Origin of the sequence: Neptunicella marina, from assembly GCF_014270035.1 — a bacterium.
Classification (GTDB): Bacteria; Pseudomonadota; Gammaproteobacteria; order Enterobacterales; family Alteromonadaceae; genus Neptunicella; species Neptunicella marina.
This window is the reverse complement of the sequence record NZ_JACNEP010000006.1, coordinates 173,015-288,357: the sequence shown is the minus strand read 5'-3', so window position 1 is coordinate 288,357 and position 115,343 is coordinate 173,015. Positions and strand designations below refer to the sequence as shown.

The following is a 115,343-nucleotide window of genomic DNA, read 5'->3' as shown; positions in this document are numbered from 1 at the left end:
GGTAGGTACGGCTGCAGGTCAAATCAAAACCGGTTCTTTGTGTCGTTCGGATCGTGTTGCCAAGTACAACCAATTACTGCGCATCGAGCAGGAATTAGGTGAGCTGGCAGTTTACAACGGCCGTAAAGAAATCAAAGGTCAGTAATACAGCAAAGGGGTCGCCACGACCCCTTTTTGTTCCCCGCCTATGTCAGTTCAGCAAACCGATATCTTTCGTGATGATCATCAGCAGCAATATTTTGCCGAGCTGTGCAGTGCGTTATATGAAAGGGAACTGTCAATGATGGCTAATTCAACATCAAATGATTTTGATGCATTTAAACGACGATTAGGTGGCCTGAGTTACCATATTCGTAATCTCGCACACTTTTTATTGCAGCATAAAGCCCCGCTGGATTTAGATTTGCACAATGCCAGTTGGCAGTGCAAACAAGCGGCAAAGTCGATTATCAATCGCGAGTCTGAAGATAAAGCCCGTCAGTGGTTTGAGCAATACAGCTATTTTGGTATGCCGGTCGCTGTATGTATCAGCGAGCCAGGTTACGACCAGTTAGAACTGGACTCGGTCGATAGAATCGATCCCGCGCAAAAGCGCCTGCATATCAACAAACACGGTTGGTTTTATTTTAATGGTGAATCGCAACATATCACCAAACCGGTAAAACGTTTGTTGGTGCCGAGCAAAACCAGCTTAGGCGCAGCCTGCAGTGGTCATTGCTGGACATCTCAAGGTAAAACGCAACCACGAGCGCTAAGTCTGCGTGAAATGCTGATCTCCACCCAAATCAACTGGAAAAACCCTAAAAAACCGCTTTAAAGCTACTTATTACAGGAGCAACCGGTTTTACCATCACTGGTTGGCCATTCTGCATAACTGCCATCCATACAACGACTTTTTATTACCTGACACTGAGCAGGATTATAGCTGATGTGACTATTACTCAAATCACCTAACGCACCTGACGCGAGTTCTTTTGCATTAATATTGGGACCACTGGAACAAGCACTCACTAACAAACAACTTATCCCTGCTAAACAAACTATTTTTGTTTTGTGAACAGACATATGTTTTACCATCCCTGCAAAAATAAAAACTATGACCTCAATCAGACCTTGCATGTTAACTAAAGTTTAACAATTTCTTTTAGCCATTACTTTATTTAGCAACCGCCGGGACAGCTAAAAAAGAGTTGTTATACTGCCGCCAACTCAGCCAAATACAGAGATAACAAATGGCCACTATGACAACCTTTAAAAAACTGACAGTTATCGCCAGCTTAAGTGCAGGCTTATTTGCCTGTGGTGACAATGTCACTTCAACAAAACAAGCAACAACTCCTGAAACAAAAAATACCAGTAGCTTAAAAGAGGCCTATGCTGGTAGATTTTTAATTGGCGCGACTTTAAATGACGATTTAGTGGCCCATCCAGACTCTGCCAAAATGCAACTGGTTAAAAAACACTTCTCTGCTGCCACTATGGATAATGCCTTTAAGTGGGGCGTGATTAATCCACAACCTGATGATTATCGTTTCACCGCGCCTGACAATTTTGTCAACTTCACCAACAGTAATGAGATTAAGGCAATAGGGCACGTATTATTCTGGCACAGCCAGACCCCAGACTGGGTATTTAAAGACGAGCAAGGCAACCTGTTATCACGTGAAGCATTACTTAAACGTATGCGTGAACGCGCCAGCATGATGGCCAATCGTTTTGGTGACAAAATCAAAATCTGGGATGTGGTTAACGAAGCGATAGAAGACGACGGCAGCCTGCGTAATTCGCTTTATCACCAAATCATCGGTGACGATTTTATCGAGCAAGCCTTTTATATCGCCAATGATGTATTACCTGCCGATGCGATCAAAATCTATAACGACTATGGCATGACCCGCGAAGGTCGCCGCAGTGCAGTGATTGCCATGGTTAATGATTTTAAAGCACGTGGTGTACCGATTGATGCGATCGGAATTCAGGGTCACTGGGGCATGAAAACCCCAACACTGGATGAAATCGACAATACCCTTACTGTGTTGGCTGCCACCGGTTTGCCATTGCATATCACTGAGTTGGACCTGGATTACTTAGGCCGGGAACAGTTTTTTGGTGCCAATGTGGATATCGATAAACTTGAAGCGACACCAGAAAACAACCCATATCCAGATGGAAACTTCCCGGCTTCAGCAGATAAAGAACTGGGCGACAGATATGCTGATATCTTCCGTTTATTCCTGAAGCATCAACAACAAATCGACCGCGTGACCTTTTGGGGTGTAACCGATGCAGAGTCCTGGTTAAACGGCTGGCCGGTAGCAGGTCGCACGAACTACCCATTGTTATTTAATCATGATGGCTCACCTAAACAAGCACTACAGCAGGTGATTGATGTGGGTAACAACGCCAAGATGTAATTGCCATAAAAAAGCCGCTTAACGCGGCTTTTTTATATCTTAAATGAAGCAGTTGGGGATTAATCCAAAATGGCATCAATCTCCTTAATTTCATCTTCCGTCAGACTTAAATTAGATTGGGCTGCAACGATATCTTCAATCTGACTGACTTTACTTGCACCGATAATTACCGAAGCAACAGAGGGTTTGCGATGCAACCAGCAAATAGCCAGTTGCGCCATGGTTTGACCACGTGCTTCTGCAATTTGATTTAGACGCTGCACTTTCTTGATATTTTCAGCTGATACATCGTTTTCAGACAAAAACTGATTATTTTTATCTGCAGCACGCGAGTCAGCAGGAATACCACTAAGATATTTATTAGTCAGTAATCCCTGTGCTAAAGGTGAAAATGGAATACAACCCACACCTTTATCTTCCAGTACATCGTGCAGGCCATCCTGCTCGGTCCAGCGATCAAACATGTTGTAACGCGGCTGATGAATTAAACAAGGTGTGCCTAAATCATCCAGAATTTCTAACGCTCTGCGTGTTTGCGCAGCATTGTAATTAGAAATGCCCACATACAAGGCTTTACCGCTGCGTACGATGCTATCCAGCGCGCCCATGGTTTCTTCCAGTGGCGTATGTGGATCAGGGCGGTGCGAATAGAAGATATCCACATAGTCGAGCTGCATGCGCTTGAGGCTTTGATCCAAACTGCTGATCAAATACTTACGCGATCCCCATTCACCATAAGGGCCATCCCACATCAGATAACCAGCTTTGCTGGAAATCACCATCTCATCGCGATATTGCGCCATATGCTGGTGTAAGATTTTACCAAAATTGGATTCGGCAGTACCTGGAGGCGGACCGTAATTATTGGCTAAATCAAAATGGGTAATACCCAAATCAAAGGCACGGAAAATCATGTCTTTGGCAACATCAAAAGGCGCGATGTCACCAAAGTTGTGCCATAAACCTAAAGAGACAAATGGTAATAATAAACCGCTGTTACCACAGCGCTTATAAACCATATCGTTGTAACGATCGGATGCAGCCTGATAAGTCATACTTATTCCCTGAAGTGGCTAAAAAAGCGATTTTAACAAACAAAGGTCCACAATGACTAATCAGCTATTGCTGATTAGTCATTGTCTTTTCGTACGTTAAACCAAAACCGTATTCAAACAAGGGATCGTAATTTTTATCACCGACATTAATTGGAATTTGTTGCAAGGTGCGAGGCCAGCTTACGCTTAATTTTCCGCCCATCGCGTGCTCGCCAAATAACACATCGGCTACACCTGCACCTTCAGTGCCCGGTAACCAGGCTGCAACCAATGCATCCCAGTCACCAATCTGATCGGCAATCAATAAAGGACGACCTGAGATCAGGATCACTAACATAGGTACACCCGATGCTTTAACCCGTTTCAAGGTTTCAACTTGTTCAGGTTTTAAAGTTAGCGGCTGACAGTACTGACAAGGTGGCACATTATAATCGCCCCAACCTTCGGCATAAGGATCTTCGCCTACTACCACAATGGCCACATCATGACCTTTAGCGCCGCTACCATCTTCGCTAAATGTCACATTGCTGGCCTGCTGCTTTATACCTGCAAGAATCGTGGTGCCCTGATTATTGGATTGTTTTTCACCCTGCCACTGAATACTCCAGCCACCCGACTGCAAACCAATATTATTAGCATGGCTGCCCGCCACAAAAATACTGGCATCCTTTTTAAACGGTAGCAGATTGTTGTCATTTTTGAGCATGACCAGTGATTCAGCCACCGCTTCACGGGCAACGGCGCGGTGTTCATCAGTGCCTACTGCTAATTCAGCAGGTACTGAACGATCTGCCGAATAGGGGCGTTCAAACAACCCCAGTTTGTATTTTTGCGTGAGGATACGGCGCACAGCATCATCGATGCGGCTGATTGGCACCTCACCGTCATTAACGGCGGCAGTTAAATCCTGGATAAATTCTTTCCAGAACTCAGGCTCCATCGCCATATCAAGGCCAGCATTGATTGAACGTACAATACGTTCACGGTTGGTTTCGCCCCGTACTTCTTCAATCGCCTGCCAGTCGGATACCACAAAGCCGTCAAAGCCTAATTCACCTTTTAGTATCTCGTTGTTTAAATGGGTGTTTTCATGCATTTTCACACCATTAACGCTGCTATAGGAAAACATCACAGAACCAACATGTTGTTCAAAGGCTGGCAAATACGGGGCTATATGAATATTACGCAATTCGTCCATGCTAACGCGGGTATCACCGCGATCGATAATGTATTCGTGATCACCAGTACCGTAGGTGGTGCCACCGTCACCTACCCAGTGTTTGGCGGTAGCTAACATCTGGCCAGTAGCCTGACTGCCATGCACATAGAGGCCTGCATAAGATTCACCGATTTCAGGTTGCTCGCCGTAACATTCATACGCCCTGCCCCAGCGTTCATCCCGTGACACACATAATGCAGGACCAAAATTCCAGTGCACGCCAAAGGCAGTGGTTTCAGCTGCGGTGATACGGCCGATTTGTTCCATCAGCTGTGGATTACGCATTGCTCCCAAACCCACATTATGCGGGAACAGGGTAGTATTCTTACCGTTACCATGACCATGTACCGCATCGGTACCATAGATAAACGGTATGCCTAAACGGGTAGAAAGCGCGGCATGCTGATAGGCATCGATCATTTCGCGCCAGTCTTGTGGGGTATTATTGCCCGGTACCGAACCACCACCGTTTAAAATCGAACCAAGAAAATAGTCTTTGACGTCTTGTGGTGTGGCATGATTACGCTCAGCCTGAGTCATCTGGCCGATTTTTTCTGCCAGCGACATTTTGCTGATTAAAGCGTCAACTTTTTGTGCAATGGTTGGTTGGTTTGCTAACCCGGCCATTTTCTCAGCATGCTGCTTAATCACAGCAAGAGTTGACTTATCAGTGTCAAACACCGAATTTAAGCCCTGTGGTTCATGTGGTGGATCGGCTAAAAAGGCATCGCCAGTTTGCCAAACAGAGTCTTCACGATTATTCCGTGCTTCACCACTCCATGCCCAAAAATTACTGCCACCAATATTGGCGCCAGCTTTAGCAGCCTGATACCAGTACTGATATAAATCGCTAAAAAATTTATCACGCCAGTTAGTACCTGCAGCAGGTTTAAATGAACCACCGTCACGCTCAAGGCCAAACTCTTCCATCACAACCGGTTTGTTAAGCTGTGCAGCAAACTGGATATGTTTGGCTGCATAGTCTTTGGCTTTTTGTAACGCCTGGTCGTAGCTTGTGTCCGGTGACTTGATATCAATCCAGCCCCAGTTTTTCGGCCAAACATGGAAAGTAATGTAGTCCACCGATGGCAACATATGCGCTTTAAGGTAGATGCTGTCATCATTCCATGAGCCCATAATCCCCTCGCTTCCCGTGGTTACCAGCTGTTTAGGGGCAAGTTGGTGAATCAGCTTAGCCGTGTTATCAATCCAGTTAATATAGTGACTTACATTAGCAACATCCGATGCATCCGCTCCTGGACGAGGTTCATTGGCTAATTCCCAGCTCATGATGGTGGGATCATTTTTGTAAGTCACGCCACTTATGGTGTTTTGGCGCTCAATCACCTGGCGAATTACACTTTGATATTGTTGCTGTGCTTTCTCCAGTGAATAGAAACCCGCGGCATTTTTGATAAATCCACTCCAGTCACCCGTTACGTCAGGATCAAATACCGACTGATTGGAATTCCACGCCACGTATTGCGCCATACCACCTGACCATTGCCAGAAATTGTTTAATACCAAAACCGCTTTCATATCGCGTTTGGCCATTTCGGCTAACAGAAAATCCAGCCCTTCCAGCAAATAAGGTTGAAGCTGCCCCGGAGACGATTGCACGGCTGGTGAAAGTGCACGCGTTAACTGACTGGATTCAGATACCGCCAAAATACGAAGATTAGAAATACCATTGGCTTTTAAGGCATCCAGCTCTCTGATGAGCTGCTTCCGGTCACCCGGCTTTTGCGCCGCCCCCAACAAGGCAGCCTGCCAAAAATTAGCCCCGGCAAAATAATAGGGCTTGCCCTGCAAGGTCAGCTTTCCTGCATCAACTTTAACAAACGCTCTCTCACTTGCTTGCGTGCTTTTAGTTTGCCCCTGAGAAATGGCCTTATCGGCCTGACTACATGCCGTTAACAAATGCAACAACAGGATTGCAGCCACTACCAGTCTGTTTTTTATCTTCATAGATTTGAGCCTGTTAGCTGTTTTTTAACACAATAAATTCCGCAGTATAGGGGATAAGCATTTCATATGTAATCGTTTTCTATCATAAATCTAAAGGGTTCAGAAATTTTCATCAACTTTTATATCGGTGCACAAATTTTTTTATATTGCTGCAGCCTTTGTTTTTGCTGAAGTAGAAAAAGGTTTGAATGTAAACGTTTGTAAAAATCAAATGAAAACGTTTGTATAATGTTTTATTTTTGTTAAAAATAGCAATCTGAAAACGCATTTTTACAACATTACATTAACAAGGTTGTCGTTAGAATCGTTTTCAGAGTAGCCAGAACGATTGTTTTTTGTGCAAGCAGCAAACACAAATATACCGGCTACTGACGTCGACCAAATAATTACATGTATTGATAGCTGCAGGAGACCAGTGATCAATTGATACATGTAGTTGCAGTTTTGGATCATTCAAAAAGACAAGACGGACAACAACAAATGAAAAAACATCAGACATTTAACAAATCGATATTGTCCACCAGTATCTCTTTGTTACTGGGCAGCGCTGTACTGACCCCAGCAATAGCTCAGGATGCAAATGGACAAAATGCAGACGACGTTGAAGTTATTCAGGTACGCGGTATCCGCGGCAGCCTGGAAGCGTCAACAGCCATTAAACGTGAATCCATGGGTGTGGTTGACGCCATTTCCTCTGAAGATATTGGTAAATTCCCGGACACTAACTTAGCGGAATCATTGCAGCGTATTACCGGTGTATCCATTAGCCGTACTAACGGTGAAGGTTCAGAAGTGACAGTGCGTGGTTTTGGTGCAGGCAACAACATGGTCACTTTGAATGGCCGCGTAATGCCTGCGGCGACCACCTATGGTGCTGGTAGTGGTGCTGACGGTACGACGCGTGGTGGTAGCACCCGTGCGTTTGATTTTGCAAACCTGGCCTCGGAAGGGATTAAAGGCGTTGAGGTTTACAAAACAGGTAAAGCTAATATTGCAACCGGTGGTATTGGTGCAACTATTAACGTTATCACCGCCAAGCCATTGGATCGTGATGGGCTGGTAGCATCGGCGAGCGTGAAAGCAGTTAATGACACCACTAATCGCACCGGCGATGATATTACACCAGAAGTTGCTGGCCTGATTAGTTTTGCCAATGATGATTCCACTTTGGGTGTGAGTTTAACCGCCAGTCATCAGGAACGTGATTCAGGTTATACCGGTGCAACCGTAAACGACTGGAATGTGGATTACTGGGATGATTTGGCCGATGCAGACCGTTTATGGAACACCACCGCAGCGGAATACCGTAATGCCCCTGACCAGGGCCAGCTATACGCACGTCCTAATGATATTCGTTACGCGTTTTCTAATACAGAACGTACCCGTGACAATGCACAGTTAACCGTACAGTTCCGCCCACAGGATGATTTTACAGCGACAGTAGATTACACCTTCGCTGAAAATCAAATTCAGGAACATCGTGGTGAAATCACTAACTGGGTTCAAACTGGTAGCAATACCAAGGTTGTCGAATTTGACAACAACGCCGTAAAAGTACCTATCTACATGATGGAAGATTATTCACCAGGTGCAGTAGATGAAGGTTACGAGCAACAATGGCGTGAACAAACCAATACCCTTAAATCACTCGGTTTAAATCTGGATTATCGTGTAAATGATAATTTAAGTTTTGTATTGGATGCCCATGATTCAGAAATGTACAGCCGCGGTACCGGTCCCCGTAACACAGGTGAACTGGCGGTTGGTTTAGGTGCGCCTATTGTTCAATCTCGTGAATGGTGGTTCGGTGGTGATTTACCCACCTATCTCAATGTATATAACGATGCCACACCGGGCAAAGGGGCCAATGTCAATGGTCAGGTTGATCCGTTAGATGTGGGTTCATCCATTGCTCGTTTGCGTAATGCCGGTCAGAAGACCGAAATCACCCAGGTTAAACTGGATGGTAAATACGAGTTTGATGACGGCCGCTTTGATTTTGGTATCGAAACCCGCTCGATGGAATCTCATACCTTCCAGACTGCAGGTAACAACATTGCTTTGGGTAACTGGAACGTTGGTCATCCGGGCGAATTTGGCGATCTTATTCAGCCTTTCGATTTACCTAACGAATTTGATGATTACGACACACGTGCAGGCGGTTATGGCTTTATTGCCGATCCGGTCGCAATTTATGACGCGGCATTACAAATCCCTCGTTATGCTGATAGACCCACCGAGTCTGAATCGGCATTATCAACCGATAATCTGGTAAAAGAAGATACCATGGCGGCTTATTTCCAGGTTGCTTTGATGGGCGAAATCGGTGGAATGGAGTTTGATGTTTTAGCCGGTCTTCGTTATGAAGAAACGGATCTTGATTCCAGCTCATTAGTGAATACTACTTATTTTAACTGGGAAGACAATAACGATATCATCGCCTATGTAGATGGCAGCATACCGCCAGAACCAGCATCTGCAACGGCTAAATACGACAATATGCTGCCAAGCCTCGACTTTACGTTGCATATTAGTGATGAGTTAATCAGCCGTTTCTCATTCAGCAAAACCATTTCGCGTGCTGGACTGGGTAGCCTGGGTGTATCAGCATCCAACTTTGGTGGTGGCGGTGGTTCAACCTTGTTAGGTGCGCAGCCTACTGCAGACGCTTCTAACCCGGGATTGTTGCCACTTGAATCCTCTAACTTTGATTTGTCACTGGAATACTATTACACACCATACAGCTATGCGTCTGTGGGTTTATTCCAGAAAAACGTTATTAACTTCATTGGTAACAAACAAGTTGACCAGACCTTGCTGGGTATTCGAGACGTCACTTCAGGTCCCCGGGCACTGGCTGCAGCTCAGGCTGTACAGGATGCTGGCTTCCCACTGGATGATACTTATTTGTATGCCATGATGGTGTTCCGTGAGTATCAAACCCATCCGGATATGATTGCTGAATACGGTGCTAACCCTCAGTTTACTGGCACACAGGAACAAATTGACTTCCTGGCTAACCATAATGGTTTCGATTTACAAGCCAATGGTGACGATCCGTTAGTAACCTTCCGTACCAGTACACCGGATAACAACCGTGAAGCCAAGCTGTATGGTGCTGAATTAGCCGTACAACATTTCTTTGGTGAAACTGGATTTGGTGTATCAGCCAACTACACCTTGGTACGTGGAGATGTGGGCTTTAATAACGAAGCGAATCCAAATGATTCACAGTTTGCCCTGATCGGTTTGAGTGATACAGCTAACCTGGTTGCCATGTATGAAAAAGACGGCATTCAGGCACGTATTGCCTACAACTGGCGTGATGAGTATTTGGCAGAAGTTAACAAAGGTGGTTCAAATAACCCGCGTTATGTAGAAGCCTATCACCAGATTGATGTAAACGTGAGCTATGACATCAGCGAAGATCTGACCATCTTTGCAGAAGGTCTGAACATCACAGGTGAAAACAGCCGCTCTCACGCACGTAATGAAGCCATGATGTGGTACCTGACCGATTTAGGTGCTCGCTATCAGGTGGGTGCACGTTACGTGTTCTAAGGTTCAGACATTAGGTTTGACAAAAACAATAGAAGCCGCTTTCGAGCGGCTTTTATTTCCGCAATTTTAATTACCTAACTGTCTGTGGTTAAATAAAATTTAACTAAAACGGTGGCACAAAAGCCACCTTATGAAATGAGCAGTGTGTTATGTCTCAAACAGTTTTACTTAATAATATCCAACATCAGAGTACCCGGGTTATTGCTTCATTTAGTGCTGAGTTAGGTGATGCGGTTGCCAGTGTTCAGGTATTTCCAACTGAATTTATTGAATTACAAAAAGAGTATGCAATTTTATTTCGTAAAGATGCCGACTCAAACCAGTTTCAGGCCACGGTATTACTTGGCACCGAACAAAACGAAAATGTGTATTTAGATGCCACTCATCCAAGTGGCTGGGCAGCATTTTATGTGCCGGCCAGTGTGGCACGTGGTCCCTTTATGATTGGTTATCAAACTCAGCAGGAACAAGGCGAAGCCGTCAAAACACCGGTTGTACATATCGATATGCAACACCCTAAAGTAAATGAACAGCAAGGTGCAGAATTGTTTCTCGAACAGGGAGGCAACAGCCCCTATCTACAGCACATATCTAAACTACTGGAGGTTTTGCACCAGGGTATTCAAATGCAATCCGCCATGTTCACGGCATTTGAAAGCTGTGGACTTATCGAGCCGGTTAATATTAATTTTGAACTTAAATCAGGTGAGAAACGCTCCCTGGTTGGTAATTACACCATTAATGAAAACGCTCTGCGCAATTTGTCTGCTGAACAATTACAACAATTAAATCAGCAGGGATTTTTATCTTTGGCTTACGCTGTTGTTGCTTCAACCAGTAATATTGGCAAATTAATTGAACGCAAAAATAACCAGGACAGCCAGACAGGCGAGTAACATGACAGTTAAAATCAGTCGCCAGACACCGGTCATCAACAATTTACCACCGGGAAAAATTCCAAAAGAGGCCATTAATGGTCAATCTCCGGTAATTTTGAAAGGTGTGGTAAAACACTGGCCTCTGGTCATGCTAGGCAAACAGTCTAGTCGCAAAGTCGTCGATTATTTAACGCCCTACTATAATGGAAAACCTTCGTTTGCTTATGTAGGTGGAAGCGATATTAAAGGACGTTTTTTTTATAACGAAGACGCAACACAGCTCAATTATCAATCTGAACAAGTACAGGTTGATGCCTTCTTAGAACGTTTGATTGAGGTGGAAGATCAGCCTAATCCCCCTTCGTTATATATTGCCTCAAATGTGATTGATACCCATTTTCCTGGTTTGCGGGAACACAATGATTTAACCATTCCCCGCCCCCAAAGCGATATTCCGCTGGAATCCAACCGGGTTAGCATCTGGATTGGTAACAAAACCACAGCTTGTGCTCATTATGATGCCTCAGATAATCTGGCCTGCTGCATTATGGGCAAACGCCGCTTTACCTTGTTCCCTCCCAGTCAGGTGGAAAACCTGTATCCCGGCCCACTGCATTTAACCCCGGGTGGGCAGGCATTGAGCATGGTGGACTTTGACAATCCGGATTTTGACAAATATCCCAACTTTAAAATCGCTCTGGATCATGCCGAAATAGCAAAACTGGAACCGGGTGACGTACTGTATTTACCCTCCATGTGGTGGCATCAGGTCGAAGGACTGGCAAACTTTAACGTTCTGGTAAATTACTGGTGGAGCGAGTCACCTCTTTATTGTGGAGCAGCAATGAATGTGTTGTATCACGCCATGTTAAGTATGCGACATAAACCGGAACACGAAAAACGTGCATGGAAACATTTGTTTGATTACTACATTTTTGATAACACCGGCAAGGCCGCAGCGCATTTACCCGAACAGGCTCAGGGGTATCTGGGTGAACTCGACCCACAAAAAGCACGCAGTCTGCGTGCCATGTTACTTAATAAACTCAACCGTTAACGATTAAGGTCCGCGTGGATATGCAACAAGCTGTAAAAAAAATAGTGATAGCCGGTGGTGGTACCGCGGGCTGGGTCGCGGCGGCAGCATTAAGTAAAAAGCTTAGTCCTTTGGTTGATGTCACGCTTATTGAATCTGAAGCAATCGGCACCGTGGGTGTTGGAGAAGCCACCATTCCCCCGATGCGTGTATTTCACTCCCTGCTCGGTATCGATGAACAGGAATTCATGCGCGCGACTGAAGCTACCTTCAAACTGGGTATTTCGTTTGAAAATTGGGGTAAACAAGGTGAATCTTACATTCACCCCTTCGGCACCACCGGGCAAAGTAGCTATCTGGCTGAGTTTCAGCATTTTTGGTTACATGGTCAAACCCGCGGTATTACTGCACCTTACAGCGATTATTGTTTAGAGTTAAAAGCTGCAGAACAACATAAATTTGCCATAGATAAAGCGGGAAAAATCAATTTTGCCTACCATCTTGATGCAGGTAAATATGCACTGTTTTTGCGACAGTTCAGTGAAAAACTGGGGGTTAAACGCATTGAAGGTCAGATAGAACATGTGACACAACACCCAAGTGGCGATATTAAATCGCTGCAACTGGCAAACGGACAGACAATTGATGGCGATTTGTTTATTGATTGCACTGGTTTTAAAGGCCTGTTAATCGAACAAACCCTGAAGACGGGTTATCAGGATTGGTCGCATTGGTTACCCTGTGATACCGCCGTTGCCGTGCAAACTGAATTTGATCCGGTCATGTTACCTTATACCCGTGCGATCGCCCATCAGAGTGGGTGGCAGTGGCGGATTCCTCTTCAACATCGTACCGGCAATGGTCTGGTTTTTTGTAGTCAATATATGCAGGAAACCGAGGCCGAAAAACTGCTGCTAGCTAATCTCGATCAGGCGCCGATCAATCATCCACGTTTTATCCGTTATAAAACCGGGCGCAGAAAACAATTCTGGAACAAAAACTGTCTGGCGCTGGGTCTATCCAGCGGATTTGTTGAGCCACTGGAGTCAACCAGCATTTATTTGTTTATGAATGGCATTATTCGTTTAATGCGCATGTTTCCTTTCAATGGCATTACCCAGTCGGTAGTGGATGAATATAATCAGCAATCAACAGAAGAGCTGGAAAATGTGCGTGATTTTATTATTTTGCACTATCACGTGACTCAAAGAGATGACAGTGAGTTCTGGCGTTATTGTCGTAATATGAAGATCCCTGATTCGCTGGCACACCGAATTGAGTTGTTCAAAGAGCAGGGGCATGCGTTTCAGAACGAACGAGAGTTATTCCGCCTGGAGTCCTGGACACACGTAATGTTAGGACAAGGCATTTATCCTCAGTCATGGCACCAAATATTCAGCACCATGACGGATCAGGAATTGAGTCAGTACTTAAATAACATGCGTGATAGTATTATGACCGTTGCGGATAAAATGCCACTGCACCGTGATTTTATAAAGCAGTATTGCGCTGCACCAGCAATGAGCTAAATCCAGAATGCAATTATCAATCAGCGACGAATGCAAAGTAAGCCGATTACACTACGGTGACGAAAATTTGCCCATGCTGGTATTTGATAATTTTATTGCGCAAGCCCCCGCCATGATCGAAGATGCGGCAAGTTGTCACTTTGAAGCTAATTCCCCCTTTTATCCGGGAATAAGGGCGAAAGCACCCATGCAATTTGCCCAACTATTGTTGCAACAAGTTAGCCAGCATCAGGATCATTTTTGGGGTGAGCAGCAACTTAAACTGGGCTTATCCGTTTGCCATTATTCGCTGGTCACCACACCACCCAACCAGCTCAAACTGCTGCAACGCATTCCGCATTTTGATGCAGTGGAACCTCAGACGTTGGCGGCGGTATTTTATTTATTCCATGATAATCAGGGCGGCACCGCCTTTTACCGGCATCGAAAGACCGGTTACGAATTTATCGACGAATCGCGCCGAATTGAATACTTTCAGTCTCTTGAAAGTGAAAACGGCACAGACAATATTCCTAAAGCCAGCGATGGTTACATTAATGGTGATACGGCCTTGTTTGAGCAAATACATCACCAACCCGGTCTATTCAACCGTATGATTGTGTACCGCAGAAACTGTTTACATTCAGGCGTCATTCCTGCTCACAGTAATTTCAGTGCAGATCCACGTAATGGACGCCTGAGTATCAGTAGTTTTATCGACCCCCACCAATAAAAACGCTCTGGCAGACAATTTACTGCCTACACTTGGTACATCCAAAAACAAACTTGCATGCCTGACATAAAACGCCAGGTTAACCGGTCTGTTAAGCATGACTTACTCAAAGAGTTCCCTATGCGTTATTTGGTTATTGTTTTTCTGATAGTGTTTAATTTTAAGACTTTCGCTCAGCAAACATTACATTTTCAATCAGGCGAAGAGCAGGTCCAATTGCTGGAACTATATTCGTCACAAGGTTGCAGTAGTTGTCCACCGGCAGAAATCTGGCTAAGCCGCCTGAAACATAGTCCTGTATTGTGGGATAAAGTTGTACCCGCAGTGTTTCATGTTGATTACTGGAATGACCTTGGCTGGCGCGATCCATTTTCATCGGCCGATTATTCAAAGCGCCAACGTACTTTTGCCGAGCAAGGCCTGAGCAGTGCGGTATACACTCCGGGATTTTTCATCAACGGCCGGGAGTGGCGCGGCTGGTTTAATGGCAAGTCATTGCCAATTGACGAACAGCCAGCCGGGATATTGTCTGTCACCTTTGAAAATAACGACGTCAGTGTCAGTTACAGTCAGGCAGATACTAATCAGGATGTACATATCGCGTTACTTGGCCTAAATGCCAGTACCAAAGTAGATGCAGGAGAAAATCACGGTCGTTCTCTGGTAGAAGACTTTGTGGTCCTTAAACACGTTAAGTACTTGTTATCCTCTCAGGGAGAAACCAGTGGCCACTGGCAGTTACCGCCAATTCCACAACAAGTTGGCTCACTGGCCATTGCGGTGTGGGTAACCAGCGCCAACAGTTTGTTGCCATTACAGGCTACCGGAGGACAGATTCCGGATGGATATTTCAACGGGTAATTAAAGTAGTCAGGTTGATGAGATAGCTCAGGGGTACAATCTGAGGATGCCACTTTTAGCCCGCCAATCAGCGACAATCCAGATCTGCTCAAAAGGATGTGTGATGGGTATCTCTATAAACTCCCGTTGAGCCATAATTTGCCCGGCGTCCCAGGCCGGATGTGCGTTACGCAGAACCAACCATACACGTTTGGTGTGATAATGCTTTTTTGATTTATTTAATAAAATACGATTTAACGCCGTGAGTAATCTTTTATCTGGCGTACAGGAACATTCGAGTTCGCGTAACGCTTCGCGGGTAGCACGAGACAACTCGCGCCCCAGAATTTTCATCGCTTCCTTTTCACTGCCGTACAGATGGGCAATTTCTAAATCGAGTTTTTTACCATCCAACAAACAGGATGCATCGGGTTTACTGGGTTTGTTATGCCACAAATGGCGTATTGGCGTTCCTGTGGTTTTTTCATAGGCGCGCATAAAAAGTTTGGCTGCCTGATGTTCAAGTTCCAGCTTTTCCTGCTCACTCGTGCGTGCCTGCACATAGTTCTCCTTTATGATTCTGCAGTTTCCAGCGCCTGTTGTTGCTCCATCTTACGATATTGTAAAAGGTCGGATTCAAAGCGGGCTAAGCAGAGTAAATCTTCCAGCTTCTCAAAAACATCATCCAGTTGGTCGGCATTGTTTAATGTCACTGATACGGCTTTAACCGACAATAAACTTAACGTGCTTTTATGAGATTCGAGTTCAATGTCCAGTACATCTTCACATAAACGCTCTGCTTGCAATTCATCGGTTTTAGGACAATAGAGCAAACACTGGTTAGTATTGCGGTAACTAATTAACTGGTCTTTTTCCAGAAGCATACTGTAACGATAAAACAATTCCAGTAACGCCTGCTCTGCAACAGTATTACCATATTGTGCCTGTAAGGTCTCCAGGCCGCTGATATCAACCAGTGCCAGCGATAGTGGAAAAACATCCTGCTGTTTTTCATTCTCAATATCTTCAAATAAGCGATTAATCACACGACGATTAGGTAACAAGGTGATGGGATCAATCATCGACAATTCTTCACAGTACAGGGACAGCTTTTTAACATCCTGCCAACGGCGGTAGGAAAAGATGCCAAACAAAATTGCGATAATAAAAGACGCCCCTATTAACTCATCTATTTCAAACTGCTCATGTTGATGGGCGAATTCAACCATATATTCAAGGACATCAAACGAGGCAAAAACCAGAAAAGATAAAATAAAGGCGACCGTCAGTACTTTGAGATCGGCAATCGCTCGAGAGCGAGCTTTGGATTTTAGTGAATCTAACATCATTCCCCCCTATGCGAGCAGCCTGATTCGCATAATTGTTCACCCAACAATATCAGCATCATGTTGCAACATCGGTGACAAAAACAGGGAGTACTCCTTACTCCACTGTTAATTAAGAGTGATAAACCGCGTTTTAGCCAGAAATAAGCTGTAAAAATTTGTTATCGAACATTTTTTAGCCATTAGAACGAAAAAACACCCATAAAATCAATGTTTCCAGAGCGTTAATTCGGGGACTATGCCTGAGCTTGAGATTTAGAGGGACGTTACCTGTGATTGACTCGCTTGCTCAATTCCATCATTGCGCGACCATTATGATAAGGACCTTTCCATAATCCGGCTTTATATGTTTGTTGTTGGATATTTTGAGCATTTTTACCAAACCAAAACCATTCGCCAAATTGCAAGTCAAAGTGATGTTGGTAACAGTAATGCCATGCAGACTCACTCAGTTGTCGGTAATATTTGTCACCGCTGATCTGATACGCATTATAAAAACCAACCATGGCCTCGGCTTGCACCCACCACACACTCTGATCACTTTTATGTCCATTACTGAACTCAAGCAATTCGGCAAACTTACCTTCATCAGTAATCGCACAGCGCGCACAGTTTTTTGCCAGATTAAGCACAAGCGGTTTAATTTGTTCGGTCAGTTCATTATCATCAACACTTTGCAGTGCATCCCACAATAACCAACTGCATTCAATATCATGACCATAAGAGTTTGCCTGACTGGCGTCATGCCAGTGCATATCAAAAAACATGCGTAAACTGCTGCCGTCTGCATTAATAAAATGGCGCACAAACAGGTCTATACATTTTACCAGGGCCTGGCGATAACGAGGCTGTGGCAACACGTTATGTAACGCTGTGTACGCCTCAAGTAAATGCAAATGGGTATTAAGTGATTTAGGGTGATTTTTTTCTTTTTCACTCAGGCGCATATCATCGATATGTTGCCAGTTGCGGGTACAGGCTTCGATATATCCACCATAAAGTGGGTCGCGGCAATGCTCTTCAATCAATTCAAAATAATCAATGGCGAGTTCAAGGGCGTGCTGTTCGCCAGTTAATCTGTAGTAGGCACACAGAGCGTAAATCGCAAAGCACTGGCCATAGGTCTGTTTTTTATTATCGGCGACCTGTCCTTTATAATTTAATAACCAGTAGGCACCACCTTGCTCAGCATCATCAAAATAGCGTTCAAAATATTGCCACGCACGTTGTGCCATCAGTTTATAGTCATTGCGATGTAAGCTATTTGCTGCTTCGCTAAAAAACCACAAAATTCGCGCGTTTAATACCAAGCCTTTATCTGCATTAAACTGAAAACAACCATCATTATCAAATTGTCCACCAAATCCGCCATGTTCAAGGTCAGGCATATGGCTGCACCACCAGTCACCAATACGGGTTAATTCATGCTGAAAACTGTGAAATGCAAACACGGAATTTGGCATCGCCGCTTCCCCCCTCCCTGAAAACGCTAAGACAATTTCAATCAGAATAAATACGCAAAGATCGATGCTAAATCAAAGCAATTACAGTGTCATATCAAATGTACGTATAAAAGGTATAGATTTTCAGTACTTTATAGCAAAAAACATATCCAGTATGATCCCTCCTTCCAAAACAGATTTTATTTAGGACAAAGGAATTGCATGGCTATTTCTGCGGAATTAACGGCGGCTACCGCGCGCTTTAAACACTGGATGGTTGAGCAAGCGCTGCCACTTTGGAGCACCGTTGGGATTGATCCCACCACAGGTGGTGTTTTCGAACGACTAAACGCCGATGGTACACCAGATAACGCGTGTAACAAACGTGTACGCGTGCAAAGCCGACAACAGTTTGTATTCGCTTATGCTGCGCATCAGGGATGGATGCAAAATGCCAAAGAGGTGAATCAGGGCATTGAAAATTTTATGGAAAAATTTGCCAGCCGCCCTGATTTACCTGGGATTTATATGCATTTGCTGGATGCGGATAATCAGGTTATCGACGCCAGACAAGATTTATACGACATTGCGTTTTTCTTACTCGCCAGTGCCTATCAGTATCAATTAACCAATGAAAACCATTATTTAGAACGTGCCAACCACATTCTTAAGTACATAAACACACATTTCAAACAAGCGCCGGGTGGCTGGACAGAAGGTGATTATGCCTATCAGGAACGCCGCCAAAATCCACATATGCACTTGTTTGAAGCCTTTCTGGCGCTTTACGAAATAACAAATGACGGAAAATGGCTGGCAAAGGCCGGTGAAATTTACTGTTTATTTGAAACGCGTTTTTATGATCATGATAAACAAATTTTGCTCGAATTTTTCCAGCAGGACTGGCAGCCAGTGTCAAATGATCGTGGTGAACTAAGCGAACCAGGTCATATGATGGAATGGGTATGGTTATTACGTAAGTACCAACAATTTACCCAAACTCCGGTTGATACCATTTGCACCAGCCTTTATGAAAAAACGCTGGCGATAGGTCGTGATGAGCAATCGGGGCTGTTATTTGATGAAACCACACTGGATGGCAAGGTCACTAAACCCACCAAGCGCTTATGGCCCATCACCGAATTAATTAAAGCTAACATTGCCCAGGCACAAGCTGGCGATAAATCCTATGAAGAAAAAGCCGCAGATGCGATTAATCTGCTGTTTAAATATTATATTTCAGACACAGTCAAAGGTGCCTACGTCGATCAATTAGATGAGAATAATCAGGTATGTATGGATATGGCACCCGCTAGTACTTTATATCACCTGATGTTAGCCTGTGCGGAAGCCGTAAGGTATTGTAATCAGGCCAGATAAGCCAGGAGGCACAGATGAGAAAATTTGGGTGGAGCTTAGGACTGTTTTTAATGACTTTTTTTACACAAGCCAACGCCTCGGTTCAACTCGCTGCGCTTTTTAATGATCATATGGTGTTGCAGCGTGACAAGCAGCTGCACTTCTGGGGAACGGCCAGTCCCAATCAATCTGTTACTCTAAGTTTTAACCACCAATCTGCCACTGTAAATGCCGATGCAAAGGGTAACTGGAAGTTAACATTACCCGCAATGCCCAAGGGTGGACCATTCCAGCTTGAATTGCTTGGTGAACGCCGACAGTTAATTAAAGATGTGTATCTGGGCGACGTATGGATAGCCGGTGGCCAGTCGAATATGGAATGGAAACTCGACTGGGGCATAGATGATTTAAATAAAGAGTTAGAGGACAGCAACTACCCTCTTATTCGTTTTTTTGAGGTACCTAATACTCAGGCAGCGTCACCGCAATCAATGATTCCAGAGTCACAGTGGAAAATGGCTTCACGCGACACGGTGGGAAATTATTCTGCGGTAGCATGGTTTTTCGCCAAACTGTTACATAAACAACAGGATGTGGCGGTGGGAATTATTGATTCCAATTGGGGTGGTACACCTGCCGAAGCCTGGGTTGATGCCAGAAAATTAGTTGATATACCGGCCTATCAGGCATTGGCTCAAAAAACCTTAAATAACAAAGACTGGCCGCAAATACTGCAAGACAATGAGCAAGCAGAACAACTTAAATTTTCACGCATTGGTGATACCCAGCTGGCTACAAACATTCTTAAGCAAAGCAACGACAAGCAATGGCGAACCCTTCAATTACCCAATAAACAGCCACTTAACGATTTTGTGTGGATTAAGAGATCGGTTGAACTCGATCAGCTTCCAAACTCACCTGTAACATTAAATATGGGCGAACTGGTGCAGGAAGCGCTGGTATTTATAAACGGAAAGTTGCTCGCACAAAAAAGCTGGAATCAAGCCGATGCATTGTTTGAATTACCCGCCAATGCATTTCAGCCAGGTGCAAATACGATCGCATTACGTGTTGTCAATTCCTGGGATAACAATGTAATGCTGGGTAAAGACCAACAAATGTGGCTACAAATTGCCGAAAACAAAATAGATTTACAAGGCGAATGGCTGTTTTCCAATACATTAGAAGCGCCGATGCCCAAAGTAACGCGTTATAACTGGCTACCTGGCTTTTTATACAACGCGATGATTTATCCTGTTTTACCCTATGCCATCAAAGGCGTAATCTGGTATCAGGGCGAAAATAACGTAGCTCAACATCAGGATTATCACGCCGTATTCAGTGCCTTAATTAAAAACTGGCGTGAACGAGCCAACGACCCCGGCTTACCCTTTTTGTTTGTACAACTGGCTGCGTATTTACCGCATAAAGCGCTGCAACCCAAAAGCGAATGGGCCTATTTACGCGATGCACAAAAACAAACGCTGGCGCTGGATAATACCGGTATGGCGGTCACTATTGATATTGGTAACCAACAGGATATTCATCCGCGCAATAAACAAGACGTCGGTATGCGTTTATGGTTACAGGCACAGAATATCGCTTATGGGTTATCAACCATCGCCAGCGGACCTGCCTATAAAGCCATGCATAATCAAGGCAACAGTATAAAACTCGAATTTGATTTTGCAGAGGGGCTGGGCAGTAAAGATAATACTGACATCAAAGGTTTTATCATCGCAGGAGAAGACCGTCAGTTTTACCCCGCTACTGCCAGAGTTGAGAACGGCTATATAGTCGTTAACAGTAACAAAGTGCCTAACCCGGTTGCCGTGCGTTATGCCTGGGCTGATTATCCCGAGGTGAATTTAGTCAACACACAAGGTTTACCCGCCGTACCATTTCGCACCGACAACTGGCCAGCCGATCAAATAAAGTAATTTAACTGCTTTTCCATTTTGCCAGCGCATCACGCGCTGAGCAGAATGCCAATTGGTTAAGTTCCAGCTCGTGTTTGCTCAGCCATTTCACGCCAGACACTTCGCTTTGCTGCAAGGTTAATTGTGGTTTGCTCGCTAACTCAACCACATAATAAAAATCCTGAGTGTGGTAATTAATTTCAGCGTAAAGATACTCATTGGCCCAGCTACCAAAATATTGAAGTTGATGAATATCCACTTTTACCCCAACTTCTTCATCAATTTCACGGCAAAGTGCCTGTTCAGCACTTTCAAAGGGATCGACAAAACCACCGGGCACGCCCAATAAACCTTTGCCGGGATTTTTAGCGCGTTCAACCAGCAGTAATTTGTCATCACATATCATCAAGGCGCCTACGGCAGTCGCGACATTGTGATAATAAATATAACCACAACTGCCACATTTATATTGCTTGATATCCAGTTTACTCAGGCTTTGCTCACCACATCCTGGGCAGTACGCCGCTGTTTTTTTATCTGACGGTAAAATAATTTAACCCCTTTTGCCTTGATGAAACGTTTTACTCATGACCCTCAACAAAAAGGAGCATGATATGCAGGCTAATCCTACCCTAAGCTTCAATCCTAATGCTATCGGCAAAGCCCTTGGTTTTACTTTGATTGCGACCCTGATGACGTTTGCCTTGTTCTGGTTAATGCAGTATTTAATTCGTTTTGACGGCCAGATGGTTGAAGAGCCCGCTAAAACAGTATTTATCGATCCGGTATTTAACCGGGAGGACTCGGTACCCAATGTGCGCAAAATACTGCCTCCACCACCCAAAACTGTCACGCCACCAAAACCACAGGTGATTCCGGAGGCTGAGCCGGATTCAGGTGGAGGTACACCCAGTTATGTACCTGATTACAAAGTAAATACTGGCTCCGATTTAACCTTGCCTACTTTAATCCCCGGAGAAGGACTGGCAACCCCCATTGTAAGGGTAGAGCCCAATTATCCAATAGATGCACTGCGCAATGGTGTATCGGGATATGTCACTCTTCGTTTCGATATCAGTGAGAGTGGTACGGTGCAGAATATTCAAATCACCGATGCAGAACCCAAACGCGTTTTTGATCGTGAAGCCCGTCGAGCACTGGCTAAATGGAAATACAAACCCAGAGTTGAAAACGGAGTGGCCTTAACTCAGCCAAATCAAAAAATCATGTTAACCTTTGATTTGCAAAAATAATTAGGGCGCGTTGATTTTATGGCGATAACGCTTGCGATCAAAAACTGGTTCCAGCAGCAGCTTAGCCCGGATGAGCTGATGCTGGAATATCTGAGCAGTCACGATAATCGTGCGCTGGAGAGGTTGTACAACAGTTGCGCCGATGACCTGTATCATTTTGTGCTTAGCAACGCTAATCCTCATATCGCTGCCGATGTTTGTCAAAAAACCTGGTTAAAAGTCATTGATAACAAAGAACAATATCGCCCAACGGTCAGTTCAAAGCCTGGTTATTTACCATGGCACGTCATACCTTGATTGATGAATTACGTAAACAAAAAAACCATCAACATGAAGCAATCGAACAATTAGCCGCGCCATATAATCAGGCTGAAGACAGCCTGCTCAATCAATTCAATCTGGCCTTACAACAACTGCCATTTGAGCAAAAAGAAGCCTTTGTCTTACAGCAAGAAAGTTTCAGTCTGCAGCAAATTGCAGATATTACTCACACAGAAATCGAAACGGTTAAAAGTCGCCTGCGTTACGCCAAAAACAGCTTAAGTCAGCAACTGGAGAGCTACCATGACTGAGCGTAATCAGGACCAGCTAAACCAGCTTTACGAACAACGTAAACAGCAATATAAAAGCCCGTCTGCAATAAAGTCGCATTTACTGGCCAAAAATAAGGCGCGTAACAAACCAACCCGAAGTAGTAATCTAATCAACTGGACATTCGGTGTTACAGCTTTAAGTGCGTTACTGGTGTTATTTCAATATATGCAACTGAATCAACACCAGGCTCAACCTCTGCAAATCACCAGAGTGCAAGTTCACAGCCTGCATCAGGAAAGCAATAACACCAACAACAACTCTGTGTCACAACAGGGTAAGGTGCAACTAGCGCAAAATTATGCCCGTTTTTTAAAAAGCCAGGAATTGTTGGTGGCTCATCATCAGGCCGCTGCCACGCTACTCAATAATCAGGATGGTTGGCGCTTACAAACCTGCGATAAACAATTAGTTGAGATAACCCAGCCTTTAGTGGAAGCCATGGAAGCACAAGGTCGATTTGAGCAGCATTTAAATAATGGCCAAATGGTACTGATCGACTTTGATCAACAAGGCCATATTGTTGCGATAAACGCCACGACAAAACATCAGTGCTGATGACACCAGTCCGACGTAACTAACCCAGCAGTTAAATCAAGCAAATCTGCGGCTAGCTGTTGCCTTAAGCTGCATTGTTCAATACTCTGGTAGCAGAGCGTAAGCCGTTTAATATAAAGGAATTTACTGTGAAAAAGTTACTCTTGGTGTCATTAATGTTGCTGCTTGCAGGCTGCAGCAAAATGACCGCAGAAGAACATGTTGCCAACGCCAGACAACTGGTGGAAAAACAGGATGTAAAAGGCGCAATCATTGAATATAAAAATGCCATTCAACTGGCACCAGACAATGCGGACTCCCGGTATGAACTGGGCCAGTTATATATGCAAACCAAGGAATACAGTGGTGCAGAAAAAGAACTAAGCAAAGCCCTCGACCTTGGATACAGCGCATCTAAAGTATTACCTCAGCTCACTATCGCACTGGAAAAAACCAAAGCCGATGTTGCTTTAAGTAACATTGAGTTAGAAAAACAACAGCTCAGTGATGACGATGCCGTGCAAGTAGCCTATTTCAAACTGCAATCGTTATTGCGTCTGGACAAAGAGCCTCAGGCCAAACAGCTTATTGCACGCATCAAACTGTATAAAACTGACTCCTATTTCAAAACTCTGTCTTTGGCTTATGAAAAAGCCATAAAAAAAGAACTTGATGACTCGCTGGCTTTAGTTAATCAGGTATTAACCCAGTCACCCACTCAGCCACAGGCTTTAAAACAAAAAGCACTGTTATTAATGCAACAAGGCAAATTGACTGAGGCTGCCGACACTTATAAAACCTATCTGGATTATAACCCTGATGAACCAGAGGTAATGTTTGTACTCGCCAAATTATGGATGGACTCCGGCAATACTGAAAATGCTGAGCCGATAGTAGATAAACTCCTAAAAATTAATGCAGAAAACGCCACGCTTAACTACTACAAAGCGATGGCCAAATTTAATCAGAAAGACTATAAAGACGCGCTGAAGTTTGCAGAAAAAGCCATTGCCAAAGATGCAGCATCACCCTCTTATCGGGTTTTAGCCGGTTACGCCGCTTATGCGCTGGATGATTTTGAAACCGCGCAAAAACACCTTTCTTTCACTGCCAGTGAATTACCCAATAACCATCCAGCACTAAAAGTACTGGCGGCCAGTCAGCTCAAATTAGGTGAAAATTTAAAAGCGGCAGATACCCTGAACCAGTTTGATTCACTGACTGAAAACGATCTGGATTTGTTTACCAGCACCAGTTATGAATTACTTAAACAAGGCCGGGTTAAAGAAGCCAAACAACTGATTGAACGTTCATCTGCCATGGGTAAAACGGCCAACGAACTCACCCAGTTTGGCGTGCTGCAATTATCGGTCAACGACCTGACAGGTATTAAAAAGCTTGAGCAAGCGGTGGAAATGGATCCCTCGCTAAATGAAGCACAATCCTCTCTTGCGGTTGCCTACCTTAATACCAATCAAATCGATAAAGCCCAGCAACTGGCGGATAAGTGGCGTCAGGCCGCACCCAACAATATTAAGCCACTGATGTTACAGGGCATGATTTACAGCAAGCAAAATGCGCTGGATAAAGCCCGTGAGGTGTATCAGCAGGCGCTAAAAGTAGAGCCCGACAACTTATCACCTGCACTGCTTTTAATTGAGTTGGATGCCGCTGAAGGCAAAACTGATAAAGCCATTACGGCACTAAACAATATGCTGGATGCGCATCCGGATTATATGCCGGCGATTTCACGCTACTTTGCCATAATGCGGGCACAGAATCGTGTTGATGAAGGCGTGAAAAAGCTACAAAAACTGCATCAAAATCAGCCGGATAATATGCAAATACGTCTGGTTTATGCCTCCGCATTATTACTTCAGCAGGACTTCAGCAGCGTCATTAACTTGCTGGAAGCGGTTAGCACTGAAAACACACCACCAGACTTGTATTACCGTTTGCTTGGTGTGTCTTATATACGCACCAATGATGTAGAAAAGGCGGACGAACTGTATAGTAAGTGGCTGGCAGCGCAACCGCAAAATATTCAGGCATTGTCTGGCAAATTATCTGTCCTCGAAAGCAAACGCCAGTATCAGGAAGGGTTGGATTTGGTCACCCAATCAATACAAACCTATGGTGAAAATACCCAGCTACAAGTGATCAAAACGCTTTTCCTGTTGCGCTTAAGTCAGTATGAAGAAGCGCAAAAAAGCTATGACAAATTGCCAGAGCAAATTCTGCAACGTCCGTTAATTCGTGGGTTTAAGGCACAGTTACAGCTTAGTAGAGGTGACGTCAGTAACGCATTACCCAACGCTCAGGCGGCTTACGATGACAAAAAAACACCCTTTAATTTGCGTATGCTAGTGATGTGTCTGGACAGAACAGGTCAAAAAGATCAGGCCGACAACCTTATTGATAAACATCTGCAAGCCTATCCAGCCGATCAGTTAACTAAAACCATGTTAGCCGAACGCCAGCTTTCCAGCAGTACTGAAGATGCGATTCAAACCTATACCGAACTTGTAGAGCAGAATCCAAAGAACTTTCTGGCACTGAATAATCTGGCCTATCTGTTGTTACAAAAACAGCAATTGGATGATGCGCAAAAATACGCAGACATGGCGACGCAATTATTACCAGATAATCCGGATGCATTAGATACTCTGGCGCAAATTCAACTGGCCAAAGGCAACAACAAACAAGCAATCCGTAATTTGGCTAAAGCCACCGACACCGGCCAGGCCAGTCAGGAAGTGTGGTTAAATTACATTGAAGCCCTGCTAAAAGACGGCCAAACCGAATTGGCAAAACGTAAAATCAGCGACAACGATTTTAATCAGCCGAAGTCGCAGGAGCGCTTAAAACAGATTAAACAGCAGTATTCGCTGTAAGTGATTTAGTCACTTAACAGCCATACAGCACATACAAAAAGGGACTCAATTGAGTCCCTTTTATATTAACAAATTGGCTGTCGCCTAAGGATTTACAGCGCGTAAACCTTTTTAAATAAATCGCTAATTTTCTGTTCGTCAGCGTTTAGGCCTACATTTACATAAGGGCCGCTGGTCCAGGGTTCACTAATGCCTTTGCCTTCTGGCCCACAAATGGTGTGACCTCGGGTCATGTCTTCGCAAGACACCATCACCTTAGCTTTCATGGTTTCAAACCATTCAGGATGCAGGATATAAACCAGCGTCATCACATCGTGGAAACGACAATCGCGGGTCGTCTGGCCTTTTGAATAAAAGTCCATATAAAACTGAGAAATGCGGTTAACAAAGCCACCCAGCTTGCTGTTACCTTTTTCCAGTTCATCAAGGAACTCCTGGTTGTAACGCAACTTGTTGGTGATATCTAAACCAATCATGGTCACATCCCAGTCCTGCTCAAAGACGATTTGTGCCGACCAGGGATCATTCCAGATATTGGCTTCACCCACAGGGTTAACATTGCCCGGCACATAAGCCGCACCACCCATGATCACCACGCGTTTTACTTTGCTAACAATGCTTGGATCTAAACGCACTGCCATCGCGATATTGGTTAACGGACCAATTGGCACTAATGAAATTTCACCCGGATATTTGTTTACCATATCCACAATAAACTGTGGTGAATTGCGCCCGTCCAGTTCGGTTTTAGCCGGAATATAACCGGTATTACCAAAACCATCGTCACCATGCACAAAATGCGCATAGGTAGATGCACGACCAATTAACGGGCGCGACATACCCATGGTTACCGGCACATCGGAACGCTCTGCCATTTCACACAAAACCAGTGCGTTATTGGCCGACATTTCCACCGGCACGTTACCGAATACCGTGGTTAAACCTAAAACATCAAAATCCGGATGCTGAAAGGCAAAAAAGATCGCCATTGCATCATCGATACCCGGATCGGTATCTATAATAATTTTTTCACTCACTTAATGAGTCTCCTCGATAAAATCCAGTACTTCTTCCACCGCTGGAATCGACTGGGCAGCACCGGCTTTTTGCACCGCCAATGCAGCAGCAGCGCAGGCCATTTGCATGGCGACGCCAACCTCTTCACCCTGCGCAAAAAACGCGAGGAAAAATCCAATAAAGGTATCACCCGCAGCTGTAGTATCCAGCGCCTTCACTTCATAAGCATCGGCAGCCAACACACCTTCTCGGGTAATAAGCGTGGCACCGGCCTTGCCTAACGTTAGCAATACATCGGTATTTGGCCAGTGTTGCTGAAAATATTCCATTTGTGCTTCAAGCGAATCGCAGCCGCTTACCAGCTCGGCTTCGGTCTGATTCACGATCAACAAATCAACCCAGTCAGGGTTAACCTGCTTCACCACATCGGTGGCAGGAGCGGGATTATACGCCACAGACAACCCTGCCTGTCTAGCCATTTGTAACGCCTCTGGCACTAACGCAGTTTCGTTCTGAGTTAAAAACCAGTCATCTTCACTACAAGTCACCAACACGTCGGCAATATGCTGTTGCTCAATCGCCTGATTAGCGCCACCAAACAACACAATCGCGTTTTCACCTTCAGGGATAACCTGAATAATCGCATGACCCGATGGTGTGTCAGTGAGTTTAATTTCACTGCCATCCACACCGTAATCCAGCATTTGCTGTTTAAAGGCTTCATCGCTTTTATGCAAAGCACCAATGTGTTTTACCACCGCACCGGCTTTAGCCAGCGCAATCGACTGGTTAGCGCCTTTGCCGCCTAACAATTGCTGGTAATCACTGGATGCCATGGTTTCACCCGGCGTCACAAAGTGATCAACCTGATAAACGTGGTCGATATTGATCGAACCTAAATTAATAATCGCCATAATTTTTCCGTTTTTATTTTGTGCGCCAAGTCTACCCCAGCCGCCAATAAATAAAAGTCACCATTGAAAATGGCTGAATCAGTTGTGTAAAAAATAGTTGATTTCCAATACTGTGCCACATACAGTATATACTATGCATCACACAGTATAGGAAAAAGAGATGCCTATCGATGACGAACGACTCAACAAGTTAACCATGGAATTACGCCGTGGTGTGCTGGTATTAGTCGCGCTGGCCAGCTTAAAACAGGAACACTACGGCTATTCGCTGCGTAAAAAACTCGAACAAGCCGGTTTAGACATAGATGAAGGCACCTTGTATCCATTACTACGCAGATTGGAAGATCAGGGATTATTAACGAGCAACTGGCGTGTGGAAGACGGCCGCAAGCGTCGTTTTTACCAAACCTCAGCCGATGGCCTCGATGCACTAACGCAAATGCAACAGGAATGGCAAAAACTGAATCAATCCACCGGGATGATTTTAGGAGAACAACAATGAACTGGATAAACCGTTACGTTAACAATGTAAAAAGTTACCTGCCCAAATCCTTAAAAGACGATGTAGGCAACGAGCTGGAATCGAGCCTGCAGGATCAAATTGATGATAAAGCAGAACAATTACAACGCGAGTTAAACGAGCAGGAAATTCAGCAAATTCTGCTGGAGCGTGGCCATCCAATTGTGGTGGCATCCAGCTATCAAAGTGCCAAAACGCTGGTCACGCCAGAATTGTTCCCACTGTATAAAGTGGTACTTAAATGGGTGTTTTTACTGTTATTTGTGGTTAAAGGCACACAAACCCTGAGCGGTGCGTTTTCGCAGGAGCATATCAATGTCTTTAGCACCGCTCTGCACTTTATTGGCAATATATTCGAAAGTTGTTTATACGGTTTTGCCTGGACCACGCTGGCCTTTTATTTAATTGGTAATGCGGTAACCACCAAGCAGGTTTATGCCAAATGGCACCCAAGCAAGTTACCTAATATCCCGGCACCCAATCAGCAAATTGGGTTATTTGATGCCGCGTTTGAAATGGTGTGTTTGTTCGGTTTTATCGCGGTGATGAACAACTATTTTATGCCGATAACCGGCGAACCCGCCGCCCGTTACTCAATACATATGAGCGATGCGCTTTATGCGCTGGTGCCATGGATTAGCGCCGTGGTGTCTTTGTCCATCGTATTTTGCTTTTACAAAATGCTGTCACCGTATTGGACACGCGGCAAAATTATCATCGACTGGGCAATTTATGCCGCGCAGTTTGCCATGCTGGCAGTGATGTACCAACTGCCGCAAAGCCTAACACTGATTTACCCATTACACGGTGAACAAACCACACTGCAACTGAGCCAACATCAATGGCAAACCTTTTTATCAGCCACCGCACTGGTGTTTATGATTGATATTGGTTTTAAGGTAAAACGATTTATCGAATTAGGGCGCTAACCAGCGTCCTTTTTATTTAGCTTGGTAAAACTAACTGATCTTTTGGCTCACCATTATCACATTTAAGACAATTCAACTCATGCCCAAGCATTCCTAACCGCCCTTGTTCGGTTTGTGTCCAGGGGCGATTCGTCCAGGGCGGATTGTGACGAATATGTTGGAAGTGACCACAAGAGAGCTGTGCGACCCAATGGTTTTCATCGTCTTTGTGGTAACCACAGATGGGTTGGAACATTGATGCAAATACTCGGTTTTCTGCAGTTAGAAACTTATTGGCAAGAGTGAACCTGCCAAGGTCTGATTTCAACTTTTATAACAAGATGTTAGTGCAAAACAATAGCGCCAAGCACTAGCAACAAACGTTGCTATCCCTAGCTTTTTTCTCCCCGCTTCCTTGCGGGGCGAGCCCCTTTCTTAGGGATAAGAAAGGGGCTAAAGAATCCTGTACTCCGCCAATTTACTGATCTTGTTACGGTGTCACTTGTTTAATCGAACCGGCGCGAGGCAGCTATCCGTGCAAAACACGCGCCTCGGGAAAACGTCCTGTTTTCCCGTTCGAACAAGTTTCACCTGCACAAGGCAAATTGGAGTCGCTGAAAACGACAAAGCCAAGCGGTTGCTTGGCTTTTGAGAATTACTAATAAATTAAATCCGAATTTGAGGTTAATTATTCAATGTTTGTAAGGTTTAAAGCAGCGGTGCGTAGCATCCGCTGGCTTTACTTGTTATGTGATTTACCTGATACTTTTATACAGATTTCTAAGCATAGCCTTTTCTTCGATATCTTTTGTAGTAACGCCTTTTAACGCGATATACGCCAGCTCTTTGACCTCTTCAAGTGTTTTTCCGGGCACACGCACTATGTCTTTGTAGTGATAGTAATTTCGGCCCTTTTCTTTTAGTGCAACTTGGAAGGCATACCTGCGCTCTTCGCCATAAATTCTTATTAAGTCATAGCTATGCGTTGCACCAATATAAGATTTACCTTTTTGCGTTTTACCTTGATACCAATCCGAGCTATGAACAAAATTACTGATATTGCGATAACACGCCAAAACCTTACCGCTTAGTTTTTTATCTTTTTGGGTCAAGTGTTCAATGCAAGTGCTACCAACTTTCTTATAACCCCAATCTGGATGATAAGTTAGATGCTCATACCGTATTTCTTTACCACAGCCTTCTCTCTCACATGTGCCATCTAGCCCGCCTAAATCATCTATGGACATAAGAAACCAGCCGCTGTTTGGTTCCACGTGGCCATGTTCACGTGCATGACATCCTTTGCACAACGTAGTGCAATCACTTAACGCGTACTCCCATGGCTGCTTATTAGGAACATATATCTCATGATGCACTTGAAGAGTTACATTAGGTGGTGACCTATGGCATTTTAAGCATTTCCCGCCGTCCCGATCTTGTACTCGTCGGGAGAAATCAAACCACTTGTCATTTGTATATAAATTCTTTTGCCTAGCCATGGTTGTGATCTGGTTTCACATAACAATTTAATAGTGAGCGATTGGGTCGTTTTTCTACCGCAACCTGTCTCGTTTTTATCCTTTGACTTATTAGTATCAGATTAATAAAAGCTTTACCAATTAGAGAGTTAGCCATTCAAATATATTTAATGTTGAAAATATCGAAAGTCCCCCCTTGTCAGCCAACGGCTGACTTATTTCCCCATCACTGTGGCCAATTTAAAATTCAGACAAGCGAACTGCCAGACGAGGCAGGGATGCCGAGTCAGTCGCAACAGAAGGGATGTGGATTTGCGATGGTGGCAGTTTGCCTGAATTGAAAATTGAACAGCCACAGTGCGGGGTGCCGTTGGGTTCTTAGGGAATTGCGGCAGCACAATTCCCTAAGCCGTCGTCGCCGGCGCGACGCCCAAACTTAACTTTTATGACAAAAGGTTAGTTGCGCAGCATTAACTCAGTATCTTCGGTAAAACATTTCAATCATCCCTGATGTTTTCACGCCCGTCCCGCGGGCGCGAGCCTATTTGGACAGACCCAAATAGGCGAAAGGTCTTTCACTCCACCGACTTTTTTACCGCCAAAAACAAACTGTCTTTATTTCGAAACGGCCAAAGGCAGCAATCCATGCAAAGCATTGGCCTTGGCTAAAATTCCTGTTTAGCCATTCGAAAGCCAGTTGGATTTTGTCTAAAAGTCAGAGTCGCAGTTAGCCAAACTCCGTTTGGCCGCTGTCGCGGCAATAACTTGAAGCTTAGGTTTTTCTAGTCAGGCATCGGCTGACTTAATCCCCCCATTCACTGTGGCCAATTTAAAATTCAGATTAGAAAATTGCCAGACGAGGCAGGGATGCCGAGTCAGTCGCAGCAGAAGGGATGTGGATTTGCGACGGTGGCAGTTTGCCTGAATTTGAAATTGAGCAGACACAGTGCGGGGTGCCGTTGGGTTCTTAGGGAATTGCGGCAGCACAATTCCCTAAGCCGCTGTCGCCGGCGCGACGCCCAAAGTTAACTTTTATGACAAAAGGTTAGTTGCGCAGCAATAACTCAGTATTTTCGATAAAGCAATTCAATCATCCATGATGTTTTCATGCCCTTCAGGGACGTGAAATATGCAATGTTTCAGATATTCAAAATGTTGAGTCAGCTGCGACAGCAATAACGCCAATCCCAACAATTTAACCCAAAAACAAAAAAGCCAAGCTGAAAGCTTGGCTTTTCAAAACAACAATGTTGTTTGGTGGTTATCAACCACCAAGCATGGCTAAATTACTGGTGGCACCCGTAAACCCTTTATCCAGCCAATGGGTAGCTTGTTTATTACCTAACAAGGCCACTAACTCATCCTGCAGTGCATGCTGTTTTCCCTCTTGCATCAGTTCACGTAAATCCAGTCCTTGTTCGGCAAACAAACATAAATGCAATTTACCGGTGGCCGAAATACGCAGGCGGTTACAGCTGGCGCAGAAGTCTTTGCTGTACGGCATAATCAGGCCGATTTTGCCCTGATAATCGGGGTGGTGAAATTCCTGCGCGGGACCTGCGGTTTTATTACGGATAATCTGGCTCCAGCCACTTTCCAGCAGTTGCTGTTTGATGGGTAAGCCACTGATATGGTTTTGTTTAAAAAACAACTGGTTATCACCGGTTTGCATCAGCTCGATTAAGCGTAGCGTCACATTTCGCGACTGGATCCAGTTTAAAAAAGGTTGCAGTTGATCAGCATTAAATTGTTTCAGCATCACGGCATTTAATTTCACTTTGATGCCCGCTTCAATCGCCATTTCGATGCCATCTAAAATATGCTGCAAGCGGCCAAAACCAGTGATGTTATCGAACTGACGCGGATCGAGGCTATCCACACTCACATTGATTGCACTAATGCCCGCATCCAGCCAGGCGGGTAAATCCTGCTTTAACTTGTAACCGTTGGTGGTAATCGCCACCTGTTCAATACCGGGTGTATTGGCACATTGTTGTATGATTTGAGGCAGGTCTTTACGCAGCGCAGGTTCACCGCCGGTAATACGGATTTTACTGGTGCCCAGCGCAGCAAAGGCATGAGTAATTTGTTTGATTTCATCCAGCGTGAGGAATTCACGTGAACTGTTGCACTGGTATCCATCAGGCAGACAATACTGGCACCGGAAGTTGCATACATCGGTGATCGATAATCGCAGATAGTGAAAACGTCGCCCGAATTTATCTTCTAACATTTGCATCCATTATCGAGTATTGCCATAAACTGACTGGCTAAGGTATTGATATACATAACAGTAAAGACCGGTGTATATCCGCCATCTATTCACCTTTAAGGGTGAAAACGGTTAAAATAAACTGAATTAAGCTGTATTTCCGCTGTCGGACTAGTGTAGAGATTTCCTGTCACGAAACCAACCACAGTTGCGGATCGAGATAACAATAATAATAAGATGGTCGTTCCAGCCTCACATGAATAACCAATTGCTTATATTATTTTGCATCGCCCAGTCGTAAAATCGCCCGTGGGCAGGGTAGGCCAGATCATAAGGTACATTGAGTGGATAAGTTAGAATTACAATTCGGAGGTTACACCACAGCAGGTAAACGGGCTGAAAATCAGGATGCCTTTGCTGCGCTGCAACCCGAATCTGATTTGCTCGATACCAAAGGTGCCATTGCGGTAGTAGCCGACGGTGCCAGTACTTGTCGTCAGGCGCAGCTGGCCTCCGTCACTTGCGTGACCAATTTCGTTGATGATTATCTGGCTACACCCGAAAGCTGGTCGGTTAAACGCGCTGCTTTGCGTGTATTACGCGGTTTGAATTTATGGTGTCTGGGCCATCGTAGCACCCAGTTTGATCAACAAAGTGATATGGTCACCACCTTTAGTGGCGCGGTGTTTAAATCGGCCAGTGCCCATTTATTCCATGTGGGTGACAGCCGTATTTACCGGTTTCAGGACGGCAATATTGAACAACTAACCCGCGACCATAAACATTTTCAGGGTGATATTAGTTACCTTACCCGCGCTGTGGGCATCGATCCACATTTGGATGTGGATTACCGTTTAGTTGATTTACAACCCGAAGATTTATTTATTTTCACCTCTGACGGGGTGCACGATGTGCTGGGTGATCGCCAGATTGCCAGTCTGATCGCAGATGGTACAGATGATCTGGAATTACTGGCTAAATCTGTGGTGGAACATGCCATTGAGCTAGGCAGCCCGGACAATATCACCTGCTTAATCGTACGGGTGAAACAACTGCCCTCCTACGGTATTAACGAAAATTACCTGCAAATCCAGCGTTTAGCGGTGCCGCCAGCGTTGGAAATAGGCATGAAGCTCGAAGGCTATCGCATTCTGCAAACCGTATTTCAGGGACAACGCAGTTGTTTGTACAAGGTAGTTAATGAGCAGGATGGCAAAATATATGGCCTGAAGGCACCAACCCAGCAATATGCCAGCGATAAAGATTACCTGCGCGGATTTGCCCATGAATCCTGGATTGGTCAGCGGGTCAATCACCCGAATGTAATGCGCATTCATCACCGCCCGGAAAAAACCGCATTTTTATACCATGTCTGTGAATACATTGAAGGCCAGACGTTGCGTCAATGGATGGTGGACAACCCTAAACCGTCACTGGATCAGGTGCGAGTCATCATCAAACAAATTGTGGCGGCACTGCGCGCATTGCAGCGCCTTGATATGGTTCATCGTGATCTGCGTCCTGAAAACATCATGATCAGTACCCAGAATCAGGTGAAGTTAATTGATTTTGGTTCTGTGTATGTCGCCGGACTGGATGAGGATCAACCACAGCCCAGCAATTTTGATGGCAGCAATTTAACTTATGTATCGCCTGAATATGTGCTTGAGCATCAAAGCTCACATCAGTCGGATATTTTTTCACTGGCGGTGATTTGTTATGAAATGCTAAGCGGTGCAATGCCTTACCCTGCTATTTCACGTCAGTCCTCCGTGCCCCATAGTTATACCAAATGGGATTACGAGTCACTGGGTAAACACCGCAATGAATTGCCACCCTGGGTAAATCTGACCCTGAAAAAAGCGTTGCAGCCACAACCGGAAAACCGCTATCAGGCGTTTTCCGAATTCGAAACCGACCTGCTTAAACCTAACCAAAGCATGATTGAAGCGGCGCAGGACGCACCACTGATTGAACGCAATCCGCTGTTGTTCTGGAAACTGGTTAGCGGCGTATTACTGGCCGCCAACCTTATCCAGTTTATCGTCTAGGGTCTGTTGGTCTTTGCTGTATACTTTTGCAACGAGTTGCGCGGTATTTAAACCATGAAGCACGATTGTGGTGTAGTTGTTCTACATGAATGAGTGCTGAAGCAGTAGAAATGCCGCGCAAACGTTGCCCGAAGGGTTCGTCCTAAACACTATTTACTCTTTGTTGCTTATTTTTGACTTAATCCATTAGGCCTGCAAATAAGCGCCGCGATTAAAAAGCGTTTAGTTAGAACAAAATTCATACAACAAAGACCAACAGACCCTAAGCAAACAATAAACGACTTAAGCCTGAATATCGCTGGCTGGGGTTATCAAAAGCCTGCAACCAGCGATTTTCATCGGCCAGCACATATAAATGTTCACTGGCACGGGTAATCGCGGTGTACAGCAGTTCTTTACTCAGCACCCGATTGTTTTGTTGTGGTAACAACAAGGCCACACGCTCAAACTCCGAGCCCTGGGTTTTATGAATTGTCATCGCGTACACAGTTTCTATTGCTGGTAAACGACTAAGCGGCACGTTTTTTATGCCATCCAGGGTTTCGAAATACGCCACTAACTGGCCGTTTTGCGCCGGCCACACCAGCCCGACATCCCCGTTAAACAAACCATTGGTATAATCGTTCTCGGTGACCATAATTGGCCGTCCGCGATACCACTTACCCAGCGTGGCATAACCCAACTGTTGTTCAATTAACTGATTAAGCCCCTCCACCCCGCTTTGCCCAACCCGGGTGGGCACCAGAATGCGGAAACGATTCAGTGCCTTAAACGCAGCTTCAATATTTGCTGCCTTGGCAATCGCGGCGTAATAGCGCTGGCTTAATTCACGAATTAAACTCTCATCATCAACCGTTTGCGCGGTGTTATTTAATGTCAGTTGTGGGCTGGAAAACATATCGCCCTGCGCCTGGACGCTATCGGTTAGCAGCGCCCAGCTATCGCGGCTATTGCCCGCAATCACCAGGTTCGCCAGAGCGCTAATATTGTAAGGCGAATCGGAATCCAGCTGACGATGGGTTTTATCCAGCACCGTTAAATAATCGGTTTTGCTTTCGCTTTGTTGTGTTAGCTGATTCGTCCAGCTGGCTTGTGGTAATAATTGCTGAATTTGCTGTAACGCAGTCTGGCTGTACCCCTGATGTGGCAACGGGCACAGGTCTTTCATCAACTGCCCCACTTCCACCGAGGGTAATTGCTCGGCATCCCCTAACAGTATCAAACGGCAATGATCCGGCAGCGCACGTAATAACCGCGCCAGCATGGCTAAATCCAGCATCGAGACTTCATCGACCACCAATACATCGCAACGGATTTTGTTGTCCTGATGATAACGCGGGGAAACGGGATCACGGCTGATGCCAAGTAATCGATGCAGCGTCATTGACTCTATCGCTAAGTGAGCACCAACCTCAGTGTTAACCTTGAGCTTTGCCAGGTTCTGGGCAATCGATTCTTTCATGCGCTGCGCGGCTTTACCGGTTGGTGCCGCCAGTTTTATATTTATCTGTTCACCTAACACCGCCTGTAGACTTAGCAATAACCGGCACAGCGTATAGGTTTTACCTGTGCCCGGCCCACCGGTGATAACCGACAAGGGGCGGTTTAGCGCATTGGCCACCGCCACCGCCTGATAATCCGGCTGTGCGGCATCCATGCTGTCAGCAAACAAATTCGCCAGTGTGTGCCGGGCACGTTGTTGCTGTTCATCGCTAAGTGCAAATTCGCTATCTGCCGACACTAACATTCGCTGGCGCAAATTATCCGCCACCTGTTGTTCAAACAGCCAGTAACGGCGCAGATACAGCAAATTACCGATTTTCACTATGCTGGCATTATCGGTTTCGCTGATTGCCAAACCACTAAAAGCAGCCTCTATCCCGGCGTAATCGGCAAACTGATAACCTTTTTTACCTTCGTCCAGCCACAGGATTTGATTAGCTAATTTATCCAGCTCAATACAACTGCTGCCGCTGCGTAAACTAAAACTCAGTGCGATAAAACAATGAAATAACAAGGCATTATCAGTGCACTGCAATTCATCCATTAAACGGCTGGCAGTGAAATAATCAATCGCTTCCACTGCGGCTAAGTCTTTCATGCATTGTGAGCTTGAGGCATATATCATAAATCCGCTCCTGCCATTACTCCGCTAGCACTTACGTGGCTTCCAGTATTGTTTCCACGTAAAAGCGCATCCAGCTGTGCAATCCAGTCTGGCTCGATATAACGTGCATAAATGCCTTCACGGCCCTGGGAATGCATGCCACGTAAATACAGGTAATACACGCCGCCCAAATGCTGCTGTGGATCATAATCCGGCAAACATTGCTCAAGATGACGATGCAGAGCGACCAAATAAATCAGGTACTGCAAATCATAAAAATGCGCCTGCATATCCTGTTCAATCGCCTGATGGTGATAATCACTTAGAGCAAAACCTAAATGGGTGGATTTGTAATCCGCCACAAAATAGCGCCCCTGATGCTCAAAAATTAAATCGATAAAACCGTGCATCATGCCGCTGAGCTCATCGGGTAACGGTAAGGGGTTATGCTGATGTTTGCTTTGCCTGAACCCGGCCAAAAACTCACCTAAGGCAGCAGCCTGCGGCGCGCTCACGCTAAAATAAAATTCACTTTCACGGCAGGTCTGGCTTCGGGATAAATCCTGTAAACGCAATTCAGTTTGTTCGGGATGTAAAGCCGGTAATGGTGCGGCTAAAGCTTGTTGTAGCCAGTCAATTAACTGTTCGGCTTGTAACTGCTCATCAGCAAAATCGGCCATCGGCTGCTTCAATGCCTGCTGCCAGTGCTCAATATCGCGTGAACTAAAATCCAGATGCTCTAACGAGTCGTGCAGCAAGTTACCAGCATGCGCACCTTTAGCCAGCGTAAAACGCAGCGGCAGTTGCGAAAAATCCGGTGCCGGCTGCACAATCACAGGCACAGCTTCAGTGTCGGTGCGCTCTTTTTTATCCAGACGCATCGCCTGACTCACGCGGGTTAACCCGGAGAACGAGCTAATGCGCCACTTATCTTGCAGCTTACGTGTGAATTCACTTAACGCTAACTCAGGCAACGCTTGTTGTATTGGGAGATCATTTGCCGGTAATAACTGCATCAGTTCATCGGCAAACTGCAAATGCATATCGGCATGTTGCGCGGTTAATTGCTCTAAACGGCTGACCAGGGTGCTGCCCGCTTGCAAATTCAACAGCAAACCCAACGGCGTGGCATGTTGTTCATCATCAAACTGGCTAACCCCTAAATAACAACGGTATTCGGCGCGGGTAACTGCCACATACAACAAACGTGCACGTTCGGCGGCATCTTCCTGTTTGACCAGACGCACTATCTCATCATCGTATTGCAGACTGAGGCGATTGGCCTGCTGCTGATGATCGTAATATTTAAGACACGCTTTGGCGCTGTTGCCCGCTTTGGTTGGGTCGGAAATTTCGGTAGTAAAGGGCACAAATACAAAGGGGTATTCCAGACCTTTGGAGCCGTGCAAGGTTACCAGACGAATCAGATTGGCTTCACTTTCCAGCCGCTGTTCGTGGCTATCGCCGCCTTTATCTAACTGTTTTTGTTGCACAAACCAGTTGTGCAACTGTGCCGGATAACGGAACTGCTGCGAGGCTTTTTGCAGTAACTCCAGCAAATGCAGTATGTTAGTTAAACTGCGTTCATGGCGATGGGCATCGGGGATAAAATAACGATGTAATAGGGTCATCATGGTGGGTAAAAAGCCCTGCACATCCCACTGATGACGCAGCTCAGCCATTTCATCACGTTTAAATTGCCACAGCGCATCGTTCTCGGCCTGCTGCAATTCAAACAACTGCTGGGCATTACCACCCATTAAACGGGTGGATAAGGCCGATACCAGCTTGCCGTCACTATTGGGATTAAGCAGCCCTTCCATCACCAGCAACAGTTCGTTGGCTTCATCACTTTTGTATACCGACTGGCGATCACTTAAATACACGCTGTTGATATTACGCCCGGCCAGCGCCTCTTTAACGATATTGGCTAGCTTGGCGTTGGGCACCAGTACTGCGATATCCCGCGCCTGCACCGGCTGATGTTTAAGTTGTACCTCATTCAGCAAATGCGCAATTTCGGCCACCATGCCATTCACCACATTCTGGCGCGCAGTATCTTTATCGGCAGCAGAGAGCTTTTTACCTTCCTGTTCAGGCCCGGCAATATCAACAATAAAATTCAGCGCCTGCATGTTTGAATTAGCATCCAGCACATTGCTGGCCGGGCTTTTTTGTTTATCCGCAGGCGGGAAATTGACCGCTGCATAATCAATGCCCTGACCAAATACCTGCTGTTCGCCACTGGCTAAAAACAGTGCGTTATAGGCAGTAATCATTTGGGCGCTGGAACGCCAGTTGGTATCCATTACCCAGCGATAGTCAGCCGATTCACGTGCGGCCAGATAGGTAAAAATATCACCGCCACGAAAACGGTAAATCGCCTGTTTGGGGTCACCTATCATAAACAGCGCTTGTGCGGGATTGCCCCCGGGATACAGCGCATTAAAAATGCCAAACTGCTCGGCATCGGTGTCCTGAAATTCATCCACCAGCGCCACCGGATATTGCGCTGCCAGTGCTTCAATTAACGGTTTGGCATCGGGTTGTTGTAACTTTTGACTGAGCAGACTGACCAAATCGTTAATATCCAAACGCCCGGCATCCAGTTTACGTTTGGCGTATTCGTTGCGGATATGCTCAATGCCATCACATAGAAGCTGATAGGCAGGTGAGTCATCAAGCTGCTTTCTTAATGAATAGACCTTTCCCATCAAGGCCTCGATACCCGATTGTTTATCAAATAAAGGCGTGACCTTGTTTAACGCTTGTTGATCATCAGAACTAAACTTTCGACTTTGTCTAAAGAAACCACACAAGATTTCCAGTATTTCATTATCCAAAGCCATGTCATCATTCAAAAATTCTGAAATTCTTTGCCACTCGGCAGCACGTTTTTTTCGTTGATTCGCTGCAGCATCGTTTACCAGAACCTGCTCAATTTCATTTGTTAAAGGCAATAGGTACTGCAACAACTGCTGTTTATAGGCGGCTTGTTTAGCCGCTATTTGTGTTTCATCCAACGGAGCCAGAATCGGGATTAGATTATCAATCGCATCGCGGTAAGTGCTGTAAAACTTGTCAGGATCTTTAACTTTTAGCAGCGCCAGTTGCGATGCCGATAAGGCGCGTAACCAGTCGGCAATGCTATCGATCAGCAAATCGGAACAATCGGCTTCCAGCTCGGCATTGGGTGGAATGCCATTTAAATAGGGCTGGGATTGCAGCGCCAGTTTACAAAAACCATGAATGGTAGACACCGCCGCTTCATCCATATGCAGCAGCGCTTTTTCTAACAGCAATATTTGCTGTTGCAGGCTTTGATCGGGCTCGGTTTTATTAAGCTCAAATTCGCCGCGCTTGGCAGTTAATACATCACGAATTTCCGCGGCGATACGCCCACGTAATTCTTCGGTAGCCGCTTTGGTAAAGGTCACCACCAGAATCTGTTGTACTTCTAACTGTTTTTCCAGCAATAAACGTAAATACAACTTGGTGATATTAAAGGTTTTACCGGTACCGGCGCTGGCTTCAATAATATGGCGGCCTTGCAGTGGCAGGCCCTGCACATCAAGCGGTTTTAATAACTCCTGATGACTCATTTGGCCCCCTTACGTGCTGCTTTGCCACGTTTTAACAGCCGATACAAAGGTGCATACAGCGCTTTAAAGTGCTGTAACAGTTCATCATTTAATTCAGGCACTTGCGGATAAAACCAGTTGAAATAGCCATTACGATCAAGGGGAACTCTGTCGTTTAAACATTCGCTAAACCATTTGCTTTGCAGCTCAGCCGCGCTTGTTTGCTCAGGATTATCATTGCCATTAAACACGGCGCTGGCTAACTGGCTATAAACAGGCAAGGGTTTGGCACTGAGTGTTTGCCAGTATTTAAGCAAACTAATCAAATACTGTTTGGCATCATCAACACTCACCACAGGATCAATTAACAACGGCGATTTGGCATCATCACACCAGGCTTCTGCACTAAACACTTTATTGTGAGCCACAATAGCAACCAGTAGCTGCAACCACATTCTTACATCGTCTTTAGCTTTACGATTAGCAGCGCGCCAGTAAACCACTTTTTGCTGCTCGCGGTTAAGATACAACTCGGCTTCCAGTGTCACCGGCTGGCCATTTACTTGCAGCTCGATTTGCTCATAACATTTTTCGCAGCCACTCACGCTCGGCTCTATTATCTCTGCAAAATCGCCAATCCCCTGCTGTAATTCCATCAGGTTCTGCTGGCTAAATTGCTCACGTGGAATACGCCCGGATAATAGCTGCTGCTCGATATACTGCGGTGCATCCTGTTGTTGATATAGAGCATCGCTGATTAACGCTTGTTTTAACTGGGTTTCATCCAGTTTATTAATAGTGAATGGCTCGCTATCCTGCAGTTCATTTTCATCATCACCTAACCACAATTTAAGCCGTTCACGGGCAAAAAATGCCAGCGGATTATCCAGCACCCGCACCAGTTTATTGATGGAGAGAATGTCGTCTGGCAGCGGCAAAGGCTCTATTTGATTAAGCTGAAGATTATCGCGCGCATCATCCGATGGCTCAGCCTGACGCAACCAGCCCTGATCAAACCCGGCTTCGGGTGGAATAAAATTATCACGGCTAAAGGGATGCAACGCTTGCTGATTGAGCTGGCCGTTGGTTTCAGTCTCTGGCGCTTGCAACCAGCCATAACCACTGCGTAAATAATCAAACAGTTCCTGCAACACAAGAGAGGGCTGGCGCTCGGCGTTATTTTTAATATCACGCCCAACAAAACTTAAATACAACTTATCGCGCGCCGACAGAAGCGATTCTAAGAATAAATATCTATCGTCATTACGCCGTGATCTATCCCCTGCGCGGCTGCCTAAATCGAGCACATCAAAACTATTCGGCTGACTTTGGCGCGGAAACTGGCCGTCATTCATGCCTAAAATCGCCACCAGTTTAAACGGAATACTGCGCATAGGTACCATGGAAGAAAAGGTCACCGCGCCGGTTAAAAACTGGTTGTAGTTATCGGCCTGAGTAAAACGTTTATGTAACGCGTGGCGGATAATCGGCAGCGGCAATTTTGTATTCGATTTGGCTAATTGGTGTTGTTTATGCAGGCCGTTTATCACCTCGGTAATGATTTCATCGGCATCTTCACTTTGCTCCAGCGGCGCAAAAAACTGCTCTTTCATGCTGAGCAAAAATGACTGCCACTGCTCAGCCGTGCGTGGCTGTTGTAACTGACGGCTGTATAAACTGAGGTTTTCGAGTAACTGCATTAACCGCCCCAGCAATACACCGTTACTGCCTTCGACAATCGGCAATACATGCATTTTGCCGTTGGCGGTAGTAACAAGATGCTCGTGATCGGCACGCATAAAGCCGGTTAATAAACGTTGTAATCCCCAGTGCCAGGTAAAACGCTCGTCGATATTATTGCCGCCGTCTTGCTCAGGCAAAAAGCGCTGCACTTGTTGTTGATCCAAGCCCCAATGCACGCAGGCTTCCACCAGCCAGTTGCATAAGGTATCCACCTCTTTTTCATCAATGGCAAAACGCTGCGCAATCGCCGGTAATTTGAGGTAACTGATAATTTTAGATACCGCAAAACGGCTGTCGGGCAGCGATAATAAATCCATAAAGGCCGCCACCAGCGGCTCGGCATCCAGCGGCGCACGGTCAGCCACCGAACAGGGCAAACGTGGACTGTCGCTGGTATCGGGTAAATAGGGATGGCGAAAAACCGACAACACATAAGGCGCGTAATCTTCCACTCCAGGGCATAAAATCAGCACATCACGCGGTTGCAGGCTGGCATCCTGATTAAACTGATGTAACAACCAGTCGTGCAATACCTGCACTTCACGTAACGCGCTGTGGCAGGACACCAGATGAATGCTTTGATCTAACTGAATTTGCGCATTTTTTCTGGCATCACGCAGTTCCAGAATATCCTGTTGTATTTGTTTAAGCACATTAGGCGCATCGCCCGGCTGAATATGATCATCTGCGATGCTGATTTCGTTATGGCCGCCTTCCAGCAAACGATTAAAAAAGTCCTTACCCTGCTGACCTAAATTCGCCAGCAGCGGATTGCTGGCTTCGCCTTGTTGCTCGGCCACCAGTTGACGGCGCACACGAATTTTATCGGTAACCACATCCCCCCAGTATTCAAAACAAGGGTTTAAATGAAACAGATGGATATTAATGCGCTCGGCCAATTGCTTAAACAACCCAAGGGTTTGCGGCGGCATATGGTTAATGCCAAACATAATCAGGTTATCTGGCAAGTCGCTGTTTTGCAGTATTTCCAGCAAGGTTTGCTGTACTTTAAGTGGCGTTTGGCTGTCTTGCTCAACTAAAGTTTTCCACACTAACGCTTGCCAGCTGCTTGGGGATTGCTGACTCCACTCGGTTAATTCCAACGGACGGAACATCAGGTACTGTTCAAATAAATCGGCTAAATCCGATGCCATTTGAAAACGCAGCATCTCGGCTTGAGAGCCACCTTTTTGCCACAAGGTTTGTAATCCCGCTTCGGCAAACAAAGGCTGCTGTAAAAACGCCTCATCCTGAAACAACTCATCAATGCGCCAGCGCAGTACTTCGCGCCCAAAGGTGGACTCGGTGGGAACATCCGGCATTAATTTACGTGCAATTTGCCAGATAAAGGCTGAGGGCATTTTGAATTCAAACTGCATGGCAATGCCGGCACGTTTGGCCATTTCCATTTGCAGCCAGTGCTGCATGGCTTTGTTCTCAACCAAAATGGTAACCGGTGCCAGCGGTGACTGACGCACATTTTTCGCCAGCGCCAGCAGCACATCAACATGCAGTTCGAGTTTGTTAGAGGGATAAACGGTTAGCAATGACGCTCCTTGCCGCAGTGTAATTTGGCCAAAAACAAACCTGCCAAGCCACTGCTTTTTATGATCTTTTACACCGCTTTATACTACCAGCTTAGCCCTTGTTTGCATGATTAAATTTGACTTGTATTAGTCCGCACATTGCGTCCATTGATTAAGGTTATTGGATTCGCCAGCAATATCGCTGTTTAAGTCCAAATCCTCTATAAGGGAGAGATAACCTACATCCGGATCAATCAATAAAAATAAATCGACTACGTGGTTAGCAGGTACTTGCTTACCGACAATACATGCTCCGGTAATATCTACAGTAATACGTCCTTCGCCTTTTGAATCTTTATCCAGTGCCTGTGCGATAAGTTGCTGGCTGCGCTGCATTTGCATGGCGTCGTTTTCCGATAAACTCAGCAGGGTAATGACTTCGCCCGATTTAGCACCATCTTTCAGGTCGCTATCAGGCACTGTTTGCGGCATCACTTGCACCAGATAAGTATCATCGATGTATAAACTGCCATCTTTGGCGGCAAAATAAAGTTTAAACTGCACATTGCCTTGCTGAACACGAATCGCCTGATCTGCGCGTACCGCAATGCGTACATCCCGCGCATTAACATCCAACGGATCAATCTGGCTCATATGATATAAAGTACGTAACGGAATGCTGCTACAAGCACTAACAGTCAAAATACTTAGGATAACAAACAGAGATTTTAATAAGGCCAAACCAGAATTCCTTTTACTTTTCGCTAAAAACGACTTGAGTATGACACTGTGCTAACGGCAAAATTCGCGACCGATATCAAAAAAGTGTAAACAAATGAAAAGCACCATTAAGAAACTCGAAAACAACATTATCAAAGCGCTGACCATTGCCTGTGAAAATGCCAAAACCACCACACCCGGTTTTAGCTGGCTTACCCACAGCGCTAAGTTTGATAATTTTCCTGCGAGTTTAGTCGTAACTTGTGTGTTTGAGACAGAGCAGCAAATTGTTGATGCCAGACAACAAAAACTTGATCAGGCACTGATTAAAGATATTCACAAACAGATGTTGAAAATTGGCGTGGTACTGAAACAACCACGCCACAATGTGTTTTTTGATAGTGAAGAACGTTGCATTGCCGAACATGCAGGCAACTGGAAAAAGCGCCTGCAACCTCACTAAGCGATTAATCAGTTGCAGGCTTGCGCGACTTATCTAAATACTGATTAAGCAGCAGCGCCATCAAGATAAGCGCAGCCCCAATTGATAATCTCAGTACATCAGCATCACGGTTCCAAATCAGTAAATTGACCACTATACCAGCTGGGATCAGCAGGTTATTCATCACCGCCAGGGCACCAACATTCACCAGTGTTGCGCCCTTGTTCCAACCAAAATAGCCCAAGCCCGAAGCGATTAAACCAAGATAAATTAAAATGCCCCACTGGGTGCTGGTTTGTGGCAATTTAGCTGGATTACCCCATAACAACCAGGTGGTGATAGCAACCAGTAAAGCACCAACAAAAAACCAGCCAAACACCTGTTGTTGCGGTAATGACTGATGTTGCATCAAACGTTTATAAGCCACCTGACCAAAAGCAAAACACAGGTTGGCACATTGCACCATCAGTAAACCCAACAGGAAATCACTGCTGATACCATTAAAGCGAATCGCCACCGCACCCAGTGTGGCAATAACAGCAGCTAATAAATATTTAGCGTGGAATTTTAAATCAAATGCATCGTTTAGCAGGCTAACGTAAATAGGTGTCATCACGGTAAACAACAACACTTCCGGCACACTCAGATGCAAAAAAGACTGATAATAAAAGCCGTACATCATGCCAAGCTGCACCGCGCCAATGCCCATTAATTTCAATGCCAAAGGTTTTGGCGTGCTGCGCAAGCGCATAAAAGGTAAAAACACTAACAAGGCCAGTGCGATGCGCATTAATACCGAGAACCAGGCATCCACCCGGCCTGCCAAAAACTCACCAATCAAACTAAATGAAAAGGCCCACAACAGGGTAATAACAATCAGATACTGCACATTAATTCCTGTTAGTTTGCGGCTTTAGTCGCTGGTGATTTATAGGCTTTTGTGCCCCACAATGGCACAGTCGATAAGCTGTGTTTAAAACTGCCGGAAGTTTCTTTGGTGGAGTAAGACACATACATCAGCGTCTGAGTTTGTTCATCCAGAATGCGGCGGATCTTCATGTTTTTAAATAATACGCTTTTTGATTTAGCAAAGATCACTTCACCGGATTTGGAATGGTCAATTCTGCTGAGCATCGCTGCGGTAATTTCACCGGTCTGGCGGCAGGCAATCGAACTGTCAGAGGGATCGGATAAACTCAGGTTATCTTCAATGCTGGCCACATGACAGGTTACGCCGGTAACTATTGGGTCAGTCAAAGTATCAATTTTAATGTCTTTGGTGGTAAATAAACCGAGTGATACATCACCCACCTCGTTGTTATCACATCCGCCCAGCGCAAGCAGACTTGCCAGTATTATCACTATCCATTTAAACATTTATTACATCCGCAATTTATAACTATGGTGAAATTGTAAGAGAAATAGGCAGGGCATCAGCCCTGTCAGATAAATAAATTGAATCTGTTATCAATAATAGTCATTATAAAGTTCTCAAACTGATTGTGAGAGCGTTATCTTTTCGCCCTCTCCACTTATGTAGTTATGGCAGTTAAGTGAGTGTAATCGATTGAAATCTTCTTTGGCATCAATCCCATTTCGTTTTGTTTTTCTCAGTTTACTGATTGGATTCTTCTGCACATTTTTTGTGTCACTCCTGCTGGTATTACACTCAGATAATGAACGTCTCGAGGCTTATCAACAAGCAGTAACTCAAACCACATCTGAGGTTTACAGTACACTGTCCAATTTGTTTAGCGAAATCAATAAAGCACAACATTCAATTTGTTCAGACGCCGAACTCAAATTAATGCGGCAATATTTATGGACCCATTCCGAATTGACAGATATTGCCAGATTACAGGATAAACAAATTATATGTAGTGCCAGCTGGGGGAAACTAGCCTCGCCAATCCCGCTTCCCGTGCCAACTAAAAGCTGGCAAAAATCCGGATTTTACCACTGGCGCAATACCAAAGATGCACTTCAGGGTACTCTTGACGTTAACATGATCGCCAACAACAAAATCCTGATGTTGGTTGCTCCTAATGCGTATTCAAGTATTTCTCCTGAAGAACTGGGAACAGGTTTTATTATAAGCACCAACGATGGGTATATACCCAATGCCTTTGGTCCCATTGACCCTGAAGACATTATTAAAAATAGTCAGTCATCATTTAATCGGCTGGTTCATCAAAAATGTGGCACAACGGGTAGTGGAGTTTGTATTACGGTTTACAACAGCAAACCTGGTTTATTGGGTAAAGATCACACATTTTTACTGGTGATTTGTCTCATTTCACTGGTACTTAGCGTTTTAATTTATATAACACTCATCTCTTTGAATAATCATCGGAATTCGATGCGCAAAGCGCTTAAACGCGCATTAAGACGTAAAGAAATATATGTGGTGTTTCAACCTAAGGTCCAGCTAAAAACTGGCCGGGTAGTAGGAATGGAGGCGCTGGCTCGCTGGCACCATCATAAATTTGGTCAGGTGCCGCCTGATGTGTTTGTTAACTTTGCTGAAGAAAATGGTTTGATGCCAACATTAACCCGGGTCGTGATTGAAAAAGCCATAGGACTGGCCGGTGATTTGTTAAGACAATCCTCTCATCTAAGCCTCAACCTCAATTTGAGCATGGCAGATTTGAGCGATCCCATGCTGTTAAATTTCATTGATTTCCAACGACAAAACCATGAATTTAATGCCGAACAATTAATCTTTGAAATTACCGAAACATCCGCATCGGGCTTTGAACAGATAGAGCAATCGGTTGACAGATTTGTATCGCGTGGTTATCGAATTTCTCTGGATGATTTTGGTACAGGCTACGCCAACCTTTCCTGGTTAAGTAAAATAAAAGCCTCAGAAATAAAGGTAGACCGAAGCTTCACTCATATGATTGGTAGTCCCCACAGCACCCATAGCAATACGCTGGATGCCATTTTTACCTTACTTGATGACTTGAAAGTAAGCACAGTGTTTGAAGGAATAGAAACACAGCAGCAGGCTGATTATGTATTAAACCATTGCCGCGATGCGCTCGGGCAAGGCTGGCATTATGCTAAACCCATGAGCATAGAACAGTTACAGCAATTCATTTCTCAGGGTTATGTGAGTCTGGACAATATTCGCCCCGCCTCATCAGTGACGATACGTCCCATGGTTTAACTATTTGAATTGTCTTTTACTGGATGGCTAACTGGTATACACAAATATTAACCGCACTGGCTAAATTTAAAGAATCAATCACGCCACTGCCGGCGATGGTATAAGGTTGAGCGTTAAAGGCCGTAAGCGATTCAGAGGGTACACCACGCGCTTCGTTACCAAATAAATAACAGTCATAACCGGCAAAAGATGGACTGTTAACCATATCCCCCTGCATATCCAGATAGGCAAATTGCTTAAAGCGTTGTTGCAACTGTTCAAGTTCCACATCCAGCTCCAATGGCACATGGAAAATCGCGCCCATACTGGAACGCACCACTTTAGGATTAAAGGGATCTACGCTGTTGGGGCTGAGCAACAAACGAAAGCCACCAAACCAGGCGAGTGTGCGTAAAATGGTACCGAGGTTGCCCGGATCTTGTACCTCGTGCAAATAAATACAGCGTTGGTTCTGTTTAACACTGGCCTGGTTAACATTCAAATCGGGCAAGGGTACGCAGGCAATGATGCCTTGCGGTGTTTTGGTATCACTAATGTGTGACATTTGCTTTTTGTTCAGCACCGTCAGCTCAAAACCGCAATCAAAGCTTTCAGCCAATGGCACATAGTCGTCGGTAACATACAGGCTGATGCCTTTTAGCGCAGGCTGCGATTTAGCGGCTTTGACCAATTCAAGCACCAGATGCTCACCTTCCACCAGATAATGGCCAAACTGGGTACGATATTTTTTGTGCTGTAGCTTTTTTACGTCATCGATATTCATGAATTGCGCTGTCGTTTTATGTGGTGATGCTTATTTCAGGCCCATAGTGTAGCGTTTTGCACTGGTTAAGTCAGGCAAAACGACCTTCTGATGCCTGATTCAATTTGCAAATATTTAACTCACGCTTACAATTAGCGCCCTTTGGTCATCATCGCAGCAGAAACTACTATGGCACGCTCAAAAACCAGTAAACAATGGATGGACGAACACGTTAACGACCCTTATGTAAAAAAGGCTCAGCAAGACGGTTACCGTTCACGAGCCAGTTATAAGCTGCTGGAAATTAACGAAAAAGACAAACTCTTTGGCCCGGGCAATATTGTGATGGATTTGGGTTCTGCGCCCGGTGGCTGGTCACAGGTTGTAGCCCCAATTGTTGGTGATAATGGCCGCGTCATCGCATCCGACATATTACCAATGGACGGTATTATTGGCGTAACCTTTATTCAGGGTGACTTTACTGACGAAGCGGTGTACGAACAGATCCTTGCAGAGCTGGGCGATAATAAAGTGGATACAGTCGTATCGGATATGGCACCCAATATGAGTGGGGTGAATACCACAGACCAGTATGCTTCTATGTACCTGGTAGAACTGGCACTGGATATGGCGCGTAATGTATTAAAACCAAACGGCAGTTTTTGCGCAAAAGTCTTCCAGGGCGTGGGTTACGAGGAATACGTCAAGGATGTTCGCAGCTCATTTAATAAAGTGATAGTGCGTAAACCAGCGGCATCGCGACCGCGTTCACGCGAAGTCTATTTGGTCGCTAAAGGATTTAAAGGTTAACCCGTTTAATGATTTGCAATTTTATCTAAACTGATGGCACTGAACTTTTGCAAAACCAGTGCCTCGACTTCCTGTAGCACATCCTGCAATTCTCTATTTACCGATTTTTCAATCGGACAATGTTGATGCTCATCAGTCAGCGCAATATTAAACAAGGTGCTTTCACCCAGTGCCTGATGAATATCCAGCAGTGAAATATTATCTAAGGGTTTATTCAGCACCCAGCCACCGTTGCGGCCGTTAGTTGAAAGCACGTATCCAGCGTTACGCAACATGCCCATAATACGTCTTACCACTACCGCATTAGTTTTCAGCATATTGGCAAACGCCGCTGAGGTAATTGGCTGATCACTTTTATTTAGATGCACCAGTATGTGCAACACCCTTGATAACTGACTGTTTTTTCTCATCTTACTCACCGGTTAATTTTCTTCCCCAGCTTAACATGTAACTTTTACTGTTACAGTTATAAATTGTATGCCAGAATAAAATGAAACATTAATAGTTACACTTTAATATGTGAGGAAAAACGTGGATCAAAAAACGCTCACCAATATGTTTGATCAACAAGCGCAGCACTATGATCAGCAATGGCAAAAAATGCGTCCCATCAATGACACCTTATATCTGTTTTTGAATCAAATACTGAACGAATTACCAGATGATGCACATATTTTGTGTGTAGGAGCCGGCACCGGTAACGAAATCATTAATCTCGCGGCATTAAATGATAGTTGGAGATTTACCATAGTTGAGCCTTCAGCAGGCATGAATCAGGTTTGTCAGGCTAACTTACAAATGCAGGGAATTCTTGAGCGCTGCCGCTTTCATCAGGATTATCTGAATAGTTTTGATGACACTGCGCAATTTAATGCCGCGACCAGCTTTTTGGTTTCACACTTTATGACAGACACCACAATCAGACGCGAGTATTTTTCCAACATTGCTATGCGTTTATTGCCAAAAGGAATACTGGTTAGCACCGACTTATCGGCGGATACCCAGGCAGAAAATTATCCACAATTATTGCGGTTTTGGTTTGCTGTTATGTCAGGTTCTTTATCGTCTGAACAGGAATTAGAAAAGTTTAAGCAGGCTTATCGCCAGGGATTAGCCATTATCCCACCAGTTAAACTAGCCGAATTAATTGAAACTTGCGGTTTTGAATCTCCCTTGCATTTTTATCAGGCTGGCATGATTAACGGTTTTTACGCATGTAAAGCCGCTTGATGATTCGGCGTTATTGCGACCAAAGTTCCACACGGTTTCTTCCGTTGCGCTTAGCCGTATAGAGCGCTTTATCTGCTTGTTCGAGACTCTCCTTTATATCTGATTCTGCATCAATTAATGCCACACCAATAGATGCAGAGATCTTAATCTGACTGTTCCCAAATTCGACAACCAGATTGCATAATCCCTCACGCATTCGTTCGGCGGTGGCCAGTGCACTGGGTAAATTTGAATTCACCAAAGTAACTAAAAACTCTTCGCCACCATAACGAAAAAATTTATCCAGTGTACGTAAATTGTCCTGAATATACTCAGCCACTGCTTTTAGAACTTCATCGCCGGCTGCATGCCCATAACGATCATTAACACCTTTAAAATTATCCAGATCCAGCATCAGGATACAGGCGGTTTCAACCTGTTTGCTTAACATATCTTTCAGCAGATAGAGCTCTTCTTTGAGCGTGGCACGATTGTACGCACCGGTCAGTGGGTCCCTCAAATACAATAGTTTTTGCATTTGTGCTTTCAGCCTTTCAACTTCCCTGACAAATACATCCAATTCCGAGTAAAAGGTTTCAAATTCAGCTTCAGATATCCCCTGTCCGGTATCCTGTTTATACAACATTCCCGACGCAATGCGGTGCATTTCATGATGAAGAAATTCAATGTTCTTAAAGGTAGGATTATCTAACAGACCCTCAGGGTGCTGACCATAATACCAGCGACCAAAATCACAACATGTATGTGCATCATCACTCTTGTCCAGCTCAGCATGATCCGACTGACAAACCAGAATACGCATTAATTGCCTTACCCACAGCCGATGATTTTCAATTGCCAGATCGAGTCGTTGCACTAACGACTCAAGATCATGATGTCGAAGCTTTTGCATCAGTACCTCACAAAACAAATCAAAGCGTAAAACAGGTTGTTATATCTACTAACATGCATGTTTTGTTTTCACTTTATATTGCGGTAGCGCAAACTGTCTCAATAAATCGCTGGCACTATTGCACGACACATATATAGTTCAAAAATCAAACATTTATAATATGCTCAGAATGTTTCTGACTTAAAGACTCATAGGCAAGCGATAGTATAGCCACCTCATAAACCAATATTATCGTGCCTAGCATAGAAGCAATGGCATCAGTGCCAGGTAAGATCAGTAACGGATAGGAAATAACTATTGAAATAACAGGTAATAAAAAAACCACAGCCAGCATAAAGCCGGTTTTCCCACGGCTCAATTCCCATGCCAATTTGAAGCCGGCATTTTCATCTTCAATTGCAATAGCAGGAAACACCAGACTTAAACGTGCTGCCAGCCAGCTAATACAGATTAATCCCGGAATTAAAACCCAGAATCCAGATGTGGCAAACATTCCAACCAATACAAATGGCATGAATATCAAAGCAAACGCTAAGGTATGTAGCAAAAAAGACGTTTCCCGTTTAGTCCAGCGAGACAACCCAAAAGGAGGAACGGCGTGGTCACCGATCAAAATAATTCTATGTGTAGTTACGGCAAATAAAGTGTTAATTAGCATGCCCAAAATATTCAAAGCCATGGCCATTGCCCCCTTGGGCTCCAACCCTTGTAGCAAGTCAACAACGACCAGGGCAATAAATGGGAATATAAGAGCCTGCACCATGCGTTTACGATTAGTATGTACCCGCTGAATAGCTTCTAATGAAATAGATGAAAATGACATGTATCTTCCTTGAAATTATAATTTTTAACGATAAACAGGGTTATCTACAAATACGTCTGGCAAAAAATCAGTACAGACCTCCACTCTGGTTTTCGATGTCATCCCTTCGCGATGCAAATAGTCCTCTGGCCTTATTTTAATTTGATATTGGGTAGTACCAATCATCGGCTTGATATTCCATCCTCGCTGTTTAGCTATGATTACCAGTAGAGTTGAGGTAGTTTCATATAACTGTGTAATATTTGCAGTCCATCTGAGATAACGCAGCACATGACGATGATGCTCCAAAATAGTCGTGATTGCGCTGGCTAAAGCTGGTTTATTCGAACCGGCGAAGGCTTTAAGCGCGGCAGAAAACCCGACATAAATGAGTGAATGACCTTTATTTTGTTCCGACCGCGTGATTGTTTTTAACCAGGCTTCAGGTATATCCGAGTATCCAAGCCACAACTTAGCCATTAAAACTTGCATCAACTCACTCGCACGATTGGATGCTGGCTCCAACTTAGCAACAATATTCGCCGCTTCATTAGCATCTTCGGGCAAACCTAAAAGCAGAGCCGTTTGAAAGTAAGAAAAGTAAAGAGGTAGCTCAATGCTGTAGCATGCCGCCATAGATTGTTTAAGTAGCGGCATCACCTCAGCTAAATGGGCCTGCGCAGCATCAAGATTTTGCAAGTAAAGCCAATTAACTCCAGCCTGGAAATGTTGCCATTGCGCTTGGTTATAAACCATGTAGTGATTTTCTGGCGGAGCTGTTTTTAGTCCCTGCTCTAATGGGTAGTTTTGAAAATATTCATCATGACACTGTAAGCGGTATTCAAATTCTTCTATCGCTTTAGCATTTTGTTTGAGGTGCATATATAAATCCTTTTCGTTTATTTAAACCGGCAATTCCATTGCCAGTTTTGTTATGTCATACCAGACAAATTATTAAGACGAGCGGTTGGCTGCTTTTTTGACTGAAACAGGTTTTAGTCTGGAAATTCTAAGCACGTCAAGCATGGCACCAATCCACACCACCAGTAACAGAGCACTCCATAAAGGCATTAGCGGATCCACTGGCTGGCTCTCCATTGCAATGGTAATGCCTTCAATAGTCGGCGCGACGCGCCCCGCCATAATGTCATCGGCAATCAACTGCGCCTGAGTCATCACATCGCTGGCTAACTGGTGAATAAGTAACAATGCAGCGAACACAATACCACTGCCAGCAAGCGGCCTTTTAAGTACAAAATGGCCTGTGCCGGGAAATAATAAAGCGGAAAACAGTAAGGCTTTGGTTTTGGGCTTCATTTATTTTTCTCTGATTAACGCAATCATTTCATCACAACAACATACTATATATGCGCAGGTCAGCACATAAAATATGTGTCTAATTGCATGTATTTATAAGCTCAACAACCTTTGCAATCCTAATCCGGTTTCGCCAGTTGTTTTAGAATATTGCAATCCGGACTGCCATCACCACGGCAGTTATCTGCAAGATCAGATAAAATTTGCTGCATATGCTTTAGCTCACTTATTTTGGCCTTTATTTCGCTTAAATGTTGTTCAGCAATTTGCTTGACTGCACGGCTTTCACGCTGTGAGTCATGCCAAAGTTCAAGCAATGACTGAATATCCGACAACGAAAATCCTAAATTACGTGCCTGCCTGATAAAACGTAGCTGATCGATATGTTCGCTGTTATACAACCGATATCCCGACTCGGTTCGCGGCATTTTTCGCAATAATCCCAATTGTTCATAGTGACGGATCATTTTAGCGGTCAAACCACTGGCTTTAGCCGCGGCACCAATAGTCAGCAATTCCAACATATTCCCTCCGATTAAAAAGACATACGTTGCAACCTTAGAGCATTGGTTACAACCAACACACTACTACAAGCCATTGCTGCACCGGCAATCACCGGATTTAAAAACCCTGCAGCTGCCAGAGGAATACCAATAGTATTAAACGCAAAGGCCCAGAACAGGTTTTGTTGAATATTACGGTAGGTGGCACTGGCCAACAATAAAGTTGAAGCCACTAACTCTGGATTACCACGCATCAATGTTATTGCTGATGCACTAACGGCCACCTCGGTCCCCGTCGCCATGGCTATACCTAAATCAGCCTGTGCCAAGGCGGGTGCATCATTGATTCCATCTCCAACCATTGCCACCTTGAAACCTTCATTCTGATACTGCTCCACAGCTTGCGCTTTGCCTTGTGGCAACACTTCCGCCTGCACATTATCCAGCCCTAATTGCTGCGCAATATAGTCTGCGCTGGCGTGTGAATCACCAGTTAGCATAGCCACCTTAATCCCGCTATTTTGTAACTTTTTAACCGCTGATTTGGCCTCTGGTTTGGCTTTATCAGCAAAACATAACAATCCTATAAGAAAAGTTTGCTCATCTTTGATTTCTGCCAGCCAGGAAACGGATGCCCCCTGAACAGTAATCTGCTCGGTTGGCATTGTGAGTCCCAGCTCCCGCATCCAGTTGCCCGAGCCCAATATTACTTCACGCTGTCCCACCATGGCTTTTACGCCTTTACCTGCGACCACATTAAAGTCACTTGTTTCCTGTAACGTCACATTGTTTGACATTGCATGCTTAACCACTGCCTTTGCAAGGGGATGTTCGCTGTTTTGTGATAACGCATAGGCCAGCCTGGTAATTTCTTGCTCATTTCCACGCAATGCGGTTAATTGTGTCAGTTCAGGTTTACCATTGGTCAGGGTGCCGGTTTTATCAAAAACCACGTAATCAATTTTGGTGGCCTGCTCCAGTGCCACAGCATCTTTGACCAAAATGCCATGACGTGCCGCGGTGCCAGTCCCGGCCATTATTGCCGCCGGTGTAGCTAACCCCAGTGCACACGGGCAGGCGATGACTAATACCGCGACTGCATGCAGTATACCCTGAGTCCAGTCATCAAATACGATTCCCCACGTTAATAAGGTAAGCAAGGCCACCAGCAGAACTACTGGAACAAAAATACTACTTATCTTATCAACCAAAGCTTGTACCGGTGCTTTGGCGCCCTGCGCCTGTTGCACCAGACGAATAATTTTTTCAAGTGTTGACTCCGCCCCCACAGCGGAAGCGGTAAACTCCAATACACCATCTAAATTCACTGCTCCACCAGTAAGATGATCTCCCTTGCTCTTATTTAGCGGAATACTCTCACCACTGATCAAAGCTTCATCAACATGACTGCTACCTTTAATCACCAATCCATCTGACGGAATGCGCTCACCCGGCAACACTTTTACTCTGTCATCTTTATTAAGTTGCGCTGCACTAATGGTTTGCCAACTATTGTTACGCCAAACTGTGGCGGATGTTGGTTTTAGGTTTTCCAACGCTTTGAGTGCATCTGTGGTGCGCCTTTTTGCTCTTCTTTCCAGTAACTTGCCTAGTAACACCAGAGTGAGAACAGCTGCACTGCTTTCAAAATACAAATGAGGCATTGCCTGATGGCCATCAAATCCAAGCCACAGATATAACGACAGACCATAAGCAGCACTTGTGCCTATCGAAACCAGTAAATCCATATTACCGCTCAATGCTTTTAATGCATGCCAGCCAGACTTGTAAAAACGTGCGCCAAAATAGAATTGCACAGGTGTTGCCAGTAACCATTGCCATAATGGCGGCAGCGTCCAGTCTGCACCCAATAACATTGCAAACATCGGCAAAACTAAAGGCAACGTGAGAATGGCAGAACCGATAACCGGCCAATTATCTGATTGGTAGAAAGCTAATTCAGGTTGCTGCTCTGTTTTCTGGCTCTCCGGCCTGTCAATAATGAGTTCATATCCGGCAGATGTTACCGCTTGCTGCATACTGTCATCAGTAGCAGAAGGTATTACAACCACACTAACCTGTTCTGTGGCCAGATTGACACTGGCAGAAATTACCCCGGTGACTTTCAGCAGGCTTTTTTCGACTCTTCCTGCACAGGAAGCGCACGTCATACCTTTCACTACAAATTGACGTGTTTCGCTTTGTAATTGATACCCCGCTGATTCAATTGCTGTATTAATATCTGCCAGCACCACATCAGCATTAACAGTTGCGGTTTCTGTTGCCAGATTGACGCTTGCTTGTTCTACCCCGTTAACCGCAATCAGGGCTTTTTCTATGCGATTAGCGCAAGATGCGCAGGTCATGCCTTGAATACCCAACTGTACAGTGGCTGCCACAATATTAACTCCCAAATGAAAAAATGGTCGGATAACATAAAGCTAGACCTTAACACCATGGTAAGGTCAAACACGTTATAAAATATGTTTGACCCTGTCACAGTGGCAATCTTTATCCTGATTATTGAATTTAATACAGGAGATCAAACATGATGAAATTCAGCGTCACCGATATAACTTGTGGCCACTGTGTTAGTGCCATTACTAAAGCGATTTTACAGTTGCAGGCTAATGCAAAAATCACTGTCGATTTAGCTAATAAACTGGTTTCGGTAAACAGTGAACTAAACAAGGAAGACATTATTGAGGCGATAAAAGAAGCCGGGTATACCGCAAACCATGTGGAAGTCAGCTGTTGTAATCCCTCACACAGCTGTCATTCGTAACCGGCAGCCAATAAAAAAACCGGTAAGTCATCACAACTTACCGGCTTTTTTTATTGAACGCGAAAGACTTAGTTCATCAAATTCTTTTTGAAGAACTCTGCCTGCATTGTCATGCGATGCAGGCTAGTGCCTTTACCTTCACGCAGTGAGTGGCTGCGGTTTGGATAGCTCATAAATTCAAATTGTTTGTTGTATTCAACCAGTTTGTTAATCAAACGCTCAGAGCCCTGATAATGCACGTTATCGTCACCGGTACCGTGGATTAACAGCAGCTTACCTTTTAAGTTTTCCGCAAAGGTAATAGGTGAAGCCTGATTATACGCTTCACGACCCGTTTCAGTGGTGAAGGTATCAGGTAAGCCCATGTAACGTTCCTGATAGATGGTGTCGTACAAACGGATGTCTGGCACAGGTGCAACCGCAATACCGGCTTTGTATTTATCCGGATAACGGAACATCATGTTTAATGTCATCGAACCACCGCCCGAGTGACCCCAGATACCAACACGGCTGGTATCGATATAAGGGAAACGTTTAGCCATTTCATCCAGTGCTGTTGCCTGATCTTTAGAGGCATAAGTACCAATGTGACGGTAAATATCTTTACGCCATTCACGACCACGCGGTGAACGGGTACCGCGGTTATCGATAGAAGCCACCAGGAAACCCTGCTGTGTCAGATAATCGTTAAATAAAGTAAGGCTGCCACCCCAGCTGTTTTTAACGGTTTGACCGGCAGGCTCACCATACACGTAGAAAATAATCGGGTATTTCTTTTTCGGATCGAAATTAGCCGGGCGCATAATAAAGCCATCCAACTCGGTGCCATCGTAGCTGGGTACACGGAAAAACTCATGGTCGGCCAGTGCCAGCTTGCTGATTTCTTCTTTCACTTCATGGTTATCAATCAGAGTACGGATGTTTTTGTGATCCGGCAGGCTGATGATGCTGTACTGAGTCGGGGTGCGTACATTTGAGAAGTAGTGCACCGCCAGTTTACCATCTGGTGAAATTTTATAGCTGTTATTGCCTTTAAATTCAGCAGGGGTAATACGCGTGATATCGCCTTTACCATCCAGGCTGGCGCTGTAAAGATATTGCTCTAACACGCTGTCTTTACCGGCAGTGAAATACACTTTGCCAGCAGCTTTATCCACGTGCACGATAGAGATGATATCGAACTCACCCGGGGTTAGATTTTTAATGGTTTTGCCATCGCGGCTTACCAGGTAAATATGACGCCAGCCATCACGTTCGCTGATTTTCAGGAAGTTTTGGCCGTCATTTAACCACTCAACATCGTAATAACGCTCTAAGAATGCATCGTCTTTATCAACGAACATTTCTTTGGCTTTACCCGTGTGAATGTTGACCAGATAGTGATCATTGGTGTTTTGCAAACGGTTAACTTTTTGCACCACGATTTCATCATCGTTACCGGCCCAGCCCATACGCGGGATATAAAAATCGTCGGTATCAGCCGGAATATCAGCCCAGCGGGTTTTAGCGTTACTAACGTTCACCACACCAATACGCACGGTTGAGTTTTTTTCACCGGCTTTTGGATAAGGGAACACGGTCAAAGTTGGATATAACTCGTCGGTATTGTTGATCATGGTGAAATCGCGCACGTTGCTGGTATCCAGCTGCCAGTAAGCGATATGTTTGCCATCCGGGCTCCAGCGGAAACCATCGGCAATGCTGAATTCTTCTTCATAAACCCAATCAAAAATACCGTTGATGATGTGACCTTTACCATCGGTAGTAAGCTGTTTGATTGAGTAATCCTGTAGCGACTGAGAATACAGATTGTTGTTGCGCACATAAGCAATCGCTTTATCGTTTGGCGAGAACTTGGCAAACATCATAGTGGCTGGTTCAACATCATCTGAGCTTAAGCCTAGTTGGGTTAATTTGCCCGATTTCATGTCTAACAACCAGTAATCACCACGGCTGTTACTACGCCATACTTTTTTACTGTTGGTGTAGATCATCAGCATGGTCTGGTCGCTGTTCCACTGATAATCATCAATTTCCAGCGCTTTTTCCTGACCTTCAGGGGTTAGCATTTTTGCACTAACCAGCACTTCACGTTTATCGCTGCCGGCGTCATAACGCACAATATCTTTGGCGTCGGTGTCACCTTCAGCTTTTTCAACCGAAGTGTAAGAGGTGCCATCTTCCATCCAACGCACTGAACCTAAACGTTTGGCATCATACTTTTTGTTTTTGTACAAATCTTCGAGGGTAATTTGAGAAGACGTGTCGGCGGACGCAACTGACTGCGGAGCCGGTTGCATAGTACTGCTACAGCCTGCCATGGTCACCGCCATTAACAGACCCAGTACCGGGCGTGACTTTATCATAAGGTGTCATCCTTTATTATTTTTTTAAATGGGTTACTTCAACTACCGTCAGACAGTAGTTGAGTTCACACGTTGTTGTAAAAAGCTAACAATATCAGAGGATTCGTACAACCAACGCACCTGATTATCCTGCTCTATACGCAAACAAGGCACTTTGATTTTGCCACCTTGTTCAAGCAATTCATTGCGAACACGCAAATCACGTTTAGCATCCTGCAAAGGCAGGTTAATGCCCAGCCGTTTACATTCCCGACGTACTTTTACGCAAAATGGACAGGCCTTGAACTGATACAGAGCCAGTCCGGAAATTCGTTCATCCACTTTTGCCTGCTGCTCAACATTGCGTTTGGGACCTTTCGGTGTAAACAACCAATCCACAAACAAAATGATTGCCCCCAAAATCCAGCGTATAACAACCACTAATTTTTACCTCTTCTTAAGCCAGTTAAGATTTACAGCCCGGCATTGTTGCATATTTTGATTGGAGCAACTATTCCACTAACCGATAATACCGGTAGATTAATCGTGTTTTGATATTTACTTAAATTGCTTTGGTCTATATTTGCGCAACCTATAGTTAATCCGGCACGGATGTGCCAAGATCCATCGAATTTTTAAAATAAACACACTTAGTCAAGGAATCCTTCTATGACCCTAAAAAAGGCCCTGGTAGGTACACTACTTTTATGGATTAGTTCAGTGGCCAGTGCACAAAATGCTGACACTCAGGCGTTCCACCAATTACTCGATAAACACTGGGCAAATGCCAATAAAGAACAGATTTTTTTCCGCAACGACCCGGATACTTTCCGTATGAATGGCAAATTGCCAGATGTATCTGCAAAAGGTCGTCAGCGCCGTGCACAATTTAATCAGCATGTATTGAATGAGCTGAACAGAATAGACCTGCAGGATTTGTCTGAGCAGGACCAGTTAAGCTATCGTTTGTTTAAATACGAGCGTGAAACCGAAGCCAAAAGTTATCAGCAATTTGATTACATGTTCCCGCTGAATCAATACGCTGGTTTTCACACTTATTTTGGTGGCGCACCGGATAATATGTCGTTTTTAACCGAAGCGGATTACGACAACTATCTGATCAGTCTGGCAGATTTTCCACGTTACAATCAGCAGCACATTACCAACCTAAAAGCGGCGATTAAAAAGGGTTACACACAATATTGTGAAAGCTTTGCCACCTACGACCAAACTATCAGCCACTACATCGTTGATGACATCACTACCAGCGAGTTTTATGCGCCGTTTGCCAATATGCCCGAGCGTTTTACTGAGCAAGAAAAAACCAATTATCTCAAACAGGGCAAAAAACTGATTAAAGACACGGTTATCCCTGAATATCAGCGTTTTTATGACTTTTTCACCAAGGAATATATGCCAAATTGCCGCAAGTCGGTAGGCATATCACAGCTGCAGGATGGTAAAGCCTACTATCAATATTTAATTAACTATTACACCACCACGTCTTTGTCTGCTGCGGAAATTCATCAGTTAGGCTTAAACGAAGTTAAACGTATTCGTGAGCAAATGAATACCATTATCAAGCAGGTAGGTTTTGAAGGTGACTTCAAACAGTTCATCGAATATTTGCGTAACGAGCCTAAGTTTTTCGCTGAATCAGAGCGCGATTTACTCGAAAAAGCCAGCTACATCAGCCGTAAAATGGCCGGTCAGCTACCTAAGTGGTTTGGCACCTTGCCGCGTAATACTTTCGATATTAAATCCAGTCCAAATGGCGGTGCGTTTTATGTCGGTTCAGATGGCAGCGGCACCACCTCTGGCACCTATTTTGTCGGCACCCAGGATTTAAAAGCTGCGCCTTTGTATAACCTGGAAGCCCTGACCTATCACGAGTCTATCCCGGGTCATCATTTGCAAGGCGCTTTAGCTAAAGAAATGGATATGCCGGAATTCCGTAAGATTTTGTCGCATTCGGCTTACACCGAAGGCTGGGCGCTTTACTCCGAAAAACTGGGTAAAGAGATGGGCTTTTATCAGGATCCCTACAGTGATTTTGGCCGTTTAACCTATGAAACCTGGCGCGCCTGCCGTTTGGTGGTTGATACCGGCATGCACGCCATGGGCTGGTCACGTCAGCAAGCCATTGATTACTTAGCTGCCAATACCGCGCTTACAATGCCGGAAGTGGTCGCGCAAATTGACCGTTACATCACCTGGCCTGCGCAGGCACTGAGTTATAAGATTGGTGAAATCAAAATCATTGAATTACGTCATCGCGCCGAAGCGGCATTGGGCGATAAATTCGATGTCCGCGCCTTCCACGATCAAATCTTAAAATCCGGTTCTTTACCATTGGATTTACTGGAAGAAATGACCCTGGAATGGATCACTGCACAAAAACAAAAACACTAAGTGACAACTTAACGAATAAAGAAGCCGGCTTATTGCCGGCTCTTTTATTTAGACCTGATTTATTCCAGCGCCTGGATAGTGCCTTTGGCTAAATTCAGCTCAAAATCCACATCCGGATAGCCGTTTGCCAGACCATCAAATATCGCCATCATGGCGGCAAACTGGCGTGCAAATATCTGTGCCACAGGCGTTTGCATCGTGAGCGACTGCTGATCCGATTTAATCCCGGCAGCCAGCTCTGTTAATACCCGATACTGGGCAAAACGTTTTGCGCTGACATTACGTTTGGCCAGCTGGCCGGCATTACGCACCCGATAAAAGTCCACCGCCAAATCCAGACCATTCCAGCCGCTAAAATCAGCCAGAGTGAGTTGGTACTGACTTAGTTTATCAGCAAGCTGTTGTGAAGCCTGTTGCGCGTCATCTGATTGCAAAAGCTCAGTCAGTGCGTTGTTATTCTCAAGCAAATTTTGCAGCGAGGTTTGCGCCTGCATGGTTAACAACAGCAGCATTTTATCACCGCTTAGTTGCAGCAATAATTGTCGTAAAGTCTGTGGCCATTCATTGGGTAAAAACCGCTGACGGGTCAATTCACGAATATGCCAGTTAGCAAACTCATCGTAATGCTGTGATGCGAGAATCGCTTTATTCCATAGTGGCAATCCGTTGTGCTGCCGATATGAATATTCCTGCTGATAAAAAGCAAACAACGCATTAAAACGCGGCACAGAATCAACCACTTTGGTTTGCACCAACACCTCATCTGCGCTTTTAAAACTCAGTAACTTATAGGCTGGCACATAAGCAGCAATACTGGGTGCCTGAATATTAAATAACACCTGACCATCATCGCCATGTGCCACGCCGGTATCGTTAAAATGCATATGCCCGGCAACATGCAAACGAATGCCAGTATTGGCCAGTTTGCGGCTAACCTCTGAGTCGGGTTTACGTTTTAACTGAAACTGATTTTGACCAAATAAACCGGCAATCGCTTGTGACTGACCATCATAAAATTCATACATAGGAAAGTGGCTAAAAGTCACCAGAGTTTTATGTTGCAGCCTGGCACGTTTGGCTACATCGGCTATCCAGTTAATCACATGCTGTTTGTGTTTTAACATCTGATTGTATCCAGCATTGCCCGAGCCGTTAAACTCATTGCCCTTTGCCGCACCTATGATTTTAGGCACATACACATTAGCATCCACTGCTAACAACCATAATCCCGGCACCGGCTCCACCAGGTAACTGCTATCTGTCATTTGGCTGCATGTTTTTTGCACTTTGGCTTTGGCATCAACACAAATGTCAAACTGACGCTGACTAAGCGCAGATTGCTGTTTGGCCTGCTCAAAACTGTATGCTTGAGAGTAATTGGAATACGGGGTTTCCCAGTAAATATCCTGCTTAAGCGGGTAGAAACCAAAGTCTGCCATTTGATTAATGATACCGGTATAACCCCAGTGTTTAATATCGTCAGTACATATCACATCAGCCTGGTGGGCTTTACAGGGTTCACTATCAGGGCTAAATACCGCTTGCTCGCTGCCATCGGCGGCTAAAAAATCCCGCTTTCCGCCAGCAAAATCGAAAGGTCGAACAGGATCGTGATTACCATTGGTGGCAAAAAAGCGCATGCCATATTGCTGAGTGTAACGACGCAATATTTTAGCCAGCCCACGGACATGCACCGGCTGACCATCGTCGGTAAAATCGCCCGGCAGAGCGACCAGTTTAATGTTTTGGCTGGCTAAATCATCGAGTGCCGCCAACAAGGCAAAGTAGTTTTCATTAAATAAGCGGGTGGAATTCAGCTCGGCCTGCAAACTACGGATAGTGGCGTTATGTCCGTTTGGATTGGGGATGCCCGGATAGTTACCGTCCCGGAAATCGGCATACACATCATGAAAATGCACATCCGGCATAAAAGCGATTTGATAGGTGAATAGATCCGCGGGCTCAGGAGACTTTTCTGCCGCCCAGGTAGCAAAACAGCCCAGGATACCCACCCCAAATAACAAAATAGATTTATACATAATCCAACATATTTCTAATCATCAAATAAACAACAAAAGCGGCGCAGTGTTTCCACTGGCCGCTTGTCGATTGTGCTTTAAGGCAAGTGCTTAGAAGTTAGCACGTACACCTAAGCTAATACGACGACCTGATATTTCATACATCACCGGGAATTTTGGATCCATGGTGTAACCACGGGTTTCTTCATCAGTAATGTTGATGCCCTTCAGGGTAATCTTAATATCGTCAGTCACTTTATAACCCACAGACATATCGTACTGGCCATACGCATCACGATATACAGGGTACATATCACGCTCAATACGCTCTACGTACTTGTCTTTATAGTTATAAGAAATTCGTGCATCAAATACATCATTCTCATAATACAAGGTTGCGTTATAAGTCGATTCAGCTAAACCTTCCGGCGCAGTTGGGATATCCAGATCTGACTCACCCGTTAAGCTGTTATCAAGTTTGGTGTAGTTAGAGTTGATACCAAAACCTTCCAACGCGTCACTAAGTAAGGTTAACGGGAACTGCGCAACGACCTCAATACCGTTAACGGTGAACGAACCGTCAGCGTTTACTTTTTGGTAAACATCAAAATCGTAAACACCATCTAAGGTTCCGTTATCGTTGTACTTAGTCACATCTGGCACTGTGCCGGTCAGCTCTTCACGCACCACGCCTTCGATTTTTTTCTTGAAGTAAGAAATCGCAAATAAACCGCCTTGCTCCAGGTAATATTCCAGACCCATTTCCCACTGGTCAGCATAAGTAGGTTGCAGATCCGGGTTACCATCGCGGTATTTAAAATCATTCAGGCTAACCGTACGTTTGTATGCAATATCACCTAATGCCGGACGCATTAGCGTTTTTGATGCGGCAGCGCGGAATAACAGATCATCGGTTAATTCAGCCGTCATATTAAATGCCGGTAACAAATCATCATAGTTACCTTCTTTAGACACAGGGGCTGAAGTATAGCCAGTTGAACCGTCTGAATTTTGCACCTGGTGATAACCAAATGACAAAACGGATGTATCTACATAACGTACACCAGTATTGATCGTTACCGGCACTGAACCTATATCAAACATAAAGTCAGCCATGGCATACAGACTGGTCACTTCTTCGTCTACGCGATAATACTGATCCGGTGCGTAATCAACATGGAAACCGTCATAACGGAAGTAGTCACGTGCCCATGCATTAGACACCTGAGACCATTCCGGGCTATAAGCCAGATCAGGTAAATATTCACCACCAGACACCAAATCAGTGACCGGGGTTAATTCGCTATCGCTTAAGGTACGCGTACCTGCCCAGGAACTGTCTCCGTCAGTTGGGCCTTTCACCTGCACCTGACCCTGATCACGCTGTTTCGATTTATCGGTATAGCGCACACCAAATTGAACATCGGCCAGAGCCGGCATCCACTCAAGATTGAGATTACGTTTTAAATCCAGTTGCGCAGCGTATTTGTCATCCTCGATGCCTTCCTGTGTCACTTCATAAAAATCAAACAGGTAACCATCAGGAGAATCATACATGTTGCGCGAGGCTGGGTTATCACTCAGTAATACTTCGCCGCCTTGTGCGGTAAAACGACTGCGTGACGGTGCATACATGGTGTGTTTTAAGTTGGTACGATCTGAATCTTTATCCGCACCAGAATAACCCAGTAGACCACGTACTTCCCAGCCAGCTACATCCCAGTCCAGATTAATGCTCAATTGCTGATAATCGGTTTTGTTACTGTTTTCTTTGCTTAAGAATTCGTGTTGAGTATAGGCATAGGAAACATCCGTTAGTACGGTTAAGCCGTACTCAGAGAACGTATCACTGTCGTAACTATGAATTTTCTCCAGTGTACTCGGACTGGATGCTGAATAAGCAGCAGCATCGTATTCATCTTCGTGCGAGTCGTAGCTTCCCAACATGGCGTCAAAAGTTACGCTTAAGTCGCTATTGGGTTTGTATTGCAATGATGCGGTTGCGCCCCACTTTTCCTGATCATTTAAATAAGCACGGTTACCGACTTTATTGATAAATACCACGCGGCTGGTTTCATCGCTGTCGAAACGATCATTAATCACAATACCGGTATCACGTTCTAAAACAGCAGCAGCCTGATCTGATTGCGCCTGTTTAGAGTCTGAGCCTGATTTTTCTAACCAACGAGATAAGGGACGGAAATCCACACCAGAGTTTGAATCGGTGCGGTTAGTGCGCTTTGAGCTGGCGAAGGAGACTAATACCCCCCAGTCGCCAAAGGTGTTGCTGGCCAGAAGCGCAAATTTAGGGTCAGTTTTTTCAGAAATAGAGTTATAAGCCCCCTGAACCGATGCAATCACTTTACTGCCATCGTAGTCAAACGGACGGGCTGTTTGAATTTGCACGCTGCCGGCAATGCCGCCTTCTTCGTCAGCCGCTGTTGGCGATTTGTTTACCGTCACACTCTGAATGATTTCAGAGGCGAAAATATCGAACTCAACATCACGACCACCACTACCAGAGGCGGTAGCCACGCCATTAATAGAGGTATGAGTGAATTCATTTGGCAAACTGCGTACATTGACTTTTGTACCCAAACCTTTATTACGTTCAATGGTCACACCTGGCATACGTTGTAACGCTTCAGCCAGGTTCTGCTCAGGAAAATCTGCAATATCAGTGGCAACCACTGAATCTGAAAAACCAATGTTGTTACGTTTAATATCAACCGCTTTTTCCAGTGATTTAACGTAACTTCCCGCAATTTCGATCACTTCCAGATCTTTCTTATCTTTGCTGTCCTGAGCAATAGCACTAACAGAAACAGCCGCAATGGCTGAACCCAGTAATACCTGACGAATAGCCTGAGCTAAACGCTTTGGTGATGTAGTATGCATAGTGTTCATTATTGTTGTCCTGTGTGTTGGTGCGCTAAAAGACGGATGCAGATCAGCTCACACTGATTCCCCTCCACATCGCGTCAAAAGTTTCTAATAATGTGAATTGAACGTGATTTAAAAAATCGCGGCATACCTTAAGGTCTGTAGATGGCAGTTTTATTTAAGCTTTTTGACTGAGAGATGACTGATTTACTTCATTTTTATGACAACGCTATCAGCTCTTATAATCAGAGGGTTAGATTCAAATACGGTCAGATAGAAAAATAGAACATGCCGAAAAAACACCAAAAAAAGCAAATAACTAATAGGGTGCAAAACAGCTAAATTGCTAACACCCGACTGACTTCCTGGCTTAAAATCGCGACTCTTTACAGTACAGGACACAACATTGCTCGGTTTATATCTTCGTTACCTTATTTGGGCTTTTTCATTACTTTTTGTCACCGACTACATTTTATATGGGCATGAAATCATTCCATCACCTCACAGTTTGCAATGGCGACCAAGTATTACCTGGGGAGCACTTGGCGTGTGCTTTATCCTTGGCAGTTATCTGCCACCCAAAGGCCTTTTACACTGGTTGTTAGGTCATTTCAGTAACCTTTCCACGAGGCAGTGGAAGGAATATCAACTTCTCATTGGCTGCCAGTTTATTGCAATGGCGCTTATCAACCTGTTGGTGGTGTATTGGTTTAGTGCGCAAACCTGGGCAGATTACAAATTGTTTGGCAGCAGCAGCCTGGCTTTATTTGTACCTTTGTATCTGGCGTATTGGGTTACGCGGGTTAAGCCGCATTAAAGACTGGTGTTATTAATGGGCACAGCGTTAAACTGATAGCAACTCATTCTTTACCCACTTATCTAGCCGTTTAGCGGGTTCATGCAAAGGACGGCAATATGACAGCTCAAATCATTGGTCTTGGCCAACTCGCGATCACCGTAAGCGATGTGAATACTGCACTTGAGTTCTATCGCGACATCTTAGGCCTTACATTTTTATTTACACCGGCAGATAATCTGGCATTTTTACAATCGGGTTCCACCCGCATTATGTTAAGCACCCCACAAGGTGCCGGTGAGGTGGGGAAAAATTCAGTGATTTATTTTAATACCACGGATGTACAGAAGACCTATCAACAAGCGCTGGATAAAGGCGCAACTGCAGAGCGCGCGCCGCAAATGACAGCACGCCTACCTGATCACGAATTATGGATTGGTTTTATCAAAGATCCGGATGGAAACCTGATAGGATTGATGCAGGAAAAACATTAAAACAAAAATACGGAATATATGATTTACAAGGGTTATTCAAAAAGAATTTTGGCAGTACTGGTCGCTGGATTATTTTTGCTCAGCGGGTGCAACCAGCTACAACCGCTGAATGAAAAACAAAAACAGCAAATCAAACTGGAAATCGAAACCGTATTTAACGATCTGGTGGATGCAGCCAGGGCGCTTGATACTCAGGCCTATTTTGCCTTTTTCGATCAGGAAAAATTTGTTGGCCTCAATGAGGATGGCAGCAACTGGAATAATTTTGCAGAATTAGCTCAACTCATCACGCCCGGATTTGCCGCCGTTAAACAAATTAACTCTCTGACATTTCCCAATGTCACCATTAGCGTAATTGACGAACACACTGCCATTTTGGTTAATCAATTTAAACAAAACCTGACCCTGCATGACGAAACGGTTATCGATGTGGCAGGCGGCGGTACTCAGGTTTGGTCGAATCACTCCGGGCAATGGAAATTAGTGAGTGTTTCGGCGAGCTCCGCAGCAGAATAAATCAGGTTAAAGAGGAAAATAAAAATGGCATCACATCAGGGCGGTTGTTTTTGTGGCAGCGTACGTTATCAATTAAGTGCCGATGCCGAGGCCAGTATGGTGTGTCATTGTAATAGCTGTCGCAAGTTAAGTGGCGCACCTGTGCTGGCCTGGATTTCGGTGCCGGTTTATGGTTTTGAATTTATCAAAGGCCGCCCTCAGGAGCTGCATTCATCAAAGCAAGTCAGTCGCTGGTTTTGCGGTGACTGCGGTACTCACATGGCCTATCAACATCAATCAGAACCCGAATATATTGATGTCACCACCTGCACTTTAGACAAACCGGAAACCTTTCCGCCGGGCCATCATTCATGGTTACAGGATAATCTTAGCTGGGTAAAAAATGGCGATGATTTGCCCTGTTTTCAGCAATCGCGCAATCAGGGTTAAAGCCACTTAGTCACCACTATTGATTGGACTTCCTCTTTTATCAGGATTATGCTCAGGTTATGCCTTATTAATTTAAATTAATGATTTTTATTAATTTTTTGTTATAAGGTTGTAGCTGAGTTTTTATTCCGGAGGTGTGGGTGGATTCGATATTACTGATTATTTTTATTTCACTGGCCATCGCCAGTGTTCTAAATATTGTGCTTAAAAAGTTCTCTATTTCGCACATTATCGGATACATCTTCACCGGCACCATTATAAGCAATTTATTTAATTTTAATGCCAGTACCGATCTGGATTCACTCGAATTAATTGGTGAATTTGGCATTGTGTTCCTGATGTTCACCATTGGTTTGGAACTGTCGTTTAACAAACTCAAAAAGATGAAAGAGATTGTGTTTGTAAACGGTACAGCGCAGATCCTGTTTAGCACCTTGCTTATTTTCCCGCTGGCGCACTGGGTATTTAAACTGGATGTACAGTCCTCGGTAATTATTGCGCTCGCATTTAGTTTATCCTCCACCGCTATCGTGTTGACCTACCTGAAAAAATCCAAGGATATAGTCACACCTTACGGGCAAAAATCCATTGCGATTTTGATCTTTCAGGATTTAGCCGTTATCCCCATTTTGCTGTTGATCAGCTTTATGGCCAACAACGAACTATCACTAACTGATGTACTGCTAAACACTGTGGTATCAGCCACTCTGGTGATTGTGTTTATGTTCACTCTAGGCAAAAAGCTGATTGAATGGTTACTGCACTTTTCAACCAATGCCAAACTTGAAGAACTGTTTTTAGGCTCGGTGCTGGCGATTGTAATAGGCGCATCTTTACTGGCGCACGAAATGGGGTTCACCTATTCGCTTGGTGCCTTTATTGCAGGCATGATCATCGCCGAAACCAACTTCCACGTAAAAGTGGAATCCGATATCGCCTCCTACAAAGATATTTTGCTGGGTGCGTTTTTCTTCTCAGTGGGCACCAAAATCGACGTGATGTATTTCACCAGCCATTTGTATCTGGTGTTTGGTGTTTTAGCTGGGGTGATGCTGGTAAAAGCACTGATCATTTATTTGCTTATTCGCCGCAAGGCTAACAAAAGTGACTCGGTTAAAGCCGCGCTGGCTTTGTGTCAGATTGGTGAGTTTTCCTTTGCAATTTTCACACTGGCTACCAGCGAAAATATCCTGTCACAAGAGCTGGGCAGCTTTTTAATTTTAGTGACTGTGCTATCCATGATAGTCACACCCTTTATTGTGAATAACATCTATAAACTCGCGTCATTTGTAGTGGTGGAGTTTTACGAATCCGACAAAATTACCCCAATTCAAAACAGCAACCATACTGTGATTTGTGGCTTTTCGGTGGTAGGTAGAATCGTCGCCAAAGAGCTGGATAAAAAAGGGGTTAACTTCCTGGTTATCTCAGACAACCTGCAACATGTTTTATTGGCGCGCGAACGCGGTTATATGGCTTATTTTGGTCACTTAGATAAACGCCCGGTACTCGAATCACTTAAGGTTGAGCAATCTGCCTGCGTGATAGTGACAGTCAACAATATGACCAATAAACGCATTATTTGTCAGGCTGTACTGGATTATTACCCTGATGCCAATCTGGTTGTTAAAATTAATAGCCGTGATGAAAAACAAGCACTTAGCGATTTAAACATTAATTCGTTTGTGCATGCACAAAATGAAACGGCCAAACTGATAGTTAAAAAGAGCCTGTTGCTGGTACCCGGTTATGTGGCGAACAACAACACCGAGCAGAATAACGCTGATACCGATAAAGACGATACGCTAACGTGATAAAAACGCTGCCAGCTCAGCGAGTTTATCAGTATTAATTAAATCAACTTCATGCTGTGCCAGTGTTTTCCACATTTGGGGCACATCAGCCGTGCCCCAGAAGCGAATTTGCTGATGATGGGAATGCGCCTCTTGAACCAGCTTTGCCAGCAACGCTTTTTCGTTGGCTGACATTTCCCCCTGGCCGTTATAGCTAAAATTATCCGACCAACGCGAGCTAATTAGCGGCATCAAAGCCGGGCTTGTGGTGTTACCTAAATCGGGCAAACGCCCATCAATAAACACAATGCGGTTTGTATCTGCGAATATGCCCTCAATATCACGATTGCCAGAAAGTACAATTGTCACCGCGCCTGACACCAACTCGCCATTCATCACCTGAGTTAACATGGGTTTGTAAGGCTGCAGATAATTAACCAAAGCCGCATAGGTCGCTTTCGCCTCTGTTTTTACATCGACCAGTAAAATTAATGGCTTGGCAGAATTGGCATAAATCGAACCATTGTTGGTTAAAAAGCGCTGCCACAAGGGCATGAGATAAAGTGCACTTAAGCTTTTTTCGGGTTCAATTTCATCAAGACTATGAGCAACTAAAAGCTGACTATCTTCTAAAAAGATATCGGCTTCGATGGAGTTAAAACCATGTGATAGCGCATCAAATAAAGGGCGGGCATGATGATAATCATTGTGCGCATGCGCCTGATATAAAACGTTATTTGCTGATACCGGCCAGCACATACAAGCGATAAATAATACGACTATTTTTCCCATTACAGTCCCCCCAATATTGACGGGGCAGATTACTTAATCAACATCACAGAATAATGACAACGGCAGACGCACTGTGACGCTCAATCTGATAAAACGAAGATTAGCCGCCTTGCTGAATTGCCGTATGAAAAATATTTTCCAACAGGGTTAAATTTAGATTTACGGCAGCAACGTTGGCGTCCATCCAATCATCCGCAGAAATCTTAGGCCAAACAAGTTCATAACCTAACGTAAATAACAGCTCCTCGAAAAAGAACCTTTGTGTTCGACCATTCCCATCTCTAAATGGATGTAAAAGATTAATCTCACAATACAAATCCGCAACAGCCTTTATCAACCGATCGCGCGACGAGATTTTGAATAAATCAGGTGTTGTAGAGAAAAGCTTCTTTGCTTCGGGTTCGATTCTTGAGCAAGTACAAAAGCGGGTGTGGCCTTTGCTTATATCGATGGTTCTTATCTGGCCGGCCCATGGATACAGGTCCTGAAATAGATGTTTATGAAGTTGTTTAAAATGTTGAAAAGTAAAGCTTTTAGCACTCAATACTGGTGCAGAGTAGCTTCTGTAACGTTCAATCGTAAATTCTGTTTCTGCCTGTGTTAAATGTTCCTGATTACGAATATTAAGAAGATTTACCAACACTGTTGTATCTGGATAACAATAACCATCAAACTCAGCACCATACTTATCGTGCATACTTACGTTTTAAATCATCAACAGATTGCACCTTGTTTTTTGAAGGTGGTGTCATTCCCTCATAGGTAAGGCTTGTATAGTAATTTTCCATTTTAGGTACAAACCTGATTTGTTTGTTTTTTTCTAATGCATTGGTATTTGCCATAGACCCTCCTAATTACTAGCGGTAATTATACTACATAGTCTTTCGATTTTTTGAACAAAGTTTTTGAGATATAAAGGTTATAAAATTTAAAAGTCGCGATACTAATCTATCGGTAATGTTACTCCATCGGGCAAGGTAAAACGCACGTAATCCACATCAACAGAGCCAGCTTGCTCAACTGACGTGGTCTCACTAAATAATCCAATTTTCGCGCCGACCCAGCGCCCTTTAGTCGCCATAAAATGTTCACCTAAGGCTTTAAAGTCAGTTTGTTCATTCATTTTGTACGCGAAAACAGCTGACGCACCGCGCTGCAAGGTAATGCGTAACTCCAGCACATTCCCCTGCAGTGGCAACTGTTCCACTACCGACTCATCACAACCTTTGCGTGCATTTTTGCAGTGCACCATAACAACTGCATTTTGATCCTGAGCATCCGACTTCACCCCAATCCAGGCATAGTTTTCACCGAATAACAGCAAACCACTGCGCGAAGATTTCCCCATACGCCTGACATCGATTTTGGTCGTCACATTAAACACTGGCGCCGGCAGTTTTTGTAACAACAACGCGGGTTGAGTCCACAAGTTAGCGGTTTGATCCTGCGTGCCCAGCTGGCTTTGCAAACGCAACCAGCCGGGTCTGGAGGTAAGCGAATACCAGTCAGGTTGCGGGTTTGCATTCCACTGCCATGCCAGAGCCAGACCTTTAGGATTAAATTCGTCATCAAATGATAAATATTTAATATCAGACACTTCATGGGTCTTGGGCTTTTTATAGCGTATTACCGGTTGACCAATACCATTACCATCTTTGTCCTCGCCAATTACAGGCCAGTCGTTGTGCCATTGCATTGGTTGCAAATGCACAATTCGACCATAAGCATGACGCGCCTGAAAATGCATAAACCAGTCTTCGCCAGCCTGAGTATGGATCCATGCGCCCTGATGCGGGCCATTTACCGCGGTATTGCCTTGTGTCATCACAGTGCGATGTTCATAAGGCCCCATAATATTTTTACTACGAAATACCGCCTGATCACCTAAATCAACGCCACCAACAGGGGCAAAAATATAATAGTAGCCATTACGTTTATAAAATTTGGGGCCTTCTAGCGTGCGATAACCATCGATTTTATTGCCATCAACAATGGTGGTGTAATCTTGTTCTGCTGATTGCCCATCGGGTGTCATTTTGTGCAGGCTAAGCACATTATTAAAACCGGCCCGGCTTTTGGCCCACGCATGCAACAAATACGCATTACCATCGTCATCCCACAGCGGCGTTGGGTCGATAATGCCTTTTCCATCCAGAATTAATTTAGGTTTACTCCAACTAGAGGAAGGGTTGGACGCCTGGATCATATAAATCCCGGCATCGGGGTCGGGGTAAAAAATCCAGTATCGATTATCGTGATATCGAATATTCGGCGCCCACACCCCATTACCGTGCTGCGGAGCAGCAAAACGAGTTTCAGGTACCTGACGTGGTAATGCGTAATTAATCAGAGTCCAGTTAACTAAATCGGTGGAATGCAGAATAGGCAGCCCGGGAGCGGCATTAAAACTGGATGCAGTAAGATAAAAATCATCGCCAACAGCAACCACATCGGGATCAGAATAATCGAGCGGTAGCACCGGATTTTGATAAGTACCATCTGCCAAATCGGCTTGCCATAAATCCGCTTTAGCAGCATACGCATGGCCCAAACATGTCAAACCTACAACACACCATAAAACAATCTGCCGCATCATCTTTCCCCTACAAAACTGGCCAACAAAGATTGGTTTTATCATCCGTTAAGCAGTTATACAGATCAATTCGCCTTTGACCTTTACGTGTCTTTTCTAAAAATTAATTCACATATGGATTTTATGTTATTTAGCGGTTTTAGCATTGTTTAGCGTTACCGCTGCAAAATTATGTAGCTGAACAAGACAATAAAAAAGCGCCCCTAAAGGACGCTTTCTAAATATTGGTGAATTAAAAAATTACCAGATTTTAACGCGCTGCTCTGGTGCCAGATACAGCTTATCGCCCGGTTTAACATTAAAGGCCTTGTACCAGGCATCGATATTACGCACGGTTAACGCACGGTAGTTACCCGGCGCGTGACCATCGGTGGCGATACGCGCACGCATGGCTTTATCACGCATTTTGGTTGCCCAGGTTTGTGCAAAACCTATAAAGAAACGCTGATCACCGGTGAAACCATCAATCACAGGAGCTTCTTTTCCACCTAACGAGGCACGATATGCATCGTAAGCTGCGGCTAAGCCAGCCACATCGGCAATGTTCTCACCTAGGGTCAATTTGCCGTTTACATGCAAATCTGGGAAAGGCGCATACTGATCAAACTGATTGGCTAAGGCATCGCCTTGTTCTGCAAAGTGTTTAAAGTCTTCATCTGTCCACCAGTTACGCATTGCACCGGTAGAATCAAATGCCGCGCCATTGTTATCAAAGCTATGGCTAATTTCATGACCAATAACGGCACCAATGGCGCCATAGTTATAGGCATCATCGGCATTCGCGACAAAGAATGGACGTTGCAAAATACCGGCAGGGAAGTTAAGTGCATTTTGCACCGGCAAGTTGACCGCGTTAACAATTTGCGCATTCATCCACCATTCGCCTTTGTCCTGTGGCTGACCGATTTTGGCAAGCTGGTGAGTATATTCAGCTTTTTCACCTTCAACCATGTTGGCGTATGCATTGTTATCGGTAACGTTAAACTGACTATAATCGCGCCAGTGATCGGGATACCCTACTCCGACAACAATCGAATCGACTTTTTTCAGCGCTTCCTGTTTGGTACTTTCAGCCATCCAGTCAATTTTTGCTACGCGGTCATGGAAAGCATGGATAATGTTATCCACCATATCGCTGACTTTGGCTTTAGCTGATGCCGGAAAGTATTTCTTCACATAAGCCTCGCCAACTGCGTCACCTAAGTAAACATCCAACGCGGCTTGCGCACGTTTTTCACGAGTACGTTGCTGGGGGGTGCCACGCAAGGTAGTGCCATAAAATGCAAAGTGAGCATTGTCGATAGCACTGGGTAATGCGCTGGCATGACTGTTAATTTCGTGGAAAATTAACCAGTCTTTCCAGGACTCTAACGATTCACTGGCCACCAGTGCCGATAACCCTGTGATAGCCGGAGCATGATAAGCATCGAAACGTTGTTGTTCACCTAACTGTGCGGCGTTGAAAAACTCATTCCAGTCAATACCCGGTGCTTTGCTGTCAAAGTCACTGCGATTCCAGATATCCGCGGACTTAGAAAAATCTTCGCTACGCTCGCGGCTAACATGTGCCTGCGCGATTTTATTTTCCAAATTGAAAATACGTACCGCTTTAGCATTGGCATCTTCAATGCCTGCTTCTGTCAGTAACGTCACTATGTACTTTTTATATTCGCTTCTGATTTCCTGCATTTTAGGATCATCAGATAAGTAATATTCACGCTCTGGCAGACCTAAACCGCCTTGCAATACATAAGGCAGAACTTCACCCGGCGTTGCCAGACCTTGCGTTACAAATATGCCAAACAGGTTTTCAGTAAAAAAGTTAGTGGCGTTTAATGGATCAACGTCAGCACGTACATTTCCACCCAGCACTTTAGATAGCTGCTGCTTGTCACCAATTGCCGTATATTTCGCCAGCGTATCCTGCACAGGCTGCATACCCGCCTGATTGATGGCATCTACATTGACATAAGCACGATAAAAATCGACGATTTTGGCGTCATCAGAATCAACTGGATGAGTGGTTTTCAGCAGCTCATTGAGCAAGTCTTTATTGTGTTTTTCGGTAGACTCAAACGCCACTAAAAATGAACCAGTGCTGGAACGATCTGAAGGAATTTCAGTGGTTTCCATCCAGTTGCCGTTGGCATAGCTATAGAAATCATCACCAGGCTTAACTGAGGTATCCATTGCCGATTTATCAATACCAATATCAGCCTGGACTTTTTGTTGAACTGCAGGTGCATCATTATGATTACAGGCAGTTAAACCACCTAATGCCAGTACACCAGCAATGGCCAGTGTCAGGGTTGTTTTTTTCATAGGGTTCTCACAGATAGGAATAACCAATTCAGTCTACCTGATGATTCATCAACGACTCTAGCGCCAGCGCGTATAAATTACGTAAAGAATTAAGGTTATTTGTAACGGTTTGATACGCCAGAATTAAGCGCTTGATTCAGCATAATGGCGGATAATTGTTTATATATCCGGTTACTTAACACCTAGCTATTCTCGTAGCGTTGATGTTATTGAGCCGTTTGTTCCCGCAAATTATCAATAAAGCGCTGCAGATTACCGCCTAAATATTTGTTTTTATGCCACACCATAAATAGCTGGCGTTCAAACTGCTGATCGAGTTTCAACGCCACCAATTTGCCTGATGCCAAACGCGTTTCAGCTGCTAACTGCGAAATAAAGGTTAAGCCCAGTCCTTGCTCAACGGCCAGCATCACAGCTTCCAGACTTCCAAGCTCCAGCACCGATTGAATATCGGGCAAATTGGGTCGCAAATGCAATTCAAACTGCTCGCGACTGCCCGATGCCAACTCGCGTAAAATCCATGGCTGTTGATTTAGCGCATTAAGTGACAGTTTTTTTACGGCAGCTAAAGGGTGTTGCGCTGCAGCCACCACACACATATGGTCTTTGCGCCAGGGCGTCGCCTGTAATTGCTGATGGGTGTTTTGGCCTTCGATTAATGCCATATCCAGTTCAAAGTGACTGACCTTATCGCAAAGCTGCTGACTATTAGCGATCACCACCTGAGTGTGAGCTAATTGTTGCGGTGCATGATGCGCTAATAATTTAGGTAACAGATAATTACCGATCGTCTGGCTGGCGCCTAAGCGTAATTCACTAACGGGCTGGTTTTGCCCTGAAAACTGCAACTGAATATCATCCACTCGCGCCAGCACTTCATCGACCATAGGTTGCAAGCGCCGCCCTTCGCTATTGAGTTGCAAACGTGGATGCACCCGATCGAACAACTGAGTAGCTAACTGTGATTCAAGCTGTTGCAGATTTTGTGAGACCGCCCCTTTAGTAATAAAAAGCGCGTCGGCAGCAGCGCCTAAATTACCTTTACTGGCAATGGCGCTAAAAACCTTTAACTGTTGCAAGGTTAATTTCATAAACAAAACGATCCAATCAAACCCACATGCGTTTAGAAAAACTAAACTATACATTAAATATATATCGATATTCTAAACACAAAACACAGCGTAGTCTTCAGCCAAAGCAAAAAGGTAGAAGAACTGATGCCAACAAAACTAAAACACACTCTCTCGTTAACGCCTACTCCCATTGCTGGTTTGGCTCTTGGGCTAGCCAGTTTAGGACTTAGCTGGCAGTTTATCTCGCCCAATTTAAGCAACATTCAGCTGGTATTAGCCTTTATCGCCAGCATCTTGTTAGTGTTATTGCTGACTAAATTTGTGTTACATCCCGCCTTATTACTCGCCGATTTAAAACACCCTTTATTAAGTAGTGTTTTGCCCACATCGAGCATGGCATTAATGGTTATTTCGGTGAGTGTGCGGGAATTTTCACAGGACACCGGCACAGGTTTATGGTTAATCGCCACCGGTATACATGGCTTATTTTTGTTGTGTTTTATCTACTTTAGATTACGCGATTTCGCTTTGGAACATATGGCGCCCAGCTGGTTTGTGCCGCCCATTGGTATTATCGTGGCCGCCGTATGTTGCCCATCAGCTAACTATTTGGCGTTGTCACAGCTATTACTATGGTTTGGCATCAGCTGTTACGGCCTGATGTTACCTGTGATGCTATATCGCTTAATTTTATGTACACCACTTATCGATGCAGCCAAACCCACATTAGCCATCATGGCGGCACCGGCCAGTTTATCGCTAGCGGGTTATTTAAGCGTTATCAGCGAACCGTCATTACCCGTCATATTGTTACTACTCGGTATCGCGTTATTAATGACACTTCTGATCTATTTCACGCTGTTTCATCTGCTGCGCCAGCCTTTTAGCCCCGGCTTTGCGGCTTTTACGTTTCCATTGGTAATTGGTGCCACCGCCTTATTTAAAGTAAGCGATTGTTGCTTTGAGTGGCCGGTGACGCAGCAGCTAAGTAGGGTATTACATCAAATCGCGATTGTTGAACTGGTGGTGGCAACACTTATGGTTGTTTATGTGAGTTACTGCTATCTAAGCCAGTGGCGACATATTTATGCTGATAGTAAACATCCGGCCAAATAAAAACTAATAGTTACCTGGTAACACGCCCACTTTCTTCTAAGCTGTGCTGTTACTACCCGTGTTACTAAAATTCAAAAATACAGAAATTTATTGGGACGCACAAAATAAAAAGTCCCGTCATTTCTGACAGGGCTTCCTGGAATAATGGTGCCCAGAGGCTGACAGCAGCGTCTGGAACGCTGCTGGACAGCTTTAGCTGGCCTGCGCAGCAGGTGAGCCACAGGGAATGTGGCGAGCAATCTAACCACCGACAAGAAAACGTGAGATTACGCCGCAGAAATTGATTGGGAAGCAAAAAGTAAAAAGCCCCGTCACTGCTGACAGGGCTTCCTGCAATAATGGTGCCCAGAGGCGGAATCGAACCACCGACACGGGGATTTTCAATCCCCTGCTCTACCGACTGAGCTATCTGGGCAATCTCGGTAACAGAAGCAAGATTTGAATCACTGCCCCTGTGGGATGCGTATTAAACGGATTTCGTCGTTTTAAGTCAACCACTTTTTTAAATAAAATTACTGTTTGCTTAGGCTTTAAACAAAAAGTGCAGTTAATCACCGTTTTCTGCACTTTTTCCTGTGATAATTATTTTTCCGGTGGTGTGTAACCTTCAATCTCCACATCTTTACCTTCAAATAAAAATGCCTGCATTTCAGTCTCTAATAAACTTCTGTGTTCAGGATTCATCATGTTCAGCTTTTTTTCATTAATTAACATGGTTTGCTTTTTCTGCCACAAGGCCCAGGCTTCTTTACTGATGTTGTCGAAAATGCGTTTTCCCAAATCCCCAGGGTATAACTGAAAATCCAACCCTTCGGCCTCTTTATTCAAATAGGCACAATTTACCATTCTGCTCACAACCAGCTCCTAAAATACATAAATAATGCGTTTATTCTATCAGATAAAAAAATGGAGTTTTTAATGAAACAATACGGAGGATTGCTTATTTTTGGAAATGAAGGGTCGGATCAATCATCCATACTATTTTTCTGACATTCCAGCATCGAGATGATCATCGCACCAACAATATAAGCGCTAACAGGAATTAACATTACATTGAGCAGTTGCCAATAAATCACTTATCTCCCCTCATCACTATAAATAAAAACGGTGCCAGATACCCGTACTGACACCGCTTATACAAACCATCAACGCATAATGCTGACGTTATTCATCTGCCGATTTATTTTTAACCGGAAATGCGCGACGTACCAAAACAAAAAATAGTGGTACAAACAAGATTGCCAGTATAGAAGATGCTAACGTTCCGCCAATAATGGCAATACCTAAAGCGTTTTGCGCACCTGAACCAGCGCTGGAAGCCAAAGCTAATGGCAAAACACCACATATAAAGGCCATAGAGGTCATTAATATTGGGCGTAAACGCAATCTAACAGCTTCGATTGATGCTTCAACCAGACTTAATCCCTGATCCATCCGTTGTATCGCGAATTCAACCAACAAAATCGCGTTTTTCGATGCCAAACCAATAGTGGTTAATAGACCCACCTGCAAATAAATATCATTAGACAACCCTGCTAACCATGCAGCTGCAGCTGCCCCAAATACACCTAGCGGTACAATTAACATTACCGACGCAGGTACGGCCCAGCTTTCATACAATGCGGCCAGACACAGGAATACAACCAATAAGGATAACGAATAAAGTAATGGTGCCTGCCCACCACTTAAGCGTTCCTCATAAGAAATACCGGTCCATTCAAGCGCGATCCCCTGAGGTAATTTTTTAACAAGTTTCTCCATTTCATCCATGGCTTGCCCGGTACTATACCCCGGTGCAGCAGCACCTTGAATTTCCATGGAAGAGAAGCCGTTATAACGCTCCAAACGCGGTGAACCATATGTCCAGTATGAACGGGCAAAGGCTGAGAAAGGTACCATTTCACCCTGACCATTACGCACATACCACTTTGATAAATCTTCTGGCACCATGCGAGCATCAGCTTCACCTTGCAGGAATACTTTTTTCACGCGACCACGGTCAATAAAATCGTTGATATAACTACTTCCCCATGCAGTGGATAAGGTGTTGTTAATATCGCTTTGTTTGACACCCAGCGCTTCAGCTTTCATCAGATCTATATCCAGCGACAACTCAGGCATATCTTCCTGACCGTTAGGCCTTACACCTGCCAGTACCGGGCTTTGCGCTGCCATGCCCAATAGCATGTTACGTGCTTGCAATAGCTGATCGTGACCTAATCCGGCTCGGTCCTGTAAATACATACTGAACCCGTTTGCCGTTCCAAGTTCCACTACCGCAGGCGGTGCAAATGCAAAGACAAACGCTTCTTTAATAGTAGAAAAAAATCCCATCGCTTTGCCCGCTACAGCTTGCACACTCAAGTCCGGGCGCTGACGTTCATCCCAGTGCTTTAAGTTAACAAAACCAATAGCCGCATTCTGGCCCGAACCTGCAAAACTGAAACCAGCGACAGTAAAAATTTCTTTCACTGCTTCTTTTTGGTCAACCAAAAAGTGATGTTCCATTTTTTCCAGTACTTTAACTGTTTGCTCAGTTGTCGAACCCGCCGGCAAAATCACCTGGTTAAAAAGAATGCCCTGATCTTCATCGGGTAAGAAAGCAGAAGGTAACTGGCTGAACAGTGTCACCATGCCACCAATAATCAGTGCATAACACAGCAGGTAACGCTTACTCTGTCTTACCATTCTTGCTGTGAAACTTTGTGTACCCTTGTTTGTACGATCAAAGCCGCGATTGAAGCCAGAGAAGAACTTGCCAATTAATGAACCATCAGTATGAACATGGCTTGGTTTTAACAACGTTGCACAAAGTGCCGGAGTTAAAATCAAGGCTACCAGTACCGACAGCCCCATCGCCGAAACCAGTGTGATTGAAAACTGGCGGTAAATAACCCCTGTTGAGCCGGGGAAAAATGCCATAGGTACAAACACAGCGGATAACACCATGGCAATACCGACCAGGGCACTTTTGATTTCATCCATAGATTTGCGAGTAGCTTCTAAGGGCGAAAGGTTTTCTTCTGTCATTACCCGTTCAACGTTCTCAACGACCACAATTGCATCATCTACCAGCAAACCAATCGCCAGCACCATGGCAAACATAGTCAGAGTGTTAATTGAAAAGCCAAAAGCTGACAAAATAGCGAAGGTTCCCAGTAAAACTACAGGGACCGCAATTGTTGGAATAAGTGTGGCCCGGAAGTTCTGTAAAAACAGATACATAACCAAAAACACCAGTACAACCGCTTCGAATAAGGTACTGACTACCTTTTCAATAGATAACTCAACAAAAGGTGTGGTGTCGTACGGAACAACAACCTTTAATCCTTGCGGGAAGAATTTTTCCAGTTCCTTAAGGGTATTTCTCACCCCTTCAGCAGTGTCCAAAGCGTTAGCACCACTTGCCAGCTTAACCCCCAGACCGGAAGCCGGTTTACCGTTAAAGCGGGCGACTACACCATAATTCTCACCACCTAATTCAACAGTAGCCACATCTTCTAAGCGTACAACTGAACCATTAGAGTTGGTTTTAACCAGAATATTACGAAACTGTTCAGGCGTTTTCAGACGGCTTTGTGCAGTTACTGTTGCGTTAAGTCTTTGCCCTTCAACGGCAGGCATGCCACCTAACTGACCCGCAGAGACCTGCGCATTTTGCGCACGGATTGCCGCGCTCACATCGGCAGGCGTGAGTTTATAATTTAACAGCTTGGCCGGATCCAACCAGATTCGCATCGCATATTGAGATCCGAATAGCTGCACCTCACCCACACCGCTAACGCGGGAAATAATGTCCTGCACGTTTGATGCAACATAATCACCAATATCAATGTTGTTCATGCTGCCGTCTTCAGACACAAATCCCGCAACCAATAAAAAGTTACGGGCTGATTTGGCGACAGACACACCTTGTCGTTGCACCTCTTCAGGTAAAAGTGGGGTAGCCAGTGCCAGTTTATTTTGTACCTGAACCTGCGCAATATCAGGATTGGTATCAGCACTGAAAGACAGTGTGATATTCATTGAACCATTAGATTCGGAGGTAGATGACATATATAACAAGCCATCCAGTCCTTTCATTTTTTGCTCAATAACTTGAGTAACTGTATCTTCCAGAGTTCTTGCAGACGCACCTGGGTAATTAGCAGTAACGCTAATTGCAGGTGGTGCAATAGACGGATACTGGGAAATCGGTAATGCTTTGATCGCCAGTATACCTGCGAGCATAACCACAATGGCCAGTACCCAGGCAAAAATAGGTCGATCGATAAAAAATCGTGACATCAGGGTTCTCCGTTTATTGGGCTTTATTGAGCATTAGCTGAGTTTGATTCAGCTGGGGTTGCCGTAACGGCTGCGCCCGGACGAACTTTTTGCAGTCCCTCAACAATTAATTGATCACCAGCAGACAGGCCACTCTTAATAAGCCAGTTTGTGCCGATAGTGCGGTCAGCCTCTAATATACGTGGTTCAACCTTACCTTCCTTATTTACCACCATTGCAGTGGCTTGCCCTTTGGTATTACGGCTAATACCTCTTTGTGGCGCTAAAATGGCATTTTCTTTAATCCCTTCTACCACTGTTGCCCTTACGTACATTCCCGGCAACAGGATTTTTTCCGGATTAGGGAATTCAGCTCTTAAAGTCACCGAACCAGTTCCCTGATCCACAGTTACATCAGAAAACTGCAAGGTACCTTTGTGCGAATAAACTGAACCGTCTTCTAATGTCAGCTCAACCATAGTCTGAGCGGCTTTATCAGAATCAATCGCGCCAGACGCTAGTGCACGCTTAAGCTCAAGTAATTCAGTGCTTGACTGAGTTAAATCCACATAAACGGGATCTAACTGTGTAACAGTTGTTAAAGCAGTATTTTGGTTAGCACTGACCAGTGCACCAACAGTTACAGCCGATTTACTAATCTGGCCATCAATAGGTGACGTAACTTTACTGTAATCAAGATTAATCTGTGCGGTTCTTAATTGCGCCTGAGCAGTTAATAAATCTGCTTTAGCCTGCTTATACGCAGCATCAGCTTCATCATAATCCTGCTCGCTCACAGCATTGGTTTTTAATAGCTCTTTATAACGTGCAATTTTTGCTTTGCTGCTGGCGATACCCGCTTCCGCTCTTGCTACTGACGCTTTTGCACTGCCAACTGCCGCTTCAAACGTTGCAGGATCAATTTGATATAGCGCATCGCCAGCTTTGACCTGACTCCCCTCAACAAACAAACGTGATTGCACGATACCGCTTACCTGTGGGCGAATTTCAGCTATTTGTGATGCAGCAATACGTCCGGGCAATTCTTTAGTTAAGGTAACTTGCTGACTTTGTAATGTAACAACTCCAACGGGCATTGCCTGCTGAGCAGGTGCTGCAGCTTGTTGCTCTTCCCCACAACCGGCTAATCCGGTTAATACCCCACTGGCAATTAACAGCAGGTAAATTCGCTGATTTACTTTCATTGTGACCTCAATAGTGTTCAGAGTTGTGTACAAATGCAGTGACAGATGACGCGCAAAACCACAATAAAAATATGGCTACTTGCTTTACTTTCATTTTACATACATGCATGAATGTTTTATTCTACTGATTAATTGCTCAATAATGCAACCGTAATTTAATGTTAATTTTACCGTTTTACACTATTAAGACAAAAGGCTTGAACTGAATAATAGTTGTAAAAATAACCGAGGTCATTATGGTCAGAAAAACCAAAGAAGAAGCTGCCGCAACACGCGATCAGCTGCTTGATTCGGCGGAGTCTGTATTTTTTGACAAAGGATTTGCCAATACCACCCTGATGGACGTTGCCAATCATGCAGGGTTAACCCGTGGTGCGATTTACTGGCACTTTAAAAACAAACATGACTTGTTTGAAGCAATGATCGAACGGGTTCACTTACCCATAGAGGCTTTAGCAGAAGCCTGCGCCGACGAAAACGAAACCGACCCTCTGGGTAAGTTTAAGGAGTTTTCGGTACAGCTTATCAGGCTGATTGCCACCGACAAACGTCAGCAGCGTGTGTTTTCGATTATGTTACACAAGTTTGAGTTTAACGGTGATGTAACCCAGATCGAAGACAGACAAAAAGTATCATTTGTGGAATGTCATGACCGCATTAAACGCACATTAAAGAACGCGATTAAGCGTGGGCAATTGCCAAAAGATCTGGATTTAGACCAAGCTGCGCAAGTCAAACATGGTTACTTTACCGGTATCGTTAACAACTGGCTGTTTTATCCGCAAAGTTTTGACTTAAATGCGATGGCCGAAACCATTGTAGAGAATTACTTTTTCCTGCTTACCAATAGTCCGCATATGCGGCTATCACAGCAACAGGCCGTTGCTTAAGCTTTCCAGTATTTTTTTAGTCGGGGCAGCCAATCCCAGTCCAATTGGTTGCCCAACATCCACCCAGCGATTGTCTGTTTCATTTACCTGATTTTCTACTTGTGCCTGCGGAATCATGACTGGCGTGATATCTAAATGGAAATGACTAAAGGTATGACGAAAGGTCGGCAATTTCTCATAGTCATCAGCCATCAACCCCAAACCAGTCATAAAATCACTTAGCTGCTCTAACTCATCTATTTGATGAAATCCCCATAATCCACCCCACAAACCTGTCGGGGGTCGTTTAAACATCAATACCTGCTGCTGCCACACAGGAATAAGCATAAAGGTACTACGCTCGGGTAAGGTCTTTTTCGGTTTTTTACCGGGGAAATCAGCTTGTCGCCCAGAGGAATAAGCCTGACACATAGGCTGAACCGGACAATCGCTACACTTGGGTGAACTGCGAGTGCAAATAGTCGCGCCCATATCCATCATGGCCTGAGTGTAATCCCCGCATCGCTGAGCAGGGGTAAATTTATCGGCTAAAAGCCATAATTTTTGTTCAACCGCCTTATTGCCTGGCCAGCCTTCCACTGCCGCAAAACGGGCTAAAACACGTTTAACATTGCCGTCTAAGATGCTGTGATGCTGACCTAAAGATAGTGACAACACCGCGCCGGCCGTCGAACGACCAATACCGGGTAAACTCATCACTTCTTCTAATGTGGTCGGGAACTCCCCATTAAATTGCTCACAAATCATTTTGGCCGCTTTGTGCAAATTACGGGCTCGGGCGTAATAACCTAAGCCAGTCCAGTGATGTAACACATCGTCCTGCTTGGCATTAGCCAATGCCGCCAAGTCAGGAAAGCTCTGCATAAAACGCTGAAAGTAGGGAATAACCGTGACCACCTGGGTTTGTTGCAGCATGATTTCAGACACCCAAACCGAATAAGGGGTCTTTTGCTGTTGCCAGGGTAGATTCTTACGACCATGTTGGTCGAACCAATTTAATATAAGAGTGGAAAATTCAGTAACTGACACAAATACCGATTTCAATTAGCTTGCAATGCACAGAGCCGCTATCATACCCCAAGCTATAACTTTATGTCAGTGCAGAGACCTTATGCCGCCTGTAGTATTTTTTCCCGGAACATTATGTGATGAACGTCTTTGGATGCCTGTTTGGCGACAAATGGAAATCGATGACAGGCGATATGTTCCGTTGCAATGGGCGGAAACGCTGGAGCAAATGCAGGGTCTCACGGAGCACGCAATTGAAAACCAACCTTGCCATTTAGTGGGTTTTTCTATGGGGGGTTATATCGCAGCACTACATGCTATTACCAATCCACAGCATGTTGCTTCGCTTACTCTGATTAGCTTTAGCTGTTTTGGCCTGAGTGATGAAGAGCTATCTAAACGTCAGCAAATTATTAAAGCGCTGGAACAAGGCCAGTTTCGACCAATGAACAAGCAGCGACTGCAACAGTTTGTCGGTAGCACCAGTGAAACAAGTGACTTTGCCAGGCAGACGGTACGCGATATGGAAGCAGATTTAGGCGGAAGTGTTTTGAAATACCATATGATTGCGACCTCAAATCGTAAAGACCTGATTCAACCGTTAAGGGCGGCCAACTTCCCAGTTAATATCATTGCGGCAAAACATGATCTTATTGCACCATACGAACAATTGTATTTAGCTCATCAAAAGCTTGATGGCAGCCGTTTTTTTAGCATTGAAAACAGTGGTCACATGAGCCCATTGGAACAAGCAGCACAACTGGCGGAATATTTGACGCAGATTATTTGTCCAAAGTAGATGTTTTGCCAGCGCAGGCATTGCTATAATTGCCGGTTTTAGCAGTACTGGCAAATACGACATGAGTGACAACCATTCTCCCCAACAATCACAGCAAACCGAAACACAAGAGACGCCTTATCTGCGCAAAATTCGCAGCTTTGTAAAACGCGAAGGCAGACTAACCAAAGGTCAGGCCAAAGCGCTGGAAGATTGCTGGCCAAACATGGGGTTAACCCATGCCCAGGGCTTACAAAATTTTGAACAGCTGTTTGGTCGTCAGGCGCCAGTGGTACTCGAAATCGGTTTTGGTATGGGCAAATCTTTGGTTGAAATGGCGATTGCAGAATCAGATAAAGATTTTATTGGCATTGAAGTACATCGTCCGGGGGTTGGCGCTTGTTTAGCTGATGCCAATGAAGCTGGAATCACCAACTTACGTTTGTACGAACATGATGCGGTAGAAGTATTGGCCGATTGTATCGCCGATAACAGCCTTAGCCGTGTTCAGCTGTTTTTCCCCGATCCCTGGCATAAAAAACGTCATCACAAACGTCGTATCGTGCAACCTGAGTTTGTGCAAAAATTGCGTCAGAAGCTCAGGATCGGCGGCGTATTTCATATGGCGACAGACTGGGAAAACTACGCAGAACATATGTTAGAAGTGATGAGCCAGGCCGAAGGTTATAAAAACCAGTCTGCTACACAGGATTACGTACCTCGCCCTGATCATCGCCCACTTACTAAGTTTGAGCAACGTGGTCATCGCCTTGGTCATGGCGTGTGGGATTTGATGTTTGAACGTATCGCTTAATGTGTTTGTGAACTAAGGACTTGTATGTACAGCCAACCCAGCCAGTTATTAATTCGTAATCAGTATTTGTTTGAACAAGGTGACTGGCTATTGGTTAATGCTGAAGATCCACATGTTTTTTCTCAAATTGAAGCCGACGGTTTTTTCCAGTTTTATGATCAGTACCTCGCCGCCCGATCCACTGCAAAATCTGCCATATTTGCCGCTGGTTTAGATACTGAGAAGCGCTACGATGGCATAGTGATTTACATGCCCAAAGCCAAACAACACGCGCAAATGCTGTTGGCTAACATGGCCACACAGCTAAAACCCAATGGCAGCTTAATGCTAGTTGGCGAAAACAAGGGCGGTATTAAAGCATCCAACAAACTTTTAGCCGAAGTAGGTGAACATGTCGTAAAACACGATTCAGCTCGCCACTGCAGTTTGTTTCGTACCACGATAACGGACACGCCAAAACCTTTCGCCTTAAAAGACTGGCAACAAGTCTTTCATTGCAAGATTGCGCAGGTAGAACTGCAAATATGTTCACTGCCGGGTGTGTTTAACCACGGCCACCTCGATGAGGGAACACAGTTGTTGCTGGAAAACATTCATCAGGTACCCGAGGGCGAAGTGCTCGATTTTGCCTGTGGCGCAGGCATTGTTGGCGCATATTTAGCCAAACTCCAACCGAATGCCAACATCAGTATGAGCGATATTAATGCGCTGGCGCTTTATTGCAGTGAACAAACCGCGCAGTTAAATGGTTTTACAGCCAATGTTGTAGCATCAGATGGATTAGCAGGATTTACACAGCAATTTGCAGCAATTTACACCAATCCACCTTTTCATACTGGAATTAAAACCGATTACGCGATTACCGAAGCGTTTTTACGTGATGCAAAAAAACATATGTTACCGCAAGCCACATTAACGCTGGTTGCCAATGCATTTCTAAAATATCCGGAATTGTTTGAGCTGAATTTTGATGGATTTGAATTATTGGGGCAGACCAGTAAATTCAAAGTGTACTTCAGCCAAAAATAGTGACAGTTAAAAAATCGCCAGAGAGTGTTTATTAAGAGCCGTTAATATAAAAAACACATGAAAACCGGCTCAGAGATGGAAAAAGGTTTTATTTATTCGCTGATTAATAGAGTATGTAGTTTACTAACGGATATATCTGCACATTTAATCGAATTATGACTGAAGGAAACAGTATTTTATCTATTAAAAGTCTGATGCTGTATGTTGCCATGGCAACATCCACACTGGCTTTAGTAGTTACCGCTGGAATCTTCGAATATCGTCTGGAGAAATCCTATAAAGACGAATTGATCGAAGATACCAAAATGTTTGCTGATTTTCTGGTCAACAATTCTGTTGCCAGCGTGTTATTCAAAGATGCTGGCGCAGCTCAAAGTGATCTTGCACATCTTGAAGGCATTGCCCATGTTGATCATGCCCACATTTATTACTTTGGCGATGATCAGGAACTGACGCTGTTTGCTACTTACAATCGCTCCGGCACCGGCCATGTGCAAACGGTTATCGACAGGGTTGACGAATTGTCAGAACCTACTATGTCTTCATCAGGAATGGAGTTTGTTAAACCGATAACACACAAAGGCGACATTATTGGTTATTTATATATCAATATGTCGCTGGCACGTCTTAACGAGCTGAAATTAAACGCCATCATGTTAACCGTCGCCATTCTGTTTGTAGTGATTGCACTATGTCTGGCTCTGGCACTGGTACTGCAGAAAAAAATTACCAAGCCAGTCGAGGAGCTGGTGGAGTTGGTGCAAAAGATATCCCGTGATAAAGATTATTCAACCCGCGCAGAAGTTTGCAATATTAGCGAGTTGGCAATATTTGCCAACGCATTTAACCGCCTGTTAGCAAGAATGCAGCAGCATATTCAGCAACAACAACAAGCGGAAGATGAATATCGTGAGTTAACAGCCAACCTGGAAGAAAAGGTTAATCAACGCACGATAGCATTAAAGCAAGCCAACCATGAATTAATGCAAACGCTGGAAAAACTGCATGAATTCCAGCGTCAGCTGGTACAAAACGAAAAAATGGCATCGTTGGGCGATATGGTGGCGGGTATTGCGCATGAAGTTAATACCCCAATAGGTTTGGGCGTTACAGCTTCAACCATGATGATTGACCGAATCAATAAAATTCAGCATGAATTTGACAACAAAACCTTAAAAGCCAGTAGTCTGGAAAAATTCCTTAATGAAAGTCGCGAAAACCTCAATATTGTTTATCGCAACCTTAATCGCTCCGCTGACCTGATTTCCAGTTTTAAACAAGTTGCCGTTGACCAAACCCATGAATTAAACCGTACATTTAATGTAGGTGAATTAATTGATGAAATTCTGTTTTCATTACGTCCGCGCCTAAAACAAACTGAGCACGAGGTCCTGGTGCACTGCGACAGCGAACTAATGGTCGAATGCAAAGCAGGTCCCATCCACCAGATACTGATCAACTTAATCCTAAATTCACTCATTCATGGTTTTGAATACATCGACATTGGTACCATCGAGATTAAAGTAGAGATGGTTGCGCAGCAGCAACTGCAAATCACTTACACTGACAATGGTAAGGGTTTGTCCGATGATTTAAAAAAACGTATCTTCGATCCCTTTGTTACAACTAAGCGTGGTAAGGGGGGGAGCGGTCTTGGTATGCATCTTGTATTTAATCTGGTTACCCAGGGTCTTGGCGGGAATATATCAGTAGACAGTAAAGAAGGTCAGGGCGTTAAATTTATTATTCAGTTCCCGGTGAACAGGATGCTTAAAAATAGCGATCAAACGGGCAAAAACAGATGAATAGACTATTGATGCTACTACTCACAATAGTCAGCTTATCCTCTGTGGCAGCACCGATTGCCCCATACCAGATTAGAGCTCCGTTACTGTTACACATGGTTGAATTTACTGATTTTCCGCGTGCCCGGTTAAATTTTGATTCACTCTCACTTTGTTTTTTAGAAGGGCCAGAATTTAATCACGCACAGCAATTGTCACAAATTCATCAAAAGATGATCAAATCCATACCATTTTCAGTGGTCAGAATGGTGCAATTGCACGAATTCGGTTCAGCTAACTGTCATATGCTGTTTGTATCAAAAGCACATGAAACCAAAGAGTTATTTGAACAAATGGATGAAATCAATCAAACAACACTAACTATTGGTGAAAGCAAAGAATTTGTACAACAAGGCGGGCTGCTTTCCATTGTGGCTGGAGGGCAAAATATGGAAATTGTTATTAATTTAACTCAACTTGAAAAATCACCACTAAAAATCAGCTCATCTGTTTTAAAGCTGGCGACTTTTGTTGAATAAAAACGGATAAAAATAGTAACAATGCGGATTTTAGTGGCTCAGATGATATAATTTGCCAATATCTGATAAACTCTTTACAGATCAAACATTAAGGCTGGAAACAAGATGCAAACACCAATCATACTCATTGTAGAAGATGAAATTGTTACCCGAACTACGCTTAAAAGCCTGTTCGAGGCCGAAGGTTATCAAGTACTGGAAGCCGAAGACGGTGAGCAGATGCATGATTTGTTTGCGAACAATAATATCAACCTGGTGATTATGGATATTAATTTACCCGGTAAAAACGGATTATTGCTGGCACGTGAAGTACGTGACCGCAAAAATATTGGCTTAATTTTCCTGACGGGCCGTGATAACGAAGTAGACCGTATTCTGGGTCTTGAAATTGGCGCAGATGATTACCTGACCAAACCATTTAATCCTCGAGAATTAACCATCAGAGCGCGTAACCTGTTATCCCGCACTATGAGCAACAATGAAGATGCTGATTTACCAAGTCGTGTTAACTTCAATGGCTGGTGCTTAGATGGCGATAGCCGCAGTCTGGTTTCTCCTGACAATCAGGAATTCCGCTTACCGCGCAGTGAATTCCGCGCCATGCATTTATTCCTGCGCCATCCGGGTAAAATACTGACTCGCGAACAATTAATCATGGAAATGACGGGAAGAGAGTTACGCCCTAACGACAGAACGGTAGATGTAACCATTCGTCGTATAAGAAAACATTTCGAATCAGTGCCTGGTTCAGAGGAGTTAATCGATACTATTCATGGTGAAGGTTATCGCTTCTGTGGCAGCGTAGATAACTAAGTTAGCTCGTATCCCAGACCTAAAAAAGCCATCATGATGATGGCTTTTTTATTTTTAAACACCGGCAATTTGCATTTCCTGAAGCATAACGGAACCTGTGTGTACACTTCCTCTGTCATCAATGTCATTGCCTACTGCGACTATATTGGCAAACATATCTTTAAGGTTTGCCGCGATAGTAATTTCACTTACCGGATACTGGATTTCACCATTTTCCACCCAAAATCCCGCGGCACCGCGCGAATAGTCACCGGTAACAATGTTTACACCTTGTCCCATTAATTCAGTTACCAGTAAGCCGGTTCCCATACTTTTAAGTAACTGAGCTAAAGATTGCTCACTATGGGAAATAAGCCAGTTATGGATACCACCGGCATGACCGTTAGTGACCATGCCCAGCTTTTTGGCTGAATAATTCGTCAGAAGATAGTGATTCAGCACACCATTAGTAACAATATCCATATCATTAGTGATCACGCCTTCACCATCAAAAGCAGAACTTGCCAGCGCACCGATTAGATGCGGACGTTCCTCAATATTCAACCAATTAGGTAGAATTGACTTACCTAAATGGTCTAACAAGAAACTGGATTTACGGTACAGACTACCGCCACTGATAGCGCCAACCAGATGCCCCCATAATCCACCTGCAATGTCGTGATGAAAAATCACCGGGCATTTGCGCGTAGTGAGTTTTTGGGCACCTAATCGTTCTACGGTATGTTGGGCTGCTTCCTGTCCTACTTGCTGAGGTGATTTCAAATCACCCGCTTTACGTGCCACTGTATAACTGTAGTCACGCTGCATATCATCACCTTGCTGGCCGATAACCACACAACTTAGGCTGTAGCGGCTACTCGGATAACCCACATTCAGACCATGGCTATTTCCATAAACACGCATGCCCAGATTGGCATTGTAGGAAGCCCCGTCAGAATTTACTATACGTGGATCTGCCCCTAGAGCCACCTCTTCAGCTTGCACAGACTGATGAATAGCCAGTTCAGGGTCCAATTCTCCTGGGTGATACAACTGTAAATCTGGCGGGTTAAATGCCATCAATTCTCTAGGCGCTAAACCAGAGCAGTCATCCTCACCAGTATAACGAGCAATTTCCACCGCTTTTTTAACCGTTTCCTGCAAAGCTGCATGACTCAAATCTGCCGTTGAGGCACTGCCTTTACGCTTGCCTTTGTATACAGTAATACCCAATGCACCATCATTGGTATATTCGAGTGTTTCCACCTCCTTAAGGCGGGTAGAAACGCTAATACCAGCGACTTTAGTCATGCTGGCTTCTGCTTGTGTGGCTCCAAGTGAGGCTGCCAGTTTAAGGGCATCCTCAATAATATTTTGAATTTCAGCTTGTTGTTGTTCTGCGTTCATAAAATTATCTGCGTACTACGTTCTGAGGAAGGCTTTTTTGGTATAATCAAATTAATTGGCAGTGTACCACTATTAAAAGTGAAATAATGGATAACAATTTCGAAGATTCCGCAGATGAGCTGGAATACAAAAGTAAGACCCAGCTAAAGAACGAAAGTAGCGCCTTACAGAAGCTTGGTGAAAAACTGGTGAGCTTGTCTCCTCAAGTGCTGGCTAAGTTGCCACTGGACGATGAATTAACGGATGCGATCAAACTCGCGCAACGGATAAATAAACGCCAGGAAGGCTGGCGTCGCCAGTTGCAATTTATAGGCAAACTTATGCGCAGCCGGGATGTTGAGCCAATTGAGCTGGAGCTGGCTAAAATGGAAGGTGCACATCAACAAGCTAATCAGCACTTCCATAAACTGGAACAGTGGCGTGACCGACTACTGCAAAAGGGAGATTCTGAAGTAAATATGCTGTTAGAGGAGCATGCGCATCTTGATCGCCAAAAACTACGTACTTTGATACGTCAGGCCAATAAACAACAAAAAGAAAACAAGCCACCTAAGGCGGCGAGGGAAATTTTTCAGTACTTAAAAGAAAATTTACCTCAACAATAAATGAATATTCAATAAAAAAGGTAGCTTCGGCTACCTTTTTTATTGGGCTAAGCTGTACCACCTACCGTCATTTCATCAACCTTGAGGCAAGGCTGACCCACTCCGACAGGCACACTTTGTCCATCTTTACCGCAAATCCCTACCCCCTTATCCAGAGAGAGATTATTACCTATCATGGAAATTTTCTGCATAGACTGAGGACCATTGCCAATTAAGGTCGCACCTTTAACCGGTGTGGTTATTTTGCCTTTTTCAATCAGGTACGCTTCCGATGTCGAAAATACAAACTTACCCGAGGTAATATCAACCTGTCCTCCACCAAAATTAGGTGCATAAATACCTTTATCAATCGAGGCGATAATTTCTTCCTGCTCATATTCTCCCGCGAGCATATAGGTATTTGTCATACGTGGCATAGGTAAATGCGCATAAGACTCACGACGACCATTCCCAGTAGGAGCAACCCCCATCAGGCGTGCGTTTAACTTATCCTGCATGTAACCTTTTAAAATTCCGTCTTCAATTAATACATTGTACTGGCTGGGTGTACCTTCATCATCAACGCTTAATGAACCTCGACGATCTTTAAGAGTGCCATCATCAACTACAGTCACACCTTTTGACGCAACGCGTTGACCAATCTTCCCGCTGAAATTAGAAGCGCCTTTACGGTTAAAGTCACCTTCCAATCCATGCCCTACTGCTTCATGCAATAACACACCAGGCCAGCCACTACCTAAGACCACTGGCATCAATCCCGCTGGTGCATCAATCGCCTGCAGGTTAATTCGCGCCATGTTTAACGCATCCTCTGCCAGTTGCTGAAAGCGTGGGACCCCGTTTTCCAGCTCATAGAAATACCCATAACCAAAACGACCACCAGCACCACCGCTGCCGCGCTCACGACGCCCGTTTTCTTCCAGAAGCACAGAACAATTTAAACGCACCAATGGCCGGATATCAGTTGCCAGAGTGCCATCAGTTGCCGCCACCAGAACTTCTTCATATACACCGCTGATGCTCACAATAACCTGACTTACATCTGGCTGTTGCTCACGTACATATTTATCCACCGCTTGTAGTAATTCTATTTTTTGCTGCTCATTGAATTCCGACAGTGGGTTAGATGTCATATATAAAGCTTGTTGAGCGGCATTGGGCATAAATGTCTTAACCTGGTGAGAGCCTCCCAGTGAACTTATATTTCGTGCTGCTTTGGCCGCATCAGTTAATGCCTGTGGAGAAATAAGATCAGAATAAGCAAAACCGGTTTTTTCGCCGCTGACTGCACGCACCCCCACGCCACGTTCAATATTAAAACTGCCGTCTTTAATAATACCGTCTTCCAGCACCCAACTCTCATGCTGACTTGACTGAAAGTATAAGTCTGCGAAATCAGTATCATGCTGATAAATCAGTCCTAACGCCTGCTCAAGATCCTGATATTGCAAATCAGACTGAGTTAATAAATTGGCTTCTACCGAATTCAACGGCAACTCCTCACTATAAAATTAATTAATCTAGACTCGCTGGATGAAGAGGCATTTTCTGCCTGATCTCTGCAACATCCTTTAAATTCATGTCAGCCATCACCAGCCCTGTTCCGCTGGTTTTCATCGCCAGCACCTCACCCCACGGCGAGACGATCTGCGAATGACCATAAGTTTCGCGGCCATTTTCATGGATGCCTGTTTGCCCGGCCGCAACTAAATAACACTGGTTCTCGATACTGCGACATTTTAACAAAGCCTGCCAGTGCGCTTCACCTGTGACCTTGGTAAAGGCGCTGGGTAAAACAATCACATCTGGTTTATTCATGGCCTGAAACAGGTGCGGAAACCGCACATCAAAGCACACCGCCACGCCCACTTTACCAAAAGGTGAATCAAAGGTGACGACTCTGGTTCCAGCCTGAGTATGTGCCGATTCATGATAACTGCGGGTATTATCGTTGACTTCAACATCAAACAAATGCACTTTTTGGTATTCAGTCACTAACTGCCCCTGGTCATCATAAACCAGACAGGAAGCGGTAAATTTATTGTGATCAGCACACTTTAAAGGCATTGTACCGGCCACCAACCAAACACCAAATCGCCGCGCTATTTCAGATAAACGCTGTTGTATTGGCCCATGACCTTTTTGTTCAGCCAATGCCAGTTGCGCTTTGTCTCCACCACCAAAACAGGCAAAACACTCAGGTAAGACCACCAGTGTTGGTCCGGATTTTTGCAGTGGTGTTAGTGTTTTTTCTACCCAATCCAAATTAAGTAAGGGATCGGTTTTGGAATTCATTTGCAGAGCAATCAGGGTTTGTAACATTAACCAACTCCTTCTGCGGTAGGGGCGTCTTCGGCCTGACTTTCCGGCATAGGTGGCGGCAATAAATCATCAGCAGGTTCATCCGGCACTTGTGGCTGCTGAGGCACATTTTTTGCGGGCAGCATAATTTCCCGACTATCACGTCCAATTTCTTTTAGCTGTGGTTCATCTATGGTGCCGGTTAGCGAAAAATCGATACTGGATACCACTTTGGCCGAGGAGATCACCTCATCCAGTGCTAATGCTGCTATAGCCGTTGCCGGGTTAACCATCCAGGCCACAATTACCGGTAAACTGGAGGTTACTTTGGGTGTAAAGGAAATTTTATAATTCAGTCCTTTGGTAGGTAAATCGGTATATCCTTTAAGTTGCATTTCCCCTGCGGCACCATCAATGTAAGTATCATTGGTGTTTACGCGACCATTATTTACCTGGAACGTGCCCGTCATTTTGTCATAGAAAAAACCTTTGGCAAAAACATCCCTAAAATCCAGCCTAAGTTTTCGAACCAATGAATCGAGACTCAATATTGAAAATAAACGAGCCCCTTTGTCACTGACCTCTGTCAGATATCCATCCCCCAGTTTCCAATCGACATTGCCATTAAGGCTTCCAAAGTTAAACTGATGCGGCGCTCCCTGCCAATTCAAAGCAAAATCAAAATTAGCATTTGAATCACGCACACCGGAATTCATTTTGAAGCTTTTTAACAACGCCCCAAAATCATCACTGTTAAATTTACCGCTTAAACTAGTGGTTTCAACCCCCTGTTTCATCAACCAATTCCCATGAGCAACGACCATGGATTCATCATGCTGCAAATTTAATTTATCGATACGCATTCCACCACTAATACGCGATAGATTTAGCTCTACTTTACCTAAATCGTATTGCTGGTAACGGCAACGGCTGCATACAAAACTGATTGGAGGAAACTCGGTAATATCCAGTTGTTTATCTTTATTCTGTCCCTCTTTGGCCTGCCACTGATCAAGATTAATATAATCGGCTTTAATATCGATACCTTTGCCCAGCCAGTCATGATCAATATTAACCTGCGCCTTTAACTCTTTGGCAGAAACATCAATCTGCCAATTTTCAGGTAGCAACTTAATTACGCCAGATACCTGATGAAATTGCTGACCCAAAGCCTGCATTTCACTGGCATTAACAAAAATACGTTCAGGCTGTCCCAGAACAGATTCACCTTCAAATTGTGGTGCCTGAGTAATCAAATGATGCAAACTTTGATACCAGTTATCAAAGTCCATTTGCATTAAATCCGCCGAAATACTGAAACCGGCACCCAACCCGTAACCCGGCTCTTTCCCCATGGCCAAATGCGCACGGGAAAAACGCTTTTCTTTATGCGGCAGAATTCCCTCAAAGCTGACTTGTGAACCCAGTTTAAGGTTAACAGTGGAGGCAACCTGATCTCCTTTAACCCGGATATTCAGAGGCATAGACATTTGCGTGGTTTTATTAAAAGGTGCTGGCAAGTCAGAACTAACCCGGGGCAAATCAGAGTTAAGGCTAAAGGTATAATCAAAACCTTGTGCAGGTATGGTTAAATCCAGATTGGCTTTCCAGTCAGCAATCCCCGCAACATATTCTCCCAAACCAGGATAATAAGTTTTAAGCACCTGATTTAAGTCCCAGTGACCTGCCAAACGGATATTGGTCAAATAACCGGAAACCTGGTCCTTACCATCAAGTGTCAGCTGCATACTCTGCGTCGCATAATGGGCGTCAAGATTCTCTGCGCTGATATGATCATTTACAAAGTGCAGCTTACCTGTAACACCGTCGAAAATCGTATCGATACTGTCAAAACGAACCGGGTTGTTAGCTAGCATGACATCTCCGCTGGCGACCACAGGTTCATCATCAAATGGAATGACCAGTTTAATCTTGCTGCTCAAATCACCACTAATTTGCACTTCCTGTAGCGCAGAGCCCACACTATCAGCCAGTCCACCTTTTAACATCAGTTGACTCAGATCTTCGCCTGAGGCTGTAGCATCAATATTAATACTTAATACACCATCACTGGCCAGCTCTGGTATTGATGCATGCATTGATGTCATGGGAATATTTAACAGATGCCCCTGCTGACTATCAATTTCAAGACCTTCGTTTTCAAATAATAAGTTGAGATTAAGTTGTTGCAGATTTGGCCATTCTTCATCAAAGTCGAATTCTGAATCACTAATGGCGACATAGGCTTGAAAGACACCGCTATTATCCGCAAAGGGATAGTGAGAAGGATTACCGTTCCAGATAATATTGGCGTAACTTACCTGACCAGATACCAGGGCGCGATTTAAGTAACTGTATGTATTTTTTCCCATTAACTCTTCAGGAAACAATTGTTTTGCCTGAGCAATGCTTAAAGCCTGCACACGAGTAGCAACTTGTAAATTATCATTTGAATAACTTAGCTGAAGATCAAAGTTAAGCTCATCACTGACAAAGCTTAACCCGGGCATACTAATGTTAATTCCATCAGCTTGTTCATCCAGCCGAATATTGGCAGATATTTTTTGGTAGGCTAATGGATGCCCCAGTAAAGCCTCAGTATTTAACTGACCCTGTTCAGCTAACAACGCAATTGTGCCCTGATCATATTGCCAGTTAAGATCAGCACTTACGTTGTCAAAACCAGGTACCTGACCTGAAGATTGCAACGACAAATCATCGAGATGTGCGCTTGTCTTGATACCCTGCCCATCAAAAAATAAAGTTGCAGAGGTAATAAGTCCCTGGGGGTCAAAATCCTTAACCGCCTGATTGAGTTTTTGTGAGGTCAGTACCGCAGCAACAGGTAACAAGGGTGCGATGGGCACATGAGATAAATTTAAGGTGAGATGACGGTTTTCATCTAAGAATGCGCTGGCGTCAACCAGCAAATTGTCAAATCCATTTGTGGAATAATCCAGCTGATCAACATTAAACAACCAACCATTTAAATGCGGTTTGGCATGGATAACTCCTGCATTGACATTAACAAAAGTCTGGTTGTCGTCATCCCAGCCAAAATGACTGTTTTTTAGCTGCCATAATACGTCGACAATTTTTGACTCTTGTATATCAGCCCATAGTGTGAAATTAACTTTATTTTGCTGAATGGCGCCGTCGCCTGGCAATAGTTGTTGCAACCATGGAGACAAATCCAGGTCCTGACCATCAGCATAAAAAGTACCGTTGAGTTTGTCTTCATCGCCAAACAAGTCGAGAACAAAACTGGCAGAGTTACGCGTCAGGTCGGCCACCCTCAATTGCCCAACTCCCTGATGTCGTTGTCCTTTGTTAACCCAACCCAGCCGTTGAATCGCTATGGTCTGCCTGCGCTGCTTGCGTGTGACCACTACCTCACTGTCAACTACCGAAAAACGCTGAAGTTGAACTAAAAATAAATTTCTTAATGCATTTACAATTGGGAAGTCTGAGCCCGCGCCAGAAGTTTGATCTGCGTTCACATCCAGATTTAATCCAACCAAATTAAAACGCTTGGACACTAACTGCCGGGCTTTAATACTGGCCCAAAAATCCACATCAATTTGAGTTTCATCGATACTTAAACGAATCGGAGACTGTGGGCTGTTTATAAGGCGTATATCTTTAACCAGTAAAACCGGCCCTACACCATGCCATCCGGCATCGATATGACCAATTTCCACCTTGGTGCCGTATTGCTCTGAAATCCAGTCTGCAATTTGATTTTTCTGGCCTTCCAGATAGGGCAAAGTAATACGCAATATGCTTATAAAAACGGCTAACAGAACGACAAGGATAGCCCCTGTCATCCACAGCTTTCTTAATAAATACCCTATATAAAAGCCAGCTGGCTTCACATCATCACCACGTCATAATTTTCCTGGCTGTATAATAGTTCCGCATGAATCTTTATTTGTTTGCCAATAAAGACTTCCAGTTCAGCCAACATATGGGACTCATCATCCAGTAATGCATCCGCAACCATGGGCGAGGCGTACACCACAAATTTATCTGCGGCATAGGCCCGGTTAACCCGCACAATTTCCCGCATGATTTCAAAACATACGGTTTCAACTGTTTTAACAAATCCACGCCCCTTACATACTGGACAACCGCCACACAGGATATGTTCCAGACTTTCGCGGGTTCTTTTACGAGTCATTTCAACTAAACCCAGGGTAGTAAATCCATGCACACTGGTTTTGGCGCGGTCTTTAGCCAGCGCCAGGTCAAAACTATGTAGTACTCTGCGTTTATGATCTTCGTCTACCATATCGATAAAATCGACAATAATGATCCCGCCTAAATTACGTAATCTCAGTTGTCGTGCGATGGCTTGTGTCGCTTCACTATTGGTATTAAATATGGTTTCTTCCAAATTACGATGACCAACTGATGCACCCGTATTAATATCAATGGTGGTCATAGCTTCTGTCTGATCGATAATAAGATAACCACCTGATTTTAAATCGACACGTTTTTCCAGTGCGCGTTGAATTTCGTTTTCCACATCAAATAGATCGAAGATCGGGCGGTCACCACGATAGTGCTCCAGCAGCTTGTGCATTTCTGGCACATAATCTTTGGTAAAACGTTGCAGTTCCTGAAGCGTCAATTTGGAATCAACCCGAATTCTGTCCAGTTCTGCGCCAACGAAATCGCGGATAATACGGCTACTTAGTGTAAGATCTTCATGCAGGATATTAGTTTTTTTGAGCTTTTTACGTTCCTGAATTTTTTTCCATAAACGGCGTAAAAATTCCGCGTCCTGTTTAAGTTCGGCTTCCCCAACCCCTTCAGCTGCGGTACGTAAGATAAACCCACCATCGTCGGTATTAAAAGTTTCAACAATTTGTTTGAGACGCTGACGTTCACTTTCTTCTTCAATACGCTGCGATACACCAACATGCGAGACGCCAGGCATAAACACAAGATAGCGTGCCGGAATCGTTATATCGGTGGTAAGACGTGCGCCTTTGGTGCCAATAGGATCTTTGATTACCTGCACCAGAATATGCTGGCCATCACGCACCAGTGCTTTAATATCCTGCTGACGAATTTGACTACTATCCACTTCCTCGGCCAATTCGCTACGCACAACAATATCGGCGGCATGCAGGAACGCTGCTTTTTCCAATCCGATATCGACAAAAGCTGCCTGCATCCCAGGTAATACCCGGCTGACCTTACCTAAATAAATATTGCCAACTAAACCACGTTTGGTATGACGTTCTACATGGATTTCCTGCAATATGCCGTTTTCAATCAGGGCAACCCGTGATTCAGACGGGGTAACGTTGATCAGTAATTCAGCGCTCATAAAGCTCCACCTTTGCCCATTGTAAAAGTTGTGCCGTCTCAAATAACGGCAACCCCACAACAGCACTGTAACTTCCCTGCATGTGGGTAATAAATTGTGCTGCCAGTCCCTGTATAGCGTAGCCGCCGGCTTTATCAAGTGGTTCCTGAGTTTGCCAGTACCAGTCAATTTGTTGTTGAGTGAGCTCGCAAAAAGTGACTTGTGAGCTCACCAAAACCGTTTTTTGCTGCTCAGGCGTTTTTAGACTAACAGCCGTTAACACCTCATGGCTGTTATCTGACAACGCATGAAGCATTTGATTAAACTCTTGCTGGTTGGCAGGTTTGCCTAAAATCTGCTGGTTGTGGATCACGCTGGTATCCGCAGCAATAACAATTGCTGCGTCAGTTTCCGGGAGTAATAACCAGCCTTTTTGCGCTTTTTCAGTCGCCATGCGTGAGACGTAATTCGCAGGTAATTCTGCGTCTTCAGGCGTTTCATCAATATCCGCACTGAATTGTTCAAATGTAACGCCAAGTTGCTGTAACAGTGCTTTACGCCTTGGCGACTGCGATGCCAGATAAATCATTTAACACTCAACTGGCGGCGGGTTTTACGTAATAACAAAAATATCCATGGCCAGATAAACATGCTGGTTACCACAGGCCATAAATAATCGAAAATAAAATAAATGTCGGTAAGTAAATGCTGTAACCAGAACACAACCAGATGATAAAGCGAAGACATCACGCCAATAATAATGGCTTGCTGCCATACCGAATAATTGCGCAAACGCTGATAGTTAGCGGCCAGGATGAAAATTACCAGACTCATGGCAAAACTATGAATCCCTAATGTAGTGCCAAGCAGAATATCCAGAAATAAACCATAGATAAAAGCGATGCCCACATTCACTCGAGTTGGCAATGCCAATGTCCAGTAAGATAAAACCAGCAACACCCAATCCGGACGAAATTTATCCACCAAAATAGGTAACGGCATGATTTGCAGCATCAGGGCTGCCAGAATACTTAGCGAGATAGCGTAATGACGAATTCTCATTTTGCTTTCTCCTTTTTAACCACAGGCTGACTCGGCGCATCCGTCGTCCACAGCAATAACAAGTATTTAATACGGTCAAGTTCCGCTACAGGTGTAGCAACGATAGTGGCAAAAGGCTGACTGTCATCATGGGCGATTTTGCTCACTCTTGCTACCGGATACCCCTCAGGAAAGACATTACCCAGTCCTGAGGAATAAAGCACATCACCAACCTCTATATCCGTACTGTGAGGGACATGGTCAAGTAACAAGGCATTAAGCTGTCCTGAACCAGAGGCAATTGCTCTGACGTCATTACGTACCACACGAATAGGTATGGCATGAGTAAAGTCAGATATCAGCAATACACGACTGTTAGTAGAGGCAACATGCAATACCTGACCGACAATTCCGTTTTCATCCAGTACCGGCTGCCCTTCATACACACCGTCAATTGCGCCTTTGTTAATAACAATTTGATGGCTATACGGGTCATTATCCACGGCCATCAGCTCTGCCACCATTTTTTTCACTTCAGGGCGCACCGGAGAACCCAATAAAGCACGTAATTTTGCGTTTTCGTTTTCCAGAAAAGTCACACGTTGCAGCGCTTCGCTCATGCGCATATGTTCGGCACGCAGTTGGTTATTCTCTACAACCAGTTTTTGTTGGGTGGTGATACGTTGTGAGGTCCAGTTCAGCATTTCACCCGGCAGATTTGCAATGTATTGCAATGGACTCACCAGAGAACTTAAATACATGCGTACAGCATTGAAGCCATCCATTTTAATGTCCACTGCCATCAACACCATCGACATGACCAACGCCAGTAATAGTCGGTTTATCAGTGAGGGGCCGCGGGCAAATAAGGTATTCATTTGGATGTTACTTCGTTTGGTCTGTTGTAGAGGCGTTTACAGACACAGGTTAACATTAAAAGACGAAAGGCGGCTTCTGCCGCCTTTATCTGATTATTCGTAGCTAAAAAGGTCACCGCCGTGCAGGTCAATCATTTCTAATGCTTTACCACCGCCACGTGCGACACAAGTTAACGGATCGTCCGCGATAACCACAGGAATACCGGTTTCTTCCATCAGCAATCGATCCAGGTCTTTTAACAATGCACCACCACCGGTTAAAACCATACCCCGTTCAGAAATATCTGAGGCCAGTTCAGGAGGGGATTGTTCCAGCGCCACCATAACAGCAGACACTATGCCAGTTAACGGTTCTTGCAATGCTTCCAGAATTTCGTTGCTGTTTAAGGTAAAACCTCTTGGTACACCTTCAGCCAGATTGCGACCCCGAACTTCAATTTCCATCACTTCTTCACCGGGGTAGGCCGCACCAATTTCGTGTTTGATGCGTTCAGCAGTAGCTTCACCAATCAGTGAGCCAAAATTACGGCGAATATAGTTAATGATGGCTTCATCAAATTTATCACCGCCAATACGCACAGAAGAAGAATACACCACACCATTCAACGAGATAATTGCAACTTCAGTAGTACCACCACCAATATCAACAACCATTGAACCAGTTGCTTCAGATACTGGCAAACCAGAACCAATTGCTGCCGCCATGGGTTCGTCGATTAGGTATACTTCACGCGCACCTGCACCAAGCGCAGATTCACGGATAGCACGGCGTTCAACCTGAGTTGAGCCACAAGGTACACAAACCAAAACGCGTGGACTAGGACGCAGAAAGTTATTGTCATGAACCTGCTTAATAAAATGCTGCAGCATTTTCTCGGTAACATGGAAATCCGCAATCACCCCGTCTTTCATTGGACGAATTGCTTTAATATTGCCAGGTGTTCTGCCCAACATTTGTTTAGCTTCATGACCAACTGCCGCAACGCTTTTTGGTCCTCCGGCTCTTTCCTGTCGAATGGCTACCACTGACGGTTCGTTAAGTACAATTCCCTGATCTTTTACATAAATCAGTGTATTAGCTGTTCCCAGGTCAATAGACAAATCATTGGAGAACATACCGCGAAGCTTTTTGAACATGGAGAAAATCAGTCCTGTTAAATGATATTTTTATTACAAGGGTAACTGTACCAACGCCCCATGTGCAGGGCAATAGACAGGGTAAACATAGCTGACATTTTTTAGCAGTTACGGACCAATTTTGTCTTGCACCGCTTATTTTGTATAGTTTTCAAACAACAAAATCCCGGCTGAACCGGGATTTTGCATTTGAAGCTCAATATTACTTGCTCTGCTCTCTTAACACCCTGAAGCCTATATAGTTAGACCTAAATACAGGATCAAGTTCCATTCGGGTAGAAACCCGGGCTAAACGAGGTGCAAAATTCCATGCACCACCACGCACGACCGCCCCACTTTGAGAATTCTGACTCGTCGTCCATTCCCAAACATTACCAGCGGTATCATACAAACCAAAATCGTTACGCTTGAAAGAGGCTACAGGAGAAGTACTTACATTTGACCACTGACTGCCACACCAACCACAATTAGCATTATCAATGCCGATACTGTCACCCCACCAGTAGTCACTTTCTTTACCTGCACGAGCGGCATATTCCCACTCAACTTCCGTTGGTAACCGGTAAGTGTTGCCACTTTTTTCCGATAACCATTCAACATAAGCTTTTGCGTCATTCAGGCTCAAACACACGGCTGGATTTTTGTCAGTTTGAGTAAACCCTGGATTACGCCAGCTTAAATTTTCCTGCCAAACCGGTTCGCCACCTTCGTAATATGCACAACCACGTTCTTTTTCTGCGTCAGTAACATAACTGGTTTGTTCAACAAATTTATTAAAATCGGCGACCGTTACTTCAGCTTCACCAATACCGTATGACTCGAGAATTTCTTTAGTTTGAACCGGCTTTTCATTTTCCAGTCCCACACCAGTTAAGTCACCCATGCGGAAACTGCCTGCAGCCACTACCACCAGGTTAGGTCCTGCTATATCACCGGCCAGAATATCCTGAATTTTTTCACCTTTATTAAACGCAAACTGAGTGCGCTCTAAATCCACTTTCAAGGTAGTGCTTTCTTTTAAATCAAGCGCCTGTGAATAAGTCTGATAGCCACGTTTCACCACCTCCACATTATGCTTACCGGCAGGCAACATAATTTGTAATTTGGTTGAACCATAACTCACGCCATCGATGAATACTTCATCATCATATACATTAGAGCGCAGCGTTAATTCATACATAACAGACTCGTCTGTATTAACACTACCAGTTTGTGTAGTGGGAGTCGTTTCTGCTTTTACAACCTGAATACCAGGCTGTTGGTCGGCCTGAGATACGCAGTAACGACGATCCAACCCTAGCAAAGCACAAGCTTCATTACGTTTAAGTGTACCTTTCACTTCAACAGCCATGCTCACAGAAAAGTCACCCTGACCACTGAAGCTGCTGTTTGTGACTTCGCTGCGAATAATTTGCACATAACCATCAGAATATGGACGATGCTGTTTAGCCTCAACCGCTTCGGTTAAACCTTCATATACATCATCAAGAAAACGTTTAGATGCTTTTTGCTTAGCCAGATTCTTACCACGGTCCATACATTTGTTGATGGTTTCTTCACGATCACAAGTCACTTCATGGTTAACCAGAATTGTGTCCTGACGACCAAACTCACGATATAAACGATCCACACGAGCGGTATTAAATTGTTCCTTTAAGCCTTCAAGTTTATTTAACAAGCTGTGTTTGGCTAAACGAATGTGTTCAACCTTATTCAACTGAGTTTGCCACTCGTTGTATTTTTGCGTGATGGCTTCTTTATTTTCTTTATGCGCTTTAACTGCAGATGCGTAATTCTGGCGGGATGAATCGATATCCAGAGAAGGATCTTCTACCAACTTTTCGTAAGCAAGATTCATTTCGTTTAATGCACGTAATCTGTCTTGCTCCAGTGTGGCACTTTTGTTGCGAAGTACCCCAAGTTCTTTCTCCAACTCACGGGATGCAGCAATTTCAATATCCAGATTTTTATTGTAGTTATCAAATTCAGATTGTTTTTGTTGAATTTGTTGTTCAATTTCAGCGACTGTCATCGATGCTGAAACAGCAAGTCCTGAACATGATAAAAGTGTAACGGCTACAGCCAAGTGTACTAATCGATTCATTATTCCATTCCAACTTTTTGCGCGTAAGCAAACTACTTTTTTGTTTTTATGGTCTGCTGCCCATGGACGGTCACCCGGCACAACAATACCGCCTATGCTATTGAGTTGTCGAGAAAAGCGCAAGTGTCGCAGCCACTATTATAACCAACAACTCAATTAAAATACTTCCCGCCAATTAATTAACCGGTCATTTCCGCGAAAATGACCAAAGGTTACAATTGCAGTTGGCCTCTGAAGGTTTCCGTCTTTCTCCCAATCAAAATATAAATAATCAGGTTCATCCATAATGACCGGAAATGACAGGGCATTACCTGCTCCGGGCGCAGCTATGTTAATACTATCGAACAAACTATTTGATTTACCAGCAAAAAATGTACCTGAATTACTAAAAGCCGGGATATCTGATGCCTGATTAGTCGAATGGTCTGCGCTACTGTGCCAATGCAGGTTACTGGCGTCAAAGGTCGTACAACTATCATCGTCATTCGTCACCCAATTTCCGCTACTGTTGAAATATTCTGTTGTCATGGGCAAATCAACGGACTCGGTCTCTGCACCATAAGTATCAAATAATCTTAAACGACCGTAACGCAAATCTGCACCAGCAATGTCATGTATTTGATAACTATCACACTGGGTTGGATTTACAGCGTAATCGCGGTTGTAGCAAACCCCGTCATCATCAGGAACACTGAGACTCAATTCAATTTCAGATACAAAGGGCGAAAGTGGTTTAGTATCCAGCACATATTTAACTCTGGCATCCTTCAATTTCAATATCGGGTCACCAGCATTTAAATTGTTCAGAGTACCTTTATCAATTGTCTGCAAAATACTTCCCTGCGCATTAAATGCTGATGATTCAGCAAACAAAATACTATTTGAGCTAATGGCAATGGCGCCAGGAGCATTTAAGCGCATTAAATCACCGATATAATTATGTATAGGTTGTTGTTTAGCATTAAACGGTAGATAGGTAAATTCAGGCTCAGTTGCAAAACTTAACTCCTGCCCCACATAACTAAACCCTCCGCTTGTACAAGTATTTGATAACAAGGGTGTATTATCAGAAATATCAAAGTAAGCAGGAATAAAACGTGCCAAAATCAGAGGTGACTGGATACCAGGTTGATAACCAAAATAGTCTGCATCCTGCAAATTTAGCGTAATCTGCCCCACTTCAGAATAATCGGCCTTAACATCAACCGACTGCCCATTTGTCACATTAAATAACAAGCTATCGTTATCGCTGATTTGAGGCACGGATCCAGTTAAATAGTTTTTATTCCCACCAGCACTGGTCACCCCTAATATCCCCTCAACACCACCTGTTGCAGGTGTATTACGAATCACCGTCATTTGTAATTTATGCGGCACATAGTTAGGGGTAACAATATCGTTTTGTCCAACCGCGGTAAGCTGTAATCCGAATTCAATACCTGCAGTAATCAATGACTTACTATTAGCTGGGTCGGAGGTATTTTCAAGATAACTAAGTTTTAAATCAGGAATCGAAATAAACTGATTACTTACTCCACCAGTTAATCCCGCGCTGTCTCTGGCTTTTAGCTGAATTTGGCCAGCATCATCGTAACGAATGAAGTTTGCCGGGATCGCAGCCTCACCACTGGCGTCAAAATAAATACCGGTACTATTAAACTGATCCGTGTTAACCCGCTGGGTACCGCCCAGATTCAGCATGCTGGCATGGCAGCTATTAGGATCATTACAGATAACACCAACCTGTAACTCTTTTCCCTGCAGATTAGCAGCGCAGGCACCGCCGCTGTCATTGGTCACATACAACACCTGATCCAGTGCTTTTTGAGCCAATTGGTCAGGGATATTCTGAGTAGGGGACTTAGTTTGCCATGATAAAGTTAATCCACCCTTTTTCACGTCAATTATACAGTTATCGAGTACGCCATTTTTATAACATTTCAGTGCTGCAAAGGGGTTTTGCCGCGAAATTCCTAATACAACTTGTCCTACATTGGGCGATGACAATATAGTTTGGGTGCTTCCGGTGAAGGTCAGATCAGTCTGACTGAATGTACCGCTATCCGAATACATACGAAGGCTGGAAACCTGATCGTACAATACGGAACAATCGTTACTGCCACAGGCCTTGACCGTAACGGGAGTCAGTGCACAATTATATGTTTCTGATGGAATTTCGAGACGATAATGATCAACATAGGAGCAAGGACTGATATTGTTCATATCAGTATCAACTTCAGTGGCTGACTGCACATAGCTATAAATTCTTACATCGTCAAAATAGCCGTCGGCAGAATTACCGGAAGGTGAATAGCTGGAGCTAGTCGTGCTGTTATCACCAATAATAAGATTACCCACATTAGCAAGCCCCTCATCCAGAAAGGCGCCGGAAATACCGGCGGTCACATTCTGTCCATTAATATAGATAATCAATTTATCCGATACCGCATCCCAGGCAACGGCAATATGAGTCCAGGTGGCAGAGGGCGTCGCAATACTATTAGTATAAGCTTGTTTATAATCCCCATCAGATTCAGCCACTTGCGCCACAACTTGTCCGCTTGAATTAATACCTAATACAAACATGCTATTGGCATCCTGAGTGGCTTCCAGCAAAATCCGTGTTCTGCCCGCTCCCGTCCAGGATTCAGCACTTTGATACCAAAACGATATCGTGCCCGCATTCCCCAGTTGATTGAGGTCAAAATTAGTTTGTACGCCATCCTGCGTGCTGTAACTGGTATTGTTAGGCACCCATAACGCCAGACAGGACTTTTGTGTAGAAGGGAAGATTGGTCGAACCCGTCCCAACGGACTACCGTGATGATCATTACCCGATGAATCCAACACAGTATTAGCGCCAGACCAACGATTTTGTTCAAATTTATAGAAAATAGTGGCGTCGCCACAAGGCTTGGTCTGGCTGCTATCCGTAGAAATTTGTGTTGCGGTTTGTGCAAAGTTATAAATACGCACATCATCAAATTGTCCGTTAGCTGAATTATGCGTATGGGGTTGATTAGCAATCACATAATTGGTGCTGCTATCACCAAAATACAAATGAGCATAGTCCCCCATATAAGGGCCTACACCGGTTTCGGTCACACCAGACGTTCCCTGCTGTACCCCGTTCACATAAATTAACAAACGCTGATTAGGTAAATCCCAGGTTACACCAATATGTACCCATTGATTGGCAGCAAAACTATATCGGGTATTGGTCGATACCCATAAATTGAGATCATCACTATCTTCAAGAGAAAAATGCAATCGTCCCTGTTCTGAGAGGGTAAGAAAGAAGACCTGATCAGTGCCCACACTTTGAGTTGACGCATTGGTACCATCAAATAATTGCCTTGACTGGCCACTGTTCCAGGCACTGTTGCTTTTATACCAAAAGGAAATCGTACCCTTATCACCAATATCATTGACATCAATATTGGTATCTACTGCACTGCGCGCCCCTTCAGTATTGTTATATGGTACGTCCAGTACCCTGCAGGATATCTGATTGGAAGGAAACAAGGGTGTCGCACTACCATATGCCGTGCCGTTATTATCGTTGCCAGAGCCATCTTTAACATCACCGGTACTATCCCAGCTTAGTTCCTCAAATTCATAAAATACGACCTGCTGCTCACAGGGCGTAACATTAGCCATGTCCTGCGCAATATTAGCCGTGGTTAATTGCCGATTATAAATTCGTACATCGTCAAACTGACCGTCAGCAGAATTTGCCGTACCGGACAAATTGGTTAGCACATAACCGGAACGATTATCACCAATGTATAAACTATTAAAACCGGCAATTTGTCCATTTAGAATGCCGTTATTACTGACCAAATTAGCCTGATTACCGTTTACCACAATATTTAATGTGGATGTTGCAACATTCCAGCTAATACCAATATGCACCCATTCGTTAGCTGCGAAAGCGTAGTTTTGGGTATACACATCCAGATCGTTATCGTCACTGTCTTCCAGACCAAAACGTAACCTACCCTGATCGGTAAGGGTCAGGAAAAAGTATTTGTCGTTTGCATTGCCCTGTGTATCGGTTGACGCGTCTAATAATTGCCGGGCAACACCTGAATTCCAGGTCTGATTACTGCGATACCAGAAAGAAATGGTTCCGCGGCTCCCGGACTGACTCAAAGGGAACTGAGTATCCACTGCATTATTAGTGGTTGTTGAGCTGGAAGCCGGCACATTCAGCACCTTACACGACTTCTGAATTGATGGGAAAACCGGAGTCGCTGCACCGATGGCACTCCCGTTGTAGTGATTAACACTGGAGTCGAGCACTGTGTCAGCACTGTTCCAGTTATTTTGTTCAAACTGATAGTGAGCAACCGGTGTGGTGGAACAGACAGTGTTGTTAGCCCGATCGGTATTGATCTGTGATTGTGTCTGGACCTGACTGTAAATACGCACATTATCAAATTCACCATTAGCTGAACTCAATGCGTAGTTCGCACCATAGGCAGTAAAGTTTGCATGGCTATCGCCAATATACAATGTATTAAAGGTTCCCATGCTGCCATCGAAGCCATTTTCCACAATTCGTCCGGCCGAACTTTCATTACCATTGATAAAGATACCTAATTCGCGCGAAGGAAAATCATAGGTCAGCGCAATATGTACCCAACTACCAGCAGTAAAATTTTGCTCTCCTGTGTATTCCCACAAAGCTCTGGCCCCACCGTCCTGTACCACAAAATTAATTCGGCCATTTTGATCAATTGCTGCAGCAAAATAGTAATCCGGGTTGCCGCTGATATTGGTGGCGTCCATCAGGGTTTTAAATCCTGAAGAACGCCAGTTCTGCTGGCTTTTGTACCAAAAAGAAATCGTGCCTTTGGTACCCAGACTATTAATATTAACTCGCGTATCTATCGCATCGGTTTGTGATGTACTGTTGTTATAAGGAACATTAATTGCCTGACAGGCGATTGGATTTGACGACAGGGTCAGAGAAACATTCCCCAGAGCCTGACCATTAAAACGGTTAGCGGAACTATCAACCACACTGTTAGCGCCTGACCAGCCAGCTTCCTCAAATTCAAACCATTGAGCTAGTTGTCCACCAGCGCATGGGCCGGTATTAGGTCCTTCCGAGGTATCAATATCACATTCAAGCGTGTCAGTTATGCCATTGCTATTATCATTAATGGTGTCAGCATTCACGTAACCAGTAACCGTGCCATTATTCACGACTGTGCCAGTTGCATTGATATTACCGTCAACAACACTATTACTGCCGTTAATATTGATATTCGTGGTTTGGATGTCGCCGGTAATACGACTGCCCTGCCCCACGGTAATGGTGCCAGCATTAATATTGCCACTGATAGTCGCATTATCACCAATATTCAAAGTTGAGGCCTGAATATTACCCCGCACAGTACTGCCATTGCCCAGATTGAGATTACCTGTGATAACCATCGCCCCAGTATGATGCACATCAACGTTTGAATTGATTGAACCGGAAACCGTCAGACTGGCGTTTATCTCGCTGCTCGGCCCGGGGTTCACGTTTCCTGCTACCACAATGGTTAAATTACTAACCAGTCCGCCAGCATTGGCACCAAAACTGGTACCAAAGGTAAGATCACCACTAATATTTAGCTGTAATGGCTGACTAACAAAAATGCGGTCTCCACTGTTAAAAATAAGATTACCGGAGCAATTTATGCTCGAACCGGAGCCGCTGCATGAGCCGGGTAACGATGCGACATCAGCCGGCAAGTTGTAGTCGGTTGCCTGCACCACATGGCTTAAAAGAGTCAGTAAAGAGACAAATAAATACTTAAACCACTTCATTGTCTCTCCAATGCATCAACTTTTATGGTGCGACTTACCGTTACCTGACCACCATCACAACGCCCCGTACTGGAAAAATAAAATGCGCTGGCATTACCGTCATCCAGGTTATATGCCTGCGAACTGCAGCTGGTCACAGCCTGACAGTTTTTTAGTCCTGTGACACTGTCAAAACTAAAGGTTTCATTTATACAGGCAGTGGCATCTGCCGGACGAGATGAGAATATTGCTTCCAGCCTCCTTTCCAAACCAACCCGCGCAGCATTATGTGCTCTAAGGCCATAGACTTCATAAATAACAGCATCAGCCGATGAGGACATTAAAGTGCTCATACTCAAACCCAGCAACGTCATTACAATAATAATGAACAATGCCAGTACCAGCATGCTTCCCGACTGCTTATGGTGCATTGAGGGTATAAATTTCATTGTTGAATTCGATAACTTCATCATCATTCATCATAAAACGTAAAAACACCGCCAAATAAGCATTATGCGCCAGTGTTGGAGGAACTAAAGTAAAAGGATGCTGGCTAGTCAGCTCATTACCAATATTCTGTGCCATCAGCACACCTGCCCCTAAATCAGCCACTGAAGTAGGTTGTAATAGCTGAATGGCATATCCCTCATACCGATATAACATTTGATTGCGCACACAAAAACTGACCGGCTGCGACACAATATACAAACGTTTTAATGATGAATCCGAGGCAAACGCTGCCGGCGCTGGCATAGTGATGGTTGCAGGTAATGTTGAATCGCTAGGGTGGGCAGTAAAGGCCGACATGGCAATACGTTTATTGCGACTGGCATCATAAACATCATTAGGTGACAGCGGGAACACCACCAAATACATAGGTGACGTCGCAACATAGTCAGGTGGTAAAATCGCCTTAAAATTATCAGCCGGCGAACTCAACGGGATCGTCTCATAAAATGTGCTGGTGACCATCGGCATAAACTCAACACATTGCACGTTACTATCACCAGCGACACGGATACTGTTAGGTACCGCAGTTCTGACTTCACGATTCAGGCGCTCAAGGGCAAAACGACTGTCAGATAACGCAGCATTGCGTGAACTTACATCGGTAAAAATCTGGGTTCCAAACCGAATGACACCTGCCAGCCCAACACTAACCACCCCCAGAATCACCATCACAATGATCATTTCCATCAGTGTGAAACCGCGCATTACCCGCATCAGTAATTACTCCGGTAACTGGCAAACTCGATCATTTCACCATTGGGGGTAGTAACTGACACCCCAATATATTTGCTGGCTCCCACGGCATTGTCATCAATTCCATCCATATTGGCGTCATAAAACACCACCACATTAAGACTAAACCCGGTATACAGATCACTTATGTTGGCACCTGTACCCGTGTTCACCACGGTTAATCCATTGTAATCATCGACATCATTGAAATTAATTCGTGTTTCAGTTCCATCCGGGCCTAATGCATCAGGTGCAGTGCAATCAGGTGCATTTTCAGCACCACTGCCACACAAAAATACGCCCTCAGATCGATCTGATTGTTGGTCAAAGCTTTTGACCATAATTTCATTGAGCATTGACTGAGCTAATTCGGTGGCCCGTACCTGAAAGATCGGATCAATACTTTGTTTAGACTGCGGCACTATAAGGGTGAAAATCACCGCCATTGATGCTGCAAACAACAACATACCAATAATCAGTTCGATTAAATTAAAGCCTCTGGCGAATGAGCGAAAATGACTAGCAGGCATGCACAAAGCCCTGCGACTCAATGCAAATATTAGCGGAAAGACTATCAGTAAAGCTCATGGTACAACCACTAACACAAATAGCATTATTAGCGGCATCTACCGGCTGACCTAAACCGTTAAAGCCGATGCCATTGATTATCCCGCTGGTATTATCTGACAATGAAATGCTCACATCATCATTGTCCATTTCACCATTGCCGGAGGAAGATGCTAAATGACGATTAATATCAATATTGTCTGAGCAGGAATCTGCAACAGGCGGTAAAC

The 115,343-nt window shown here is 44.5% G+C and carries 94 protein-coding genes and 1 tRNA gene (2 of these 95 running past the window's edge); 39 read left to right on the top strand and 56 right to left on the bottom strand.

The features are described from left to right. Positions 1 to 145, top strand: partial view of a phosphopyruvate hydratase gene (gene eno / locus H8B19_RS09950; protein ID WP_186506673.1) — the final stretch only. It extends 1,148 nt beyond the left edge of the window; 145 of the gene's 1,293 nt are visible here — the last part of the coding sequence; the start codon falls outside the window, past its left edge; its stop codon occupies positions 143 to 145. Between the two features lie 42 nt (positions 146 to 187). Beyond that, entirely contained in the window at positions 188 to 817 is a 630-nt protein-coding gene (locus H8B19_RS09945; RefSeq protein ID WP_186506672.1) for a hypothetical protein, read from the top strand. A 2-nt stretch (positions 818 to 819) separates the two neighbouring features. Here the strand turns inward: H8B19_RS09945 and H8B19_RS09940 are convergent, their stop codons facing one another. Next, on the bottom strand, positions 820 to 1,065 hold the full coding sequence (locus tag H8B19_RS09940; RefSeq protein ID WP_186506671.1) for a hypothetical protein: 246 nt from the start codon (positions 1,063 to 1,065) through the stop codon (positions 820 to 822). 167 nt (positions 1,066 to 1,232) lie between these two features. On the opposite strand from H8B19_RS09940, the gene H8B19_RS09935 reads away from it, so the two are divergent. Next, entirely contained in the window at positions 1,233 to 2,414 is a 1,182-nt protein-coding gene (locus H8B19_RS09935; RefSeq protein WP_186506670.1) for an endo-1,4-beta-xylanase, read from the top strand. A gap of 59 nt (positions 2,415 to 2,473) precedes the next feature. Here the strand turns inward: H8B19_RS09935 and H8B19_RS09930 are convergent, their stop codons facing one another. Together H8B19_RS09930 and H8B19_RS09925 are read right to left on the bottom strand one after the other, a co-directional pair. Then, positions 2,474 to 3,469, bottom strand: coding sequence for an aldo/keto reductase (locus H8B19_RS09930; protein WP_186506669.1), 996 nt, complete (start codon positions 3,467 to 3,469; stop codon positions 2,474 to 2,476). A gap of 64 nt (positions 3,470 to 3,533) precedes the next feature. Next, positions 3,534 to 6,656, bottom strand: a complete 3,123-nt coding sequence (locus H8B19_RS09925; protein WP_186506668.1) for a glycoside hydrolase family 3 N-terminal domain-containing protein — start codon at positions 6,654 to 6,656, stop codon at positions 3,534 to 3,536. Positions 6,657 to 7,136: 480 nt separating this feature from the next. Between H8B19_RS09925 and H8B19_RS09920 the strand changes: the two genes are divergently transcribed. From H8B19_RS09920 to H8B19_RS09895, 6 genes are all read left to right on the top strand, one after another. Beyond that, a complete protein-coding gene (locus H8B19_RS09920; protein ID WP_186506667.1) occupies positions 7,137 to 10,217 on the top strand; it encodes a TonB-dependent receptor in 3,081 nt (1,026 codons plus the stop codon). A gap of 149 nt (positions 10,218 to 10,366) precedes the next feature. Continuing rightward, positions 10,367 to 11,113, top strand: a complete 747-nt coding sequence (locus H8B19_RS09915) for a SapC family protein (protein WP_186506666.1) — start codon at positions 10,367 to 10,369, stop codon at positions 11,111 to 11,113. Position 11,114: 1 nt separating this feature from the next. Further along, complete coding sequence (locus H8B19_RS09910) at positions 11,115 to 12,152, top strand: cupin-like domain-containing protein (protein ID WP_186506665.1); 1,038 nt, start codon at positions 11,115 to 11,117, stop codon at positions 12,150 to 12,152. A 20-nt stretch (positions 12,153 to 12,172) separates the two neighbouring features. Beyond that, complete coding sequence (locus H8B19_RS09905; RefSeq protein ID WP_186506664.1) at positions 12,173 to 13,660, top strand: tryptophan halogenase family protein; 1,488 nt, start codon at positions 12,173 to 12,175, stop codon at positions 13,658 to 13,660. Between the two features lie 7 nt (positions 13,661 to 13,667). Next, complete coding sequence (locus H8B19_RS09900; protein ID WP_186506663.1) at positions 13,668 to 14,372, top strand: DUF6445 family protein; 705 nt, start codon at positions 13,668 to 13,670, stop codon at positions 14,370 to 14,372. Between the two features lie 57 nt (positions 14,373 to 14,429). Continuing rightward, positions 14,430 to 15,233: a DUF1223 domain-containing protein gene (locus H8B19_RS09895; RefSeq protein WP_186506662.1), complete on the top strand. Its 804-nt coding sequence runs from the start codon at positions 14,430 to 14,432 to the stop codon at positions 15,231 to 15,233. Positions 15,234 to 15,260: 27 nt separating this feature from the next. Here the strand turns inward: H8B19_RS09895 and H8B19_RS09890 are convergent, their stop codons facing one another. The 3 genes from H8B19_RS09890 to H8B19_RS09880 form a co-directional block, all read right to left on the bottom strand. Beyond that, positions 15,261 to 15,773 (bottom strand): hypothetical protein, encoded by a 513-nt coding sequence (locus tag H8B19_RS09890; protein WP_186506661.1) that lies wholly within the window; start codon positions 15,771 to 15,773, stop codon positions 15,261 to 15,263. An 11-nt stretch (positions 15,774 to 15,784) separates the two neighbouring features. Then, positions 15,785 to 16,558 (bottom strand): GGDEF domain-containing protein, encoded by a 774-nt coding sequence (locus H8B19_RS09885; protein WP_186506660.1) that lies wholly within the window; start codon positions 16,556 to 16,558, stop codon positions 15,785 to 15,787. A gap of 266 nt (positions 16,559 to 16,824) precedes the next feature. Beyond that, positions 16,825 to 18,021, bottom strand: a complete 1,197-nt coding sequence (locus H8B19_RS09880) for an AGE family epimerase/isomerase (protein WP_186506659.1) — start codon at positions 18,019 to 18,021, stop codon at positions 16,825 to 16,827. 201 nt (positions 18,022 to 18,222) lie between these two features. Between H8B19_RS09880 and H8B19_RS09875 the strand changes: the two genes are divergently transcribed. Together H8B19_RS09875 and H8B19_RS09870 are read left to right on the top strand one after the other, a co-directional pair. After that, a complete protein-coding gene (locus tag H8B19_RS09875) occupies positions 18,223 to 19,380 on the top strand; it encodes an AGE family epimerase/isomerase (protein ID WP_186506658.1) in 1,158 nt (385 codons plus the stop codon). Positions 19,381 to 19,394: 14 nt separating this feature from the next. Then, on the top strand, positions 19,395 to 21,299 hold the full coding sequence (locus tag H8B19_RS09870) for a sialate O-acetylesterase (RefSeq protein WP_186506657.1): 1,905 nt from the start codon (positions 19,395 to 19,397) through the stop codon (positions 21,297 to 21,299). A gap of 1 nt (position 21,300) precedes the next feature. On the opposite strand, the gene H8B19_RS09865 is transcribed toward H8B19_RS09870, so the two are convergent. Then, positions 21,301 to 21,723: an NUDIX hydrolase gene (locus H8B19_RS09865; RefSeq protein ID WP_338401517.1), complete on the bottom strand. Its 423-nt coding sequence runs from the start codon at positions 21,721 to 21,723 to the stop codon at positions 21,301 to 21,303. A 169-nt stretch (positions 21,724 to 21,892) separates the two neighbouring features. Between H8B19_RS09865 and H8B19_RS09860 the strand changes: the two genes are divergently transcribed. The 5 genes from H8B19_RS09860 (at position 21,893) to prsT (ending at position 26,553) form a co-directional block, all read left to right on the top strand. Then, entirely contained in the window at positions 21,893 to 22,531 is a 639-nt protein-coding gene (locus H8B19_RS09860) for an energy transducer TonB (protein ID WP_186506655.1), read from the top strand. A gap of 18 nt (positions 22,532 to 22,549) precedes the next feature. Then, the gene (locus H8B19_RS18985) at positions 22,550 to 22,828 is read left to right on the top strand and encodes a hypothetical protein (RefSeq protein WP_241737553.1); all 279 of its coding nucleotides are present in this window, start codon (positions 22,550 to 22,552) and stop codon (positions 22,826 to 22,828) included. Then, positions 22,810 to 23,103: a sigma factor-like helix-turn-helix DNA-binding protein gene (locus H8B19_RS18980; RefSeq protein ID WP_241737552.1), complete on the top strand. Its 294-nt coding sequence runs from the start codon at positions 22,810 to 22,812 to the stop codon at positions 23,101 to 23,103. Before H8B19_RS18985 ends, H8B19_RS18980 begins: the two co-directional genes overlap by 19 nt. Then, the gene (locus H8B19_RS09850) at positions 23,096 to 23,680 is read left to right on the top strand and encodes a hypothetical protein (RefSeq protein WP_186506654.1); all 585 of its coding nucleotides are present in this window, start codon (positions 23,096 to 23,098) and stop codon (positions 23,678 to 23,680) included. Before H8B19_RS18980 ends, H8B19_RS09850 begins: the two co-directional genes overlap by 8 nt. Positions 23,681 to 23,808: 128 nt before the next feature. Beyond that, a complete protein-coding gene (gene prsT, locus H8B19_RS09845; RefSeq protein ID WP_186506653.1) occupies positions 23,809 to 26,553 on the top strand; it encodes an XrtA/PEP-CTERM system TPR-repeat protein PrsT in 2,745 nt (914 codons plus the stop codon). Positions 26,554 to 26,645: 92 nt separating this feature from the next. On the opposite strand, the gene H8B19_RS09840 is transcribed toward prsT, so the two are convergent. Beyond that, positions 26,646 to 27,590, bottom strand: a complete 945-nt coding sequence (locus H8B19_RS09840; protein ID WP_186506652.1) for a nucleoside hydrolase — start codon at positions 27,588 to 27,590, stop codon at positions 26,646 to 26,648. Next, a complete protein-coding gene (locus H8B19_RS09835; protein WP_186506651.1) occupies positions 27,591 to 28,484 on the bottom strand; it encodes a ribokinase in 894 nt (297 codons plus the stop codon). Positions 28,485 to 28,644: 160 nt separating this feature from the next. Here H8B19_RS09835 and H8B19_RS09830 point away from each other — a divergent pair, with 160 nt between their 5' ends. Both H8B19_RS09830 and H8B19_RS09825 read left to right on the top strand, forming a co-directional pair. Beyond that, on the top strand, positions 28,645 to 28,986 hold the full coding sequence (locus tag H8B19_RS09830) for a PadR family transcriptional regulator (RefSeq protein ID WP_206683174.1): 342 nt from the start codon (positions 28,645 to 28,647) through the stop codon (positions 28,984 to 28,986). Next, a complete protein-coding gene (locus H8B19_RS09825; protein WP_186506650.1) occupies positions 28,983 to 29,933 on the top strand; it encodes a hypothetical protein in 951 nt (316 codons plus the stop codon). Before H8B19_RS09830 ends, H8B19_RS09825 begins: the two co-directional genes overlap by 4 nt. Before the next feature lie 16 nt (positions 29,934 to 29,949). On the opposite strand, the gene H8B19_RS09820 is transcribed toward H8B19_RS09825, so the two are convergent. The 3 genes from H8B19_RS09820 to moaA all read right to left on the bottom strand — a co-directional run bounded on the left by H8B19_RS09820 (position 29,950) and on the right by moaA (position 33,623). Beyond that, positions 29,950 to 30,168 carry a DUF3565 domain-containing protein gene (locus tag H8B19_RS09820; protein WP_186506649.1) on the bottom strand — a complete coding sequence of 73 codons (219 nt, stop codon included), beginning with the start codon at positions 30,166 to 30,168 and terminating at the stop codon, positions 29,950 to 29,952. 499 nt (positions 30,169 to 30,667) lie between these two features. Beyond that, a complete protein-coding gene (locus H8B19_RS09815) occupies positions 30,668 to 31,159 on the bottom strand; it encodes a hypothetical protein (RefSeq protein WP_186506648.1) in 492 nt (163 codons plus the stop codon). Positions 31,160 to 32,654: 1,495 nt separating this feature from the next. After that, complete coding sequence (moaA, locus tag H8B19_RS09810; protein WP_186506647.1) at positions 32,655 to 33,623, bottom strand: GTP 3',8-cyclase MoaA; 969 nt, start codon at positions 33,621 to 33,623, stop codon at positions 32,655 to 32,657. 323 nt (positions 33,624 to 33,946) lie between these two features. On the opposite strand from moaA, the gene H8B19_RS19230 reads away from it, so the two are divergent. Continuing rightward, positions 33,947 to 35,653, top strand: a complete 1,707-nt coding sequence (locus H8B19_RS19230) for a protein kinase domain-containing protein (protein ID WP_186506646.1) — start codon at positions 33,947 to 33,949, stop codon at positions 35,651 to 35,653. A 262-nt stretch (positions 35,654 to 35,915) separates the two neighbouring features. Here H8B19_RS19230 and recD read toward each other — a convergent pair whose 3' ends face one another. From recD to H8B19_RS09785, 4 genes are all read right to left on the bottom strand, one after another. Continuing rightward, positions 35,916 to 37,781, bottom strand: a complete 1,866-nt coding sequence (recD, locus tag H8B19_RS09800; protein ID WP_186506645.1) for an exodeoxyribonuclease V subunit alpha — start codon at positions 37,779 to 37,781, stop codon at positions 35,916 to 35,918. Then, positions 37,778 to 41,362: an exodeoxyribonuclease V subunit beta gene (gene recB, locus H8B19_RS09795; RefSeq protein ID WP_186506644.1), complete on the bottom strand. Its 3,585-nt coding sequence runs from the start codon at positions 41,360 to 41,362 to the stop codon at positions 37,778 to 37,780. The genes recD and recB overlap by 4 nt, the downstream gene beginning before the upstream one ends. Beyond that, positions 41,359 to 44,631, bottom strand: a complete 3,273-nt coding sequence (gene recC, locus H8B19_RS09790) for an exodeoxyribonuclease V subunit gamma (protein WP_186506643.1) — start codon at positions 44,629 to 44,631, stop codon at positions 41,359 to 41,361. Before recC ends, recB begins: the two co-directional genes overlap by 4 nt. A 126-nt stretch (positions 44,632 to 44,757) precedes the next feature. Further along, positions 44,758 to 45,351: a hypothetical protein gene (locus H8B19_RS09785; protein WP_186506642.1), complete on the bottom strand. Its 594-nt coding sequence runs from the start codon at positions 45,349 to 45,351 to the stop codon at positions 44,758 to 44,760. Positions 45,352 to 45,445: 94 nt separating this feature from the next. Between H8B19_RS09785 and H8B19_RS09780 the strand changes: the two genes are divergently transcribed. Then, entirely contained in the window at positions 45,446 to 45,793 is a 348-nt protein-coding gene (locus H8B19_RS09780; protein WP_186506641.1) for a Fis family transcriptional regulator, read from the top strand. Between the two features lie 4 nt (positions 45,794 to 45,797). Here H8B19_RS09780 and H8B19_RS09775 read toward each other — a convergent pair whose 3' ends face one another. Together H8B19_RS09775 and H8B19_RS09770 are read right to left on the bottom strand one after the other, a co-directional pair. After that, positions 45,798 to 46,661 (bottom strand): carboxylate/amino acid/amine transporter, encoded by an 864-nt coding sequence (locus tag H8B19_RS09775; RefSeq protein WP_186506640.1) that lies wholly within the window; start codon positions 46,659 to 46,661, stop codon positions 45,798 to 45,800. Positions 46,662 to 46,672: 11 nt separating this feature from the next. Further along, positions 46,673 to 47,149, bottom strand: coding sequence for a CreA family protein (locus H8B19_RS09770; protein ID WP_186506639.1), 477 nt, complete (start codon positions 47,147 to 47,149; stop codon positions 46,673 to 46,675). 268 nt (positions 47,150 to 47,417) lie between these two features. Between H8B19_RS09770 and H8B19_RS09765 the strand changes: the two genes are divergently transcribed. Continuing rightward, on the top strand, positions 47,418 to 48,944 hold the full coding sequence (locus tag H8B19_RS09765) for an EAL domain-containing protein (RefSeq protein ID WP_186506638.1): 1,527 nt from the start codon (positions 47,418 to 47,420) through the stop codon (positions 48,942 to 48,944). Between the two features lie 16 nt (positions 48,945 to 48,960). Here the strand turns inward: H8B19_RS09765 and H8B19_RS09760 are convergent, their stop codons facing one another. Then, positions 48,961 to 49,707: a TrmH family RNA methyltransferase gene (locus H8B19_RS09760; RefSeq protein ID WP_186506637.1), complete on the bottom strand. Its 747-nt coding sequence runs from the start codon at positions 49,705 to 49,707 to the stop codon at positions 48,961 to 48,963. A 168-nt stretch (positions 49,708 to 49,875) separates the two neighbouring features. On the opposite strand from H8B19_RS09760, the gene rlmE reads away from it, so the two are divergent. Then, positions 49,876 to 50,496: a 23S rRNA (uridine(2552)-2'-O)-methyltransferase RlmE gene (gene rlmE / locus H8B19_RS09755; RefSeq protein WP_186506636.1), complete on the top strand. Its 621-nt coding sequence runs from the start codon at positions 49,876 to 49,878 to the stop codon at positions 50,494 to 50,496. Positions 50,497 to 50,501: 5 nt separating this feature from the next. On the opposite strand, the gene H8B19_RS09750 is transcribed toward rlmE, so the two are convergent. After that, positions 50,502 to 50,906 (bottom strand): Rrf2 family transcriptional regulator, encoded by a 405-nt coding sequence (locus H8B19_RS09750; protein WP_186506635.1) that lies wholly within the window; start codon positions 50,904 to 50,906, stop codon positions 50,502 to 50,504. A 121-nt stretch (positions 50,907 to 51,027) separates the two neighbouring features. On the opposite strand from H8B19_RS09750, the gene H8B19_RS09745 reads away from it, so the two are divergent. Beyond that, a complete protein-coding gene (locus H8B19_RS09745) occupies positions 51,028 to 51,726 on the top strand; it encodes a methyltransferase domain-containing protein (RefSeq protein WP_186506634.1) in 699 nt (232 codons plus the stop codon). Between the two features lie 10 nt (positions 51,727 to 51,736). Here H8B19_RS09745 and H8B19_RS09740 read toward each other — a convergent pair whose 3' ends face one another. The 6 genes from H8B19_RS09740 to H8B19_RS09715 all read right to left on the bottom strand — a co-directional run bounded on the left by H8B19_RS09740 (position 51,737) and on the right by H8B19_RS09715 (position 57,639). Then, positions 51,737 to 52,618, bottom strand: coding sequence for a diguanylate cyclase (locus H8B19_RS09740; protein ID WP_186506633.1), 882 nt, complete (start codon positions 52,616 to 52,618; stop codon positions 51,737 to 51,739). A 145-nt stretch (positions 52,619 to 52,763) separates the two neighbouring features. Further along, positions 52,764 to 53,441, bottom strand: a complete 678-nt coding sequence (locus H8B19_RS09735; protein WP_186506632.1) for a hypothetical protein — start codon at positions 53,439 to 53,441, stop codon at positions 52,764 to 52,766. A 24-nt stretch (positions 53,442 to 53,465) separates the two neighbouring features. Then, positions 53,466 to 54,302, bottom strand: coding sequence for a hypothetical protein (locus H8B19_RS09730; protein WP_186506631.1), 837 nt, complete (start codon positions 54,300 to 54,302; stop codon positions 53,466 to 53,468). 72 nt (positions 54,303 to 54,374) lie between these two features. Then, positions 54,375 to 54,737, bottom strand: a complete 363-nt coding sequence (locus H8B19_RS09725) for a hypothetical protein (protein ID WP_186506630.1) — start codon at positions 54,735 to 54,737, stop codon at positions 54,375 to 54,377. Positions 54,738 to 54,856: 119 nt separating this feature from the next. Beyond that, positions 54,857 to 55,261, bottom strand: coding sequence for a Cu(I)-responsive transcriptional regulator (gene cueR / locus H8B19_RS09720; protein WP_186506629.1), 405 nt, complete (start codon positions 55,259 to 55,261; stop codon positions 54,857 to 54,859). An 11-nt stretch (positions 55,262 to 55,272) separates the two neighbouring features. Next, positions 55,273 to 57,639, bottom strand: coding sequence for a heavy metal translocating P-type ATPase (locus H8B19_RS09715; RefSeq protein ID WP_186506628.1), 2,367 nt, complete (start codon positions 57,637 to 57,639; stop codon positions 55,273 to 55,275). 149 nt (positions 57,640 to 57,788) lie between these two features. Here H8B19_RS09715 and H8B19_RS09710 point away from each other — a divergent pair, with 149 nt between their 5' ends. Continuing rightward, entirely contained in the window at positions 57,789 to 58,025 is a 237-nt protein-coding gene (locus H8B19_RS09710) for a heavy-metal-associated domain-containing protein (protein WP_186506627.1), read from the top strand. A 68-nt stretch (positions 58,026 to 58,093) separates the two neighbouring features. On the opposite strand, the gene H8B19_RS09705 is transcribed toward H8B19_RS09710, so the two are convergent. Then, entirely contained in the window at positions 58,094 to 60,391 is a 2,298-nt protein-coding gene (locus tag H8B19_RS09705) for a S9 family peptidase (RefSeq protein WP_186506626.1), read from the bottom strand. A gap of 48 nt (positions 60,392 to 60,439) precedes the next feature. After that, positions 60,440 to 60,811 (bottom strand): glutathione S-transferase N-terminal domain-containing protein, encoded by a 372-nt coding sequence (locus tag H8B19_RS09700; protein ID WP_186506625.1) that lies wholly within the window; start codon positions 60,809 to 60,811, stop codon positions 60,440 to 60,442. Between the two features lie 228 nt (positions 60,812 to 61,039). Between H8B19_RS09700 and H8B19_RS09695 the strand changes: the two genes are divergently transcribed. Next, positions 61,040 to 62,782: a DUF885 domain-containing protein gene (locus H8B19_RS09695; protein WP_186506624.1), complete on the top strand. Its 1,743-nt coding sequence runs from the start codon at positions 61,040 to 61,042 to the stop codon at positions 62,780 to 62,782. Positions 62,783 to 62,841: 59 nt separating this feature from the next. Here H8B19_RS09695 and H8B19_RS09690 read toward each other — a convergent pair whose 3' ends face one another. Both H8B19_RS09690 and H8B19_RS09685 read right to left on the bottom strand, forming a co-directional pair. Next, positions 62,842 to 64,821, bottom strand: a complete 1,980-nt coding sequence (locus tag H8B19_RS09690; RefSeq protein WP_186506623.1) for a metallophosphoesterase — start codon at positions 64,819 to 64,821, stop codon at positions 62,842 to 62,844. 90 nt (positions 64,822 to 64,911) lie between these two features. Beyond that, entirely contained in the window at positions 64,912 to 67,707 is a 2,796-nt protein-coding gene (locus H8B19_RS09685) for a TonB-dependent receptor (RefSeq protein ID WP_186506622.1), read from the bottom strand. A 382-nt stretch (positions 67,708 to 68,089) separates the two neighbouring features. Between H8B19_RS09685 and H8B19_RS09680 the strand changes: the two genes are divergently transcribed. The 5 genes from H8B19_RS09680 (at position 68,090) to H8B19_RS09660 (ending at position 71,732) form a co-directional block, all read left to right on the top strand. Beyond that, complete coding sequence (locus H8B19_RS09680) at positions 68,090 to 68,500, top strand: septation protein IspZ (RefSeq protein WP_186506621.1); 411 nt, start codon at positions 68,090 to 68,092, stop codon at positions 68,498 to 68,500. Between the two features lie 98 nt (positions 68,501 to 68,598). Then, complete coding sequence (locus tag H8B19_RS09675; RefSeq protein WP_186506620.1) at positions 68,599 to 68,973, top strand: VOC family protein; 375 nt, start codon at positions 68,599 to 68,601, stop codon at positions 68,971 to 68,973. 18 nt (positions 68,974 to 68,991) lie between these two features. Then, positions 68,992 to 69,489: a YybH family protein gene (locus H8B19_RS09670; protein ID WP_186506619.1), complete on the top strand. Its 498-nt coding sequence runs from the start codon at positions 68,992 to 68,994 to the stop codon at positions 69,487 to 69,489. A gap of 24 nt (positions 69,490 to 69,513) precedes the next feature. Next, positions 69,514 to 69,918: a GFA family protein gene (locus tag H8B19_RS09665; RefSeq protein WP_186506618.1), complete on the top strand. Its 405-nt coding sequence runs from the start codon at positions 69,514 to 69,516 to the stop codon at positions 69,916 to 69,918. A gap of 140 nt (positions 69,919 to 70,058) precedes the next feature. Further along, positions 70,059 to 71,732 carry a cation:proton antiporter domain-containing protein gene (locus tag H8B19_RS09660; protein ID WP_186506617.1) on the top strand — a complete coding sequence of 558 codons (1,674 nt, stop codon included), beginning with the start codon at positions 70,059 to 70,061 and terminating at the stop codon, positions 71,730 to 71,732. Here H8B19_RS09660 and H8B19_RS09655 read toward each other — a convergent pair. The 6 genes from H8B19_RS09655 to H8B19_RS09630 all read right to left on the bottom strand — a co-directional run bounded on the left by H8B19_RS09655 (position 71,724) and on the right by H8B19_RS09630 (position 78,509). Then, positions 71,724 to 72,503 carry a phosphatidylinositol-specific phospholipase C/glycerophosphodiester phosphodiesterase family protein gene (locus H8B19_RS09655; protein WP_186506616.1) on the bottom strand — a complete coding sequence of 260 codons (780 nt, stop codon included), beginning with the start codon at positions 72,501 to 72,503 and terminating at the stop codon, positions 71,724 to 71,726. The two genes, H8B19_RS09660 and H8B19_RS09655, sit on opposite strands and share 9 nt — an antisense overlap. Positions 72,504 to 72,603: 100 nt before the next feature. Next, the gene (locus H8B19_RS09650; RefSeq protein WP_186506615.1) at positions 72,604 to 73,200 is read right to left on the bottom strand and encodes a Fic/DOC family protein; all 597 of its coding nucleotides are present in this window, start codon (positions 73,198 to 73,200) and stop codon (positions 72,604 to 72,606) included. Continuing rightward, positions 73,190 to 73,345, bottom strand: coding sequence for a hypothetical protein (locus tag H8B19_RS09645; protein WP_186506614.1), 156 nt, complete (start codon positions 73,343 to 73,345; stop codon positions 73,190 to 73,192). The genes H8B19_RS09650 and H8B19_RS09645 overlap by 11 nt, the downstream gene beginning before the upstream one ends. Positions 73,346 to 73,446: 101 nt before the next feature. Further along, on the bottom strand, positions 73,447 to 75,099 hold the full coding sequence (locus H8B19_RS09640) for a glycoside hydrolase family 43 protein (RefSeq protein WP_186506613.1): 1,653 nt from the start codon (positions 75,097 to 75,099) through the stop codon (positions 73,447 to 73,449). 237 nt (positions 75,100 to 75,336) lie between these two features. Next, complete coding sequence (locus H8B19_RS09635) at positions 75,337 to 77,418, bottom strand: M13 family metallopeptidase (RefSeq protein ID WP_186506612.1); 2,082 nt, start codon at positions 77,416 to 77,418, stop codon at positions 75,337 to 75,339. A gap of 206 nt (positions 77,419 to 77,624) precedes the next feature. Next, positions 77,625 to 78,509 carry a LysR family transcriptional regulator gene (locus tag H8B19_RS09630; RefSeq protein WP_186506611.1) on the bottom strand — a complete coding sequence of 295 codons (885 nt, stop codon included), beginning with the start codon at positions 78,507 to 78,509 and terminating at the stop codon, positions 77,625 to 77,627. Between the two features lie 126 nt (positions 78,510 to 78,635). Between H8B19_RS09630 and H8B19_RS09625 the strand changes: the two genes are divergently transcribed. Continuing rightward, positions 78,636 to 79,607, top strand: coding sequence for a TDT family transporter (locus H8B19_RS09625; RefSeq protein ID WP_186506610.1), 972 nt, complete (start codon positions 78,636 to 78,638; stop codon positions 79,605 to 79,607). 339 nt (positions 79,608 to 79,946) lie between these two features. Here the strand turns inward: H8B19_RS09625 and H8B19_RS09620 are convergent. The 4 genes from H8B19_RS09620 to H8B19_RS09605 all read right to left on the bottom strand — a co-directional run bounded on the left by H8B19_RS09620 (position 79,947) and on the right by H8B19_RS09605 (position 85,078). Continuing rightward, positions 79,947 to 80,022, bottom strand: a tRNA-Phe gene (locus H8B19_RS09620). Between the two features lie 167 nt (positions 80,023 to 80,189). After that, the gene (locus H8B19_RS09615) at positions 80,190 to 80,462 is read right to left on the bottom strand and encodes an oxidative damage protection protein (protein ID WP_186506609.1); all 273 of its coding nucleotides are present in this window, start codon (positions 80,460 to 80,462) and stop codon (positions 80,190 to 80,192) included. 309 nt (positions 80,463 to 80,771) lie between these two features. Beyond that, positions 80,772 to 83,894: an efflux RND transporter permease subunit gene (locus H8B19_RS09610; protein ID WP_186506608.1), complete on the bottom strand. Its 3,123-nt coding sequence runs from the start codon at positions 83,892 to 83,894 to the stop codon at positions 80,772 to 80,774. A gap of 23 nt (positions 83,895 to 83,917) precedes the next feature. Then, positions 83,918 to 85,078 (bottom strand): efflux RND transporter periplasmic adaptor subunit, encoded by a 1,161-nt coding sequence (locus H8B19_RS09605; RefSeq protein WP_186506607.1) that lies wholly within the window; start codon positions 85,076 to 85,078, stop codon positions 83,918 to 83,920. 236 nt (positions 85,079 to 85,314) lie between these two features. Between H8B19_RS09605 and H8B19_RS09600 the strand changes: the two genes are divergently transcribed. Beyond that, complete coding sequence (locus H8B19_RS09600) at positions 85,315 to 85,968, top strand: TetR family transcriptional regulator (RefSeq protein WP_186506606.1); 654 nt, start codon at positions 85,315 to 85,317, stop codon at positions 85,966 to 85,968. Here H8B19_RS09600 and mutY read toward each other — a convergent pair. Then, entirely contained in the window at positions 85,945 to 87,012 is a 1,068-nt protein-coding gene (gene mutY / locus H8B19_RS09595) for an A/G-specific adenine glycosylase (protein WP_194362687.1), read from the bottom strand. The two genes, H8B19_RS09600 and mutY, sit on opposite strands and share 24 nt — an antisense overlap. Before the next feature lie 67 nt (positions 87,013 to 87,079). Here mutY and H8B19_RS09590 point away from each other — a divergent pair, with 67 nt between their 5' ends. From H8B19_RS09590 to arcA, 6 genes are all read left to right on the top strand, one after another. Beyond that, a complete protein-coding gene (locus H8B19_RS09590) occupies positions 87,080 to 87,775 on the top strand; it encodes an alpha/beta fold hydrolase (protein ID WP_186506605.1) in 696 nt (231 codons plus the stop codon). Between the two features lie 61 nt (positions 87,776 to 87,836). Beyond that, positions 87,837 to 88,568: a tRNA (guanosine(46)-N7)-methyltransferase TrmB gene (gene trmB / locus H8B19_RS09585; RefSeq protein WP_186506604.1), complete on the top strand. Its 732-nt coding sequence runs from the start codon at positions 87,837 to 87,839 to the stop codon at positions 88,566 to 88,568. Positions 88,569 to 88,592: 24 nt separating this feature from the next. Continuing rightward, entirely contained in the window at positions 88,593 to 89,597 is a 1,005-nt protein-coding gene (locus H8B19_RS09580) for a class I SAM-dependent methyltransferase (RefSeq protein ID WP_186506603.1), read from the top strand. A 155-nt stretch (positions 89,598 to 89,752) separates the two neighbouring features. Beyond that, a complete protein-coding gene (locus tag H8B19_RS09575) occupies positions 89,753 to 91,402 on the top strand; it encodes an ATP-binding protein (RefSeq protein ID WP_186506602.1) in 1,650 nt (549 codons plus the stop codon). Continuing rightward, positions 91,399 to 91,920, top strand: coding sequence for a YfiR family protein (locus H8B19_RS09570; protein WP_186506601.1), 522 nt, complete (start codon positions 91,399 to 91,401; stop codon positions 91,918 to 91,920). The genes H8B19_RS09575 and H8B19_RS09570 overlap by 4 nt, the downstream gene beginning before the upstream one ends. Positions 91,921 to 92,025: 105 nt before the next feature. Continuing rightward, a complete protein-coding gene (gene arcA / locus H8B19_RS09565) occupies positions 92,026 to 92,733 on the top strand; it encodes a two-component system response regulator ArcA (protein WP_186506600.1) in 708 nt (235 codons plus the stop codon). 54 nt (positions 92,734 to 92,787) lie between these two features. On the opposite strand, the gene pmbA is transcribed toward arcA, so the two are convergent. Further along, positions 92,788 to 94,119, bottom strand: coding sequence for a metalloprotease PmbA (pmbA, locus tag H8B19_RS09560; RefSeq protein ID WP_186506599.1), 1,332 nt, complete (start codon positions 94,117 to 94,119; stop codon positions 92,788 to 92,790). Positions 94,120 to 94,205: 86 nt separating this feature from the next. On the opposite strand from pmbA, the gene yjgA reads away from it, so the two are divergent. Continuing rightward, entirely contained in the window at positions 94,206 to 94,724 is a 519-nt protein-coding gene (gene yjgA / locus H8B19_RS09555; protein WP_186506598.1) for a ribosome biogenesis factor YjgA, read from the top strand. A 47-nt stretch (positions 94,725 to 94,771) separates the two neighbouring features. Here yjgA and tldD read toward each other — a convergent pair whose 3' ends face one another. The 14 genes from tldD to H8B19_RS09485 all read right to left on the bottom strand — a co-directional run. After that, positions 94,772 to 96,214, bottom strand: coding sequence for a metalloprotease TldD (gene tldD, locus H8B19_RS09550; protein ID WP_186506597.1), 1,443 nt, complete (start codon positions 96,212 to 96,214; stop codon positions 94,772 to 94,774). A 25-nt stretch (positions 96,215 to 96,239) separates the two neighbouring features. Beyond that, a complete protein-coding gene (locus tag H8B19_RS09545) occupies positions 96,240 to 97,046 on the bottom strand; it encodes a carbon-nitrogen hydrolase family protein (RefSeq protein ID WP_186506596.1) in 807 nt (268 codons plus the stop codon). Further along, complete coding sequence (locus H8B19_RS09540) at positions 97,046 to 100,900, bottom strand: YhdP family protein (RefSeq protein WP_338401515.1); 3,855 nt, start codon at positions 100,898 to 100,900, stop codon at positions 97,046 to 97,048. The genes H8B19_RS09545 and H8B19_RS09540 overlap by 1 nt, the downstream gene beginning before the upstream one ends. Continuing rightward, positions 100,897 to 102,363 (bottom strand): ribonuclease G, encoded by a 1,467-nt coding sequence (rng, locus tag H8B19_RS09535; RefSeq protein WP_186506594.1) that lies wholly within the window; start codon positions 102,361 to 102,363, stop codon positions 100,897 to 100,899. The genes H8B19_RS09540 and rng overlap by 4 nt, the downstream gene beginning before the upstream one ends. Continuing rightward, positions 102,353 to 102,931 carry a Maf family protein gene (locus H8B19_RS09530; protein ID WP_186506593.1) on the bottom strand — a complete coding sequence of 193 codons (579 nt, stop codon included), beginning with the start codon at positions 102,929 to 102,931 and terminating at the stop codon, positions 102,353 to 102,355. The genes rng and H8B19_RS09530 overlap by 11 nt, the downstream gene beginning before the upstream one ends. Further along, a complete protein-coding gene (gene mreD, locus H8B19_RS09525) occupies positions 102,928 to 103,404 on the bottom strand; it encodes a rod shape-determining protein MreD (RefSeq protein ID WP_186506592.1) in 477 nt (158 codons plus the stop codon). Before mreD ends, H8B19_RS09530 begins: the two co-directional genes overlap by 4 nt. Beyond that, entirely contained in the window at positions 103,401 to 104,261 is an 861-nt protein-coding gene (gene mreC, locus H8B19_RS09520) for a rod shape-determining protein MreC (RefSeq protein WP_186506591.1), read from the bottom strand. The genes mreD and mreC overlap by 4 nt, the downstream gene beginning before the upstream one ends. A 93-nt stretch (positions 104,262 to 104,354) precedes the next feature. After that, a complete protein-coding gene (locus H8B19_RS09515) occupies positions 104,355 to 105,398 on the bottom strand; it encodes a rod shape-determining protein (protein ID WP_186506590.1) in 1,044 nt (347 codons plus the stop codon). Positions 105,399 to 105,600: 202 nt separating this feature from the next. After that, positions 105,601 to 107,502 (bottom strand): SUMF1/EgtB/PvdO family nonheme iron enzyme, encoded by a 1,902-nt coding sequence (locus H8B19_RS09510; RefSeq protein ID WP_186506589.1) that lies wholly within the window; start codon positions 107,500 to 107,502, stop codon positions 105,601 to 105,603. Positions 107,503 to 107,658: 156 nt separating this feature from the next. Continuing rightward, positions 107,659 to 113,325, bottom strand: a complete 5,667-nt coding sequence (locus tag H8B19_RS09505) for a DUF6701 domain-containing protein (protein ID WP_186506588.1) — start codon at positions 113,323 to 113,325, stop codon at positions 107,659 to 107,661. Further along, complete coding sequence (locus H8B19_RS09500) at positions 113,322 to 113,753, bottom strand: type II secretory pathway protein (RefSeq protein WP_186506587.1); 432 nt, start codon at positions 113,751 to 113,753, stop codon at positions 113,322 to 113,324. Before H8B19_RS09500 ends, H8B19_RS09505 begins: the two co-directional genes overlap by 4 nt. Beyond that, positions 113,725 to 114,528, bottom strand: a complete 804-nt coding sequence (locus tag H8B19_RS09495) for a PilW family protein (RefSeq protein WP_186506586.1) — start codon at positions 114,526 to 114,528, stop codon at positions 113,725 to 113,727. The genes H8B19_RS09500 and H8B19_RS09495 overlap by 29 nt, the downstream gene beginning before the upstream one ends. Then, positions 114,528 to 115,076, bottom strand: a complete 549-nt coding sequence (locus tag H8B19_RS09490; protein WP_186506585.1) for a type IV pilus modification PilV family protein — start codon at positions 115,074 to 115,076, stop codon at positions 114,528 to 114,530. Before H8B19_RS09490 ends, H8B19_RS09495 begins: the two co-directional genes overlap by 1 nt. After that, positions 115,066 to 115,343, bottom strand: partial view of a prepilin-type N-terminal cleavage/methylation domain-containing protein gene (locus tag H8B19_RS09485; RefSeq protein ID WP_186506584.1) — the 3' portion only. The gene runs 241 nt beyond the window's last position; 278 of the gene's 519 nt are visible here — the last part of the coding sequence; its start codon lies beyond the right edge, outside the window; it ends in the stop codon at positions 115,066 to 115,068. Before H8B19_RS09485 ends, H8B19_RS09490 begins: the two co-directional genes overlap by 11 nt.

What these genes read in the sequence shown, in the direction of transcription:
- H8B19_RS09665 (WP_186506618.1), top strand. Translation starts at nt 69,514, where the DNA reads ATGGCATCACATCAGGGCGGTTGTTTTTGTGGCAGCGTACGTTATCAA.
- H8B19_RS09600 (WP_186506606.1), top strand. Translation starts at nt 85,315, where the DNA reads ATGGTCAGAAAAACCAAAGAAGAAGCTGCCGCAACACGCGATCAGCTG.
- cueR (WP_186506629.1), bottom strand. Translation starts at nt 55,261, where the DNA reads ATGTTGGAATTGCTGACTATTGGTGCCGCGGCTAAAGCCAGTGGTTTG.
- H8B19_RS09510 (WP_186506589.1), bottom strand. Translation starts at nt 107,502, where the DNA reads ATGAATCGATTAGTACACTTGGCTGTAGCCGTTACACTTTTATCATGT.
- H8B19_RS09825 (WP_186506650.1), top strand. Translation starts at nt 28,983, where the DNA reads ATGAACTGGATAAACCGTTACGTTAACAATGTAAAAAGTTACCTGCCC.
- H8B19_RS09915 (WP_186506666.1), top strand. Translation starts at nt 10,367, where the DNA reads ATGTCTCAAACAGTTTTACTTAATAATATCCAACATCAGAGTACCCGG.
- H8B19_RS09725 (WP_186506630.1), bottom strand. Translation starts at nt 54,737, where the DNA reads ATGAAGCCCAAAACCAAAGCCTTACTGTTTTCCGCTTTATTATTTCCC.
- H8B19_RS09655 (WP_186506616.1), bottom strand. Translation starts at nt 72,503, where the DNA reads ATGGGAAAAATAGTCGTATTATTTATCGCTTGTATGTGCTGGCCGGTA.
- H8B19_RS09670 (WP_186506619.1), top strand. Translation starts at nt 68,992, where the DNA reads ATGATTTACAAGGGTTATTCAAAAAGAATTTTGGCAGTACTGGTCGCT.
- H8B19_RS09500 (WP_186506587.1), bottom strand. Translation starts at nt 113,753, where the DNA reads ATGAAATTTATACCCTCAATGCACCATAAGCAGTCGGGAAGCATGCTG.
- H8B19_RS18980 (WP_241737552.1), top strand. Translation starts at nt 22,810, where the DNA reads ATGGCACGTCATACCTTGATTGATGAATTACGTAAACAAAAAAACCAT.
- H8B19_RS09910 (WP_186506665.1), top strand. Translation starts at nt 11,115, where the DNA reads ATGACAGTTAAAATCAGTCGCCAGACACCGGTCATCAACAATTTACCA.
- H8B19_RS09930 (WP_186506669.1), bottom strand. Translation starts at nt 3,469, where the DNA reads ATGACTTATCAGGCTGCATCCGATCGTTACAACGATATGGTTTATAAG.
- mreD (WP_186506592.1), bottom strand. Translation starts at nt 103,404, where the DNA reads ATGAGAATTCGTCATTACGCTATCTCGCTAAGTATTCTGGCAGCCCTG.
- H8B19_RS09490 (WP_186506585.1), bottom strand. Translation starts at nt 115,076, where the DNA reads ATGCCTGCTAGTCATTTTCGCTCATTCGCCAGAGGCTTTAATTTAATC.
- H8B19_RS09590 (WP_186506605.1), top strand. Translation starts at nt 87,080, where the DNA reads ATGCCGCCTGTAGTATTTTTTCCCGGAACATTATGTGATGAACGTCTT.
- H8B19_RS09545 (WP_186506596.1), bottom strand. Translation starts at nt 97,046, where the DNA reads ATGTTACAAACCCTGATTGCTCTGCAAATGAATTCCAAAACCGATCCC.
- H8B19_RS09820 (WP_186506649.1), bottom strand. Translation starts at nt 30,168, where the DNA reads ATGTTCCAACCCATCTGTGGTTACCACAAAGACGATGAAAACCATTGG.
- H8B19_RS09880 (WP_186506659.1), bottom strand. Translation starts at nt 18,021, where the DNA reads ATGCCAAATTCCGTGTTTGCATTTCACAGTTTTCAGCATGAATTAACC.
- H8B19_RS09690 (WP_186506623.1), bottom strand. Translation starts at nt 64,821, where the DNA reads ATGTATAAATCTATTTTGTTATTTGGGGTGGGTATCCTGGGCTGTTTT.
- H8B19_RS09675 (WP_186506620.1), top strand. Translation starts at nt 68,599, where the DNA reads ATGACAGCTCAAATCATTGGTCTTGGCCAACTCGCGATCACCGTAAGC.
- yjgA (WP_186506598.1), top strand. Translation starts at nt 94,206, where the DNA reads ATGGATAACAATTTCGAAGATTCCGCAGATGAGCTGGAATACAAAAGT.
- trmB (WP_186506604.1), top strand. Translation starts at nt 87,837, where the DNA reads ATGAGTGACAACCATTCTCCCCAACAATCACAGCAAACCGAAACACAA.
- H8B19_RS09640 (WP_186506613.1), bottom strand. Translation starts at nt 75,099, where the DNA reads ATGATGCGGCAGATTGTTTTATGGTGTGTTGTAGGTTTGACATGTTTG.
- H8B19_RS09705 (WP_186506626.1), bottom strand. Translation starts at nt 60,391, where the DNA reads ATGATAAAGTCACGCCCGGTACTGGGTCTGTTAATGGCGGTGACCATG.
- H8B19_RS09780 (WP_186506641.1), top strand. Translation starts at nt 45,446, where the DNA reads ATGAAAAGCACCATTAAGAAACTCGAAAACAACATTATCAAAGCGCTG.
- H8B19_RS09610 (WP_186506608.1), bottom strand. Translation starts at nt 83,894, where the DNA reads ATGTCACGATTTTTTATCGATCGACCTATTTTTGCCTGGGTACTGGCC.
- moaA (WP_186506647.1), bottom strand. Translation starts at nt 33,623, where the DNA reads ATGTTAGAAGATAAATTCGGGCGACGTTTTCACTATCTGCGATTATCG.
- H8B19_RS09530 (WP_186506593.1), bottom strand. Translation starts at nt 102,931, where the DNA reads ATGATTTATCTGGCATCGCAGTCGCCAAGGCGTAAAGCACTGTTACAG.
- H8B19_RS09740 (WP_186506633.1), bottom strand. Translation starts at nt 52,618, where the DNA reads ATGCAAAAGCTTCGACATCATGATCTTGAGTCGTTAGTGCAACGACTC.
- H8B19_RS09650 (WP_186506615.1), bottom strand. Translation starts at nt 73,200, where the DNA reads ATGCACGATAAGTATGGTGCTGAGTTTGATGGTTATTGTTATCCAGAT.
- H8B19_RS09945 (WP_186506672.1), top strand. Translation starts at nt 188, where the DNA reads ATGTCAGTTCAGCAAACCGATATCTTTCGTGATGATCATCAGCAGCAA.
- H8B19_RS09860 (WP_186506655.1), top strand. Translation starts at nt 21,893, where the DNA reads ATGCAGGCTAATCCTACCCTAAGCTTCAATCCTAATGCTATCGGCAAA.
- H8B19_RS09495 (WP_186506586.1), bottom strand. Translation starts at nt 114,528, where the DNA reads ATGCGGGTAATGCGCGGTTTCACACTGATGGAAATGATCATTGTGATG.
- H8B19_RS09505 (WP_186506588.1), bottom strand. Translation starts at nt 113,325, where the DNA reads ATGAAGTGGTTTAAGTATTTATTTGTCTCTTTACTGACTCTTTTAAGC.
- H8B19_RS09870 (WP_186506657.1), top strand. Translation starts at nt 19,395, where the DNA reads ATGAGAAAATTTGGGTGGAGCTTAGGACTGTTTTTAATGACTTTTTTT.
- H8B19_RS09635 (WP_186506612.1), bottom strand. Translation starts at nt 77,418, where the DNA reads ATGAAAAAAACAACCCTGACACTGGCCATTGCTGGTGTACTGGCATTA.
- H8B19_RS09750 (WP_186506635.1), bottom strand. Translation starts at nt 50,906, where the DNA reads ATGAGAAAAAACAGTCAGTTATCAAGGGTGTTGCACATACTGGTGCAT.
- mreC (WP_186506591.1), bottom strand. Translation starts at nt 104,261, where the DNA reads ATGAATACCTTATTTGCCCGCGGCCCCTCACTGATAAACCGACTATTA.
- recB (WP_186506644.1), bottom strand. Translation starts at nt 41,362, where the DNA reads ATGAGTCATCAGGAGTTATTAAAACCGCTTGATGTGCAGGGCCTGCCA.
- H8B19_RS09830 (WP_206683174.1), top strand. Translation starts at nt 28,645, where the DNA reads ATGCCTATCGATGACGAACGACTCAACAAGTTAACCATGGAATTACGC.
- rng (WP_186506594.1), bottom strand. Translation starts at nt 102,363, where the DNA reads ATGAGCGCTGAATTACTGATCAACGTTACCCCGTCTGAATCACGGGTT.
- H8B19_RS09580 (WP_186506603.1), top strand. Translation starts at nt 88,593, where the DNA reads ATGTACAGCCAACCCAGCCAGTTATTAATTCGTAATCAGTATTTGTTT.
- H8B19_RS09925 (WP_186506668.1), bottom strand. Translation starts at nt 6,656, where the DNA reads ATGAAGATAAAAAACAGACTGGTAGTGGCTGCAATCCTGTTGTTGCAT.
- H8B19_RS09815 (WP_186506648.1), bottom strand. Translation starts at nt 31,159, where the DNA reads ATGTCCATAGATGATTTAGGCGGGCTAGATGGCACATGTGAGAGAGAA.
- H8B19_RS09935 (WP_186506670.1), top strand. Translation starts at nt 1,233, where the DNA reads ATGGCCACTATGACAACCTTTAAAAAACTGACAGTTATCGCCAGCTTA.
- arcA (WP_186506600.1), top strand. Translation starts at nt 92,026, where the DNA reads ATGCAAACACCAATCATACTCATTGTAGAAGATGAAATTGTTACCCGA.
- H8B19_RS09900 (WP_186506663.1), top strand. Translation starts at nt 13,668, where the DNA reads ATGCAATTATCAATCAGCGACGAATGCAAAGTAAGCCGATTACACTAC.
- H8B19_RS09760 (WP_186506637.1), bottom strand. Translation starts at nt 49,707, where the DNA reads ATGAATATCGATGACGTAAAAAAGCTACAGCACAAAAAATATCGTACC.
- H8B19_RS09770 (WP_186506639.1), bottom strand. Translation starts at nt 47,149, where the DNA reads ATGTTTAAATGGATAGTGATAATACTGGCAAGTCTGCTTGCGCTGGGC.
- H8B19_RS09850 (WP_186506654.1), top strand. Translation starts at nt 23,096, where the DNA reads ATGACTGAGCGTAATCAGGACCAGCTAAACCAGCTTTACGAACAACGT.
- H8B19_RS09575 (WP_186506602.1), top strand. Translation starts at nt 89,753, where the DNA reads ATGACTGAAGGAAACAGTATTTTATCTATTAAAAGTCTGATGCTGTAT.
- H8B19_RS18985 (WP_241737553.1), top strand. Translation starts at nt 22,550, where the DNA reads ATGGCGATAACGCTTGCGATCAAAAACTGGTTCCAGCAGCAGCTTAGC.
- H8B19_RS09710 (WP_186506627.1), top strand. Translation starts at nt 57,789, where the DNA reads ATGATGAAATTCAGCGTCACCGATATAACTTGTGGCCACTGTGTTAGT.
- H8B19_RS09730 (WP_186506631.1), bottom strand. Translation starts at nt 54,302, where the DNA reads ATGCACCTCAAACAAAATGCTAAAGCGATAGAAGAATTTGAATACCGC.
- pmbA (WP_186506599.1), bottom strand. Translation starts at nt 94,119, where the DNA reads ATGAACGCAGAACAACAACAAGCTGAAATTCAAAATATTATTGAGGAT.
- H8B19_RS09625 (WP_186506610.1), top strand. Translation starts at nt 78,636, where the DNA reads ATGCCAACAAAACTAAAACACACTCTCTCGTTAACGCCTACTCCCATT.
- H8B19_RS09735 (WP_186506632.1), bottom strand. Translation starts at nt 53,441, where the DNA reads ATGTCATTTTCATCTATTTCATTAGAAGCTATTCAGCGGGTACATACT.
- H8B19_RS09570 (WP_186506601.1), top strand. Translation starts at nt 91,399, where the DNA reads ATGAATAGACTATTGATGCTACTACTCACAATAGTCAGCTTATCCTCT.
- H8B19_RS09515 (WP_186506590.1), bottom strand. Translation starts at nt 105,398, where the DNA reads ATGTTCAAAAAGCTTCGCGGTATGTTCTCCAATGATTTGTCTATTGAC.
- H8B19_RS09920 (WP_186506667.1), top strand. Translation starts at nt 7,137, where the DNA reads ATGAAAAAACATCAGACATTTAACAAATCGATATTGTCCACCAGTATC.
- H8B19_RS09685 (WP_186506622.1), bottom strand. Translation starts at nt 67,707, where the DNA reads ATGAACACTATGCATACTACATCACCAAAGCGTTTAGCTCAGGCTATT.
- H8B19_RS09645 (WP_186506614.1), bottom strand. Translation starts at nt 73,345, where the DNA reads ATGGCAAATACCAATGCATTAGAAAAAAACAAACAAATCAGGTTTGTA.
- H8B19_RS09875 (WP_186506658.1), top strand. Translation starts at nt 18,223, where the DNA reads ATGGCTATTTCTGCGGAATTAACGGCGGCTACCGCGCGCTTTAAACAC.
- H8B19_RS09885 (WP_186506660.1), bottom strand. Translation starts at nt 16,558, where the DNA reads ATGTTAGATTCACTAAAATCCAAAGCTCGCTCTCGAGCGATTGCCGAT.
- H8B19_RS09895 (WP_186506662.1), top strand. Translation starts at nt 14,430, where the DNA reads ATGCCTGACATAAAACGCCAGGTTAACCGGTCTGTTAAGCATGACTTA.
- rlmE (WP_186506636.1), top strand. Translation starts at nt 49,876, where the DNA reads ATGGCACGCTCAAAAACCAGTAAACAATGGATGGACGAACACGTTAAC.
- H8B19_RS09630 (WP_186506611.1), bottom strand. Translation starts at nt 78,509, where the DNA reads ATGAAATTAACCTTGCAACAGTTAAAGGTTTTTAGCGCCATTGCCAGT.
- recD (WP_186506645.1), bottom strand. Translation starts at nt 37,781, where the DNA reads ATGATATATGCCTCAAGCTCACAATGCATGAAAGACTTAGCCGCAGTG.
- H8B19_RS09605 (WP_186506607.1), bottom strand. Translation starts at nt 85,078, where the DNA reads ATGAAAGTAAATCAGCGAATTTACCTGCTGTTAATTGCCAGTGGGGTA.
- H8B19_RS09835 (WP_186506651.1), bottom strand. Translation starts at nt 28,484, where the DNA reads ATGGCGATTATTAATTTAGGTTCGATCAATATCGACCACGTTTATCAG.
- H8B19_RS09905 (WP_186506664.1), top strand. Translation starts at nt 12,173, where the DNA reads ATGCAACAAGCTGTAAAAAAAATAGTGATAGCCGGTGGTGGTACCGCG.
- H8B19_RS09940 (WP_186506671.1), bottom strand. Translation starts at nt 1,065, where the DNA reads ATGTCTGTTCACAAAACAAAAATAGTTTGTTTAGCAGGGATAAGTTGT.
- H8B19_RS09695 (WP_186506624.1), top strand. Translation starts at nt 61,040, where the DNA reads ATGACCCTAAAAAAGGCCCTGGTAGGTACACTACTTTTATGGATTAGT.